The sequence below is a fragment of the Psychrobacter sp. Marseille-P5312 genome, assembly GCF_900291405.1.
Lineage (GTDB): Bacteria > Pseudomonadota > Gammaproteobacteria > Pseudomonadales > Moraxellaceae > Psychrobacter > Psychrobacter celer.
The window spans coordinates 865,073-980,415 of sequence record NZ_OLML01000001.1; the positions used below are offsets into that span (position 1 = coordinate 865,073).

Here is a 115,343-nt window from a genome sequence, read left to right on the forward strand (position 1 = left end):
TGAGTTCTTGCTTGAGCGCCTAAAAGAAGCCAAAACCAATGATGAGTTTTTTGAACAAATGAAGCGTAAATCACAAAACTAATATGCGATGATAAGTTCTACTCATACCAATAGCACTATGTCATTTTTGATATGGATCGACTATAGATATTAAAGACAAATACCAAAAACCGCCTTAGGGCGGTTTTTGTGTGTTGGGTCGTGGCAATATGGCCAGACGACAAGCTATAGTAAGTGCTAAATAAAAAAATTACAGCCTCTATAGCGGATTGCCTATATCACACGAAGCAAATATAAGACCCTATTTCTTTACACATAGATAGCGCTAGCAGTGACAAAAACAGTTAGCGTATTATCAATACAAATACAATGACACTAAGCAAAACCCCTACCAAGGATACAGTGGGGAAACATCTTTTACAGCTTGCTTGCAAAGCTTAGCGATTTTACTACGCCTAGAGGCGAATTGATGGGTTACTATAAGCGTTAGTATAGATATACTCTGCTATCGGGTGCGATAGCAGTACACGTATTGAGATATTGAAAACCCTTAATATAATCCTATGTCTTGCGATAGCAATACAGATTATTCTAAGACAATTGCTGGATTCGCTTGGTATGGTTTATCTATATCAAACACATAGCACTAAAAATCTCGTATTCTTTTTTTGACCCAACTTGATAATTTGACAGGTGATATTATGAAATTTGCTAAAACTATCGCAATGACTGCCATTACTAGCTCTGCTTTAATCATGGGCGGCTGTGCAACCAATGGATACAACTCTGGCTTGAGCAATACCGCTAAAGGTGCAGCAGCGGGCGCAGCAGCGGGCGCTTTGATCAGAAGTGGCGGCGACAGTAAAGATATCGCTCGCGGGGCATTGGGCGGTGCTGCTGTTGGTGGCGCTGGCGCTTACATCCTAGACCAAACCAGATAATTTGGTTCATAACGGATAGACAGCACTTCTAGATAACACTTCAAGCAGTTTGGTTAGATAAGTCTTTTTAAAGACATACCTTCTGAGTATTTTAAGCTTAGATAAGTAAAGACACTTTGAGCTTAAAAGACACTGATGTGAACTTTCTCATAAGCTGTCTAAATAGTATGTAGATATAAACAAAAGGCCTGCAATCATTGCAGGCCTTTTGTTATCTAGCAGGCGTAGATTTTTATTTTAAACAACGGTCAAATCAGAATACAGCAAATATATGGCTAAAAAATCGCTCAATTATATAGTCAACTCAAAATAAAATGACGATACCGTTAAGTGCACAACTCGAATGCTGTCTTTAAGTGTAGGTCGCACCATTACTGGCAGCGTAGACGAGCCAGCACGCAAGGAAGACTTATACCAGTAACGCTATGTCCTTTTTTAAAATGCATCAACTCTAACCTATCCGCATTATAGAGCGCCACTAAAGGTATCACATGCCTGTACATTGCCACTCTGCAGACCGCGGGTAAACCATTGCACACGTTGTTGGCTGGTACCATGCGTAAAATTATCTGGTACAACCGCGCCGCCGCTTGCACGAGCGAGACGATCATCACCGATTTGGCCAGCCGCATTGATGGCCTCATCGATATCACCTGCTTCTAAGAACTGTACGCGCTCCTGATTGCGCTGCGCCCATACCCCAGCAAAACAGTCCGCTTGTAGCTCTTGCATGACCGACAGTTTATTGGCCTGTGCGCGGCTGACTTGACGACCAGCCTCATTCACCTGCTGAGTGATGCCAAGCAACGTCTGCACATGATGGCCCACCTCGTGCGATATCACATAGGCTTGCGCAAAGTCGCCTGCCTTACCTTGGTTATCTTGATCCCCTGAGCCTTGCTGATCGCCCGTTATACCTAGGTTTTGACGCATTTCCACAAAAAACGACGTGTCCAGATAAATGGTTTGATCCCCCGGACAATAAAATGGCCCTGTCGCAGCGCTGGCACTCCCACAAGCAGAGCTGACTTGACCGTTAAACAATATGAGCGACGGCTCTTGATACGTACTGCCCGCTTCATTAAATATCTGATGCCAAACGTCTTCTGTATCGGCCAATACGACTTTGACAAACTGCGTATCGCGGTCGTCACTGGTGGCAGGCTCACTCGCCGTACTGCCGCCACCGCCTGCCACCACTTGCCCTGTCTGTAATGCCGTCATGGGGTTGACCCCAAAAACCAACCACAAAATACCCGCGATAATAATACCGCCGATACCACCCCCTATCATCTTACCGCCGCCGCGACTGCTGCGCACGTTTGAGCTGCCTCGCCTACCTTGCCACTTCATACCATCTCTCCTTAAATATATGACTTATACCATCATACTATCGACCATTTATACAAGTATTTTTAGTTCTTTATTGTCTGACTCATTGTCGTACCTAGCTTTTACGGTATCTCCAAGCTTTTTGCTTACTATGTTTTATGACTTTTATATGCCTATCAGTATCCTTTAGCAGATACAGTACGAAAACAACGCCGAAATTGATTACGTTATCGTAAAATTTACTGCCCGCAATACGCCAATTACCGAATACCAGCTATCTTCAATGAAAGCACTACACAACACCAACAGTTGAAGAGTATTAAGACGACAATCATGCTTTTATAATAAGCTGATCTTATTGATTATACGCATATTATTTGGTGTTACTCTTTAAGAGAAGATAAGAGGTTTAAAAATGTAAAGTTACATTTACAATTTTATTGTTACTGAATTGTACAGCCTCTTTCCATTCAGAAAGAAAACATATAGAATGCGTGAAAGCTGAGTAGTTGTAACTAAGATTAGTTGAACTCTGGAAAACATCAGATTTCGACCTTTTTTTGGCTTTTGTTACTACTACTGCTCATTTCATTTTTTCGGAGAAACAACTATGAACCTTAAATTACTTGCTCTAGCTGGTATCATGACTGCATCTATGGGCCTAACTGCCTGTGACAGCAACACTGAAAACGCTGCTGAAGATCTATCTGACGCACAAGAAGAAGTACAAGACGCTCAAGAAGAGCTAAACGAAGCTGCTGCTGACGGCGAAGCTGTACCTGCTGACGCAGAAGCTGCTGCTGCTGAAGCTGAAGCTGACATCGCTGATGCACAAGCTGCAACTGCAACTGACGAAATGGACGCTGAAGTACCTGTAGACGGTACTACTACTAGCGTTGATGTAGCTAGCGAAACTGACACTGCAGCTGTTGATGCAGCTGACGAAGTGGTTGTTGAAGAAGCTCAGTAATTTTATTGGTCATACAATAAACACTGTAGTAAAAAAGAGAGCCTATGCTCTCTTTTTTTATGCCTGCTATTGAAGCAAGATGATAGCAGGATAGCCTGCTAACTAGATGGACACTGATTGTTTGCGCTAAGCTAGTAGATAAGATATACCCAAAAAAGTCCCTATTAAACAGCGTTATCTTTGGTTCTTTTTCTCTGAGCAGCGCCTATATGTATAGACACAGACTAAGCATCAAACAAACGCTCATCAACCTGCTGGCGAAATTTTTGACCTGTCTTAAAGGTCACCACTCGGCGCGCAGATACGGCAACGGGCTCCCCTGTCTTTGGATTGCGACCAGGGCGGCTATTTTTGTCTTTTAGCTCAAAGTTGCCAAAGCCTGAAAGCTTGACTTCTTTGCCATCAATCAAACTCTCTGACAATTCCTCAAAAAAGCGCTCTACCAAACAGCGGCTATCTTGGCGCGTTAGGTTTAGGTGGCTCATCAAGTGCTCAATCATGTCAGATTTGGTTAAAGTGCTCACAGTACGACTCCTATGCTATGTCGTGATGTCGAATATCATGGTTTAGCGGTATGAGGGGATAGCAGTTATTATAAAGGTTTTCTGTGGTCTTTTTAATATAGACGTTATAAAATCTCTTTTATTAATAACCACTTACCATTTTTTAGACAAAAAACGTCTCGATCATAATTTTTTTGACAAATAAGGCACCACAGCCTTTTAATTAAAAAAGGCCATGATGCATTATCAGTTTTCGGGTGTAGAGGTTAGCTGTCACGCAGCTGTACTGAATGCTGCTCAATCAAAGCTTGAACGACTGTATCAGTGGCAGTTTTTACTGCCTCGTCAGATAGGGTTTGTGACACATCTTGCCATATCAGAGCAAATGCAAGCGAGCGCTGACCTGTCGGTACTTTGTCACCTTGATAGACATCAAATAACCACATATCGCTCAACAAGGCCCCAGCAGCACGGCGTACCGTCGACTCTAGCGTCTGTAGGCTAATCTCGGTATCTACCAAGATGGCGATATCACGGCGCACTTGTGGAAACTTACTTGGCGTGGTGATTTCATGCTGCTCGCGGGCCAAGTTAAGCAGCGGCGCAAGCGATAACTGGGCAACCCAAGTGGCAGGCAGATCCAGCTGTTTGGCGGTGCTCGGATGCAGCTGACCCAACCAGCCGACATAGATATCATCGATATACAGCTTGGCGCTTTGACCAGGGTGCAAAAACGCTAGCTGGCTACGCTCGTAGCGTACGCGCGCACGATCGATTTGGGCTGGAAGTAGCTGCTCGATATCGTGCTTGAGATCATAAAAATCTAAAGCTCGGTTTTGATAAGCTTGCTCATCCCAAATATCGCCAACTGCGACCAGCGCCATGCTCGGCGTCTGTACCAAGTCACTGACACTCTGACCGACAAAGCTCAGACCTGTTTCAAAAAAACGTACACGCGGCTGCTGACGATTGAGGTTGTATTGCACACAAGGCAACAAGCTTGAGAGCAATGTACGGCGCATGACCGCCAGATCGCTTGAGATCGGATTGGCCAATGCCAACACTTCACCTAACGCTTCATCATCAAGTAGCGTCTCAAGTTTGGCATCACTAAAGCTAAAACTAATCGCTTCCATATAGCCATTATTGACGAGTGCCAGCTTCATCTCATGCGTCAAATCAGCCGTATCGTCATAATCCATACTGACTTGCAGATGCGGCAGGACGCTTGGAATATTGTCATAACCGTAGATACGGGCGATCTCTTCGATAAGGTCTTCTTTAATACTCATATCAAAACGATACGACGGCGGCGTACAGATCAGACTCTCTGCTTGCTGCGCGACCTCAAAGCCCAGCTGGGTTAAGATACGCACCATGACCGCAGGCTCTATCTCGATACCAACGACCTCACGGACTTTGCTGATTGGCAAGGTAATCGGCGTACGGGCTGGCAAGTGCTCGCTATTTTCTACTTTTACTATTTGCCCAGCTTGCCCGCTTGTGACACTAGTAATCAAATCAACAGCACGCGCCAAAGCAAGTGCTGGCAGCGCAAAGTCTACCCCGCGCTCAAAGCGCTGCGAGGCATCGGTATGCAAGCCAAAACGACGCGCGCGCGCCGCGATAGCCAGCGGATTAAAAAACGCACTTTCTAAAATAATATTGGTGGTGCTATCGGTGACGCTACTGCGCTTACCGCCCATGATTCCCGCTAAGGCAAGCACGCCCTCATCATCGGCAATCACCAGCTCATCACCAGTTAGAGCAATGGTTTGCTCATTCAGTAGCGTCACTGTCTCTGCAGGCTGCGCCAAACGCACCACGATATCACCTTGAATGGTATCGGCATCAAACGCATGTAATGGCTGACCAAGCTCCATCAATACATAGTTGGTCACATCCACCAAAAAGTTATGCGAGCGTAGTCCTGACTGAACCAAAGCATCAGCCATCCATTTTGGCGTATCGATACTACGATCAATATTGCTGATTGATTGTAAGAGATAGCGTGGGCACGCTTCATTGGCACTAATGGTGACCGCAGGCGTTGCATCACTGTTCGTTACCGCTACATCAGTGGCAATCTCCGGCTGCTGCATCGGCAGATCATTAATCACTGATATCTCACGGGCAATACCGCGCACGCTAAAGCAGTCGCCACGGTTTGGCGTGATAGAGATATCGAGTATTTGATTGTCTAAACCTAGATAGTCACGGATATCAATGCCAATGGGTGCATCTGCAGGCAGCTCAAGTAGGCCATCTATGTCGTCAACCAGATCGATCTCGGAGGCACCGCACAGCATACCGTTTGAGGCCACGCCGCGTAGCTTGCTTTTCTTAATCTTAAAGCCCGATTTACCATTACTGGCATCATCACTTGGCAGTATCGCCCCAACGGTTGCAACGGGCGCTTTCATACCGACCGTCACATTCGGAGCGCCGCAGACGATTTGTAATGGCTCAGACTCACCAATATTTACCTGCGTGACGCGCAGCTTATCGGCATCAGGATGCGGCTCGACACTGATGACCTCACCGACCACCACACCGCTAAATGCACGGGCAACGGCAAAGCGATCATCAATCTCAAGCCCTGCCATGGTCAGCTGTTCGGCCAATTGCTCGCTGGTATTATTGGGGTTCACCCATTGACGTAGCCACTGTTCGCTAATTTTCATAAATATCTCGGATCAGAATTTTGTAATAAAGATGTTGGAGTAAAGCTTGGCACATACACTTGTTGTATCAACAAGGCGCGCTTTTTATATAAAAAAAGCACTCTAGCCAAATTGCTTTAAAAAGCGCACGTCATTTTGGAAAAACAAACGCAAGTCATCGATGCCATAATACAACATGGCAAAGCGCTCAATACCCATACCAAAGGCGAAGCCAGTGTATTTGTCGCTATCGATACCGCAGTTGGTCAGCACCTGCGGATGCACCATGCCGCAGCCCATGACTTCTAGCCATTTGCCATTGTCATCGAGGATATCCACTTCGGCTGAAGGCTCGGTAAATGGGAAAAATGACGGACGAAAACGTACAGTCAACGCTTTGGCAAAAAACGCCTCTAAAAACTCACTGATCAAGCCCTTGAGCTCAGCAAAGGTGCTCGACTCGGTCACCATCAGCCCTTCTAGCTGGTGAAACATCGGCGAATGCGTTTGGTCTGAGTCGTTACGATAGACGCGACCTGGGCAAATGATACGAATCGGCGGCTCGTTCTTTTCCATGGTGCGAATCTGTACCGGACTGGTGTGCGTACGCAGCAAGTAGTGTGCATCAAAATAAAACGTATCATGCATCGCGCGCGCAGGGTGATGCGATGGGATATTAAGCGCTTCAAAGTTATAGTAGTCGCTCTCAACTTCAGGGCCTGTCGCGACGTTAAAACCTGCCTGCACAAAGTACTGCTGCATACGCTGGGTCACCATCGTCACTGGATGCAAATGGCCTTTTTGGCCGCCGCGCGCCGGCAGGGTGATATCGATACTCTCGCTTGCAAGCTTGGCATTCAATGCAGCGACTTCTAGCTGCTGCTGCTGCTCGGTGAGCGCCTGTCCGATACGGCTACGCACACTGTGCAACCAGCCGCCGTAGGTTTTTTTGTCATCGCTACCAAGCTTACCCATCTGTTTTGACCAGCCGGTAAGCGAGCTTTTTTTGCCCGTTAGCTGTACACGCAAGTCTTGTAGCGTACGCGCGTCGTTTACTTGCAAAATTAGCGCTTCAGCAGCACTGGCAAACTCATTGAGCTGTGCTTCATTTAGCTCATTAAGCTCTGAGGACAAGGTCGGTAGCGCCGACAAATCGGTGATAGCAGCAGGGGTAGTCATAAGACGCATTATTCCTGATTTAAACGGACTATTAAGTAAGTATGGTGCTTGGTAATTGTAGGGATTTGACCAAATATTGCAAACCATTTGCTCGGTTATCTCACGATGACCATGAGTGATGCTAATGGCTTGAATATGTGGACATATATATCTAGCAAAATAGATATTTAGCAAAAACGCGTGTGTTTAACCGCAATAGTGATGACCCCAAAATAATTTACTATAAAAAAAGCCACCGACCAGCGGTAGCTTTTATTAATATCGTACTATTAATCAATATTAGTCCGATCCATCTAGGTATTTGCTAAAAAAGCAAGCCACCTAAAGAAAAGGGTAATATTTAGGCCAATTCCGCTTTTGCTTTTTCGACCAATGCGGTGAAAGTAGCTGCATCATGCATAGCGATGTCAGCTAAGACGCGACGATCGATTGCGATGTTAGCTTTTTTCAAGCCATTGATAAAGCGGCTATAGCTTAAGCCGTTGATGCGAGCACCAGCATTGATACGTGCGATCCAAAGACGACGGAAAGTACGTTTTTTATTGCGACGGTCACGATAAGCATATTGACCAGCTTTGGTCACTGCCTGTACCGCTACGCGGTAAACACGTGAACGGGCACCGTAGTAGCCTTTAGCACGCTTTAAGATTTTTTTGTGACGGCGATTTGCCTGTACACCACGTTTTACACGGGCCATAAATTACTCCAAGATTTTTTAATCATTATTAAACGAATCACGATGTCGTTATATAAGTGAATACCAGACATCGTTATCAGATTGCAAAGTCACATACCTTTAATACATTAAAGCTAAGTGACCATAGGCTATTAGATGTATGGGCACATACGACGAACTGCTGCTTCGTCAGACTTGTCCACCATCTTTAGACCGCGCAACTGGCGAATACGCTTAGCTGATTTCTTGGTCAAGATATGGCTTTTGAAGGCTTGCTTACGCTTAAAGCCATTCGCTGTTTTTTTGAAGCGCTTAGCGGCACCGCTTCTGGTTTTCATCTTAACTTTCATGATGAGTTGCCTCTTTGTCTTTGATAGAACCTGGTCGTCAAATCGTCAGTCATAAATAGTGGCTTTAAAAACAACCACTAAACTGTTATTTGCCTCGAGGTGGGAGGCGCTATTTTAGCAGATAGCGCCCTGTTTTGCCAAGTGAATTTTCGCCCAAGCGCTCAGCTGTTTATATAGCCAGCGCTTTTAGTAAGCGCATATCACTATGGCTCCCCTACACTCCGCCAAATAGCCCGCCACAAAGACGGCGATACACTTTATAAGGTCGGGTCATAAAATCAGGTCATAAAGTCGGGGATTTTTTTGCAAATAGATTGAATGTGAGGCAAAGCTGTGCTTAAGTAGAGGTTTGGCTTGATTGCTTATCTTGCAAGAATTGTATGCCAGTAACGATAGCCATTGACTCGGTATGGTGCTCATCCCTTTTATGACCATAATCCGTCCTGACGCTGTACACCTATAACATGATTGGCACCCCCCATCATTGCCTGCCATCACTCTAGGAGATAATGCGTCAAATCAAGAGTTAGACTTTGATGACAGCCTATTTGTATTTGAGACAGTGATGCGAGTGCGTCATACTGAAATCGATAGGAGTCAGCATATCTCGTTTGAAGCGTTGACCGCTTTGCTTTGTGAGGCGCGGCATCGGTTTTTGCATGCAAAAGGTATACAAGATATCAATGCGGACCATCGAGGACTGATCATCGATGGCATACAGCTAACCATCAATAGCCGTGTACGGGCGCGCGAAGAGCTGTTGTTTGAGGTGGGGATCGAGCCGCTGTATGATAACGGCGGCCATATGATCATCAAAATATCACGTATGTATGGTGGCGAGGTGGTGGCAAAGGCGCGGATGCATTTTATCAGCTACGATTTTCACCTCAACAAACCCGCCGCCTTGGATAAAGACACAAAAGCGGCGCTATATCCGCATTGATTTAGGCTGTGATGCCCTTGACGCTCTGAGCCCCTACCACTATTAGGCCAAAATATCACACAGAGGGTCGAGTATAGCCCCACTAACTATCTATTTCCTATTTCTCATCACAAGACAGACATATTATGACTTTACCTGCTTGGCTTGCCGCCATAAAATTTAATGCTGATGGTTTGATTCCCGCTATTGCTCAAGATCATGAATCTGGGCGTATCCTCATGATGGCATGGATGAATAGCGAGGCCCTCCAGCTCACCGCCGAGACAAAGACAGCGGTGTATTTCTCGCGCTCTCGTGGTCAGTTGTGGCACAAAGGAGAATCGTCAGGTCACACCCAGACAGTCCATGATATCCGCTTAGACTGCGATGCAGATGTGATTGTGCTGAGCGTGACACAAGCGGGCGGCATCGCCTGTCATACGGGACGTGAGTCTTGTTTTTATCAGCGTTTAGACTTATCAGGTGCGCAGCCCCAATGGCAAACGGTGGATAAAGTATTAAAAGATCCGGCAGAGATTTATGCGTCTACGTCGGCGGCCGAAGCCGTCTCTGACCCCCAACGTCACGATGCCAGCACTAAAGGGACTACTGAGAAAGAGACTACTCAGATCGATACCCACTCGATTTTACAGCAATTAGATCAGGTATTAGCAGAGCGCAAACACGCAGATAGCGATAGCTCTTATGTGGCAAGCCTTTACGCAAAAGGCCTAAACAAGATATTAGAAAAAGTGGGCGAAGAGAGCACCGAGAGCATCATTGCCGCCAAGGACTTGGCTATCTGCAACGTTTCTGGCGACCAAGCACACTATGATGCCGCGCGTCATGAGCTTATCTATGAAGTGGCTGACGTGTGGTTTCATACGTTGGTCGGGCTGGCATGGTTTGATATCGAGTCAGACGCCATCTTAAACGAGCTGGGGCGACGCTTTGGTCTCTCAGGCATCGATGAGAAAGCGTCGAGATAACCTATCATATAGTGAGTTCAGTATAAAAACGATACAGTGGGACTGGAATAAGTTTTTCGCAGCCTCTATCTGCGTAGGCACAGCGCGCAAGGAAAATTTAGACCAGTTGCACGTTGATATATAATGTATCTGTTTTATTTAGGATCGACTATATGTCGAAAACGAAAGTGCCACTACCTATTTACTCTGTGTGATTGTTGCGACTGTCACCTTTTTGTCATAACGGCAAGGTATAATAGTATTTTTACGTCAGCGTTATGTCTGTATTTTTGTCAAATAGATCAATATTCTATAAAATAACAGTAGCGCGGTGGCGGCAATACTGATGTCAACAACTAAAGAGCAGCATTCACACTCAGAAATCTTCAGACATGAGGTCTCAGACATTAAGGATATCATTATGGGCAGTTTTTCTATTACGCATTGGCTGATATTACTGGTGGTGGTGGTGGTGGTATTTGGCACCTCAAAGCTTAGAAATGCCGGCAAAGACTTGGGCGGTGCGGTCAAAGGCTTTAAAGACGCAGTCAAAGACGAAAATGCTGAGCATGCCAAAAAGCAAGTGGTACTCGATCACGACGGCGCAGTTCATCCAGCAGAGCGCCAAGCACCTAATAAAGTCGATGAGCATAGCAGCACGCTCCCTACTGACGATAAGCATCATTGATCATAGCAAATACTATGCTAGGTATAATGCCGCTAGCATCCAGATAGTGACAATCCACCATTATGTTTGATATTGGGTTTTCTGAATTACTGCTCTTTGGCGTGATTGCTTTGATCGTCTTGGGCCCCGAAAAGCTGCCGCAAGCGGCGCGCACGGCTGGGCAGTGGTATGCCAAAATTCGCCGCACTGTCTCCACCCTACAATCGGAGATAGAGGCTGAGCTCGACTTGGCTGAGACTCGGCAACAAATGCAAAAAGAGCTGGCAAAAATCCGTCAGACAGAGGCGGAGATGAGACGTGAAATGGCAGAGATGCGCGGCAGTATGCAAGAGTTTGAGTCGTCACAGAACCGCGCCCTAACAGCCGATCCGCATACAGAGCATCAGGCTGTGATTAACGATGACACAGCGCGTCACAAGGCTGATACTGCGCGCAATACCGTAAATGAGCAGCCTGAGGTGGCAACGGCATTTGCACACGCCTATGAGCATAATCAGCCCTCTGACGGCATCGATCAGCAAACAGCGCCGCCCATCATGACCAAACCTTGGGAAAACATGTGGTTTCGCCTCGGTGATTATGATAAAGCACGGCGCCTACCCGCTGCCCCCTATCTCCCCAATTATCAAGCAGACATCCTATTAAATAGCGCACCTGCCAATCCTATCGCCTCACAAGCGTCTGCCCAGATGCAGGAGGCCAACTGATGGATTTGTTTAAACGCAAAAAAAGCCGACAAGAAAAAATCGGCGATACAGGGCCAGAAAAAACCCGCTCAGCCGATATGGCCTATGATAACGATGATGGGGATATGTTAAGCTCGCTTGGCGATATGCCCATCACCGAGCATCTCATTGATTTACGCCGTCATCTGATCAAAATATGCGTGGCGGTGCTGGTGGTATTTTTGGCCTTGGTTGGGTTTTCACGCGAGCTTTATAACCTGTTATCGGACCCATTGGTCGCGCAGTTGCCTGCCAACTCGACAATGATTGCCACCGATATCACCTCAAACTTTATGGCGCCGATACGCTTGAGTATCTTTGTCGCCGCCTTTGTGGCTATGCCTTATATCTTGTATCAAATTTGGTCATTTGTCGCCCCAGGTCTGTACAAAAAAGAAAAAAAAGTCGCTATTCCAGTGCTGATGTCTTCTATCGTATTGTTTTATGCTGGGGTGGCGTTTTCTTATTTTATTGTGCTCAAAGGGGTTCTGAAATTTTTTATTACCTTTGCGCCGCAAAACGTCTTACCCATGACAGATATCGACAGTTATTTGAGCTTTGCCCTAAAACTGTTTATGGTATTTGGCTTGACCTTTGAGATACCAGTCGTCACCTTGCTGTTGATATTGGCCGGTATCGTCTCCATTGACAGCTTAGAGGATAAACGCCGTTATATCATCGTTGGTTGCTTTGCAATCGCGGCCGTGGTGACACCGCCGGATGGTGTGTCGATGTTAATGCTGGCTTTTCCGATGTGGCTACTGTTTGAGCTGGGGCTGTTTTTGGCGAAGATTTTGATTAAAGAAGAGCGCCGCCCTGCTTTGGCAAATGAGAGTCAACTTGATAAAAAGTAATACCTTAGGCAACAAACAACGCCGTTGATGATAAGCTACGCCCCTGACGACTATCGGTATTTGACAAGCGCCATTGATCTCATCGCCAGCCATTGTTTATGCAGTGGCTTTTTTTGCCTTTATGGTTTTTGACTCTATGGTTTTGCCCTTATGGTTGTTGTCCTGTCTTGTTTGTCCGCAGATTGTTAGATCATTTTTTACTCATCCATCGTGTCAGCAGATGTTGACACCGTTAGTATTTTAGGTAGCTTTTATGTCCGCATCTATGCCCGCTTATATGAGCGACCCCACCGATGAGCAGCTAAATGCGCTAAATATGGCGATGGATCACAAGTCGTTTAAAGTGGTGGCGTATGCTGGCGCGGGTAAAACCACAACGCTCAAGCTCATCGGCGAGCGTCTGCGGGGGCGCGGCTTGTATTTGGCTTTCAACAAAGCGATCGCCAATGATGCTCGGCAAAAATTCCCCAGTCACGTGGACTGCCGTACGTTTCACTCACTTGCTTATCGCCATGTCGCGCGTGATATCACTGCCAAATTGTCCTTACCACGGTTTTCACCCAAACGTTTGGGCGATGATTTGGGGCTACAAGCGGTGCAAGTACGTCGGCAAATGGATGGGGTAAATAAATACATCACTTTGACCCCAGCCCGCCTTGCGCGATTTGTCAGCGATGCGGTCAGTCATTTTTGTAGTACCCATGCCAGCTACCCTGCGCCTAGGCATTTATTGTTTCCCAGCTGGCTCGATGCGGCAGATAGCGAGCAGCTGCGTGAGATGCTCTACCCTGCCGTCGAGCAGCGCTGGCTACAGTCTATCGATGCCCGCCATCCAGCTGGTATCGGTCATGATATTTATCTCAAATTATGGGCACTCTCCAAGCCCAGTATCCCAGCGGATTTTATCTTGTTTGATGAAGCGCAGGATGCCGATCCGTTGATGATGGGGATTTTGACCCAGCAGCCACGACAAGTCATCTATGTGGGCGACGCTCATCAGCAGATTTATGAATGGCGCGGCGCGGTGAATGCAATGAAAAAGCTACCACTACCACAAACCCTATTGACACAGTCGTTTCGCTTTGGAGAGCCGATCGCTGAGGTGGCCAACACTCTACTCAAAGCCTTACAAGAAGAAGTACCGCTAAAGGGCAATCCTGCCAAGCAGTCCTCTACCGATAAAGGCATGGTCCATAGTAAAAAAGACGCCATCCTCTGTCGCACCAATGCTGCTGCGATGGCGCAGCTATTGACGGGACTCAAGCTTGGGCACCGTGTGGCACTGCAAGCCGATACCGATCGTATGCTGAAATTCTGTCAAGCGGCTGAGAACCTAAAAAACGGCAAATCGGCTTATGGCGTACCAGAGCTGGCGTATTTTTATAATTGGGGCGATGTGCAAGAGTACTCTGAAACCAATGAAGGCAGCGATCTTAAAACATTGGTCAAGCTGGTCGATGATCACGGTACCAACGTCTTAAGCCAAGCGGTCAATAGTTTGACCAGCATCGATAACGCCGATTATGTCATCTCTACCGCGCACAAAGCCAAAGGGCTTGAATGGGGGCGCGTACAGCTCGATGACGATTTTTATTACGACGTGACCACCAATGCAGTCAAGATCAGCCCAGAGGAGCTGCGCTTGCTCTACGTTGCCTGCACACGCGCGCAGAGCAATCTCGACATTCATCATATCAAAGACTTGATCATCGGATTACAAACGGGGAAAAAGGTCATCTTTGGCAATACCTAACACCGCTCCGCTCTATTCGATCACGTTATCGCCCTTCATATCGCCTTTCATTTAGATACTAAGCCTTAATCATGACTCAACATTCATCCCTCGAAATACGCCAGCGCACCCTGCAGCAACTATTTGCCCATCCTGTGCGCCTACTCGCTCCCATGGAAGGGCTAACCGATCCGTTAATGCGGCAAATCTTAACACAGATTGCCGCAGACTTAGGCCGTCCCTATGATTGGTCAGTCAGTGAGTTTATACGGGTGACTCAAACGCTGCTGCCCGCGCATGTGTTTTATAAATATGTGCCAGAGCTACATCAAGACACCAAAACGACTGCTGGCACGCCCATACATATCCAGTTGCTCGGCAGTGATGCTAGCCTGATGGCAGAAAACGCCGCGTACGCCTGTGAGCTTGGCGCGCCCGCCATCGATATCAACTTTGGCTGCCCTACCAAGACCGTCAATAGCCACCGCGGCGGCTCGGTACTGCTCGATGAGCCAGAGGTCATGTATGACATTATTAGTACCGTACGCCGCGCAGTGCCTGCCCATATTGCCGTCTCAGCGAAGATTCGCTTGGGCTACACAGATACCAGCCGTATGGACGATATCCGAGGTGCGATTGGGGCGAGTGGCGCAGACTGGTTGACCATTCATGCCCGCACCAAAACCCAAGGCTACAAGCCGCCCGCTTATTGGGACAAAATCCAAAATTTTAATAAGCTTGATATCCCAGTGATTGCCAATGGCGAGATTTGGAATAGTGAGCAAGCACAGCAATGCATGAGACAGGCAGGCACGCCGCACCTGATGCTAGGACGCGGCGCTGTGACCCGTCCTGACTTGATTGCCCGTGTCGATAGTAGCCATGATGACGAGAGGGCGGCGGCCAGCGTTAGAGCAGGTAGCAAGACCTTGACATGGCACGCGCTCATACCGCATCAAATTAAGTTTTTGGAAGGAGCGGCAAAAAACGATGCGGTACTGGTGGGCCGCTATAAACAGTGGCTGGGGATGCTAACCAAAGGCTATGATGAGGCGCAGCCGGTGTGGGAACGCATCAAGCGTGAAAAAGACAAAGCCGTCATCATCGATGCTCTTATCACCAGCGTCTCATCAGCGACGGCATAAACAGCAAAGACAATAACGGCTCGTCTTTTATCATAAAACAGAAGCTCGCCGCGGCGGCTAATTGTTCATAAGCCCTAGCGCTAGACGCTCACACGTATTGCTAAATAAAACAGCATGAGTGGACACGCCATCGACAGCATCCACAGTATCGAACGAAACGTCGCTAAATTGCTGATATAAGCGATGCAAAAGCCAATACGAATCAGTACGTACAACCAAGCCAACACGTTGACAATCAGCTGAGGCACAAAAAACAACATCGCCACCAGCACTGCTGCCAAAAATACCGGTAACGTCTCATAGCTGTTTTTCTGAGCGGCATTGGCGCGCGCAGCGGTGCCCGTTGTCTCTTGCAAAAAACGGCGCGGATGGGCGTTGTCAGCCAGCCGAAAGCCGCCAAGGGCTTTTGCACTCAGCGCCATCAAGAGTGGCAACAAGCTTGCCACCACCATCGCCCAAATCGCGGATGCGGCGGTATCAGGAATCAACCCAAAAAATACATTCATGCGCGCTCTCGCCCCTACCCTGCAACCACTTCAAAATCATGTGTGATATTCACCCCGCCCTGTGCCAGCATACGGCTGGCCGAGCAGTATTTTTCTGCTGATAGGTTCACCGCTTTTTCGACCTGCTTATCCTTGATGTCTTGACCAGTCACGATGAAGTGCATATGAATGTCGGTATAGACAGCAGGGACGGTCTCAGCGCGGTTTGCAGTCAGCTCACAACGTACATCCGTGACCTCTTGACGTGATTTTTGTAAGATAGACACCACATCATAGCTGGCACAGCCGCCCAAGCCGAGTAAGATCAGCTCCATCGGGCTTGCGCCATTTTCTTTGTCGGCGTCGATTTGCACATGATGCCCTGAGGGTGACACACCCAAAAAGGCTTTTTTCTCTTGCCACGTGACACTTGCTTTTGATTCTGACATGTTCGTTTTTCCTTATTTTGATTGGCAGATAACCTGATTATTATTTTCAATAATACACGCGATAAGGTTAGTGTAGCACAAGCCAAAACCAGATTTTATAAAGACCTGATAAAGCAGCAGCCATCTGTATTTATTTGGCGGCAGCTTATCGTCATAACATTGCATACCTTATTAGCAAACAGCCAAAACCAGCAAACAACCCAACCCTAGTTTGGTCATATTTATCAAGATTACCTTAAAGAACTAACTTACAAAAGTCTGTTTATAAGCTATTGATTTTAATAGGTAAAACTCGTGAAACATTTTATAGCAAAATACTGTTACACATTTTGCTTGTTTCTTGGTTTAATAACGGTAATGAATCTTATTTTGGCCAGATATAGGTGACAATCGACTTATAATAATTAGGATTGTCATCATGGTATCGGTTTGAAATAAGCTATTTTTAAACAAATTAAAAGGGTTAGTCATGATAGATGCAGACGGCTTTCGCGCCAATGTCGGCATCATCTTGGCAAATACACAAGGGCAAGTACTGTGGGCAAAACGTATTGGTCACAACGCTTGGCAGTTTCCTCAAGGCGGCATCGACCACGGGGAGACGCCGATGGATGCGATGTATCGCGAGCTCTGGGAAGAGGTCGGCCTACATCCGCGTCATGTAGACTTATTGGCAGTCACTCAAGACTGGCTGCGCTATCGTCTGCCTAAGCGTTATGTACGCCATGGACAGCACCCTTTGTGTATTGGGCAAAAACAAAAATGGTTTTTGCTGCGCTTAGATGAGCCAAATACTCAACACATTCGCTTTGATGAAGGTAAACCAGAATTTGACCACTGGCAATGGGTCAGTTATTGGTATCCTCTAGGACAAGTGATTCATTTTAAACGTGGGGTATATCGCCGCGCCTTGCAAGAGCTGGCGCGCGAGCTTCCCCTAAAACAAGAGCTGATCCTTCCGGAGCAGGACAACCATTTGCTGGCATGACTTTGATAGAGTTTTGACATAGTTTTGGTGTGATTTTGACATCGCTAATTAACTACATATGCTCACTGTGATACTGTTATGGAATCACCGTGAGCATTTTTATGCGCCGATTGCAGCCGCGCTTGCCTCGCGGCTAATGAGCGTGGCGGTGGTTTTACTACTTGCCCCTTTATGCTTGTCTTGGCGCAAGGTTAAGATGCTTTGAGTACGGGTACCATAAGTAGGGAGAGAAGCCTGCCGCTGATCAAATGCCACAGGCTCGATATAGACAGAGGACAGCATCTGCTCAACCTCTCTACTCATGCCGGTATTGGGTAGCTGATCGGCGGGGGCTTGTCGGTTGTCAGATAGCACCGCATAGGCAGCGTCCTGCCAGTAAGCAGGCGAGCTGTCTTCGGCGATAAGTGGCAGCACTTCTTGACGCAGCCTACCACGCAGTTTTTCGGTTTTGAACCAACCGTCGTCTGGCTGACCGTTTGAGACCACATGCAATCCTGCATACAGTGGCGTGGGCGCATGGCCGCGATTATTGACCATCACTGCTTGCAGCGCATCGCCAATGATCAGGTTAAAACCTGCATAGTCTTGCAACTCAATTTGCCGAGCAAAGTCCATCGGGCTTCTATCACTGGTCAAAAAATCTGTAACCAGTGCCCCACGCGAGCGCTCATCTGCCCCTGCCTGCACCCCATCACGAAAGTTTAGCACCGCCGCCCAGCGTCCATTTTGCTCATAAAGACCGTCGTGCATGACTTGGTGAATACCCAGCCAAGTACCGCCACTTTGCTGATCGCGACCTGCATAAATCGGCTTATCAGGCCACTGGTGCAGCGGCTCAGTCGGACGCTGCAAAAACTCATCTCGGTTGGATAAGAGCACCAGCGGCACCTCATCAAACAACTGCCAAGCGATGGCGACGATACACATAATTTTCCTTTTATGGGATTGGTAGTTTATGGGACTGGTCGTCTTTTTAATAGGTAATCTTTTCAGTACAAAATAATGTCGTTCAAAATAGCCTGCATCTTTCTATTCTTTCTATTCTTATATCAATTGGTGCGGAGCTTTTTATCAGCAGGATAGCTAATCTGTGTGGTCGATCGAATCACTTTTGATTGTTTACTTGGCAAATCAAACTCCCAAGCGACCATGCCGGTATTGTCATTCCAGTCGCGTTCAGTGACGGGCGGGGTGTACACTGTGGTTACTTTAATACTGTCATCACGGCTGATAGGCTCACTGCTCAGTACCTGCAAGCGTCTGGTGCGGCTATGCTGATTGGTCAACTGATAAGCTTCGGTACTACTTAAGGTTTGCTTACGATTAAACGCGCCCTTATCGCCTTGCTTATCTTCGTCGGTTATTTGTTTGATGAGGATATTTGGATCAACGCCAAAGCCGATACCCTGCTCTTTGAGCGTTTGATACTGATAGCGCGCTTGACCAATATAGTTATCATCACGGTAGAGCTGAAGCGCTCCATCGGCCCATGCAGGTGTCAAAAATGGTGCCGATGCATACCAATAAGCCGTTTGCTCAACACTTGGCGTACTGCGGATCCAAAGCTTGCTACGCCCAGACTGCTCATCAATGACCGTACGCACGTGCCTACCGTCACTTGGCAAGCTCACGCGCTGCGGCAACCGGTACTCGATGATGCCGTTTTTGTTTTGACGACTCACGCTAAAGCTTGGTAGCGGTGCCATCGTCGGTGCCGACGCCTCCCTGTCATCGCTACTTCTTTCTGAGACAACGATGGAAGAAGGCTCCATCATGGATGATGCAACCCTAGCACGTGATGCTTGCTCTTTTTCATATAAAGACAGGCGCGCCACATTTGGCAGCTGGCCTGTGGTGCGTTGATTGGGGTTGACTGAGCTGAGTACGAGAGGGACGTTTTGCCAATTCTCTCCGGTCTGCTGAGCGATGATGGCTGATGCGGTGATGCTAAGCTGCTCGGTATTGGTATCCAGACGCGCCTGATAAGTCGGCTGCCAACCTGCGCCGCGCACTTGATAATCGAGCTTTACTGCCGCGGGCTTGCGGCTGGCAGTACGGACACTGACCTGTGTCACGCGATTTTGCGTCGATGTGCTACTACCCGCCATCGTTTGATTAAGCGCAGCCTGTGCCCGTGCTTGCCGCTGCTTGATATCCCATATGCGTTTATTGATACTTGCCGCTTGTATTTCTATATCACGGGCGTTATTGGCCACTGTGTCCTCTGTACTGATTTGACTGACCTTGGTGAGGTTTTGTAGATAGGCTTTTGCCAGATTGGCAGCTTCTAGCTCGGCATTGATTTTAGCAAGCGCGGCTTGTTGCGATTGTACGTTGGCATCGCCCTCATACTGACACTGCGCTGCTTGCTCACCGCTTAGCGTCTCGATACTGACTTCACCGAGATTGACGCCTGTGACGGCCTGCACGCTCACGCTGTCTTTGTCGATATAAGGAGACAAGCAAGAAAACACCAGCGTCTGCTCTCCATTACCCTTGACAGGTAGCGTGCGGGTGACACTGGCCAAGCCTTGATAAATGGTGACTTGCTCGATACTGCTACTTGCTGCATATGCAGGCGTCAGGGATAGTGCCAGCAGACTGGGTAGACTGAGCAAGATCAGGCCTTTTTTTGCCCAACGGTACTCAGTGGCTGCTTCTACTTTTGATACATCAGCTTGCATAATCTATCCTTAAAATACGGTTTATCCATTCATACGGCTTATCAGCGCCAGCCCATCTCCGCTTATGCTTCTGAAAATATTGAGGTATTTATCATTAGCAGCTTTTTTATATCTTAGCGGTTTTCTGTCGTGGTTTCTAGCGGCTGGCAGGCGCAAATCACATTTATGCAGTCTCTGTGATGCAATTGTCTAACCGTAATTTGGTATGCCTGCCAAGCTATTTTTGCTATTATGACCCTCATTCTATTATCAATAATTATGATGTCCTTATGATGATTCATCCTCAGTACGATCCCGTAGCGCTGTCCTTGGGCCCTGTAGAAGTACATTGGTATGGCTTGATGTATCTGCTGGCATTTGCCGCCGCGTTTGGTCTGGCATGGTACCGCAGTGGCCAGCGTGAGAGCTGGACCACTGACATGGTGTCAGACCTTGTTTTTTATGGCGCGCTCGGTGTCATTTTGGGTGGCCGTATCGGCTATGTGCTGTTTTATCAATTTGGTGAGCTGCTACAAAACCCCGCCTATTTATTTAAGGTGTGGGAAGGCGGTATGTCGTTCCATGGCGGCATGATTGGGGTTTTACTCGGCATGTTGTATTTTGCCCGTAAGTACAAAAAAACACCTTTTCAAGTGCTGGATTTTATCGTGCCGTGTGTACCGACGGGGTTATTGTTTGGTCGTATCGGCAACTATATCAACGGTGAGCTGTGGGGGCGCGTCTCTGATGGCGGCTATAACTGGCTGACCTACTTCCCGCAGGCCGCGGCTTTTGATATGCAGCAATTGCAAGCCAATCCTCAATTACAGGAGTTGATGATGGAGGTCAACGGCCAGTATTTACTGCCCCGCCACCCATCACAGCTCTATGAGGCCTTTGCTGAAGGTCTGCTGCTATTCTTGTTTTTGTGGTGGTACTCTGCCAAGCCGCGCCCACGTATGGCGGCATCGGCGATATTCTTATTAGGTTACGGTATCAGCCGCTTTATCATCGAGTTTTTCCGTCAGCCAGATGCCGATCAAGGCTTTATTTTACTCGGCTGGATGACCAAAGGCCAGATCTTAAGCGCACCGATGATTGTCGTCGGCTTTGTACTGTTGGTTTATGCCTATAAACGCGGTATCTATGACTGGGGTAAGCAAGCGGCCTATTAAGCGCGCTGGCACTATAAATGTCCAAAAAACAGATTAAGACTTATTTAATGACGCGCTTTGATAGCGTAGAAGAGCAATATTATGAGCAGTTACAGTAGTAAAAACGAGCAAGCTTATTTGGACTTGCTGCGTCACGTCATGAGTGAAGGCACTGAAAAAGGCGATCGTACGGGCACAGGTACGCTAAGCCACTTCGGCGCGCAGATGCGTTTTGACTTATCAGACGGCTTCCCATTACTGACCACCAAAAAAGTCCACTTTAAATCCATCGTGTATGAGCTATTGTGGTTTTTGAGCGGTAGCATTCATGTCGACTATCTACAAGAAAACGGCGTGCGTATCTGGAACGAATGGGCCACAGCGGAACAGACGGCGCGCTTCAATCGTCCTGCGGGCGATTTAGGGCCAGTATACGGTCACCAATGGCGCAACTACGGCGCGACCAAAGACGAGAATGGCCGCTATAACAATGACGGCGTCGATCAAATCGCCCAAGTCGTGGAGCAAATCAAGACCAACCCCAACTCCAGACGCTTGATTGTCTCTGGCTGGAACCCAGGTGAAGCCGAGCAAGTCGCCCTGCCGCCTTGTCATACGCTGTTTCAGTTTTTTTTGAAAATGGATTAACGTTTATTAATGAAATATTTAAACAGGCATCTCATGAGCTAGGCTATGAGTTTGTTCAGGAAAAAATCAGAACACTCTCTGATATAACACCCGAACTGTATTCCAAAGCTGCTGAAAACTATGATCGCGTAAAAGGTGTAGAGCTAGATAAATTTTTCAAATATCTACGCAGTCCAGCGTCGGTTCAGTATGTATTTGAAAAACCTATCGCTTATGTAGAGTTAAATAGCCTGAAATGGAAGAGACTTGCTAATACTAATACTTCGAAAAAAGAACAAGTACTGCCAGATCTGGTATTTGAATCTCTCTCGAAAATGGCTTCCTTTATCATAGTGGACTTTTTAAACGCTATAGGAGCTTCAGCAAAGATATCAGATCCTAACTCCTTAGAAAGATCTAATACAAGCAACCACGTGTCATGGGCAAACGAAGAAGGAGTAACCCACGAAATTTTAAATGCTTATATTGCTATGAGATTAGGAACTAAAGGCTATCCTTCAAGTTTCATTACAAACATAATTGAACCCTATGATTGGATGCTCAAAAAAGACTCTAGTGTCATGGGTGGACGAACTTTACGTAAAGAATTGAAAAAACGTGGTTACAAGTTAGATAATCTTAGAGAATACTTTAACCTCGTAGCGTATGCATGCACATATGTAGTAGGCCAGTATACAGGTATGAGACCATCTGAACTATCAGAAATAAGAGTTCAAGATTGTTCGTGCTTAGTTCAAGATGATGGCGTTTGGCTTATTGAAAGTACCGTTAAGAAACATAAAGATGAAATTAGTACAGGCTTGTTTGACGACAGATGGGTAGCTATACCGATTGTTAAAGATGCAATATTAGCAGCATCGTATATTTCAAAAATTAAAGTTTCACCTTATTTAATTTCTAATGTAGATACTGTTAAACCAGGTAGCTCCCCTCAGTCGATGACTAGTAATGGCATTACATATCAAATGAATAATTTTATAGGCCAACTGTTAGGCAAAAACATTGCTATTGAACTGAAGTTCAATACCTACATGCTAAGACACACATTAACATATCAATTGTTTAAGGCTGAAGTTGGATTGCCTCTTATATCGTTTCAATTGAAACATTTTGTAGAGAGCATCTCTAAGTACACATCTACTGGCGCCACCTTGTCAGTTACGTTAGGCTACGGTGATATAGGTGAGATGCTGTCAAAAGACGGCAACCGAAAAGGTGATACGAAATCACTGCGCCGAGCAGCTGAATTAGATGCTATTAAAACTGCCCATAATCCAAATGGTACATATTATGGTGGTAAAGCGAGTGAGCATAAAAAAGGTCTGATCAAGACGTTTAGTGGATATATGGCTGAAGGATACACAGAGGATGAGATTTATGAGGCTATGGTAGATCAAGGGGTTGCCATGGTCTATATGGGACAAGGGCTTTGCTATGGTGGTAGAGCAGAAGAGTATGACTCAAGCCTACCATGTATTGGTTCACTGCGTTGTAACCCAGCTCGATGCAAACAAGCCGTTGTAACTACTAAGCATGCTCCTAAATGGCGTGAAGTTTACATGTTAAATAAAACCAACCTCAATAAACCAGAATATTCAGACAATCGAGAGCAAATTCTATCAGCAATGAACGAGGCCAAAATGGTATTGGAAAATCTTGGTGAGGCAATCGAACTATGAGTAATGAAGCTTATGATCAAAAAAATAATGACGACTATGAAGCAATAACTTCTGCTCTAAATATTGCCCTAATAGATCTTCAAAATAATAAAAAACTAAAACCCACTATAGCGCAACTTTCGAAGATGACTGGTATTCATCGAAATACTATTACAAACCGTGGTTGGCCTGTCCAAAAGCTAAATCAGATCAAAGATATCAGAAAAGCTGAAGAGAAATCGCGTAAAGAAAAAAAAGCTATAGATAACGCTGATGTTAAGAATGCGCTTGAAGCAAAAATGATTCAAGCACAAAATGAGGTTATCTACTGGTTTAATGAATATCAAGATATAAAAAGAGTCACTCAACACTCAGATAAACGGTTACAAAAAATGAGAGAGTCACGAGATTATTATAAAACACAATCTGATACAGATAAAAGGTCGTTATTAGAAGCTAGACAGGAGATTAAAAAACTGAGACAAATGTTAGCTTTAAAAGATGCAACACCGAACCAGCTGATGCACTAATCTATCGAAAACTACCTATGCTATAAAAAGTATAAACTTAATTTCCTTGTACTTAAAAGCTAGCAAGAGCTTAGCTAACAAATATATACCTTATAGCATAAATCACATATATTAATACTTTATGCCTAACAGAAATTTATCATCTTTCTTAACTTTTAATTTATATTTGTATCAAACTGAGAATGGATACGCGATAGACTCATGATACTGATACCCTTCCACTTCAAAATCGTCCAATGTTACCCATGTCTCAATATCTTCGAGAGACTTAATTTCAGGGTTAATGTGAAGTTTAGGGGCTGGATACGGTTCGCGTTTTAATTGCACATCACGCATTAACTCTAATTGGTCTTCATATATATGTGCATTTACAATCTTGTGATAAGCTTTTCCAGCCTCATGCCCCGTAATTTGAGCCATTAAAGCCAATAAAGTAAAAACCTGGACTTGATTGAAATTTTGACCTAATGGCACATCACAGGAACGTTGGGATGAAGTTAGATATAGCTTTCCTCCTAACAATGAAAACGTATGGGTATGCATACAAGGACGCAAACAACCCATATGAAACTCACCTGGATTATAGAAAGTTAGGATTTCACCTCGATCATCAATACCGTTCCGCAAGTTATCATAAATCTTACGAAGCTGGTCAAACTCCTCTCCTACTGAATTACGCCACCTGCGGCCCTGTACACCATATACTCGGCCCATATCATCCTCACCTTTACGATAAGGATTAGCTAACCAAGCTTCATTTTCATTGGCATTGGCACTCCATGTATTGCATCCAATAGTTCGAAACTGAGCTGCGCTATCATAACCACGTAGATACCCCAATAACTCTGCTATAGCCGTTTTCCAATAGCTTTTTCGAGTAGTCACTAAAGGAAACTCATTAGCGCCTACGTTGTATTCTAAATCAGCATTAATAACGGTTAAGCAACGCTTTCCAGTCCGTTCATTTTCGACCCACACGCCTTCATCAACTATACGTTGACATAAATCTAGATATTGTTTCATTCAATAACCTTAATTGGACTGTATACTTTTCTCGTGAGGTAATTTCTTATTGCCCGTGATCACAACACATTTTACCTCATGATTTCATTGAGCATTATAAAGTTTAAAGGCTTGAATGTACAAACCTGTTCGTAAAGACTCACTGACTCAAAAACCTATCAATAGACTATACCTAAAACGTAAATCCTCTAAACGATAATTTATCTATCAGTAGACTTGTTTCTAATATTAAATGATAGTAATATCTGTCTATTATCAATGAACATTAATTATTAAGTCTAAGTGATAGGGGTGGCGTTATGACTGTTCGTATTTATGTGAGAGCCAGTACTAAGGATCAAGACGCTAAGAGAGCCTTGTCTGACTTGATTAGCTTTAGCCAAAGCTATGATGATAACCATGTTGAGTACGTTGAGCATTTCAGTGGTACGAAGCTTGATAGACCAGTACTCACTCTGTTACTCAATGACGCTGAGGAAGGCGATATTCTGTTGGTCGAAAGTGTGGATAGATTAAGCAGGCTATCTCAAGATGATTTTGCAATTCTAAAGCAGCGCATCAAAGACAAGGGCTTGCGATTGGTGGTGGCTGATCTACCAACTACGCATACGGTAAGTAAAGGCATGACAGGTGAGATCCTAACAGTGATTAACCATATGCTGATCGACTTATTAGCAACGATGGCAAAGCTTGATAACGATAAGCGTAGAGAGCGTATTAAGCAGGGGTTGGCGAACAGTGGTTATAAGCCCACTGGTAAGAAGCCTAATACAACGAAACACAATCGTATTAAAGAATTAGCCAGTCAAAACAATATGACAAAAGAGGAGATCGCTAAGGCGGTTGGTGTTGGGGTAGCTACGGTTTATCGGGTGTTAAAGCAGGGCTAGACGACACTATGTCGGAGGGTCTCCAAACCCGGTACGGTTCACTCAAAAAATAGGAGCTTAGAGCTCCCATTTTTATGTTAGCTTTCTAAGTCTCTATGTTAATTTGAAGAATACTTCATCATAACTCCGAATACAGCTATATTTTTTTGATTTCTACAATATCATTTGATTCAATTAGCGATTGGATATTACCAAATAAACTTTGAATATAATCAGACGCTATATGGATATCTGGTGGTGTTCTAAAAAGTATGCTGGCGATAGAAGTCAATAAGAAATCTATGCTAAGTTCTCTGATTCTATAGGGCTTTCAAGGCTTCAAAAATTGTTCAAGTTTTAATCAGCATACTTTTTGACACACCACCAATTAGTTAACCGGACTTATAACAGCCTAATGCCATCTAAATAAGACCTAGACGATCACACCTGAAAGACAGGCGCGAATCCACCGCCTGGCGTACGGAAGTTAGTCACCTGACCTTGATACACACGCGCAGCAGGTAGTAACAGTTTTCCGCCATACGTATAAAGACGTATATCTACCTTTCTAGTCGTCACCACATCATCAATCTTTATTGATCGCTCTGTAGCAGGGATAAAGGTCTGCGCAATATAGCTTTCATCTAAAATAGTCTCGAATACGCGGCGGGTAATCTTGCTGCCACGGTAAACGCCCTTACTACCATAACCAGCTACTGGCTTAAAAAACAATTGTCTCCGAGTACGCCATAATTCTGCTGCATCCTCTTTTGTAACCATTCTGGTAGTTGGTACTGACTTTTTTAGATATTCTGCATCATCATCACCTAGTCCCCACGACTGCAAAGTTTGCGTATCGGATAGTAAAGTCAGGTTGCGCTTATTAGCGAATATAGCATGGGCATGCGGATTGGGGGTTACTACTACCGCACCCTCTAAATAGGCACTTTTAAGCACGGCGTGGTTGGGGTTTTCAAAGGCGAAATCGACTAACCGATTATAGATCATATCAATGGGCTTGCTATGAGCTGTCAGTACACCATCAGCATAGTTAAGCTCAGACGGATCGAGTATAACGGTATCAATGCCTTTAGCTTGAAGTAGTTGGCAGGCCAGCTGAAACTCCAAATACATGAACTGGCTTTTGGGCTTATTATCCACAATAGCAATGCGATTCGGCATGCTAGTTGCCGATTGTCGCTGCCATTCTTGTATGAACATATTAGCGACCGCTTCTTCAAACCCATCAAGCATTTTAGTAGTAGCAACACTTTGCTCTGAGGGGCGACAGCAGTGTTTTTGTGCGCGGGCAAGTGCTACGTTTAAAAATGCGCCTCCAGCATTGGTATTGATCTCAATAAGCTTGGGGTCATCGCTCCCTAAGTGAAAGTCATAACCCATAAAGGCCCCTATTGGCCCCGGATCGAAAGCCGCGATATTGGGTGCCCACGACAGTACTTGCTGTTGATATGACGGTAGTCTAGCAGTCGACTCAATAGCTGCGATGATTCGCACCATTGCTTCTATCTCTGTCTTAGGGACGAACACCGGTGTCGCTGAAAACAGCTTATTAAGCTCATTGGCTCCTAGTGGATTATCTCTTGTGTTTACTAATTGATCTTGCAGGCTGTTATTAAGCGCTTTACGATCAAGGGTAATGCAGTAGCACTCTTGGTTAAGTCGATTTGCAAGACCGTCATTTTTTTCGTTGTTATTAGTTGGGTGTTCCATTTAGAGTCCGTCGCTAAGTAGAGTACTCACGCTGACATACTCTAGTAAAAAGTAAAAAGTAAAAAAGGTTCTTGGCGTGTTTAAGTAGTGCTAGCTACTTTCTAATGTTTCATTCCCTGAGACTAAATCATTATTTCGTTCATTTTTAATTAATATCTTTGCTAAGAGTAAACCCAGCTCAAATAATAGCCACATAGGAATCGCCAACAACAGCATTGATACACCATCAGGCGGTGTCACTACCGCGGCGATCCCAAAACAGCCGACTATGATATAACGACGCTTATCTTCTAAAATTTGAGTAGAAACGATTCCGGCCATTATCAGCAATAAGGTAACCACTGGAATCTCAAAAGTCAGTCCAAACACCATAAATAGCTTGAGGGCAAAGCTCAGATAACTGTCAATATCGGTCATTGGTATAACGTTCTGCGGAGCGAACATAATAAAAAATTTCAATACCCCTTTGAGTACGACAAAGTAGGAAAAAGCAACACCAGCATAAAATAGAAATATCGAAGATAGCAGTACAGGAATGGCAATTTTCTTCTCTTTTTTATATAAGCCGGAAGCTACAAATGACCAAATTTGATACAGGATATAAGGCATTGCTAAAAATGCGGCGACGAATATCGTTAAGCGAATGGGTGCCATAAAGTTTGACGTTATATCAGTGGCAATCATGGTCGAATTGATGGGTAACTGCGCCACTAATGGGTCTGATAAAAGATTATAAAGCTCGCGTGAAAATCCCACCAATACTAAGAATATAATTAAGACGACCACGCATATTCTTATTAAGTGCGTACGCAGCTCGATTAAATGTCCGGTAATAGGCATATCGCCAAGCGTACCTAACGTATCTCCAGACTCACTATTCTGTGTTGTATCTGTTGGCGCCTCAAACTCTATATCTGTTATTTTTTCTTGTCGACCTTTTTGCCGTTTAAATAGGCTCACTGATCCGCCTCCTGTTTAATGAACGAGGAGGTAGTATTCTGTTGATGGTCTTTATCATAAGGGGTGATTGACTGATGTGAAGCGTCTAGGCTTTGGTTCTGTGACTGCTCAAACTTTTGCATACTGCCACGCATTTCTGCTAATTCGCGCTTCATATCCGACTCGGTCTGACGGATTTTCGCAAGTTCATTTTGCATTTGTTGACGTGTTTCAGCTAGATCAAGCTCAGCTTCTATTTCAGATTGTAGAGTGGATACTGTACGGCGCAGTTTGGCATACCATTGCCCAGCGGTACGTGCGGCTTGCGGCAGTTTTTCTGGGCCCAATACGATTAAAGCAATGACGCCAAACAAGAGTAATTCGGAAAACCCAATATCAAACATAACAGTCACATATATTAATAGACTACTTAGTGCCGCTATTTATAAGCGGCGCGCTTCATACTTTAGGCTGATCATCAGTGGAAATAGGGCTGATTTCCATATCATCAGCCTGATTACCTACACGCGTATTTAAATCATTACTTGCAGCTGGCGTACTATTTTCATGGCTAAGCACATGATTTTTGCGAGCATTCTCGGGTTCTTCATCTTTGACCGCTTCTTTAAAACCCTTCACCGCACCGCCTAAATCTTTACCTGCATTTTTAAGCTTGGCAGTACCAAATACGACCACCACTACGACCAATAAAATCAGCCAATGTGTAATAGAAAAGCTGCCCATAACGGTATCCTTATATTTTGTGATCTTGTTTAGACCAGTATGTGTCAGTGTGCTTTAGAACACTTTTTACCGTACCAGAATTATAGTTTCAAACGGCGCAATCGCAGCGCGTTAGCAATCACCGAGAATGACGACAAGCTCATCGCTGCCGCTGCTATCATCGGACTGAGCAGAAGCCCAAATATGGGATAGAGCACACCTGCGGCAATAGGAACACCAAGTGCATTGTAGATAAAGGCAAAAAACAGATTCTGTCTGATATTGCGCATGGTGGCGTGGCTAAGCTTATAAGCTTTGGCAATGCCCATTAAATCACCTTTTAGCAGGGTAATGCCCGCACTCTCCATCGCCACATCGGTACCGGTTCCCATAGCGATACCAACATTAGCTTGCGCTAGCGCTGGTGCGTCGTTGATACCATCACCCGCCATAGCGACCAATTTACCGCTGTCTTGCATTTCTTTGACGATACGGTTTTTATCCTCTGGTGAGACATCCGCATGAACTTCATCAATACCTAGTTTATTGGCGACTGCCTGCGCGGTTTTTTCGTTGTCACCGGTTAGCATCACAACTTTTAAACCTGCGTCATGAAGCAGTGAAATAGCCTCTTTAGTGCTTGGTTTAATAGGGTCAGCAACTGAAATAATACCAGCAGCTTTACCGTCTATAGCCACAAACATTACCGTTTCACCGTCTTTTCTACGGACATCAGCTTTAGTGGACAGCTCATTATCAAAACTATTTAGGCTTTCCATAAGCTTAGAGTTACCAATAGCGACTTTCTTACCATCGACCACGGCTTGTACGCCTTCGCCAGTAGTCGAATTAAAGTCAGTAGCTTTAGGAATAATGAGTGATCTTTCTTGAGCTGCTCTAACGATAGCTTCTGCTAAAGGATGCTCGCTAGCGCTTTCTACTGAGGCTACCAATGCGAGGAACTCGTCTTCATCTTGACCTACCTGCGCATCAATTGCGGTAAGCTCGGGCTTACCAGCGGTCAGTGTTCCGGTCTTGTCGACGACAATGGTATCGACTTTTTCCATACTCTCTAACGCTTCAGCATTTTTGATGAGGACGCCGTTTTGCGCGCCTTTGCCGGTACCAACCATAATGGACATCGGCGTCGCTAGACCAAGGGCACAAGGACAAGCAATAATCAGTACCGCAATCGCGTTAACCAAGGCATAGGCCATAGCGGGCTCAGGGCCGAATATCGCCCAGACAATAAAGGTTATGATAGAGGTGACAATAACAATAGGTACGAACCAACCCGCCACTTGATCTACCAAGCGCTGGATAGGCGCGCGGCTACGCTGGGCTTCAGCAACCATTTGTACAATTTTAGATAATACTGAATCTGCTCCAACATTGACCGCTTCGACTAATAGCGTTCCGGTGCCATTTACCGTACCACCAGTCACTGTATCTCCTGCTACTTTTGATACAGGGATTGGCTCACCCGTCACCATTGATTCATCAACACTACTATTACCATCGATCACTGTACCATCTACGGGTAGTTTCTCACCTGGTTTAACCCGTAGCTTATCGCCAGTGACGACCTCATCAAGCGAGACTTCGACTTCTTCACCGTTTTCATCGACACGTCTTGCGGTTGGTGGTGCGAGCTCAAGCAAAGCTCTAATCGCACCTGAAGTTTGGCTTCTGGCTTTGAGCTCTAATACTTGACCCAGTAGCACCAAGGTCACAATGACCGCTGCTGCTTCATAGTAGACTCCGACTTGACCAGAGGCATCTCTGAAACTGTCTGGGAAAATATCGGGAAAAAAGGTCGCGACAATACTAAAAATATAAGCAGCGCCTACGCCTATCGCAATCAAAGTAAACATATTTAGATTGCGGCTTTTTATAGACTGCCAGCCACGAACGAAAAACGGGGCGGCGCCCCAAAGCACTACAGGGGTCGCGAGCACTAACTCAGCCCATTGTAAAACCTGTGAAGGTATACCATACTGACTAAAGTCAACTCCAAACATACCGCTCATCACATATATTAATAGCGGTACAGTCAACACGGTACATATCCAAAAACGACGAGTCATGTCGTCAAGCTCTGAGGTGTCCTCTTCACCGATAGTAAGCGTTTCGGGCTCAAGCGCCATACCACATATCGGACAACCGCTATTTCTAACGTCTCTCACTTCAGGATGCATAGGACAGGTATATACCGTGCCATCGTAATCAGCAGGTACTTTATCGTATTTACCGCCTTTAACAGATTTTACTCCGCTACTATCAGTATCCTTTCCATGACAGCTAGCGTGACTATCATCTTTAGCAACTTCGTCTTCAGGTTTAAGAAACATGCCACATATTGGGCAGTCACTTTTTTCAACATCTCTTACTTCTGGATGCATAGGACAAATATAGACCGTACCGCTATAATTTTCCGGTATCTTGTCGTACTTATCGTCTTCGACAGAATTTACCTCATTACTATTATTAGCATCCGCTCCATGACAATGCGCATGACTATCTTCATGGTTGTTGGATTCAGCAACCTCGTCTTCAGGTTTAAGAAACATGCCGCATATCGGACAATCGCTCTTTTCAGTATCTCTAACCTCAGGATGCATCGGGCAGATATAAACCGTACCACTATAGTTTTCTGGCACTTTATCGTACTGACCACCTTTGATAGATTTTTCATCGGCAATATGTTTCATAAAACCACTCCCTGAAGACAATAAATAAAGCTTTTAAAGCACAATCATCAACCTTTAATTGCTATTCATCTAATTACTAATCTAGATATCTCGAAAATTAAGTTTCAATTGGAACTTAATCTTTATTACGCAAATATTTGAGTAAGGCCATAATAGTCAATATCAGTACCGCAAAAACCAGTACTGTAAACAATAAGGAGACAATAGATTCTCCCCAACCCATACCGTGCATCGATCCATTCATCATGCCGTGCATAGTCCCGTTCATCATACCGTGCATCATAATAACCATTACAAGGACTCCTTATTTGTTATTTCCTTAGTATAAGTAATGATATAGTGCTAGTGTGTGAACGTACACCTCTCAATAGTCTGCTTACTTAATAACACCTAATACAAAGTGCTCAAAATTTGTGACTGCCTATTCCAACTCATCAATAAGTGCTTGCATCTCACCGATTTCACGCTTTTGTGCTTCGATAATGTCATCAGCAAGCTGACGTACACGTGGATCTTCGATATCAGCACGCGAACTGGTCAAAATAGCAATCGAGTGATGCGGTATCATCGCCTGCATCCAATCCACTTGATCGACCGTTTGTTGTGATCTAACGCCCCATAAACCAAAGGCAAATAGCACGACACTAATCCCATAAACCATTAGATTGACCTTAGTTTTTTTATACATATTGGTCATAAAGGCGAGCATAATAATAGCCATCATAGCGCCCATATATAACGCCATATAAGCTCTGGTTTCGCTAAAATAAACGTGATCCCATTGATAAGTATTAAAATACATCATGATAAACATCACGACTGTCGATGTTAAAATCATGATTGTGAACTTTACATAAGGGTTCATTTGCTTCTGTTTATTATCCATATGGTTATTCATATTCTTGTCCTTAATTTAGTAAAAAGGCACCTAAATAAAGAGGTGCCTTTTTTTAGAGCTAGTGTTATAAACTGTTGTTACTTACATGGTTAACACTAGAACCAAAATTTCACACCAGCTGTAACGCTACTAGAATCAACAGCTTCGTCTTCTTGACGTCGCAAATCTCTTGCGTTGCCTAAAGCGGTCTCATAGCTGATACCCACATAAGGCGCGAGCTGACGACTTAACATCTCGTAAGTAAGCCTAACGTCAGCCCCAAACTCATTAAAGCCTTTAGTAATATGGTTATCTGTATCATCTTTGCTAAATGCCGTCAGCTCTACTTCTGGAATCACTACCCAATGTTGATCTAAGCGCCACTCATACTCCGCACCTAGATCTAGACGAACTTGCCCATCAGTATATAAATAAGCTCTAGCATCGGTTTCGATGAAGTAAGGTGCAGTGCCTGCAATACCAGCCATCACGGCAGATTTATCATTTTCGGTATCATAAGCAACACCGGCTTCCCCATTCCAAAAAATACTAAGTGGCTTCCAGTAAGATAGTGAGGTTAAGCTATCAATTTCTTTATCATCTTTAGTTTGGATACTACCTTCGCTACGTAGCGTTACGCGGTTGCTGTCTGTACCGTACCACGTATCAAACTCATAATTGATTTGATCATCGTCAAATTGATAGCCCAAATCGTCTACTGATACGCCCCATAACGGTAAGCTACCCATCATCACAGGCTTACCAAAGCGACCATAGGGAACACCGTTCGAGTAGTCAGGACTGCGAGCATCGGCTGGTGCTTCGCCACCTTGCATTCCTGACATGTCCATACTGCCATGATCCATGCCCGACATATCCATACTGCCATGGTCCATGCCTGACATATCCATACTGCCATGGTCCATGCCTGACATATCCATACTGCCATGGTCCATGCCTGACATATCCATACTGCCATGGTCCATGCCTGACATATCCATGCCACTGTGATCCATATCTGACATATCGCCTGACATATCCATGCCACTATGGTCCATATCTGACATATTGCCCGACATATCCATGCTGCTGTGATCCATATCTGACATATCCATATCTGACATATCCATATCTGACATATCCATACCAGACATGTCCATACTGCCATGATCCATGTTCGACATCTCAGCAGCGTTTGCTAAAGGTGACATTAGTAGCATCAAAGATGACATGCCAATAAACGGTAGACCTACTTTATATATTTTCATAATAAGGCTCATATTCGAAGGTTTATTAAACAACGGCAACTTCTCTAAACATCCCTGCTTCCATGTGATAGAGCAAGTGGCAATGCCATGCCCATCTGCCAGCTTCTCCGGTGACATCAAAGCTTATCTTTTGTGCAGGCTGTACCATTATCGTATGCTTACGTACTTGAAACTCACCTGAAGGCATCCGCAGATCGCTCCACATACCATGCAAATGCATGGGATGATTCATCATGGTGTCATTGACTAAGGTAATACGTACGCGCTCGCCCGGCTTAATATTGACCGGTGCGGCATCTTTGAACATAACCCCGTCTAGAGCCCAAATATAGCGCTCCATGTTTCCCGTCAGATGTATTTCAATCTCTCTGGTGGGTTTGCGCTGCTCTGCCATTATCTCATCGCCGACAGAGCGCAACTGACTATAATTCAAAACCTTTCTATCAATGTTACGTAGATTAATACCAGGGTCATCAAGGTTCATACGCGGACTATCAACGCGCATATCGGACTTAAAGTCATATTCTGTTTTGGCATGTTTAGCGTTATAGCCATTCGATCCCATGGCGCCCATCATGTCGGCCATCGTCAGCCATTCGACTTTGTCCATAGCAGGTATCGCAGGACGAGCACCTTTTTTGGTAGCAAGCGTTGTCGCAACATAGCCTGTCCGATCTATGTTTTGAGCAAATATGGTATGCGCGTCTTTAGTGGGCGTCACGATGACATCATAAGTCTCGGCCACCCCAATACGGAAATCATCGATATCGACGGGACTGACATCAATCCCATCCGTCGCGACGACTTTCATTTTTAGGCCGGGGATGCGTACATCAAATATCGTCTGCGCTGAACCATTAATAAAACGTAGTTTGACAGGCTGTCCAGCCTTGACAAGTTGCGTCCAGTTAGCCGCTGTGGTTTTACCATTCATCAGATAGGTAAAGGTTTTTTCACCAGACAGATCAGTAAAGTCTGTCGGCATCATGCGCATCTGATTCCACATTTTGCGCTTATCAAAAGCAGCTTTTAGATCTGTTGCGGCAATATCGGACAGTAGCTTTTTAAAATCTGGTAAATGATAATTATCAAAGTCTGCGCGTTGCTTTAATAGTTTAACCAAGTTGTGCGGGTCACGGTGCGTCCAATCACTGAGCAAAATGACATGGTCTTCCTCGATAGGATGACGTTCGCGCCCTTTCGGCTCAATGACGATGGCCCCGCGCATACCGGTTTGTTCTTGGAATCCAGTGTGCGAGTGATACCAATAAGTGCCTGATTGTTTTAATTTGAATTTATAAGTAAAGGTGCTGTTCGCAGGAATGCCATCAAAGCTAATGCCCGGCACCCCATCCATCTCAAACGGTACTAGTAGTCCATGCCAATGAATAGAGGTCGACTCATTCATTTGGTTATGGACGCGTATCACTACCGTATCGCCCTCGCGCATTTTTAGCGTTGGCGCTGGTAATGAGTCATTAATGAGCGTCGCCGTGCTTGACTTGCCATCAACAATGATGGGTTTTTTGCTGACATAAAGATCAAACTCTTTGCCTGTCAGTATGGGTACTTTATGATCGGGTTTATCACTGTTAATAGTAGCGCCCTGACTGCCTGAGCGACTCGATTGTCCCAATGCGCTACTAGCAATAGTCGGCATCAAGGAGGCACCAAGGACAGCAGAGGATCCGGTTAAAAAACGTCGGCGGTTCAGTATGTTCTTTTTATTCATAATGATAACCTGATTTAATTTGAGAGATGGTGGTTAAGCTTATAGTTATAACATTTTCGATATTTAACAGAATCTATTCACATCTAAGCCAACACTACAGCTGCTGCTGAGGAGACTCAATAGCAGCATAGACTTCTGTGGTGCCGTCTTTATTAAGCTGCATTACCTTATAAGGCATGAATTTACCTTCATACTCCATACCGGGGCTACCAACCGGCATACTCGGTACGGCAAGTCCAATAGCTTGTGCAGGAGGATTTGCTAAGAATTCAGCCATGTGTTTAGCAGGGACATGCCCTTCAAAGACAAAACCGTCGGTGGTAACGGTGGTATGACAAGAGCGCATTTGCTGTGGTACGCCATAACGCTCTTTAAATAAAGATAAATCTGTAACGTCTTGCGCAGTTGCGCTTAGACCATGACCTTCGGCATAGCCTACCCATTCTTTACAGCAGCCGCAGTTGGCATCTTTATAAACCGTGGCTGAGACGTTTTTGAGTAATGATGACGAGCTGTTAACGGGAGCATTTGTAGGAGCAGAACTTTCATTTTGTACTTGTGCATTCTGGGTAGCAGACTGTTCAACCTTTACTGGTTGAGAATCAGAGCCACTGGTATTAGATTGGCTGCAAGCGGCTAGCGTTAACGAGAGTGACGATGTCACCACCAATAAAAGTACACGACTGGATAACCAGCTATGTCCATTAGAAAGCACATGTGTGTAATGTCTCATTAAATTACTCCTAAACGTCTATTGTTATGCTCGATATTCTAAAAACTTACACCCTATATTTGAATTCTTATGTACTTAACTAAAAACATTAAATGCAACACTGTTCAGTACTGCATTATTAATAGCGACAACCGTGAGTTAGGAGGCTTTCATATCTAGAAAGTATTAATGCTGCATTCCAGATCCATCATCCGACATATTCATATCACCGTCAAATGACATGTCCATCATATCGCCATCTATCCTAGTGGTTAGCATCGTGTATTGGCTTTCATCTAATTCAGGTAACGATCTAATGAAGGCTACCATTGCCCACATTCTACCGTCATCATGGGACGCGCCCCACGCAGGCATTCCAGATGCCATAATACCGTGCTTGATTGCCCAAAAGCCTTGCTTTGCACCGTCTTCTGTTTGATAACGTTTGACAATATCAGCCTTGGTAAAGTTGGGCGGCTTTGGATATAAGCCCTCACTAAAGTCAGTTTGTGCCACTCCCGGAGACAAGTGACAGCCTGCACACATATCCTTATAGTCCGCGCCACCAGAACTGATTAGCTCAGCCTTCTCTAAATCTGGTACCACAATATCTTTACTGGCATTTTCTATGGAACGATTGCGAGCAGTTTCTAAAAAGCTAAACATCATTGGGCTATGCTCTTGGTCAGCTCCCACATTGACAACGCCACTAGTAACAACCGCAAACACGCTAACGATTGCCACAAATACGGTAAAGAGCGCACCCAATAAAAATTTCATATGTTTTCCTAACAATTTATTTCCGTTAAGTGTTGACTGCTATTTAACAGAGCTAAAATTTTTAAGATTTACTGTCGTTAGTAACGCAGTGTTTTTGGTACATTTGCTTCATTTTACCCATGTTAGCCATCATCGCTTTCATGGCAGGATCGCTCATGTCCATCTTACTATGATCCATTTTTCCCATCATATCCATATGCTTTTGCATTTTTTCACAGTTCATTTGATCTTTTTCAGCATGCATTTTAGGGTCATGTGCTAGAGCTGAGGTTGAAACGACTAGAGCGACGGCAGTGGCTACGATTGCTTTAGGTAAAGACTTTGATTTAAAGAGTGACATGGTTAATCCTTAATTGATTTAGTTGAGGGTACATAAAGCTTTAGGATATTAATTCAGTCTAAAGCATAACTTATTGATTCTGACAGAGAGATGACAGCAAGATGACAATATTGTCATCTTGCTACTTTTATATTTTAATGCGCGATATATTCATTTAATATGGCTTCAGCATTGCTATCACGATCGTTACCATATTTTTTCACAAAATACTTTTCAGACTGCAAATGTTGATCTTGATGTTGAACCTGACAAGCCACTCTGGCGTCGACATAACTTTTCTTTTGCTCTTTGGACATTTGTGCATCATTATGATCTGCGTTTCTTGCAAAACTAGTGAGCGCATCACAATTACCGAGAACAGAAGCATCTAAGTTTGTGGTATGCGCATTGGCCGCTGACATGCCCACTAACATCGATACTGAAAGCAAAGCTGCTTTTTTTAATGAACGATAGCTTTTCATATAACATCCTTAATAGACCTCTTGCAAAAGTCATAGGTTAAGCTCGGAATTAATGATACCAGCAAACAGCTTCATTCTAAGATCATAGCGCTGACGACGGTTGCGATATTTATGAGCCACGATTTTAAACAACTTTATTAAGCCTATTTTGTGTTCAACCACAATACGGAACTTTGCCAGATAGTGATTGGCCTGTTTGCATATCTCCAATAACTGACCACCACGAGGTTTCTTAAATGGTGTGAAGGTTTGCTTATGTAGATTTGCTAACCCTTGATAACCACTGTCTGCTAGATAGTTAGTATTCTCAGGTAACCAATCAGGACAAGTATCTTTATACAGCTTAAAATCGTGGATTGACCCTTTACAGGTTTGCACATCAAGTATCAAGCCGGTTTGCCAATGGACGATAACCTGCGCTTTTAGGGTGTGTTGTTTTTTCTTGCCGCTGTAGTAGTCGCTTTGGTTTTTTTTGGACGCTCAATTGGGGTTTCGGTGGCGTCGACAATGACGACTGACCAATTGATGTCCTCATCGACACGACTAGGCAGCTTTTTAGGCAATTCAAACTTGCCAGAGTCAATCAGTGTGTCTTCTACTTTACGAATGATACGGCTAGCAGAAGACTCATGAATACCAAAGTCCATACTGATATGATAAAGCGTGCGGTATTCACGCCAATAAGTCAGGGCGAGTAGTATCTGCTCCTTAAGACTAAGCACACTTGGTCTACCTGATTTGGTCTTAGATGCTTCATGCTCTTGCATGGCATCAAGCATGTCATAAAAGGTGGCTTTATGAATGCCAGTGTAGCGTTTAAAACCAGCGTCACTTTGTTTGAGTAGCTTATCTATGTTTGGCATATCTATTATGTAAGTAGAGTTCAATAATGTACGTTGTGTCTTACAACTACTTTTGCAAGAGGTCTAATAAATTATTAAATATTGAAACTAATTACCTGTAGTAATAATTCATAGTAGCTACTCGTATCAAGAATGAGCCGCTATGTACTATAGGTATAGATTAACAAACGAAGACTGACCATTTGATGACGAGCGCATGACATCTTTGTCAGATACCAGTCCGTTTTGTCATTTATATTGATTTGGGTATTATAAAATCATAATTATATTGAAGGATTACTATGAAAGTACTACTAGTAGAAGATGAATTAAAACTCGGCGAATATGTAAAAAAAGGCTTAAGTGAAGCAGGCTTCATTGTTGATCATCAGCTGACAGGTTTAGATGGCTACCATGCTATGATGACTGAAGAGTTTAGCGTGATACTCATGGATGTTATGCTGCCTGATGTTAGCGGTTTTGAGCTAGTACGTAATTACCGAGCGGCTGGCAAGCATACGCCAGTGTTATTTCTAACCGCAAAAGATGATTTAGATGACAAAATCAAGGGGATTGAGATTGGCGGTGATGATTATCTGACCAAACCTTTTGCCTTTGCAGAGTTAATAGTCAGGATAAAAAGCTTATTACGACGCGCCAATCAAGCCGACTATAAAAGTACGCTCATGCAAATAGCGGATCTCAAAATGGACATTGCCAAGCGCACTGTACATAGAGGAGACACACCCATTAAACTAACCGCAAAAGAGTTCTCCCTATTACAGTTTCTATTAGAGCGCCGCGGTGAAGTATTACCACGCTCAATCATTGCTTCACAAGTATGGGATATGAACTTTGATAACGATACTAATGTGATTGATGTGGCAATAAGACGTCTGCGTATAAAAATAGACGATGAGTTTGATACCAAGCTAATTCATACTGTGCGTGGCATGGGCTACCGATTAGATGCTGTCGACGTTTCAGCTAGTAATAAAGCTGCCAGCGAAACGGAAGATAGCCAATATGATAAATAGATTGGACAATCGACGCTTACCCTTACTATGGCGAACTGTGTTTTTATTGACGATATTTGTCGTTTTATCGCAGTTGATAATCTATATCTGGGTACAGCACTCTGTTAAAAGCCATTTTGAGCAAATGGATGCTGAAATCATTACCCACGCAGCCTTTAATCTACGTAAGCGCGTAACAGAGGCGGATAACCAAATAGCCTCTCAGACACTACCTAAGCCTCAAAGTCCATCAAACACTCAACAACCGCTAAGCTCGAAAGCTTCTTCAAATCTACTTCCTACAATAGCCACAGAAAATGATGATCACCTGCATTCATCAGCGCTAGATTACGATCTAAAAACTATCATTGCTGATAAAGAGGGGCGATTGCTATCTAGTACTCCCAAAAACTTTGCTAATGAATTAAGTGCCGACTTTAACCTATTATCATTACAGCAAAATCATGATGACAGACAGTTTGTAATAAATATTAAAGACAGACGTTATCGAGCTATGGTTATTGGAGACGATGACATGCTTGCCCTTATCGCCTTACCCATTGACGTGCATCATCAGTATTTATTACAGTTTAACCGTCAACTTAGTCTGATCCTATTTGCCATCACACTACTGTTGGTTTCAATAGCAGCCTTAAGCGTGTATTGGGGTTTTGCCCCTTTATCCACTATCGTGAAAAGGATGAAAGGTATTCATCCTGAAAGATTGAGCGAAAGAGTAATAGTTAGTGATATGCCATTAGAGCTAAGACCTTTAGCAGAATCCTATAACTCGATGATGGCTAAGCTTGAAAGCAATTTTGAGTCGTTGTCGCGATTTTCAGACAATATCGCGCATGAGCTACGCACGCCAATAGCGACGCTGATTACGCAAACGCAAGTCATGTTAAATAAGCCTAGAGAGGAAGAGGAATACATTGAGCAATTGCATCATCAGCATGATACGTTAAAGCAGTTATCCGCCATGATTAACGATATGTTATTACTGGCAAAAACTCAAAAAGAGCTGAGTGATTCGCAAATCAGTCATGTCGATATAGAGAGCTTGATCACAAAGCTTATAGATTATTATGAGATGATTGCTGAGGATCGTGAGATAATCTTTGAAAAATCGGGTGATTTTAAAACAGTACTAGGTGATAAAGGCTTATTGCAACGGCTGTTTGCCAACCTGATGTCAAATGCGATTTATTATGCGGCTAGTAATAGCACTATTATGATATCCGCTACTGTCCTCACTTCAAGCACCTCGCTTAATGCGCCAAAAGACGATATTCAATCCCCAGAGCAGCTCTGGTTAAGAATAACTATGACCAACCGTCTAGACAAACCATTAAATCAGATTGAAGCCGATAAACTGTTTGAGCGATTCTATCGTCATGATAAAACGAATACGATGCATTCAGGAACAGGCTTAGGCTTATCTATTGTGCAAGCTATCGCCAATGCTCATAATGGCAAAGTTAGTATTACTATCAAAGATGAGTGTCTTTTTGAGGTTGCTGTAAAGTTGTTGATTGCCAGGTAGTAAATACCTTCATACTGTCTATGAACGAGCCTTTCCTAAATTTCGTGTAAGTACTTCTACAATCTAAATGATAGTTACACACTTTTTAGGAAAGGCTCGACAATGCAAGAGCTAATCTTAGCATGGGAAATATATCAAAATTTTTAATTCCTATACCTCCTCTAGCTGAACAACACCGTATCGTTGCTAAAGTCGATGAACTAATGGCTATTTGCGATCAGTTAAAAGTTAAGCTACAGCAGTCTCAAGAGACACAGGTTCAGCTTACCGATGCGTTGATTGATAGGGCTTTAGGGTGAGTTTTAATGTTGGAGCAATCACGTTTTATATGCCTTAGTACAACTAAAAGAAATAAACAAGACCTTCTATTAGCAGTGATATTTTAAAATCAGGTATAATAACCTTGTATGTATAACCCATATTGTGCAGAATTAAAAGTGCACAATGCTATTATAGCTGTTAAGGCTATGTTATTAGGCGTCTTGTGCATAAATTAGGGGTTATAATATTCATAGGTGTGCCGTTCAATATCGCCAGCTATGCCCTACTGACCCACATGATTGCGCAGGTTTGTGGGCTGGGCGTGGGCGAGTTTATCTGGACCGGCGGCGACTGTCATATTTATCAAAACCACCGCGAGCAAGTCGAGCTGCAACTGACGCGTGAGTGTTATGCACTACCGACATTGACGCTCAACCCTGATGTTGATGATATTTTTGCGTTTCGTTTTGAGGATATTAGCGTAAACGGTTATGCATCACATCCCGCTATCAAAGCAAAAGTCGCGGTATAAAGACTGTTTTTTTACTTCATATGATTGACGAAAACAATAAGGACATATTATGAGTTATGCCAATACCCAAGTCGCCCAAATCGCTGCTATCAGTAGCAATCGCTGTATCGGCAAGAACAATGAGCTGCCGTGGCATATCTCAGCAGATTTGCAGCATTTCAAACAAATGACCACCAAAGCAACAGACGATGCGGTTCAAGGTATCGTCATCATGGGGCGCAAGACCTTTGAGTCAATGGGCAGCAAGCCGTTGCCAAAACGTGTCAGCTTTATTATCAGCAGTCAAATGGACTACGCCGAAAAGAGCGGCCTAGTAGGCAAAGACAATGCGTATGTGGTGCATAATTTGGATGATGCTTTAACGCAAGCTGCCAGTCTCGCCCATGGTGCTCACTTAGATACGATTTGGGTCATCGGCGGCGAGCGGGTATTTCGTGATGCCTTTATGTACACCGATCGTATTGAGCTGACACACGTCGATACCGAGATCCCTGACGGCGAGGCGTTTTATCCTGAATTGCCGAGCGACTTTGCAGTCGCAGAAGCGTCTGAGTCGATGCATGATGAAAAAAGCGGATTGGATTTTAGATTTGTGACTTACCTAAAACAGGCTACTGAATCATAAAAACGTACTCTTCATCAATGACTCAAAAATGGGGCTGCTTCTTTATCTAGAGCAGCCCCGTTTTCTATAAACATAGCGAAACTTTACCCATATATAGCCTACTCATGCAGCACTTTATAAATGGTCTTGGCCAATACTGGACCGATGCCCTGTACACCCGACAGCTCTTGCTGTGAAGCCCCTAGCAGTTGCTGCATCCCGCCAAAGTGGTTGAGCAAGTCGCGGCGGCGTTTTTCCCCCAGCCCTGGTATTACCTCCAGCACCGACGACGAACGGCGCTTATCGCGCTTTTTACGGTGCGCCGTGATGGCAAAACGATGCGCCTCATCGCGAATATGCATCAATAAATGCAGCGCCTTGCTGTCCATGGGCAGATCCAGCGGCTCATGATCGATAAAATGTAATACTTCTAAACCCGCCTTGCGCCCTTCTCCTTTTGCCACACTCACAAGCAGCGTGCCATTTAAAATACCCAGCTCGGTCAGCACTTCTTTGGCGATATTAAGCTGACCTTTCCCGCCATCAATCAGCAACAGATCAGGCAGTGGCTGTTTTTTATAGCGCCGCGTCAGCACTTGCTGCATCGCCGCATAATCGTCACCGCCTTGGATATCATGAATCGCATACTGACGGTAATCGCGGCGGCGCGAGCCTCCTTGATCGAACACCACACAGCTACCGATGGTCGCCTCGCCCATGGTGTGCGAGATATCAAAGCACTCGATACGGTCTATGGCGCGATCAGTGACATCAGCCAGTACGTCCTTTAGCGCACCAAAGCGCGCATGCAGCTCTAGATAGTCGCCCAGTTTGGTTTTTAGTGCATTGTTGGTATTGAGCTTTGCCAAGTCCAGCCACTCTGAGCGGTGCTCGCGCACATTGGTTTTGATAACGACTTTACTCTCAAAGTGGGTGGCCAATGCTTCGCTGATTGCTTGTTGGTCAGGTAGCGCATGACTGAGAATAATCTCACTTGGCAAGTCGTCGGTCACCTGAAAATAAAACGAGGTAATAAAGGCGGACAAATTATCCGCGAGCGACTCACTGCTATCGACATCAGGGAAATAGTTTTTACCACCGAGTACGCGGCCGCCACGCACCGTCAGCACATTGACACAAGTCATGCCTGCCTGACTTGCAATGGCAATCACATCGGCCTCACCTTGCACCGTATAGACGGCCTGCCGCGCTTGTACTTCGCGCAGCATAGAGAGCTGATCCCGATAAAAGACTGCTTTTTCAAAATCCAACGCTTCAGCAGCACTTTCCATCTTTTCAATTAGCGCACTGTGTATGTCACTTGAGTCGCCTTTGAGAAAACGAATGGTGTTATTCACATCTTCTGCATATTCTTCTGGCGACACCAAGCCCACACAGGGCGCACGGCAACGCTTGATTTGATACTCAAGGCACGGACGCTTACGCTGCTTAAAAAACGTATTGGTACACTGGCGCATCTGAAACATCTTTTGCATCAGCACCAAGGTTTCTTTGGCCGCATGAGCAGAAGGAAAAGGCCCAAAAAACCGACCTTTTTGGTGATTGCCTTTGCCGCGGCCATAAGCCAATCTTGGATAAGGCTTATCCGCTGAGATAAACACATACAGATAAGATTTATCATCACGCAGTAGGACGTTATAAGGGGGACGGTATTCTTTAATCAGGTTTTGCTCAAGCAGCAATGCCTCGGTCTCACTACGGGTAATGATGGTCTCGATATCGTGAATCCGTGCCACCAGTGCCCGCGTCTTTGGATGGTCAATGGTCTTAGCGAAGTAGCTATTGACGCGACTTTTTAACGATTTTGCCTTGCCCACATATAAAATATCACCGTTTTTACCCAGCATTTTATAGACCCCTGGCAAGTTTGGCAGGCGCTGAATTAGATGTTTGAGGCGGGCTTTTTTATCATCGACGGGACTCGACTCTGAGACATTAACCATAAAATTTATTGCTCTTAAGACACTGATATACAGCTATTTATGGGGCGGCAGCCTACGTTTTACAAGCCATCAAACTTATCCGCTTACACACAAAAAAACCAGCACGAGGCTGGCTTTTCTTTTTTTGTGGTAGGCAAAATTTCTAATGACGGAAGTTCGGTAATAGTGCAGGAATGCCCGGCAACATCCCAACCACCGCCATGACACCAGTCAATATCACAAAGGTAATGACAGGAATAATCCAGCGGCTCATCTTTGATAGGCTCGCACTACGCTCCTTTGAGCCAATCAAACCTAGGTTATCAAGCACCAAGGTAATCGACCAGCCAAAGGCTGGGTTGACCAATGCCGAGGCAAAGACCACAATCGCAGCAGACTGCGTGGTTTTACCTTCGCGCGTCATCTCCATCCCCGCCTCAAGCAGCGGAATAAAGACCCCGACGATCAGTGCCACACACATCACCGGCTCCCAAATCGCCAAATCCATCGGATAGCCCCAGATACCAGCAATCAAACAAAACAGTCCTGTGAGTACCGCACCCGCTGGAATCGGGCGTTTGGCAATCGCAGCTGGTACGATATACGTACCCCATGATGACGCAAAGTTTGCGCCGCCAAGGATAGAGCCTGCGACCTGACGGATAGAGGCACTGGTCATCGTGTCATCGATATCCATCAACACGCGCTCGGTACGCTTTGGGTAGCTGATCTTTTGAAAGACCTGATGACCCAAAAAATCCGGTGACCACATAGCGACGGCCAATACCGCAAATGGCAATACCACCACAAAGCTTTCAATCGTCGGTAAGCCTAGCATCCAGCCCGTGTCCTCCCCCCACCAGTACATCGGGTTCATATTTGGCAGGCCAGGCGCTGTCTCAAAGGCAAAAGGCGCGCCCATGGCAAAGGCCACACCGCCACCTAACAAGCAGCTTAACGGTACAGCCAGCCAGCGCTTTTGAAAGTTTTCTAACACCGCGTACAGGATGATGGTCAGCAAAATCACCACAAAGGCGATATGCGCCATGCCGATACCTTCGGCCCATGCAAAAAGATTTTTGACCTGCGAGAGGGTGCCAATAAAACCCAAATAAAGCAGCAGACCGCCACACACGCCTTTACTGGTCAAGTTTGCCAGCAGACTGCCTCCTTTACTAATGGCTAGTAATAGCCCAAAAGCACCGATGAGCAAGCCAAAGGCCATCGGGTGACCACCAGCAGCAACGACGATAGGAATCAGTGGAATCAGTGGCCCGTGCGTACCAGCAAGGTTGGCCGTCGGTAGCAGAAAGCCTGAGAATAAAATCACAAAGAAAGCGACAATTAACAGCTCATAGCGCACATTTTCTAATACAAAGGCATCGCTTAGCCCAAGCGGCCCTGCAAACGTAGCGGCAATAGCGCCTACCATCACGACCTTACCGATCGTTGCGGCCATCGCAGGGATGGTATCTTCATACTCAAAACGATAATCACGAAACGGCAAGTTTACCCGCCAGCGCTTGGGCTGCATGATTTGTAGTTCATGATTTAGATAGGCGTCACGACTCTCAAAGCTTGAGCTGGGCTTGTGTAGATCAAGGTAGCTGCCTTGTGGCTCGCTGTCGTAATTGGATGGACTTGATAGTGGCGGAGTAGACCCTGAGGCAGGGATCTGAGTGTTACTCATCACATTTCCTTATGTCGACTGAGGCTTCGATGGACGGGCAGTGCACTGACGTGACTTGATAAAATCACAGGGCAGTACAAATTGCAGGCTATTGTATGCCACAGGACAGTGAAATGCGAGCGCGAAACCATATAAAGATACTATGCGTCTCGGTTTGATTGATAACTTAAAGTTTTAAGTTGTCATTTTTGCAAACTTATCAATCATTTATTTTAGAAAAACAACCACAGATTGCTTAGCGATGACCGTGCTCAGGGCGACGTGCTACCTCATATATTCATCATTTACCTTATTTATAATGAGGCATACTTACGCTTTAAACCTAGCGGTAAAGACGATTTTTACTTATGATAAATAGCTTTCACGCTAGATACCCTGCAACAGGTGTCAGCCATTTGACTTAATAATTAAAAATCGAAAAGAAGTAACAGGATTCCTTTATGAGCTTACTACCCACCAACCTTGAGACCTTAAAGCGTCGCGCCAAACAAAGCATCATGCCATTGTTGACACCGCATTTACTCAAACTGCGTATCAACACCTACGCGCCTTACGTCGGAGCTGGCATCAAAATCGAGCATATCAGCCTCGATCAAGGTTTATGTGTGGTCAGTATGGGTTTGAATAGCTTAAATAAAAACATCGTCGGCACCCAGTTCGGTGGCAGCCTCTATTCTATGGTTGATCCGTTTTATATGCTCATGCTGATGCATCAATTGGGCAGTCATTATGTGGTATGGGACAAAAGCTCACATATCGACTTTGTCGCGCCAGGCCATAGCAAAGTTACCGCAAGGATGAAGATACCGAGCGCTGAAATTATTACCATTCAAGAGCTGGCCAAAGATGGAGGGGCGGTATTTCGCGACTACAGTGTCGATATCGTCGATGAGCAGCAAAAAGTTGTGGCCACTGTCACCAAAACACTGTATATCCGTTTGCGTAAGCACAGCAAATCAAAGGACCAAAGCATACGCATCGACACCGCTGATAGCGCCTAATCTCATGCATCTGCGTTCATAGGCACACATGTATTTTCGCCCATACAAAAACCCCAATCCAGCTATCGCATAGATTGGGGTTTTGTCTTTTTGGTATGGCCCGCTTATTTATAAATAAACCTATGAATAAGGGCTGGTATCTATGCTTGTCCGAGCCTTTGCTGGCAGTGATAATCACAGACTAACAAAGACTCAGAGCACCGCTTAGATACTTATGATCACGTATGTGCTCACGTAACTTGTGCTTAGATGCCTGGCGCTGTTTCAACCGCATCAGGAACACCAGCGTCAGTTTTTTTCTGAGCTGTTGGACGAGCACCAAGCTTTTCGCGGATACGTGCTGATTTACCAGAGCGCTCACGTAAGTAGTATAGTTTCGCACGACGAACCGCACCACGGCGTTTCACTTCGATGCTATCGATCAGTGGTGAATGCAACTGGAATGCACGCTCAACACCGACGCCGCTTGAGATTTTACGTACGGTAAATGCTGAGTTTAAACCGCGGTTACGCTTAGCGATGACCACACCTTCAAAAGCCTGTAGACGCTCACGCTCACCTTCACGTACTTTTACTTGTACGACAATGGTATCACCGGGTGCAAAGCTTGGGTGTTCACGCAATTGAGCGTTTTCGATGACCTGAACCAATGGATGCTTGTTGCTCATGAGAGTTATCTCCTCACATTAGATAATAGAGGCTTCACGCATATCACCTGTTTGTAATAATGAATTGCATCTTATTATAAAAAGACGCAACGTAAATGGGTTATAACCAACGGCCACAATATGATGACTCGTTTTATTATTGCTCAAAATTTTATTGTTTAACTGTTTATCAAATTTAAAAACGATAAAACAAAAGGTTAACCCCTATTTTTATCTGTTTTTGCCAGTGCCTTTAGCCACTTCGCTTGCTCTACCGTTGGGGTAAACGCCTGCCATAAGTCTGGCCGACGCGCTTGCGTGCGACTGACTTGCTGAGCAAAACGCCACTTAGCAATATTGGCATGATGACCTGAGAGTAATACCTCAGGGACGCTCATACCTGCAAACTCATGCGGCTTGGTATAATGCGGACAATCAAGCAAACCATCGACAAAGGAGTCTTGCTCAGCGGACTGATCATCGCCCATGATATCAGGCAAACGACGTATCACACTATCCATCAATACCATGGCAGGCAGCTCACCGCCTGTCAGCACATAATCCCCCAATGACACTTCCCTATCGACATATCGTGATAGTAAGCGCTCATCAATACCCTCGTAACGACCGCACAATATAATCATGCCATCGTACTCAGCCATGCTGACCACACTACTCTCACTGAGCGTCTGTCCTTGTGGCGACATATAAATCACCGGACAGTGCTCACTATCGACACGGCAGCCGTGCTGACTCGCTCGCAAGCGCGCATCCTCTATGGCTTTTGATAATGGCTCAGCCATCATCACCATGCCAGGACCGCCACCATACGGGCGCTCATCAATACGGCGGTAGTTATCGGTGGTATAATCACGGGGATTAATGCACTCAATCGTCACGTGCTCTCCAGCGACTGCCCTTCCTGTGATACCAAAATCACGAATCGTGGCAAACATCTCAGGAAAAATACTAATGACGGCAAAATACATCTGATATCTACTTAATTGACGCAGTGATCATACTGGCGCTAACGCCAAAAAATTGTCTTACTCATACTATTAATAGTTATTAGCTACTTGATTAATAGATATTTGACTAATATCTATATCTATTTAACTAATAGTCACTTGGCCATGCCACCAGCACCGTTTTTTCAGTCATATCGACCTCAATGACGGTTTGTTTGTGCCACGGAATCAGGCGCTCTTCACCATCCAAACTGTCTGAATTTGCTTTCACGCGCATGATGTCATGCGCGCCAGTTTCAAACATTTCGGTGATATCGCCTAGATACTCTTCTTGCTCGTTTATCACGCGCAAGTCGATCAAGTCTGACCAATAATATTCATCCTCAGCCGTTTCTGGCAAGACGTCTTGCTCGACCCAAACGGTCACACCGTTCATGGTTTCAGCAACATTGCGATCAGGAATTTGCTCAAATTGAGCCACAAGTCCTGTGCCTTGCTCACGCCATGCTTTCACCGTCAAAGGCTTCATGCCAGTGGCAGTTTTCATCCACCACGGCTGCATGTCAAATATCGCCGTCCGATCCTCTGTATCACTAAATACCCACAGCCAGCCTTTAATACCATAAGGCTTTTTAAGCTGACCGATTTTCATAAGGGTACTAGCGTCTGGAGCAGATGACATAACGGCTAACCTAGTAATGACTAACAAACAGTAAGTAAAACAATCACGATTAAAGCAACAATCATTGAAAACTGCGTTAAAAGCGATAAACAGTTAATGGCGCACCCTGGTCAGACCAGTTACGCTGTGTGTTCTCAAGTCTATTGAGACTGCCATAGTCAAACTATAGGCACCTCAGCGACCAACAAACTTAAGCAGTGGCTTCAGTTTGAGCGGCAGACTTGCTATAAGCTTTTGCTAATGAAGCAACGCGATCTGAAGGCTGGGCACCTTTGGCGATCCACGCATTGTACGCTTCCATGTTTAGGCGTACTGCTTCTTCAGACTCTTTAGCGAGTGGGTTAAAAAAGCCGATGTTTTCAATATAGCGACCGTCACGCGCGCGGCGTTGATCAGCAACAACTACTTGATAAAATGGGCGTTTCTTGGCACCGCCCCGTGCTAAACGAATAACAACCATGTGAATTCTCTCTTTCGCAGGTATACCAAAAAGGGCATAATTATATCACAGTCTTGATTTATTGAAAACATAAACTGTGCTTATTTAATTATTTATTAACAATAGCTTAAATGGCTATCGATGTAAAATCCTTCTAGGATTTGCATATGGCAATCCTCTGCTATTGCGCCGTTATTTTTGGTAGATGACATCCTTTCTAGACCAAATAACGCTATACTTTATAACGCCTCATGTAACCTACTGGATTGTTATGACTCCATCAAATCTACCAACCCGTCGCAAAGGCTGGCTTGCGCGCTCTTACTCCAACACTTGGCTGACGACTTTGATGGTCGCCTTTATCGTGCTGATCAGTGTCAGTTTATCGATTTTGTTTTTTTGGCGCAGTCTGTATTTGCCAGAGCTCAAAAACCATGCGCGTTATTTGACCAGCGAGCTAAAGCTGATGAATAGTGTCAATAAAGACTGGCAAGCGCGTCCTGAGGTACGCCAGTGGATTTATCGGCACTCACATGTGGTGGTGGTGGATAATCCAAGCGACTTTCCGGAGGTGGCTGATAAAGCCTTTGTCGGTATCTTTACCAACGTGTTGCAGCGAGAGATTGGCGCTCAATTAGGGCGACCTGTTGAGGTGTATTTTAAATTTAAGCCCACGCCGCAATTATGGGTACAAGACAGTCGTGACGACAGTTTTTGGATTCGTGAGCCTGTGGTGTATTACTCACAGTATAGCCCAAGTCTGCTGGTGTTATTTTTGATTGGTTTGCCTATCTTGTCCTTGCTCACCATTGTTTTACTGGCGCGACAATTAAACCGCCCGCTGCGCTATCTGCAGCGCGCCGCGACCAATTATATTCGTCTTGGTCACGCCACCACCCTGCCCACCCAAAAAGGCCCAACAGAGATACGTCAGGTCAATATGGCCTTTAATCGCCTATTTACCACGCTCAGCCAAGCGCAAAAAGAGCGTACCATCATGCTCGCCGGTATCTCACATGATTTGCGGACGCCGCTGACCCGAATGCGGTTGACCGCTGAGATGCTGCCGGATGATTTTTTTCGTGAAGGGCTGATTTATGATATTGAAGATATGGATGCGATTTTAGAGCAGTTTATCTCGTTTATGAAAGATGGCTCCGATGAGCCTGTGAGCCTGACCAATCTGGACACCATATTTAATGAAATCATGGTGCAATTTGCGCCAATGGAGTTTATCTATCAATCTGAGTGCCATAAAGTGGTACCCGTCAGGCCGCTTTCTATCAAACGTTTGATTATCAACCTTATAAATAATGCCAATCGCTACGGCAAACCGCCCATTTATCTATCGGCAACCGTCATACCGACCTTTGTCGAAACCGCTGTAGATGAAGAAACCGATGTGGTGACGGAAAACGTAGTAAACCAAGAAGCACAGGAACAATTGGTAATTTGTGTGCGCGATTGCGGCGATGGCGTGGCAGAAGACCAATTAGAGCGAATCATGCAACCATTTGAGCGCGGCGAGACGGCACGTACCACACAAGGCAGTGGTCTAGGCTTAGCCATCGTCAGCCGTATTGCAGGGTTACATCATGGTACGGTTGAGGCCATCAATCACCCTGATGGCGGTTTACAAGTGTGCGTACGTATACCGCTACTCTCTAAGGTGGCTGGCGATGAAACCTTAGCCGCCGATACGCCCACTGCCTCAGAGCCATCTGATGAGAAACAGGTCACAGACAAGCCGCCTAACCCTTAAAAGTTAGGGTTAGGGGCAGACTCAAGCCGCCCCTTGGTCTTAAATCTCAGTCTTTGCTACCAATCACCGGCGGGATGTGCTTAGCACTATTGGTAAAGGCCAGCGGCTGGGTAATCTCCGCTTTGGCCGCCTCTACGGTCTGAGTGTTACTCGGCTGCTGCACAAATAAATAATACCCCAAGGTAATCGCATTTACTATCACCAACCCGCCAAATAAGTATGGCATCCTTCGCCCTCCTCTACTATTGCTCTGCTGATCACTGGCTGTCTTTGCTTATCATTGGTTTTCAATATCACGCTCACTTCTGTCTTGCGTCAACTCATCTGCCGCCAATATCTGTGTCAAGGGCTTAATCGGCCAAGTCATGACAAACCTTGCGCCGCCAAGCTCACGGCTTTCATCTACCTTCATCCTGCCGTTAAACCAAAAGGCAATGCGCGAAACGATAGACAGACCAAGTCCATAGCCACCCGATGCACGGGTGCGACTGTCATCCAAGCGCGAAAACGGGATAAACACCTTTTCGCGGTCTTCTTCTGGGATGCCATGACCGTCATCTTCGACACTGACAAAGGCATTGCCCTTTTTGACGCCAGCACTAATGATAATGGTGGTTTCTGCATAGCGTAGAGCGTTGCCAGCCAAGTTCTGAATGACGCGGTGTAAATAGCGCTTATCAGCCACTGCCGTGACCTTCGCACTGGGGAGTTTGGTCACTATCTTGATGGGTTTACCTAGCGCGTTGGTTTCGCGCTCGACCTGCTCTAGCAGCTCTCGAAGATTGACAGGCTCTAGATCAAGCTTTGGTGAGCCTTCTTCTAGCTTAGCGTACGTCAAAATCTCGTCAATCAAACCATTTAGCGACTCAATATCTTCGTCGATATAGTCACGCTGCATAAAGCGAGAGTCCTCATCATCAGTATCGGCCAGCATATCGACGGCAAACCGTATACGGGCAACAGGCGTACGCAGCTCATGCGAGACCGCGCGTGTCAGCTCACGCTGTGACTCAATCAAACGCTTGATATGTGAGGTCATGGCGTTAAATGTCGCTGCCAAACGCGCAATCTCATCTTGGCCAATGACCTGTACTTGAATATCTAGATTGCCTTTACTGACTTCGTTGACGCCCACTTGTATCAGTTGTAGCTTACGCTCAAGCGGAAAAATCAGCGCATACACACCCAAACTAATAAGGAACATACTGATCAAAATCATACTGATGATCAGATTGAGCGGAAACCAGTTAAACAAAGGAACTGGGCCGATCAAGATAGCCATGTCATTGATTTCGGAGGGCACTATCACTCTGATCGCTGAGTTGCTCTTACTACTGTTGGTATCCTGCAAAGAGATGACCACCTCATCACGGCGCAAACGCGCTATCTGATCAGAATCCAGATCGAGGGTGTTGACCGCCTGAAACGCAAGCGGAAAAGAAAACTTGTCTTCTAGCTCAGCGAGGCGTGCACGCTTATCCGATAAAGTCATCTGATAAGACAAATCATCTAACAAAAACACAGCAATAGCACGCACTTGCTGTTCGGTCACCTGTGATACCCTCGCGGTCAAGACGCTCTGGCTGTCGGGCAGACGATAATAAACATCTGCATATACCGGCTGATTGTTATAACGAACCACGGTATTGTCATTTTCAAGACGGCGTAGCTCGCTGGCGGTGAAGTCTACTTTATCAATCGGTATGACACTAAATGTCGAGCCAAACAAGCTACTGGCATCTGATAACCAATACGCTCGCTGCTGCTCATTGTCCTGATGCGCAATTCCTTCACTGACCAAATGAAACGCCCCTTTGGCCATGGTTTCTCGATAGGACTGCACCCGCTCTTTATTGATCGTGTCCATCAATAACTGCGCGAACAAGGCCACGCATAAACAAACGATAAGCAGCCCGGCATAAATCCGAACGAAAATACTGTGTTTTAAAGAAGAAACTAATGACATACGTGCCGTGACCAACTTAGTAAATAAAATCCGCTGATAGTACCCAGCATAGTGCTGCTACATTATGATGGCTTAATTAAACCACATAACGCTGTATTTAAGTTTAAAAATTAAAATTTAGCCACAAAAAAACCAGCAAAGGCGCTGGTTTTTTTGTGAGAATGCGAGACAACCTGTCTTCACTCAGATGTGAGCTGATTAGTTGCCTTCTTTAACAAACAGATAACCCTTACTACGGACGGTCTTAATACGTTTTGGGTTTTCTGGATCATCACCGATTTTTGGACGGATACGCGAGATACGCACATCAATGGAGCGGTCTTGACCATCATACTCAATACCGCGCAGGCGCTCAAAGATATCTTCACGCGATAAAATGCGACCAGCATTCGATGCAAGTAACCATAATAGGTCATATTCGGCGCTAGTAAAATCTACCAGCTCATCACTAAGCGTGACTGAACGACCACCGTTATCAATGACTAGCTCACCAAACTCTAAACGCTGCGGCACATCTTCTGATGGGGCGTTTTCTGAGCGACGTAGCAACGCACGAATACGAGCAAGTAGGACGCGTGGCTGCGCCGGTTTGGCAACATAATCGTCAGCACCCATCTCAAGGCCGAGTACTTGATCCATATCTTCAGTACGGGCGGTCAGCATCAAAATTGGATTCTGGTAATGGGGACGTACTTCACGGCATACTGTCAACCCATCGCTACCAGGAAGCATGACATCAAGCACCACCATATCAGGCTGTTCGTTGACGATACGGCGAATCGCACGATTGCCATCGGTTTCGATGGCGACTTCTAAACCGTTTTTGACCAAGTAGTCTTGGGTCAACATGGCCAGACGCTCATCATCTTCAACAATCAAGATTCGGGGGGTGTTGTCTTCTTCAGTCGTTGTCATTGTTATATCCTCTAATACATCTCATTTAAAAGCAGTAAAAGTAAGAGCGGTAAAATTAATAGCACCATATTGTGGCACGATTGATGTTTGTATAGCTGTTACAACTTGGTAGCACAGTATACTATTAAACGTACGGCTTCCTATACTATAGCCTATAGTCAGTAACAAAACCTATAAACTATAATGATTAAAACTTTAGTTTACGTCCAAAGATTCTACCTTTTTCATGCAAATTAACGGTTTAAAGACTTTTTTAGCGCTTTAATACTGGCATAGATATTGACGCATCACTGTTTACGCAACGCTCAGCACCTATGACAATAGCAATCATGTTTTCAACGCTCACGCAGCATTTACATATTATCGTCTCTAATATAACCAGATATGCTCATTATCGCCAGTGTCTTTTTATCTCTGTTAATAAAGTCAGCAGCAAACCGCGATATTGATTACTTTTGTCATATGATTTTAGCTGATACCGAATATATGACAGACATAAAAAAACAGCCCATGATGGACTGTTTTTTATGCTTACTAAGCATACCAAGTAAGAGAGGCTACTTAGTATGATAGAAAATACATTAAGCGCGGTTTTTATATTTACGAATCGTTTGTAGCTGTGCCACAGACTCTGCTAAAGAAGCCAAAGCGGCATTGGTCTGAACCGTATCAGACTGATTGACCAGCATTTGCTCCGCTTTTTTACGCGCTTCGATGATTTTACTTTCATCAAGATTGTGTGCACGCATGGCGGTATCCGCCAGTACAGTGACCATCTTTGGCTGAACTTCTAAAACGCCACCTGAAACATAAATCACTTCTTCTTCACCGTTTGGTGTTTGCACGCGCATCGCACCCGGTTTTAGCAAAGTAATAAGCGGTGTGTGACCTGGCAATACACCAATCTCGCCTTCGGTACCCGTAGCTATTAGCATGCTGATCTCGCCCGAATACAACTCTTCACGAGCACTTACGACGCGACATTGTAACGTTGCCATATTTAACTCCTTACGATCAAAACTCAATCAAAACTGCGATGCGTTATCTACTGGCAAGTAGACAGATAGTAGCCCACTTGCCTTTTAGCAATTGCTAACGCAACTTACGCTGCAGTAGATTTCATTTTTTCTGCTTTGGCCACTACTTCTTCGATGCTACCAGCCATGTAGAACGCTTGCTCTGGTAGGTCATCGTATTCACCAGCGATGATTGCTTTAAAGCTGGCAATGGTATCGCGTAGTGGTACATATTTACCAGGCGCACCAGTAAAGACTTCGGCAACGTGGAATGGCTGAGATAAGAAGCGCTGGATCTTACGAGCGCGATAAACAACCAGTTTGTCTTCTTCTGACAACTCGTCCATACCTAGGATGGCGATGATGTCTTTTAGCTCTTTATAGCGCTGCAACACTTCTTGCACACCGCGAGCGACGTTATAGTGCTCTTCACCGATGACTTGTGGATCTAGCTGACGTGAGGTTGAATCTAGTGGATCAACCGCAGGATAGATACCTTGTGAGGCGATGTCACGGCTTAGTACAACTGTCGCATCCAAGTGAGCAAACGTCGTTGCTGGTGATGGATCCGTCAAGTCATCCGCTGGTACATAGACGGCTTGCACTGAAGTGATAGAGCCTGATTGCGTTGAAGTAATACGCTCTTGCAGCAGACCCATCTCTTCAGCGAGTGTTGGCTGATAACCAACCGCTGATGGCATACGACCAAGTAGTGCTGATACTTCAGTACCGGCTAGTGTATAACGGTAGATGTTATCAACAAATAGCAGTACGTCACGACCTTTACCAGTGGCAGGATCTTTGGTGTCACGGAAGTACTCCGCCATGGTCAGACCCGTCAGTGCAACACGTAGACGGTTACCTGGTGGCTCATTCATCTGGCCGTATACCATCGCAACTTTAGATTTGCTAAAGTCTTCGGTGTTTACAACGCCAGCTTCTTGCATTTCGTGATAGAAGTCGTTACCTTCACGAGTACGCTCGCCAACACCTGCAAACACAGACAAACCTGAATGTTTCAGAGCGATGTTGTTGATCAGCTCCATCATGTTTACGGTTTTACCAACACCAGCACCACCGAACAGACCAACTTTACCACCTTTAGCAAACGGGCAAAGTAGATCAATAACTTTAATACCCGTCTCTAGTAGCTCAGTGCTGTTTGATTGCTCAGCATAACTTGGTGCTTCACGGTGGATAGACCATTTCTCGTCAGCAGTAACAGGACCTTCTTCATCGATAGGACGACCAAGAACATCCATGATGCGACCTAGCGTACCAGTACCAACAGGCACAGAAATCGGTGCACCAGTATTAGTAACAGGTAGGTTACGCTTTAGGCCTTCAGTTGAACCCATTGCAATAGTACGTACGATACCATCACCTAGCTGTTGCTGCACTTCTAGGGTGGTTTCGGTACCATCTACTTGCAAGGCATCAAAAATTTGAGGAACTTCATTACGGTTGAACTCAACGTCAAGAACCGCGCCAATAATCTGTACAATACGACCGCTACTCATTGCGTTCTCCTTGAACTTCTATATATAGGTGTAGTCAATTATGAAACAGCAGCAGCACCGCCAACGATTTCCGAGATTTCTCGGGTAATCGCCGCTTGACGCAGCTTGTTATAAACCAACTGTAAATCGTTAATAAGGTCACCAGCATTATCTGTTGCCGCTTTCATCGCAACCATACGTGAAGACTGCTCGGAGGCAATGTTTTCCATTACCGCTTGATAAACAATCGACTCGATATAGCGACCAAGCAATTCATCAATCAATGTCTTGATATCAGGCTCGTAGATATAATCCCAGCTAAGTTCTGTCTGTAGACCACTGTCTTCATCATCAAATGACTGCTCTGGTAGAGGCACCAACTGATTAACCGTTGGCTTCTGAGTCATCGCATTGACGAATCGGTTGTAGACGACATAAATACGGTCAAGTTTACCGTTACTGTAGTCCTCAAGCATGGCTTGAACCGGTGCATTTAATTGCTCAAACGTTGGTTTGTCACCATAATCGGTCACAGCCGATGTAACGTTACCACCAAAGTTTTTGAAGAAGCTGACACCTTTGGCACCGATGACTGCAAACTCAGCTTGTACTGACTGGTCTTGATAATCTTGGATACTTTTAGTTAAAGCTTTGAATAAGTTAATATTCAAACCACCCGCTAGGCCACGGTCAGAAGTGATGACAATATAGCCAACCTTATTGACTGGACGCGATACCATATACGGATGTTTGTAGTCTGATGAAGCATGCACCAAATGTGAAATAACCCGGCGCATACTATCAGCATACGGGCGACCCACTTCCATGCGGTCTTGCGCACGGCGCATCTTACTCGCTGCTACCATTTGCATGGCACGAGTGATTTTCTGGGTGCTTTTAATACTGGTGACTTTGGCACGTATCTCTTTTAAGCTTGCCATAATGATTCCAATATAAGAGGGTTAAAAAGCATTGGCGCATGCAGCATTTGATAAACAATCACCTTTAAAAAAGGCAATATTTTGTGCATAACGCGATCTAATACCGACGGTGGTTAAGACAGTGGCGCTTTTGTCTTAGCAAAAAGCGTATCAGACAACGCGCCACTTTTTAAACGATCAGTCATCACCAGATCGGCTTAACCCATTAAATTAATAACTGTGATTTTGTTTAAAAGTCTGTACTGCTGACTTTAAACGACCTGCGATATCATCGTTGTAGTTCGCAGTGTCATCAATCTCGCGCATCAATTCACTTTGCTCATCATGCATATAGCGTAAGTAGGCTTCTTCAAAATCACCAATCTTTTCAACTGGCACATCAGCTAAAAAGCCTTCGTTTGACGCATAGATAACGGCCGCTTGTTCAGAAATTGACATTGGCTGATACTGTTTTTGTTTCATCAGTTCAGTTACGCGCTCACCATGATCAAGCTGTTCACGAGTTGCGTCATCAAGATCAGAGGCAAACTGAGCAAATGCTGCTAGTTCACGATACTGAGCCAGTGCGGTACGAATACCACCAGATAGCTTTTTGATGATCTTAGTCTGCGCAGAACCACCAACACGAGATACCGAGATACCAGCGTTGACTGCTGGACGGATACCTGAAGCGAATAAGCTAGACTCTAGGAAGATCTGACCATCAGTGATCGAAATGACGTTAGTTGGTACGAATGCAGATACGTCACCTGCTTGGGTTTCGATGATAGGCAGAGCGGTCAAAGAACCGGTTTTACCTTTCACTTCACCGTTAGTGAACTTTTCTACGTAATCCGCGTTTACGCGTGATGCACGCTCAAGTAAACGTGAGTGTAAATAGAATACATCACCAGGATAGGCTTCACGACCTGGCGGACGACGTAGCAATAGTGAAATCTGACGATACGCAACCGCTTGCTTTGATAAGTCATCAAAGACAATTAGGGCATCTTCACCGCGATCACGGAAGTACTCACCCATCGTACAGCCTGAGTATGGTGCAAGGTACTGTAGTGCTGCTGGCTCTGATGCCGAAGCGACTACAACGGTGGTATATTCTAGCGCACCGGTTTGCTCAAGCTTACGTACGACGTTGGCAATAGTAGAGCGTTTCTGACCGACTGCGACGTACACACACTTAATACCAGATGCTTTCTGAGCGATGATCGCATCGATGGCCATGGCGGTTTTACCCGTCTGACGGTCACCAATGATAAGCTCACGCTGGCCACGACCGATTGGGATCATGGTATCAACGGCTTTATAACCGGTCATTACTGGCTGATCGACTGATTGACGGTCGATAACGCCTGGAGCGATTTTTTCGACTTTATCTGTCAATTTGGCATCGATAGGGCCTTTGCCATCGATAGGATTACCCAAGGCATCTACAACACGGCCTAGCAGCTCAGGACCTACTGGTACTTCAAGGATACGACCAGTACAATAGGCTTTTTGACCTTCTTGCAGCTGTAGGTAATCACCAAGTACTACCGCGCCGACAGAATCACGCTCTAAGTTAAGCGCCATTCCATAGATTTCGCCTTCAAACTCAATCATTTCGCCGTACATAGCATCTTCAAGACCATGAATCTGCACGATACCGTCAGATACTTTGACAATCGTGCCTTCATTCTTTGCAGTTGCACCCGCATCAAGGTCTTGAATACGCTGCTTAATCAGGTTACTGATTTCCGCTGGATTCAATTGTTGCATTGCCTTGTTTCCTTTAATTTATGATAACCCGCCCACTGACTTAAATGCTCTTACGCTCACGCAGATTTTATTTGGCTGCGCTACTGAGTGGCATTAGGCAGTTAGCTGTGTTTTTAACTGTTGTAACTTGCCGCGCATCGAATCATCAATGATTTTGTCACCGACTTTGATCGTAGCGCCAGCCAATAGACTTGGATCGACCGACTCGTGAATCACCACACTCGCATTTAACGAGGCAGCAAGACGTGTTTGAATCGTTTCACGCTGGGCGTCGGTCAATGGATAGGCAGAGGTCACATATGCGTCAAGCTGCTTTAAGCTTATGGCCTTGTGACGGCGATAATGCTCATAAACTTCAGGAAGCAGCGCCAGACGCTCTTGTTCTGATAACTGTTTAACGAAGTTACTAAGTGCTACTGATACTTTAGGATAGCTGGTGTCAGCGCTTAGTTGAGCACCTCGGTTCTTATCTAATAGCTGCTTAAAAGCAGAGTCATTAGAACCCGCTACTTGTGTATCATAAAGATCGACCAAAGCAGCTGACTTATGCTCAGCAGAAACAGCTGGATTGTCCAGCCAAGTACTGAACGACTTGTCATTGACAACGCGGCTGGCAATAAATAAGAAGTTTTCCCACTCATTTACCACACCATTTTCGTTGGCATAGTCAAACGCGGCTTTAGCGTACGGTCGTGCTAAGGTTGATAAGTCAGCCATGATATCCTCACAATTACAGCTTCGCCGCCAGTTGGTCTAACATACTGGCATGTTTTTGCTCATCGACTTTGTCTTGCAAAATCTTCTCAGCACCAAGTACAGCCAGTTCAGCAACTTGCGCACGTAATGATTCACGCGCTTGATTGATTTCTTGGTCGATAGATGCTTGTGCTTGTTGGCGAATGCGCTCACCTTCTGCTTGCGCTTGCGCTTTTGCATCTTCGACAAGCTGGTTGGCACTCTTGTTGGCTTGCTCGATTAAAGCCGCGGCTTTAGTCTTCGCAAGATCAAGCTCCTGCTGGACATCTTGTTCTGCGGTCGCCAAGTCTGCTTTTGCTTTTTCTGCGGCATTCAAGCCTTCAGCGATTTTACGCTGACGCTCATTAATGGCCCCGATAAGTGGTGGCCACACAAATTTCATGCAAAAAATCACAAATATTGCAAAAGCAATGGCTTGACCGATGATAGTAAAATTGATATTCACGCGATCACCTCTTTGTTAATGAAAAATCAGTTTCATTGATCATGTTTGGTAGTCAAATTTTGACTATATTTGATAGAAAACGCTTGAGTACCAAACATTTACAACTGAGCTTTCGGATTAACCTGCTAGAGGGTTAGCGAACAACAATAGCATAGCAATACCAACACCGATCATCGGAATAGCATCAAGAAGACCTGCTACGATGAACATACGCGTTTGCAATTGTGAGCCAAGCTCTGGTTGACGAGCAACACTCTCTAGGAACTTACCGCCTAAAAGAGCAAAGCCAATACCTGTTGCAAGGGCGCCTGCGCCAATAAGTAATGCAACTGCGATAACTGTGTAACCACCTAATACTGGATCCATTGATGTATCCTCTTTACCTATTTATTGATGAAGTGTCTAATTAATGTTCAGTTGACGAGGCTAATGATAAGTAAATTATCGTCAGCATCATGAAAATGAACGCTTGAAGTGTAATAACTAAGATGTGGAATATTGCCCATGGTACCGATAACGCCCATTGAATCCAGAACGGCATCAAGGCAATCAAAATAAATACCAATTCACCGGCATACATGTTACCAAACAAACGTAAGCCAAGTGATACTGGTTTTGCAATCAAAGTCACGACTTCTAAGATGAAGTTGACTGGGATTAATATAATTTTCAAAACAATATTATCTGCACTAAAAGGATGCAAGGTCAGCTCACCGATAAAGCCGCCAACGCCTTTTTCTTTGATGCTATAACCGATAATCAAAGCAAAGACTGAAAACGCCATACCCAAAGTAATATTGGGATCAGTGGTTGGAACAATCTTAAAGAAAACATGATGAGGGTCGTGACCCATAGCAGCCCCAATCTGACCTGCAAGCCCTGGAATAAAATCGATGGGCACTAAATCCATCAGGTTCATCAAGAAGATCCAAACAAAAATGGTCAACGCCAGGGGCGCAATCAGTTTCGAGGTGCCGCTATAAGACTCACGAACGTTGTTATCAACAAACTCGACAATCATCTCAACCGCAGCTTGAGTCTTACTAGGAACATTTGAAGTAACTTTTTTAGCAACCATCCAAAAGATGGCACAAAATAAGATACCCAAACCGATTGACCATAGCATAGAATCAAGATGGATAGCTTTGAAGCCCATTTGCGCTGCTTCTTCAGCAGTATAGGCAACTTTCCAGCCTTCGCCCGGCAAATAACCGTACGTCCAATGCGTTAAATGGTGAGAGATATATTCTGATGATGTTTGCTCGGCTGCCATAATGTAAGCTTCTTATTAATCAACGATTTAATCAACTACCAAAAATATGGTTGTCATCTGATGAGGTTTAGCAATGTCTATTTATCTTGGTAATAAGCAGGCAAATAAATCACACTAACGCACTCATTTAACCAACAACATCCAACCCATAATTCTATTACTAATACTACATCTAACAGCTTAAGATAAATTTTAGTTATCAAAAAAGGGCTTATGATAATTCAGTAATAGCCCTTGCATGTAGACGCAAAATTATTATATATGTGCTTGCTTACTGCCACATTTTTGTAGCTATCGCTCAATTCGGCGCTTATAAGCAAAATATTTCGCCGCCTATATTAATGCAGCGTTGTATTCGTGTAAAGTCAATTATGACTTTTTTATCCGCCGTATGAATAAGTTAGCGGCCACTGACCTTTAGTCGTATAGGCTTGCTTCATTTGCTGGGTAGGAATATTTAATACTAAACCCAAAGCTTATTGAGACGTTGTGTTGTTTTCATCGTCATTTTGCGCTTATCAATGAATCTTCGTCGCCTATATCGCTATCTTTATATTCCTATCGATAAAAATCATATCAATAGAAATAAAGCACATGTCGTTTTTTGACTTTATAGAATCAGTCATAGAGAAATTGGACGGCAGGGTGACTTGCCTAGTACTATTTAATCAGTAACCATCACAGATAGATCATCATCGATACCATCATGAGCTACCAGCACTAGCGTATGTGCCACAACATCCAACTGTGACTAATTTGCATTACCATAAAACCGATAAACAGCGCTGGCGCAGATAGGGGTTGTACGGTAATAAAAATTAGTGCAAAACCAAACACAGTCAATAGCCATTTGGCCATCTGACCTCGATATAGCTGGCTGACAATGTGTCTGCGCGCGCGATATCCGGTGTACCAAAAAACAAAAAAAGCAAATACAGCCTGTGTGATAAAGCTCAGTAGTGCACCGATTGCGGTGCTCTTTGCGACGATGAGCTGACTATGTAGCCAGCTTATATCTATCATCCAAGCAGCAATGATCAAGATAAATAACAGCCAGGCTTGGCGTTTGATATAAGTACCAATCTTGTCTTTTTGGGTGCGTTTGGCAGGTTTGGTCATGGTACGCCTATAGCCTTATAGCATTGGGATAAGACAGCAGAAATACTCGCAGCCTTTTTATCCGTGAATGACTCACTCTACAGGTGTTACCTTTTAACCAAAATAAAACGCCACTTATTATAAGGAGGCTGCAGCCGTTAAGCAAGCAAAATCTACCTTTTATCTCTCCCCTACCCCAATCACTGCTCATGGCTGCCATCAAGAGCGGCAAGCCTGCGCCCGTTATCATTCATTCTAAATAAAGGGAGTAGCGCTATGCCAGTATGCTCCTGTGTTTATCTTATCGTCGATACACTCTAAAAATGTCATAGCGCTACTGGGATGAATTTTGCGCAGCCTCTGGGAACGCAGCACGCAAGTAAAATTTATACCAGTAGCGCGTTTAAATCCATAACAGTTTTACCTTCAGCTAACTATATCGTCGATCAACTATTTTTCAGATAGCTTAAAATCAGATGCCTTAAAACATACTGTGGCATTTGTATAATAGCCGTCAGTCAGATACTTGAGCGTTATTGCGCTTAATTGCGCTTATTTATCGATACACTGATGGATTTGCTGCGCCATCGTTTGCCAGCCACTGATAAAGTCGGTGCTGTTACTCATGTCTTCTGCTTGTACTGTGGTACTGACGGGCTGTAGTTTGGCCAGCAAGCCTTTGGCAGGTGCATTTGGACTGACCAAGCACATTCGCTTGGTTGGGCGCTGCTCATTTAACCGGCGTAATTGACTGGCTTTTGGTGCTAAGTGGTGATCGACACTCAAGCTACCAATAAGCTGTAAATTGATGCTGTCTTCGATATATTGATACGCATCATGATAAGCCCAGTAGGGTGAAGGGTTTTTTGTGCTATCTAAGCTGGCGGCGGCCACCGCATTGTCTAAACGCTGGGCAAATTTTTGTGCATTGGCATGATAAAGGCTTTTATATTGCGGATTGGCATGGCTGTGGATAACAGCCAAGGCACGAGTGATGGCTTTGGCATTATCAGGATCGAGCCAGATATGAGGATCGAGCGTGCCGGCGATGGGTTTGCCTTGGACATCACGTAGCGGATGACGATTAAAGGCATCAAACTCAAATAAGGCAATGGCATTAGGCGCTGTCTTTAAGCTTGAGGCCAAGTTATTTTCTAGCGGCTCACCAAACCAAACCACAAACTTACTGTCGCGTATTGCCTTGATATCACCAGGGCTGATACTCCCGTGATGCCCGACTTCGCCAGCTTGTAGTAGCCGCTTAGCAGACGGCGCGCCTTCGGTTACCGCCTCACTTAATAAAAACAGCGGATAGTTGCTGACGCTGACGGTGGCTGCATGCGCACTCACATAGGCCAGCCCCAACCATAGCAGTAGTGGTGCCAGCAGACGCTGCAAAATCGGATAGGCACGCAAATAATCATAAAACATTGGATTCATAGTCAGCTCTTTGGTATATAGTTGGCAAAAAGTTAAGCAAATATAGATGCTGCGCATCGGACATATCGTTTGACGATTGCTATCACCCCAGCTCGATCGCCCTCATCAGCTCACCCTTTGACAGTGACAGGTCAATTTACTTGGTTATTCAATATTTAGGTTGCTCGGTAATTTTATTTTATTATGTTATACTATAACAATAGAAAACGCCATTGCTAAAATGCTACGTAATTTTTAGGAGTTTGCCTCATGTCTACGAGTTTGTCAGTCTGCGATCACTTGCATGATGTGCAAGACTTTACACCGGATGATGTGACTGAGCGCCTGAGCGCAGCAAAGGAGCAATGCCGACTCAGTGGTGCGCGTTTTACGCCGTTACGGCAGCAGATATACCAGCTGGTACTCGAAGCCAACCAACCCGTCGGCGCGTATGATTTGATCACCCAGTTGCAGCAAATGCGACTAGTCACACCTGATGATGCGTCGGCGCAAAAAACGACAAAAAACGTGGCACCACCCACGGTATATCGCAGCTTGGAGTTTTTACTCGGTGAGGGCTTGATCCATCAGCTTACCTCTATCAACGCCTACGTGCCCTGCTGTCATCCTCGCGCTCAGCATACGGCGGCGTTTTTGATCTGTGCCCAGTGTCAGCGGGTACAAGAATGCAGTAGCATACCCGTACAAGAGATGATGAGCTTTGCTGAAAAAGATGTGGGGTTTGTGGTGGAGCGTAGTGTCATTGAGCTGAGTGGTCGTTGCCAAGCTTGTCAGTAATAACGACGGTTTATTATTTGCTCGTTAATTTATCATCCATCGTTTATCTTACCTTGAGTCCTTGCCCTATGAGCGCGCTTATGTCACCGTCTATATCTACCACTACGACTGATACAACACTTGATCGTAAGAAGCTACTGAGCTTGAGTGACATCAGTTTTCATATTGGTCAGCAGCGTCTACTGTCGCATATCGATATCGATATTTCTGTCGATGAAACACTTAGCCTCATTGGGCCCAATGGCGCGGGCAAGTCGACGTTGGTCAAGCTTATTTTAGGCTTGCTTGAGCCGACCAAAGGGCAAATTACCGCTCATCAGCCTCTACAGCTGGGTTATGTCCCGCAGCGCTTTGCCGTGCCGCCAATACTGCCATTACGCGTCTGTGATTTGTTGGCACAAGCGGACAAAAAGCGCCTAACGGCCGAGCAGCGGCAATTTATTTTTGACAACTTGTCTTTGACGCATCTGCTGTCACGGCAGATGTTGCATTTGTCAGGTGGTGAAACGCAGCGCGTGTTATTGGCGCGGGCACTGCTGGACAAACCCAACTTGTTAATTTTAGATGAGCCGATGCAAGGGCTTGATCCTGATACTGAGGTTTGGCTGTATCAGTTTATTGATGAGCTACCAGCGTTTTTGCGCTGCGCCATGCTCGTGGTGTCGCATGATTTACATTGGGTGATGAAAGGCAGCCGGCGGGTGATTTGCCTCAACAAGCATATCTGCTGTGAAGGTCAGCCAAGCGAGCTTGCGATTAGTAGTGAGTTTCAAAAGCTGTTTGGTCACCACTATGAGCAACCGTATGTGCATCAGCCGCATGCTTGCGAGCATCATGCTCCCAGCGAATTATAATACATGCACTCAAACACGTTGATGACTGCCTTAAAAACACAGCGTTAATGCAAACTAAAAACTGTTACGGATATCTTTTATGAGCGCTTGGTTAGCCATCATTGCCCCGGCTTGGATTGCAGGTAGTATTTTAGCGTTGCTCTCAGCGCCTCTGGGGTGTCTGGTATTGTGGCGGCGCATGGCTTTTTTTGCCGATGCACTGGCGCATGGTACGCTGCTTGGCGTTGCTTTGGCAGTGTGGTGGCAATTACCGATGGGCGTTGGGATTGCTATCATTAGTATCGCGGTGGTCCTAGGGCTGGTCCTTATCGATGATGAACGCTTGCCTGTCGATGCGGTACTGGCCGTCGTCGCGGTGTCGCTGCTGTGCTTGGGACTACTGGCATTGACTCAGCTGACCGACCAGCAAGCCAATGTATTGGGGTTTTTGTTCGGTAACTTACTTGAACTGGATTGGGCTGATCTGCCGCTGCTTGCTACCAGTGTACTAGTGGGTTTAGGACTGCTTATCTATATATGGCCTGCGCAAACCAAGCTGGCCACTCATGAGGCCTTGGCACGGATTCAAGGTATCAATCCTGCGCGCCAGCGGCTATTTTTTATGGGAGTATTGGCAGGGTTTTGTGCCATTGCCTTGCAGGCGGTGGGTAGCCTACTGATCAGTGGCCTTTTGGTACTACCAGCCTTGAGTGCACGCTTATGGGTATCTTCGCCCAAACAAATGGTTCTCTTGTCTTTACTGATCGCTCAGGTTGGCGTCACGCTGGGCGTGTGGGGCAGTATTTGGCTGGACATCCAGACTGGCCTTTCTATTGTTTTGATATTAGCGATTTTGTTTTTTATTGCGTTGTTTTTTAGCAAATTAAAAACGCTTAGGTTTTGGTCAGCAGAGCGCCGGCGCTAGCGTAACCACTGGGTTATAAACAAGTTTTACCTTGATGTTGTCCAACTTTATTTCATTAATATCGCTAGAGCTTTCATTCACTTTATGTTATAAACTTGCTTTAATAGGGCTGGCATCAGCCATGCCAAATCACCATTGTTTATCCATAGTCGTTCTGGCAACTTTGATTGTTTTGAGTCGATAAGGGAGCGCCACAATGCTAAGCTATCCTGTCAACACGCTTTGCCCACCTGATGAACAGCTCAATATTTTACAAATCACGGATTTGCACCTATCAACGCCTGTCAACAAGAGCACAGACGACAGTAGCGGTGACGCTGTTTTGTGTCAGCACAGCTTTGAGACGGTACTGGCGCAAGCATTAAACGATGATATTCGCTGCGATTTGATTGTGGTGACGGGCGATTTGGTCAACCGAGTAAAACTTGATATCTACAATCATATTTTTGCCGTCCTACAAGCGACTGGCATTCCTTTTGCTTGTATCGCCGGCAACCATGATGTGACCGATGAGCTGGGCTATGATTTGCCGTTTTTTCAGCGTGAACTGGTGGCCAAACCAGCTGACCCGCGTTTGCTCAGTCGGCATGTGATTGAGTCTGCTCATTGGCAGTTGTTGTTTTTGGACTCATCCATCGCAGGCAAGGTCTCAGGTGAGATCGCACCAAGCGATATCGATTGGCTATGTCAGCAGCTCAGCCACTGTAGCAAGCCTGCGCTCATTGCCGTCCATCACCATCTGATTCCTGTCGATTCTGACTGGATCGATACTCATATGGCGAAAAACAGCGAGGATTTTTGGCGACAGATGAGTGCGTTTACGCACTTAAAAGTAATCATCAGCGGTCATACTCATCAGGAGCAAGTACGCCATTGTCAAGGGGTCACGGTATATAGTACCCCTTCTACCTGCTATCAGTTCAAACCTTTTTCAGATGAATTTGCCTATGATAAACGTGCCCAGCCGGGTTACCGTTGGTTGCAATTAGCCAACAATGGAAAGGTTGCAAGCTGGGTAGAAAGACTGGATACTTAACGCCCAGATTTATCGCGGCGAGCGTGATGTAGCCCTAATATATCAGACTTCTTGCCGATATTGCTGGCTTAGATTAGTGGTGTCTGACTGCATTAAAGCACCAACAATGATAAAAACTGCTTCATTATTATGAAAAACAGTGATACAACTTATAAAACCAGATGATGATTAAAATATAAAGATAACCTATAGCCGAGATTAGACAAAATTATAACAGCTAGGATGGCTAACCTGACCACACGCTAAGTATTCATAGTCCGTGTTTTGTTATTTTTGTTATATTGTTTAGCGACCCGTAGGCCAATTACCCTATTTACACTGAGGTATTTGCATCAAGGTATTTAAATAAAAATATACATAACCATATACTGGGGTACTGATATGTCGCTGTCGTCATATCTAGACAACTTTATTATTAGATCAGCTGTGTTACTTGTGTTACCAAGTGGTAAAACGTTTTATAAAGGGACAACTTATAGCGTTTATAAATTGATAACGTCTTGTCTTTTGATGCGTCGTTTTATTGAATTAATTTGAAAAATTAGGATACCCATATGAGCACCCTGACCACGAATCCGAGTGAAGTGAAGTTTACTCCTTATGTGCCAGCCGAAGGCGAAGAGTATATGTCTGATGCGCAATTGGCGCACTTTAAGGCGATTTTATTGGACTGGAAAAACCAATTGATTGGTGAGGCAGACCGTACCAAGACTTATATTCAAGATGAGTCCAGCGCCATGCCAGACATCAATGATCGCGCCACTCAAGAAGAAGAGTTTGCTTTGGCGCTGCGTACGCGTGACCGTGAGCGTAAGCTCATTCGCAAAATCGACAAATCCATAGCAGAAATCGAAAATGACGACTATGGCTTTTGTGAAACCTGCGGCGTAGAGATTGGCTTGCGTCGTCTCGAAGCGCGTCCAACCGCGACCCAGTGCATCGACTGTAAGACTCTCTCAGAAATCAAAGAGCGCCAAAACCAAGGTGCGTAGGCGCATAGGCATATAAATCCGAGAGATAACAAATCAATAGCGTTATCTCAGCACAAGCGACCATCATGTGGTCGCTTGTTGCGTTTTATAAACATCTTTTGGCCAGCAGATACAGTATCCTATATGACCTAGTTCGCGATAACGGTATCCCTTAACCCGTCATCATTTATTTTAACTATCCCATAAACGCCTATGCCCACGACCTCCATACCCACGCAGCCTATCGGCCGCTTTGCCCCTTCCCCAACCGGCGAGCTACATCTTGGCTCACTGACCACCGCCCTTGCCAGCTACTGCCATATAAAATCACTTGGCGGTAAGTGGTTATTGCGTATCGAAGACACGGATACAGAGCGCTGCGATCGGCAGTTTACCGAGCAGATCTTGATCGACCTAGAAGTGCTGGGGTTACACTGGGATGGTGATGTGGTGTATCAATCTGAGCGCATCGATATCTATAATGAGTATCTGGCCTCGACCCTGCGGCCGCTGACCTATGGCTGTCAGTGCTCACGTAAAGACCTAGAGCAATATTGGGCGCAGCAAGAGCAAATCCCTGCCCATACAGATACTGCGACACAGCTGACTGTGCTGCCAAACAGAAAACGCTATCCGCGGCGCTGTGTCACCAAAGCACTAGATAGGCTACAGCACAAGCTACGCATACAGCTGCCCGATTATCTCATTGGGTTTCATGATGGTATTCAGGGACAACAGTGGGGCAATCCGCAGCAGACTTTGGGCGATATGGTGGTGCGTCGACAAGACGGCATGATCAATTATATTTTGGCCGCCAGTCTCGATGATGGCTTGCAAGGGGTTACACATATCATGCGCGGCTTGGATATTCTGCCCATGACCACCGCCCAAATCAGCATCATGCAAGCAGCGCGCCTGCCCGCGATTGACCGCTGGTATCATCTGCCGCTGATCTGCAGCCCAAACGGGCAAAAGCTGTCTAAACAAAACCTAGCGCAGCCAATAGACACCCGCGACCCAAGTCAGCTAATCGCGACCGCATTACAGCTTTTGCAGCAGCCAAGTGTCGAGATAGACACACCTGCGCGGATGCTCAAACAGGCGACTGCACAGTGGGACAACGCGCCGCTACACGGCCAGCAGCAGTTAAGCTTGATAAATAATAGACCAACAGCAAAAAGCGCCACTCATAATAGCGACGCTTGTTAATCATCTTGCAAAGACACTAAAGCCCTAGGAATATAGTAACGGTGTTTGGTTTAGGGCTTAATAGTAACGGCACTGACTCTTTTCAATCTCAGGGCTTTCTTTATAGATTTTTAGCAGCAGCGCTACCATCACAAGGCTGATCAGCATAGATGAACCACCATAACTAAAAAATGGCATGGTCAAGCCTTTGGTCGGAATCGCTCCCATATTCATCGCCGCATTGATGATGGTTTGCGCAATAAACACCACACCGATACCAAAGGCGGTATAGCTCATGCGCATCTGCCGACGTTTTAGCGCGTTGTAACTGATGCGCATCGCACTACCGATGATCAGCGCCTCAAGCACCAAGACCATCGTCACCCCAACAAAACCCAACTCCTCACCTGTGATGGCCAATAAAAAATCGGTATGCGCTTCAGGCAAATGCGAGAGTTTTTGTACACTCTCACCATAGCCCACGCCAGTAAACTGTCCACGACCAAAGGCAATCAAACTGCGCGCCAACTGATAGTCGGTATCTTGCACATCATCGAACGGATCCATAAACGACATCACGCGCACCAAGCGATACTGCGCCGTTGTCACCATCAACACAGCCCCACCGATGGCAGCGGCAGTCAGTGCGACAAAGTGCTTGTAAGGCGCACCTGCGATATAAAAAATCGCAAAAATCGTGCCTAAAATAACAACAAACGAGCCAAAGTCTGGCTGCGAGAGTAGGAGCATGGTAATCAGAACCACCACCAACATAATGCGCAAAAAGCCATCTAAACCATTGCGCACTTCAAACGAGCGGCGTACCACAAAGTCAGAGACAAAGACAATCATTACAAGCTTTGCCAGCTCGGCCACCTGAAAGTTAAAGATCCCCAAATTTAACCAGCGTTTTGAGCCGTTAATCGGAGTACTAAACAAGGTAGCAACGAGCAGCAAGCCGGTAACCCCCAGCAATATGAACTGGGTCTCTGTCTTATAAAGTCGCCGCAAAGACACCCCATAATAAGGGATGGCGGCGATGATAAGTCCAATGGTCATGTAAAGCAGCTGGTTTTTAAAAAAGTACAGCTCGCTCATACCACGGCTCAGGGCGAATGGGATAGAAGCAGAGGCGACCATCAACAAGCTGAGCACCAGCATACAGCCAACGCTCGCTATCAAAACAGCACGCGCTGACGGCATCGATAAAATACCATCAGCGCCAGTGGCTGTCTTTGGTTGGGACGAAGAACGAAAAAGAGAAGAGAGCGCCATAATTTTATATACACTAACGAACGAAAAACACGGCGTCTATAAAACGCCACCGTTTAAAAAAACACATACCAACAAACAAACCTGAGGCTAAGACAAACGACGACTGATCATCATCGGCCATCGGCACGATTAACCATTACTCAAGCAATGACACAGTCATCTCTACGCTTGATTAGTAGACTGGTTATAAAAGACAGTAGCAGCAATCTATAAGCAAAACAATCATTTATCAAAAAACACCTGTGTGCCTTGCCCATCCACCAGCTGCCGGCATAGAATGCCAGATAGCCACTCATACCACTAAGGGGTCGCTGTCGCTGCCGACTCGCTTGCTAACTGATGAACCAATCGACCAAAATGCTCACCGCGCGCGGCATAGCCGCTGTATTGATCAAAGCTGGCACACGCAGGCGACAACAGCACAGCCTGTACTTGCGAGAGACTGCTTGAGGTCACTTGCAAGATGGTGGCAAAGGCGTTTTCTAGCGTTTGGCACTGATGTAGCGTCACGTCATGACTAATCTTAGCCGCGCGCAAATGCTGCTCTATCAGCGGTGCATCTTTGCCAATAAACAAAACTTGGCTGACGTACTGATTAATAAAAGGCGTCAGCTCACCAAACGCCTGCCCTTTGCCCTGCCCGCCTAATACCAGCAGCAGCTTGCCATCTTTTGGCGCATAGACAGCGCCAAGCCCTTCGATGGCTGCTATGGTCGAGCCGATATTGGTGCCTTTTGAGTCATTAAAATAATCGATACCAGCCACGCTTGCCACGTATTCACAGCGATGCTCAAGACCTGTGAACTGTTGCAAAGTCGTCAGCATACTCGCCAGCGGCAACCCCGCCAGCTCGCCTAATGCCAGCGCCGCTTGCGCGTTGAGCAAATTATGCCGACCTTTAATCAACAGTTTGTCTGCCGACAGTAGTTTTTGTGTACCACGCGCCAAATAAATCTGCCCATCGGAATCGACAATCAGTCCATATTGGTCTTTGTCAGGCGCATGAATGCCTGTACTGATTCTGGGTAAGTTATCAGCCACCAGTGGTCGCGTCAACGCATCTTCGCGGTTGATGACCACTGACTTAGCGCCTTGAAAAATACGATGTTTGGCTTGATGGTAGCCGAGCATATCGCCATGACGATCGAGATGGTCAGGCGACATATTGAGCACAGTTGCCACTTGCGCACCCAGATTACTGACCGTTTCTAACTGAAAGCTCGACAATTCAAGTACAGCCAGCTCCATCTCGCTATTTTCTAGTAGCGTCAGCGCCGGTACGCCGATATTGCCACCGACACCGACATTGACGCCCGCATCTGCCGCCATCTGACCAACCAAGGTGGTTACCGTGCTTTTGGCATTAGAGCCAGTAATTGCGACGATAGGGACACGACAAGCGTCACAAAACAATTGAATGTCGCTGACCACTGGGATATGGGCTTGACGCGCCGCCGCCACCGCAGGCGTGCTAAGGGCGATGCCTGGGCTGATAATGATACGCGCCGCCTGCTGCAATAGCTCGGCGTCAATCGCGCCAAACTGACGCGTCGTCACGGCCTCTGGCAGCTTCACTGCCAACGCTGGCGCCGCTTGCGCATCGGTGACAGCGACCTGATAGCCTTGCTTGACCAAATAATGCGCCACCGACAGCCCCGACTGCCCCAAACCGACCACGACTTGTAACCCACTGCCTTTATGAAGTAAGGCTTCTGTTGTAGTACTGGTGGTCATATCTATTCCTTCTATTAAAATTAAACAAGCAAACGATGGGTAATATGGCTAAGATATAGGATAAGACGAATAAAAGAGGCTCTATATAGTGGCTGAAGCGGCTGGCATGGCATTAGCGATGCTGCTGTATCAAGCGTTAAGCGCTACCGTCAAGATAATAATCATGATAACGGTATCGTTCAGATTTCGGTACTGATTTTTTATGACTTTATGCTATTATGCGCCTGTTTTTATATTCAGGGTCTAATGCTATAATAGCCGCCCTGATCTGTCAGCACAGGGTTTTTGCTAAGTCTTACTCTAAGTCTTGAGCTTGGCATTTTAGTGTAGCATGTTGTTAGCGTTCGCGTGCTATTTGCCCCTCAGTCACTTTTGATTTGCGGCGACTTAGGCTACCTTGCTATCAAAATCAAACTACTGTGCTTGTTGGACAGCGTTTTATCACCTTCTATTGCAGCATCTCATTGCTGACTCTATACGTTATTGTAGGTGCTATTTTATATACACTACTTTAAGCACCCATTTTAAATACTATTTTTTAGGCAATCTGATAGGATTTATCATCATAGTTATTATTGGTGAGTGTATTTGTGATACCCATCAATAAATCCATCGATGTTTTGATGATTGACCTCTGATAATTCAATACCACAACATGACAAGGCGCATGTTGTGGTAAAAAAAAGATGAACCGCTATTTTATAGCGACGCGATCATTTTATGGATGATTACTTTTTTTGCCTCTAGCCCTATGCAGTTTACTTATGACATCTTTTATTGATAACTTACGTGACGAGTGGTTTTCCAATGTTCGTGGTGATGTGTTATCAGGTCTGGTCGTTGCCCTCGCCTTAATCCCTGAAGCCATTGCCTTTTCTATCATCGCTGGGGTCGATCCAAAGGTCGGCTTGTATGCCTCGTTTTGTATCGCGGTGGTGATCAGTTTTGTCGGTGGTCGTCCAGGTATGATTTCGGCGGCGACAGGCGCGATGGCACTGGTGATGGTCGACTTGGTCGCTGAGCATGGCTTACAGTATCTACTGGCCGCGACTTTACTGTGCGGCGGTATTCAGATTGTGATGGGTATTTTAAAGCTGGGTAATTTGATGCGCTTTGTCTCGCGCTCGGTGGTGATTGGCTTTGTCAACGCCTTGGCGATACTCATCTTTGCCGCCCAGCTCCCTGAGCTAAACCCAATGACTGAGCGCGTCGGGATGACGGTCTACCTAATGACCGCAGCGGGCCTTGCGATTATTTACTTGTTTCCGCTGATTCCGAAAATCGGACGGGTGATCCCATCGCCGCTTATCTGTATCGTGGGTCTGACAGCGGTGGCGATGTATATGAACCTTGATATTCGTAACGTCGGCAGCATGGGTGATCTGCCAGATTCGCTGCCGATGTTTTTGTTGCCAGATATCCCTCTAAACCTCAATACTTTACTGATCATCGCGCCTTACTCTATCGCGCTTGCCATCGTAGGTTTGCTAGAGTCTATGATGACGGCGACCATCGTGGATGAGTTAACAGATACGCCAAGTGATAAAAACAAAGAATGCCGTGGTCAAGGGATGGCCAACGTAGTGTCAGGTTTTTTTGGCGGTATGGCCGGCTGTGCGATGATTGGTCAGTCGATGATCAACGTCAAATCTGGCGGTCGGACGCGCTTGTCGACCTTGATTGCCGGTGTGGTGCTGCTCATCTTAGTGGTGTTTTTGAGCGACTGGGTCAGTCAAATCCCAATGGCCGCACTGGTGGCGGTGATGATTATGGTGTCGATTGGCACTTTTAATTGGCAGTCTATTCGCGAGTTTAAAACGCATCCGATGTCATTTAACATCGTCATGCTAGCCACGGTCGTGACCACAGTATTTACGCACAATCTGGCGTACGGTGTCGGCGTCGGTGTCCTGCTCTCTGCCTTGGCCTTTGCCAATAAGATTGGTCAATTCTTAACCATCTTTAGTGAGTACGATGAGCGCAGCAACACGCGTTATTACTATGTGCAAGGGCAGGTGTTTTTTGCCTCGACCACGCAGTTTTTGCACAGCTTTGATACCAAAGAAGCCGTAGATAGTATCGAGATTGACGTCAGCCAAGCGCACTTTTGGGACATCAGCGCCGTGGACACTTTGGACAAGCTGGTCATGCGCTTGCAACGAGAAGGCATTGATGTCAAAGTGGTGGGACTCAATAATGCAAGCCGAACCCTGATTGACCGTTTTTCTATCCACGATCGCCGAGACATTGGCTTGCTGGATTAATGCATTACCAGTAGATAATTGAATATATAGTTTAATAAACAGCTGCGTTGGTTGAGAGAGTTGGGTATCAGTCACATTGCCCAGCTTTTCGCCAAGCAGCTGTCTTTTTATTGTCGGAATGATGTGGTGGTCTTATGAGTAATTTAAAACCAGATAGTGTGATTGCCTGCTTGGACTGTCCTGATCACGTGCAAGCCGTGTTGAAAGCCAGTATGTGGGCAGCGACTCGCCTGCAGGTGCCTATCGGCCTCTTGCACTCGGTGCCAAGCTTGCAACAAAAAGCCGCTGTAAACTACTCTGGCTGCCTAAATATCGACGACGAAAATACCTTGCTTGAGCAATTTACCAATAAAGAACACCTAAGCAACTGTGAATTAAAAGCCCAAGGCAAGCTGCTGTTGCATCAAGCCACAACCTACTGCGAGCAGCAGCGACAAAAACTCAAAACCTATACGTTGCATCGGCACGAAAACCTCAGTGAAAGTATCGATTATGTCGATGACAAAGCGCAATTGATTGTCATCGGTCATCATGTCACTTGCAAATCGACTTTGAGCCAACTCATCAGAGTCAGTCTTTGCCCCATTTTGGTGACTCATGCACCATTTTTGCCCCCTACGACGGCGCTATTTGCCTTCGACAACAGTCCCACTTGTCATAAAATGCTCAATTGGCTCTGTAAAACGCCACTTATTCGCGCCCTAACCGTCCACATCGTGATGGTGGGCAAAGAAAACTCTGAAAACTGCGATGCGCTGCGCGAAGCTTACGCGCGCCTCAAGCAAGCGGGCATCAAGTCGAAAAAGGCGTTGCTCGATTGCCGCGACGTGACAGCAGCCCTCAATTATTATCAAACCGAAAACGACATTGGCCTGTTGATGTCAGGGGCCTTTGGCCAATCGCGTTTACGTGAGTTGCTACAAGGCAGCGATACTAAGAAGTTATTAGGCAGCACCAAAACACCATACCTCCTTTTTCCTAAGGCTTAAGCATCGTTTTATCTACACACATAGCCTATCTATATAAGCGCAGAGCACCAATGACTCTTTTGGTCTCTGCCGCTTACCGCGACTTCTCCTCTATTTAGCTTTAATCAGCTGTCATCAAACGTTCATTTTATTACTAAACTCAAGTTAGCAAATCGTCACATGAAATAAATCGATAGCCTCCCCAAGCGCCTAAAAAGTTGGTTATAATAAAGTTTTCATTAACCAAACGCTAAAGGTTGATTCGCTTTTACTATGTTTATAATGATGGCTCTCATCATTACATCGTCACCCATATACTCTGTTGCAACCGCGGTTATTTTTGAATAGATAAACCCAATTCTACCTCCCCCTTGAGTAGGTTGGCACATTTCTTGAATAACTTACCGTAAGCAAAGCAGAGATACGACGATGCACCATAATGCCTCTATCAATCTGCGGCATCACACAAATAAGGAATTTTTTATGAAGCTAATCACTGCGATCTTAAAACCGTTTAAGCTCGACGATGTGCGTGAAGCGCTTTCTGACATCGGTGTTAAAGGTGTTACCGTCACTGAAGTCAAAGGTTTCGGTCGTCAAAAAGGTCACACAGAGCTCTATCGCGGCGCAGAATACGTGGTGGACTTTTTACCTAAAGTAAAAGTCGAAGTAGCTGTTATTGACGAAATGGTTGAGCCTGCTATCGAGGCAATCACTCGTATCGCTAGCACTGGTAAGATTGGTGATGGCAAGATTTTCGTCACTGCACTTGAGCAAGTTATCCGCATCCGTACGGGTGAAACGGGACCTGACGCTATCTAAATTTGAAGACCTACCTACGGGCATAAACTTATAGGTACAGACTCTTACAGCATTTTTATCTATCGGTAATGCCGATATCTATATTATAAATTCAAGGGGGAATTTAAATGGAAAGTCAAATCTTTGAGCTCCAATATGCGCTCGATACGTTTTACTTTTTGATATGTGGTGCGTTGGTCATGTGGATGGCAGCAGGCTTCACTATGTTAGAGGCCGGACTCGTCCGATCAAAAAATACAGTCGAAATCTTAACCAAAAACGTCGCACTATTTGCAACGGCTAGTATCATGTATATGGTATGCGGCTATGCGATTATGTATGGTGGCGATCTATTCTTAAGCGGAATTGCAGGCGGTGATACATTAGTAGAAGACGCCCTAGCAGCCTCTGCTGAAAATGGCTTCGGTGGCGACTCTGTCTACTCTGCCGCATCAGACTTTTTCTTCCAAGTGGTCTTTGTAGCGACCTGTATGTCAATCGTATCAGGTGCCGTTGCTGAGCGCATGAAACTGTGGTCGTTTTTGTTGTTTGCAGTGGTCATGACAGGGCTGATTTATCCATTAGAAGGCAGCTGGACATGGGGCGGCAACGATGTGTTTGGTTTATATAACCTAGGCGACATGGGCTTCTCTGACTTTGCAGGCTCTGGTATTGTACATATGGCTGGTGCTGCAGCAGCTCTAGCAGGTGTACTACTCTTAGGCTCACGTAAAGGTAAATATGGTCCTAACGGTGAGATACGTGCTATTCCTGGTGCCAACCTACCATTGGCGGCACTCGGTACACTAATCTTGTGGATGGGTTGGTTCGGTTTCAACGGTGGTTCAGTGCTTAAATTAGGCGACATCGCTAGTGCTAACTCTGTTGCAATAGTATTTTTGAACACTAATGCTGCTGCTGCTGGTGGTGCTGTCGGTGCCTTGATCTTAGCTCGCATCATCTTTGGTAAAGCGGATCTAACCATGCTCCTAAACGGTGCACTAGCTGGTCTAGTAGCCATTACTGCTGAGCCTTCAACCCCTTCTGCACTACAAGCCACTATCTTTGGTGTTATCGCCGGTATCATTGTAGTGTTATCAATCTTAGCCTTAGACAAAATCAAGATTGATGATCCAGTTGGTGCAATCTCAGTTCACGGTGTGGTCGGTCTATTCGGTTTACTAATTGTACCTATCACTAACCCAGCATCTACCTTCATCGGTCAGATTGTGGGTGCTGCAACCATCTTTGCTTGGGTATTCATTGCCAGCCTAGTGGTTTGGTCTATCATCAAGTTGGTCATCGGTCTACGTATCTCTGAAGAAGACGAATACGAAGGTGCTGATATTGCAGAATGTGGTATGGAAGCTTACCCAGAATTTATAAGATAAGCTCCTTTCAAGTAAGCTAAAGACTGCTTTTAAATGCGCTGATACTACCTACTGTAGTATCAGCGTTTATAATTTTAGTGTTTAAAGATCTCCCCTATTGAATATATAAAATATAAGCTTGAATCTAAAACGTAAAAAATCCCGCGAGACCTTTCGGTAACGCGGGATTTTTATGTATTACGCTAAAACTAGTTTTTTAGTTTATTTCTTTTTCCACTCTTGACTACGAGAGAATGGACCGATATAGCCTTTTAGCTTTAGAGTGTTGCCATTTAAACTGGCTGTCATACGATAGTCTTTACCCTTTTCTGGATCAGTGATCGTACCACCGCTATATTTACCACCACCGTCAGCTTTTAGGCCTTTGATGACAGTCATACCGACGTGCTTTTTGCCTTTGGCGGAGTTCGTTGCAATGAGTTTACCGGTCAACACCCCGTTAGACTCGGTGATTTTTACCGTGCCTTTTGGCTTACCGTCGTCATACGTCTGCCATGTAGTATTGTGTAATGGATCAGCGGCAAACGCCATGGTCGCCATACTGATACCGGCAGCTGCTAAAGCGGTTTTTGTAAATAGTTTCATAGAGTGACTCCCTTCATACAATGATTAATCAAACAATGATTGCTCGAAACGTGATGTTTCTGCTGTTCTATGCTCATCCTTTGCTAGAATCTTTTATATAAGCGCTGCGATTTCACTCATCAACACCGCACATCATGAGTTAGCATGTGCCGTTTGATAGTCGTTATCGCGATTGCTCACAAGCTTTTGTTCAAAGATTTGAGCGACATAAGCGATGTCTTGACCCATTATAAGCAATTTTATCTGTTTGCCTAGTAATTTTTTTGTACTTTATTATTTCTGTAAAACCAAAACCTTATCAAAGAGTTACAGGAAAGGGTTGTCGATATCCTTGTCCGATTGGTCATCATTTTCTTTTGACTTTGCCTCATTATTACTATAAGGAAAACCATCATCAAAAGCTTGCATAATTTTGGTTGTCAGCTCGTGTAACTGCTGAGCCTGACGATGTCCTGCTGCATCGAATGTCACATCGATATCGCCATAAATCGTGATTTTGTCCTGCTGGTTTTCGATGACCAGCTCTCCAATTTGCATGCTTTGGTGGTTATTAGCAAAGGGTTCAATCATTTTGTCATCCTTTTTATAGTAATTCAGTCATGCATATCAGCACATTGAGATGTCGCTAAAAGCATATTAAGCCTGTAATTGAGTCAGTAGCCACTCAATAATCGCCCAAACAAACAGCAGCCATGTCGGCTCCTCTACTGGCTGATCAGGCAAGTCGGCGCTCTCACCTGCCTTTAGTGGCAGCGCAAACGCTTGCGCTTTGGTCTGGCGATCGAGCACTGGCAAGACATCAATGCCGACTTTAGCCGTTAGCTCATCTAGACTAATGACCTCTATTCGCTCTGACTCATCATTGGGCGCGTAATACACCCCTGCTTGATTGGTCGCTGGAATATAGACGGCCTTGAAAAAATGACTGGGTACCAATACGCGCTCGGCAAGCTGTTTGGTCTTTTTGCCCGTAAAAGCCACGCCCGTGATGGTATAGACTTCGCCATACTGCTGGGTTAAGTAGCGGGTAGCAGACTCGATATTACGCCAAATGTAACGATTATTGCGCGGCGATTGCGGCGCGATATTAGCCAGACTGAAGCTGTCGTATTGCTGCGAGCGCGTGGCCATATCGGCATTGGGCGCTAGATGCCCACGATCATAGCCTGAACCTGAATAATCAGACAACGAGGCGCGCATAGACTTAGGTAGACGGCTCTCCTCATGAAAGCTGTCTTCGCGGTCGATGGTTTTTGCTTGCTGCAAGCGGCGGCGGTCTAGATGCTCAGCTGACCACAATGGTGTCCGTGACACGCCCGAGTACATAACGGCAAACCCGTCCATACACAGCGCTTGAGTCTTCTTATCAAGCTTGGTATTGGTAAACTCTGGATAAACCCCGCCATAAAAAGATTGACTACACTGAGTAAGATCATCTGCCTGCGCTGATGATAGCCCTACGACGATAGCAAATACCACCATTATACTGTTGTTCAAAACACCTTGATACCCACCAACTCTTATCATGCAACTCTCAATCGTCTATACTTGTTATTTCATATGCGTATCCTAGCAGGCGTCCACCAATAAAGAAAGATAAGGCGTAAGTCGTGACTTTTTAAATGGTATCCGCTATACTTAGCCAGTCAAAAATCAGTATCGTGCAAATGCGGTCTGTCTAAACGGTGAAGTGGGTGAGTGGCTGAAACCGCACGCCTGGAAAGTGTGTATACGTTCATAGCGTATCGAGGGTTCGAATCCCTCCTTCACCGCCAATCTTATTAAATACTAGTTTTCCTACCTATTCCCATATACTCCCATATACCTCTGCAACCCTCTATAAATAACGCGTCTAGCGTTTTTTTTATACCTAACGTTTTCCTAAGCTGTCCGAGAATAACCCACCTATCCCGTGGCTTGTGTTGGTCTATCTGTTGGTCTATGATTTCATTAGACCTCAAAAAGACCAACATTTAAGCTTTATGATTCAGCTTTAGACCAACGTTTTTGTTGTATCTCTTGATTCATATAGCTTGTAGCCATAGGGAATAGACCAACATGCTAAGCGATAGCAAGATACGCAAGCTTAAACCTAGTGAGAAATGCATACCTTCACGTCCTGACAAATACAGTGATCAGCAAGGCTTACAGCTATTAGTACGCAATACTGGCACAAAGACATGGATAAGCGCCTATCGCTTTGATAGTAAGCAGACACGCCTCACACTCGGTACTTACCCCATCATGTCGCTTGCTGAAGCCAGACAAGCCAATACTGAGATTAAAGCGCTGCTCGCTGATGGTATCGACCCAAAAAATAAAAAGCGTCAAGACAAGCTTGCTAACATCCACGCGCAGAAATTTAATGACTACGCCTTAGACTGGCTCTCTGAGCGCAAGCGTAACGTTAAGCCGCGTACCTATCAGCAAGACTATAATCGGATGCATAAAGACGTATTGCCGCACTTTGAAGGCATTGCACTAAAAGATGTAAGCTTTGAGGATTGTCGATCGATGGCAGATGAGATCGAGAAGCGAATAAATAAAGAGGGTGAGCCACCGCGTGAGGTCACCAGACGTACTATTGATCTGGTGGCTAATATTTTAAGGCGTGCCAAACGTGAACGCATTATCAAGCAAAATCCGATCGATGATTTAAAGACGCTCTATCCTAAAGCCAAAAGCCAGCACATGAAGCACGTAGACATCCATGAGCTACCTGCTCTACTCCAAGCTATTGAGAATTATCATGGTCATGATCAAACTCGCTTAGGTATGAAGTTTTTGGCTTATTCGTTTTGCCGAACCATTGAGCTACGTATGATGAAATGGTCACATATCGATTTTGCGAATCGCTTATGGCGTGTTGATATCGATAATCTTAAGATTGCGCGTAAGCACGTCGTACCGCTATCAGATCAAATGCTGGCAGTATTAGAAGAGATGAAAGCAATCACAGGGAAATATGAATATGTGTTTTACCACACAGGTATGCATCAGCCGTATAGTGAAGAGTTTATCAATAACGCGCTCAATATCTTGGGTTACGCAGGCAAACAGACAGGTCACGGTTTTCGTCACATCGCCTCTACCAATCTAAACGAGCTTGGCTATATGGGTGACGCGATTGAAAAGCAGATGGCGCATGATAAAAAAAGTAACATACGCGCGGTTTATAACCATGCTCAGCATTTAGAAGAGCGCCGTAAGATCATGCAGGTCTGGGCAGACTTTTTAGACCTACTTAGAGACAAAGGCGAGGTTGTAGACTTTCAGACAGCAAGGCAGCAAATTGAGAGGTCGTTAGGTAGTTATTGTAGTGGTCAAATATTTTTAGACAGTACTTAAGAGGTTTTTGTTGAAATAAAGTCTCTCTTTCTCGCTTGGTGTTAAATACTCATTAAAGCTGTGTGGTCTTACACTTTGATAATAGCCCCAAATATAATCATTTACTGCCTGCCGAGCCTCATCAATATTGTCATAGCCGTTTTTTGGCATCCACTCTGTCTTAAAGCTTCTAAAGAACCTCTCTGTAGGTGCATTGTCCCAACAGTTGCCTCGTCGGCTCATACTATGCGACATACCATTGCACTTGGCTACGCATTTAGCATACTCTTCACTGGTATAATGACTGCCTTGATCTGAATGAAACAGCACGCCTTTAGGCTCAAGTCTTATGTGATATGCCATTTTTAGTGCAGATGTGGTCAGCTGAGTATTCGGGCTATCTGACAAGGCAAAACCAACAATACGTCGAGCATATAAATCCATAACGATGGCTAAATAACACCATCCGCCTTTGATACGAATATAAGTAACATCACCTGTCCACACTTGGTTTGGTGCAGTGGGCGCAAACTGACGGTCTAGTATGTTTCCATAAACTTTATGGAATTTTTCACAACGCCTGTACTTATGTGATTTTATCTGTCGACTAATCAACCCCATTTGTGCCATCAGCTTACCTGCTCTGTAGCGTGTGAGTTTAATGTCATGTTGATGCGTGACGATAGCAGATACCGTCCTTGCACCAGCCGAGCCATTTGACTGTTCAAATACTTCTCTGATTAAGGCTTTGAGCCTTATAAGTTCAATGTCTATAGACCTAGATTTAGTACTGTTATAATAGCTACTTCTAACAACCCCAAACAGTTCACATAGCTTGTGTTTGCTAATATGCTTATGATGCTCTGCAAGCTTGGTTATTAGCGATAGACGCTGAGATTGTCTTGGGCTAGCAGAGCAGATGCCTTTTTTAATATATCTCGCTCCATCTTAAGCTGCTTGACCTGTTTTTCAAGCTCTTGTATACGCCGTAATTCAGGCGTTAGGGCTTTGCCTTCTGATGGCATGACACCTTGCTGTTCTTTACGGTATTTATATACCCAATTCTCTAAGGTGGTTTTGCCGATACCTAATGAGTTGGCTACTTCTGGTATCTTCCTGCCTTGATCTTCAACCAGTTTAATGGCTTCTAGCTTAAATTCTTGGCTGTAGCGTCCGCGTTTGGTGGTCATATCTTCTCTCCAGTCTTGGTGATAGTATAACCTTGTATCTTGAATAACCGCTTAATACTGCCAACGAAAGTTGATAAAATAAAGTAATTATTCATGAGCATTGAGAGTATGAGTATAACCTTAGTGCCTAGACACTGTGTAAGAGATTATGCCCAATGCTCATCCCATCATCTTCATATTCTGAATGGTATCCAAGTGCCTCGCCATCTACCAAGGTGTCATGAGTGACACTGCATAGACAAGGGAAGACAATAAGATGACACACTATATCGGCATAGACGTCAGTAAAAACAAGCTAGATATCGCCTGGCTCAAAGCCACTGATAATCTCAAATTTAAAACCAAAGTCTTTAAAAATGATTACAGTGACTACGCTGCTCTTATCAACTGGCTCATTGCTAACATCACTGACGACTTAAGTAATATTCACATCACGGTCGAGGCCACAGGAGTCTATCACGAGAACATCGCCTACTACCTATTTGATAAAGGTCTTAACGTCAGTATTATCAATCCTGCTTATATCAAAAGCTATGCTGCTAGTTTAGGAAGTCGCAACAAGACGGATAAAAAAGACAGTATGTTATTAGCCCGCTACACCTATAGTGCTAAGCCTAAATTATGGACACCGCCGCCAGCAGAGGCGCGTCACCTCAAGTCATTATTGTCGCGCTTAGACGCACTACAAGAAGACTTACAACGTGAGCTGAATCGATTGGAAAAAGCGCAGGCCACAGACACCGCTCCTATCGTTAAAGCTTCTATTGAGCATATGATAGCCTCTTTGCAAGCCGCTATTGTTAAGCTCAATGGTGATATTGATGACCATATCGATCATCATCACAATTTAAAGCAAGATCAGACTCTACTACAAACTATTAAAGGCGTCGGCCCTGTTGTCTCAAAGCAGATGGTGTCGCTGATGCATAATAAGCAGTTTAGTCAAGCGTCACAAATGGCCGCCTTTTTAGGCTTAGTTCCCAAACATAGTGAATCAGGGCTATTTAAAGGCAAGTCTCGCTTAGCAAAGAATGGCTCAAGTGATATCAGAGCCAAACTGTATATGCCAGCGCTAGTCGCCATTAAGCATAATCCTGATATTAAGGCGCAGTATGAGCGACTGCTTGCTAATGGTAAGTGCAAAATGCAGGCTGTCTGTGCAGCGATGCGCAAGCTTGTGCATATCTGTTTCGGTGTGATTAAACATCAGCAGTCTTACCAAGCAAAAGTTGAGCTAATTAGTGCTTGATTTGGCTTTTTTAAGATGGTATCTCTTATCTACTGTCCTATTTCATTATGCCACTACATATCAAGCTGATGGCCTTGAAGCAATTGATAAACAACACCTTATTCAAGCGCTTATTAATAAGGGTATGACGAAAGTAGAGTTGCAGGAGCTATTAGAATAATTTGATAATTTTTTTATAAAGTTAGCCATTCAAAACATTAGATCAAACACTTAATAATTACATCAAATCGAGTGGCTTTCCCTACTAAACCACCTAGTCTTTGTTGAAAACTTTTTTATATTCATTTTCAATGATTTGACTTATAACCTTGTTGGCAGTCGTTCCTTTAGCTTTCATAATAGAGTCCAATTGATCTTGGTTTTTCTTATATATCTTGACTTCACTTAAATCTTCATTTTTGTTGCTCGCTGAAAATTTACTCCATGCGTCTTTCATGTTCTCTATAATTTTAGTTCTATGTGATATTTCTGGTATTGACTCAAGATCAACTGTAGGGTCGCTCATATCTATATTTTGAGTAAAAGCCTCATAGGTATACTTTGCATTTGATAGGACATCTAGACTCGCCAAGATTAAACTATACTTGTCCTCTAGAGAGGAGGGTATGAAAGCATTCTGAAGTATGAGGTGGTCTCTTTTTTCTGAGCTCAGATAGTTATAAGCCCATTCAACTTGTTCGCTATCATCACCCTTAAGCCACTTAATTTCTCTATCAGTACGATTTCTAAAATATACGGATTTGATAGTTTCTATACGCCCTATCAACGGAAGATTGTTTTCCACTACATAATGTGCATAATACGGAAGGGTGAATGGAATGTAGTTAAAATGCATGACCTCATATTTTAGATAATTCGAAATATGAGAAACTAACTCATTACCTCCGACCATAGTTTTATTGTGAAAAATATCTTGAACTAAATAAGCAATATGCAGAGCGTTACGGAGATCGCCTTTTATCCAGTTCAATGAGCTATCTGGCAGCTGGTTGTTAATTTTAAATCGCATTAGCTCGTGAAAGTATGGAATTGGATATGGCTGAGACTTGAATATGCTGATCAAAATAGACTTAAAAGCTCCCTTATCCCACTCCATGTTAGCTGATGCATTCCCCCAATACATATTGTTCGCAAATACTAGGCTCTTGCACTCATCCTCATTGAAATGTCCAATCGTCTTATAAAAATCCTCTAAGTCTTTCCAGTTTTGGTTTAAATGATAAAAATACAAATCAGTATTAAACTTATATTGTTGGGCCAAGTGATATGCATTAGCTTTGTTTAACAATTCTTGATTTAACCTGTCAAGTGATTGTTTATAGTCTTCTGTTACAACCTCATTATTAACAACAGTAGTTGATAAAGCCGTAGTAACATCTCCACTTTTCTCAGCCGATATTTCGGAATTGTCGTGATACTGGTCAGCAGTCTGAACCAAGTTTCCATCATTATAATCTGAGTTATTATTATATGTCATAGCAAAAATACCTTCAAAAAAAACTCTTAAAAAGTGGGTATATAGTCTCTTTTAGTAGGAAAAAACTATGTATTTACTACATAGAAACTCCCTAATATAGAGGCGTGAGCAGTCCTATGCTCTTTTTTAGCTTAAAATAGACTGCATTTAGTCTTTCATCTTTTCGCTTTAACTATACCTTGTATGTAAACTTCGTCCTAGCACTAAACTCGGATTGTTTCATCTCAACATTAACGCTTCGTTTAGGTGCTATCTATGTTCGTCGGAACAGATAATCCCAGCACTAAATAAGCACACTTAACGACACGTTTTAACACCCGCAGTCTGCTAACTCCACCTGAAAAAATCTCCAACGCAGACAGCGATTTGCTATCAGACTTGATAAAAAAACCCTAAGCACACAAGAAAAAGTCTGCTCTCTAGCACCCCACTCTTAATGGGTAATGTATATTATTATTAAGCTTATCTAATTATTCCAGCTAAGCACCTATCGCTTAGCACTGATCTATCCATTAATCGAATTATAAAAATACATAACAGCCTCACCCTATGAAATCAACTTCATAGGAACCCTATCATGTCTTACTCACACCTAAACCAACCGCTAGTTGTCGCAAACGTTCATAATCTGGTCATGGACATACTGGCAAACATCATCAGCTTTAACGAGATCATGGATAAACTGAACGGGTGGTATTACCCGTTCATGAATCATCTAAATTCTGATCTAATTTATTCACAAGCAGTCGTGGCATTTTTTAGTAGTACACAGGCTGTCGTTGGCGATACCTATCCAGAAAATGTGATTTGGGATCATGATAAAACCCAGCGTTTTATTAATATGCTGTCATGCTATAGAAATGATATTGAGAATGAACGAAATGCGTTCACTTACCAAGAATCTCAAAATAAAATACGGTTACATGGCTACGTCAATAATATGATCACCCACTATTCAAGACTGCTATTCATCCGTATAGATTTAAAATATGCACAAGAAACGAGCCATCTCGTTAGTCTTGAGGATTTTTACTGTCATATGAACAAATTGAGAGAGCTTATTGGTAAAACAAAGGGTTGCTTTGAGCACCTGCAAGGCAATGCTTGGGCTCTTGAGCAAGGAGGAATCAGTGGTGGACTGCACTGTCATTTGTTACTTATGTATGATGGATCGAAGCGACAGAACGACTGGCACATTGCCAAAGAAGTGGGTGAGAAATGGAAAGCCATCACTGGTGGTCTAGGTGAGTACTATAGCTATCACGATCCAAAGCGTAAGCAGAAGTATAAGCAATATGGCAAATTAGGTATCGGTATGATTCATCGTGATAACCCTCAGGAAGTCGAAAATGCTGTAGCGTCAGCTTTATACCTAACGAAGCCAAACAAGAATGAGCAGCAGCTTAAATTATGGCTACCAAATATGCGTACTTTCGGTCATGGTGTTTATAGAACATCGAAACGTAGAGGCTTACCACCAATATCAAAATAATTTCAGATATACAGTATCGCCATGAGATGAGCATCGATGTCATCGTTGCCTTATCAATCTAACCCTAAACGTATCATCAAGGCCTGCTATAAAGCAGGCCTTTTTTATGCGCCATTATCAAAGAGGTACTATGAAACCTATCTGTCCCAACTGTCACTCTTCTCATGTCATCGAAAATATAGATACCAGTATGCAAAGCATTTCAGAGCATGTGCTGTCACCAAAGCTGTTAGTCAGTCTTGGCGTTGGTGTCTGCAAGTACTACAAGATTAACCCTGTGATTGGTATGGTCGCAGGCAGCGCCATTGCCACCGTTATTAATCTGGCACAACAAAGGCTGATGCAGCCGCCACTCATTAGAGCGGCTGTCCTGCCGCGCTATTTATGCAGTACCTGTCAGCATAGCTTTAGCATCTAACGCTCTCATTTATTTAATTACTCGATGATTCATGCCTTAAAGCATGAAATCAGTTAAACCACTTATTTTATTCAACAATAAAAGGAAATATTCTTATGGCACATTTACTCGAATCTATGGCGTACGTCGGTGACACCCCCTGGCATGGACTAGGACAAGAGTTGTCCCCTAAGCAGCCTATAGAGGTATGGGCTAAAGAGGCAGGTATGGACTGGCGTATTGAATCCTCAGACGTCAGCTACATGGCAACCAACGATAAAGGTCAAAACCTCATCATGCCGTTTGACAGCAATAAAGTGTTGTATCGCTCAGATAACCTAGAGGCATTATCAGTGGTCAGTCAACGCTATCAAGAAGTACAACCGAGTGAGATCTTAGAGTTTTATCGGGACCTGACGGAACAAGCAGACTTTGAATTAGAAACCGCAGGCGTCTTAAAAGGTGGTCGTAAGTTCTGGGCTCTTGCTCGTACCGGCCAATCCGCAACACTCAAAGGCGGTGATGTCAGTCATGGCTATTTGCTCCTTGCAACCGCTTGCGATGGTACACTTGCGACCACAGCACAGTTCACCAATATCCGTGTGGTGTGTAATAACACCTTAGCAATCAGTCTGGCTGATGGTAGCGGCGGCGTGGTCAAAGTACCGCATAGCACCACCTTTGATGCCGACAAAGTCAAACAGCAACTAGGCGTATCTGTTAGCCAGTGGGATGACTTCAACTATGAGATGAAGCAGCTCACCAATAGACGAGTGACGCAAGCAGAAGCCGCCAATTATTTAAATCGGGTGTTTAACGATGTGAAAGATGATGGTCTCATTTTATTTAATACGGCTAAGAAGGAGAAAGAAGCGGTTCCGAATGCTCGTGCCATGAATCAAGTGATGACGATGTTTAACGGTCAGGGTCGCGGTGCTGATCTAGACTCTGCTAAAGACACGGCTTATGGCCTGCTGTCTGCTATGACAGAGTTTGTCGATCATGAACGCCGTGCTATGTCGAGGGACCATCGTCTTGATTCAGCTTGGTTTGGTGCCGGAGCAAAGCTCAAAGATAAAAGCTTGGATGAAGCGCTGCGCTTAATTGCCTAATCTCTTAATGACTTTGTTTACTTGATGAATCAACCACGCCTTTGAGCGTGGTTTTTTTATGCCGTCAGCAAGGTTATTTGAATTAACTAATTACCAATAATAAATCTAACGAAGGAGTTCATTATGAACATGATCGCATTAAATAATACAACGACTCAGCCAAGAGTTAAGCGTGCCACTGTTAAGGGTAAGACTACATTAAAGGCTCGGCATAATAGCGCAGAGATGCCAAAGCCTAAGGCTGAAAATAAAACCGTTAAGCCGTCTGCTAATCAATCAAGCACGGCTAAGCGTTTGGTCAACACCAAAAACTTAAGTCGTGAAGAGTGGCTAGCTGTTCGCAAGCAAGGTATCGGCAGTAGTGACGCTGCTGCCGCTTGTGGTATCCATCCGTATCTATCGATGCTTGAGCTATGGATGATTAAGACAGGACGCATGGAATCAAGCATCGATGAAAGCTTAGAGGGCTACTCACCTCTTTACTGGGGTAACACGCTAGAGCCAATGGTGGCTAAATACTATCAAGAACATACAGGCAATAAGGTAAGGCGTGTGAACGCTATCTTGCAACATCCTGAGCAGCCATTCATGCTAGCAAATTTAGACTATGCCATTACTGGTAGTGAGGAGGTACAAATCTTAGAGTGCAAAACCGCTGGTGAACATGGTGCCAAACTTTGGAAGGATGGTGTTCCGCTCTATGTCACCTGCCAAGTTCAGCATCAGCTGGCGGTGACGGGTAAGCAGGCAGCGCACATCTGCGTGCTGCTTTGTGGTCACGAGGCTAAGATTTATAAGGTTGAGCGCGATGAAAAGTTGATCGCAAGCATCATCGAGCATGAGCGTTTGTTCTGGCAATACGTGCAGACCGACACCCCGCCAACCCCTGATCATTCAGAATCTGCAGCCAAAGCCCTAAAGCTGCTTTATCCAACCCCTAAGGAGTCAAGCAAGGTTGATCTACGAGATGACGATGGGGCTAATAAACTGTTTGAGCAATTGCTGAGCTACCGTGACTATATGCAAGAGCTAGAGCAGCGTCATGACAAAGTAAAGCATCAGCTGCAAACACTGATTGCTGATAATGAGGTAGCCATATTCGAGAAAGGGGCAATTTCATGGAAGCGCTCCAAAGACAGTGTGAGTCTTGATAGCAAGGCCGTTATCAAAGCCCATCCTGAGCTACTTACGAAGTTTAGCAAAACCCGTCAAGGTAGCAGACGCTTTGTGGTCTTAAACGATTAAGCCATCAATCACTTAACCCTCAATACATTCATCAACCGATCAAAGATAATCAATTAAAGTAAGCACATAACAGCCCACCCTAATCGGTGGGCTTTTTATGGCTAACTAAAACATATAAGGAATATCACCATGATTAAAGGTCTTACCATAACCCCACCAGTATTAGGTCGTATCAGCATTGGACGGGTCATTCAAAAGGACGGCAAGCGTCTTCCTGCCAAAGACGATCAATTCACCATCACCAGCCAAGTTCAAAATAAAGACGGCTGGATCAATCATCCACTAGACGAAAAGCTACGTGCAAATAATGACGGTAAATTGAGGCAAATTCCCGTTCGTATGTTATTCAATGATCCTGAATTAAACCTACGAGCTGAGTACACGCTATTTGATAGGCAAACGGGCAGACCGTTATGCGTGGGTGACGGTGAGCAGTGTCAGCGCCGCACAAGCAATGGCGTGGAAACACTGCCATGCCTATCACCAGACCGTTGCCCATTAGCGCAAGGTGGCGCGTGTAAGCCATATGGTCGCTTGTACGTTAATCTCAGTGAAGACGATGAGCTTGGTACGTTTATCTTTCGCACTACAGGCTTTAATAGCATTAGAACGCTTGCAGCACGGCTGAGCTATTTTGCAGCAGTATCAGGCAATAAGCTGTCGTGTTTGCCACTGCAACTCACGCTAAGAGGTAAAAGCACCACGCAAAGCTATCGAACACCGATTTACTTTGTCGATTTAACATTGCGTGATGGGGTGACGCTTAAAGACGCGGTACAACATGCCAGAGCGATTGATAATGAACTGAGCGAACACGGCTTTGATCAAGCCGCATTAGAGGAAGCGGCTAAGGGCGGTTATAGCAATTCGTGCTTTGAGGTTGATAGCGATGGTCTACTTGATGTGGTCGAAGAGTTTTATCCCGTGGAGACAGAGGATGTGAGTCGTACTCAGCAAGGGAATTATCAGAATGGGTTAGCCGCACAGAACGTGACCAGTATTGAGCAAGGCTTACGAAAAAGCGTGACAGCAGTGAGCTAAAACCATCGGGCTAGAGATGTGACATAAGAAGGAGCTGATCATTCAGCTCTTTTTTTTATTGCTTCAAACAAGACTAGAGGACGGACTGTATAGGATGCCGTAAAAAAATATAGGACTCCCTAACTGTATGAGAAGAAAGATTCTCATTCATTCACAAGGAGATATTCATGGAAAATTTAAATGCAAAAACACAACAAAACGTATCAAACCCTAGCATGATGCAAATACCGCGCATGCTACCACTCAAGCAAGTCGTATACTATACGGGCCTTAGTAGCACAACGATTTACGATATGCTCGATAAAAGATCAGACCGTTACGATCCTACTTTCCCTATTCAAGTAAAGCTTTCAAAAGGTCGTGTAGCATGGGTTGAGGGTGAAATTGCAGAATGGTTGAATGATAAGATAGCTGCTAGAGCTCACTAGGTTGCAACGAAAATAGGCCGCTATAAAAAACCTCACTTATAAGTGAGGTTTTAAATAACTATTTAAAAATTTACTCTGCACACGACAAAAAAATTATCCCCACCCGATTTTCATAGGTTTAGGGGTTAAAAAGCTAACTAACTGTCGAAATACAGTCTTATCATTGTTAAAGAACACCAAGTGAAGGCCCTCAATCAACACATCCAGGCCAAGCGCAAACAAACTGGCTTGAGGTCGAGCGTTTGACTTTAACTTGCGCTTTAACGGCTTATCTTTGTCTTTATAAATACCGACATGATAAGCCCAACAAAATGCTAAGGCGTTCACTGCGACTAATTTACTGACCCGATCAAGATGGGTTAAGTGGGTATCTTCAAGATTAAAGCCACGGCCCTTTAGACAAGCAAATAAAGTCTCAATCTCCCAACGCTTAGCATAGCTTGTCATCGCATCCACTGTTTCTAGTTGATTGGTTGCGACAATCACTAAACCATAGTCTTTATCACGCTTGGCAAATACTCGAACCAAACAACCATCGACAGTCAGTATTCGTCCATGTCGATATGTTTCTTGATGGCTAACATGGCGTAATAACTCTTTAATCTGTACCAACTTGCCATGATGATTCTTAACTTTACTGTTCTTCTTAATCCGTATGGCAAAGGGTATGTGATTATTGGTGAGCCAGTTAAACCATTTTTCGCCAACAAACTCTCTGTCTGCTACTATCATCTCAAGGTTATCTTTGCCAAATTGTTTGATAAACCGCTCAATAAGTTCACAGCGTTCAAGATGGTTTGTATTACCTCGCTTATCTAGCATTTGCCAGTATAAGGGGATGGCTATCCCTTTATATACCACCCCTAACATAAAGATGTTGAGGTTACTTTTACCCCATTTCCAGTTGGTGCGGTCAATGGTTAAGGTGACTTTGCCTAGTCCAAATAGTCGATATATCATTAAAGCTAATTGATCGTAGTCTATCCTCGCTTCGGCAAAAAATCGCTGTAGTCTGCGATAGTGACTGTCGGTCTTGCCACCCTTAGGGAGGTGTCTTGCTATTTTTTTTAAGATTACTGCTTTGAGCAGTAATCAGGGCTATTATCATTAGGCTCAAACAATTGCAGGGCAATCGCACTATAGAAAATAGCCGCTTTAGATTAGTTTATCTAAATAAAAGTTACTAAATAGTTAGAGACTATAACTAAAATATTTTTATATATCTCGTGTTTTTGTTATTTGCGACTGAAAATTGGTGATAACATCTGTAAAAGGTCAATAATTAATTAAAATGTAGCTAAAATCGATTTGTAGTGCGATTGCCCTGAAACAATTGATTCTTGCCTTGTTCATACTCAGGTTTTGAGTTAAAGTTTCACTAAGTCTGTTAAAGTTTGGCATGGTCTGATTCGTCTTAAAAATTACTATTATGCCTTTGCTTTAACAGACTTTTTTGTTTTTTTGTCGTGTGCAGAGAAAGTTTTTATTTTCTTAATGTAAATAATAATAAGAATAGTTATCATTTACATTAATTGCGAATATTACTGGATAATTACAAAAATTACAATATCAATTTTTAAGGTGTGATTTTTTACTTACCGCTTACCTAACAACAATAATTAAGCAAAGTACAAAAAATATTTTTCTGCTGTAAACCTTAATTCTAAAAGGGTCATGACACTCTAGACGATTAAGTTAAAAAACAACCATTAACATTCATTTAGAATGAATGTTATAATCCCCAAAAATCGTTAGTAAAGGCTTAATGACTTACCCTACTCTCTATTTTTGAGGATATTATTTTCATGATATAGGGGAAATTATTGACCGATTTTTGAAATACTTAAGTATTAAAGGCTAAGGTTATTGAGTATTAAGGGCTATTGAGACCCAACTTTAACCTTAAACACTCATTTTATATATATGTTTAAAATTTCTTTAGGAGTATGCTATGGGTGAGTACAAAAAGTACTGGTGGGGTTTGATCGCCATCCTAATTGTCACCTTCTCTTTCTTAGGCTGGGGCGGAGTTGAAATTTATCGCACAGCGCCCCCTATTCCTGACCAGTTTGTAGACCGTAACGGTCAGGTTATTATGACCAAAGACGACATTTTAGACGGCCAATCTGCTTGGCAACGTACCGGGGGACAACAATTGGGCTCGGTACTAGGCCATGGGGCTTATCAAGCACCAGACTGGACCGCAGACTGGCTACATAGAGAGTTGGTAGCTTGGCTAGATATCAAGTCCAACGAGCTATACGGGGTTGATTATGACGCCACCACTGACGATCAAAAAGCAGTACTAGATGCACAGGTCAAAAAAGAATATCGCGGCAGTAGCGTTGATGACACCAATACTGTTGTGTTGTCACAGACCCGTATTGAAGCAATGAATGAAGTTGCGCCTTACTATATTGGTCTATACGGAGATGATCCGGCACTACAAAAATCGCGTGAAAACTTTGCGATGAAAAACAATACCATTACTAGCGAAGAATCGAGACAGCGGTTAACCAACTTTTTCTTCTGGACCACTTGGGTCGCCTCAGCAGAACGCCCCGGTACTGAGGCTACTTATACCAACAACTGGCCTCATGAACCTATTATCGATAATAAGCCTACCACTGAAAATATCATGTGGTCAGTTGCCAGTGTGGTGTTCTTAATTGCTGGTGTGGGTCTATTAATTTGGGGTTGGGCATTCTTACGTAAAGAGGATGATCTTGAGCCTAAAGTGGTTACTCCTGATGCGGACCCTCTCACTAAAATAGCTTTAACTCCTTCTCAAAAAGCCTTAGCAAAATATGGCTTCTTGGTAGTTGCTCTATTTGTTTTCCAAGTGTTTATTGGTGGTTTCGTTGCACACTATACTGTAGAAGGTCAAAACTTCTATGGCATACCCGTAGCGGACTACTTCCCTTATGCTTTAGTGCGTACTTGGCACATTCAATCCGCCCTATTCTGGATCGCTACTGCCTTCTTAATGGCTGGCTTGTTCTTAACCCCAATTATTAACGGGGGTAAGGACCCTAAATTCCAAAAGCTAGGCGTTGATATCCTTTGGGTTGCTTTAATCATTGTTTGTGTGGGCTCTTTTGCTAGCCAATATTTTGCCCTTGCTGAAATCATGCCAGCCAAATATAACTTCTGGTTTGGTCACCAAGGTTATGAGTTCATCGACTTAGGCCGCTTCTGGCAAATCTTAAAATGGGTAGGTATTTTAATCTGGCTCGTATTGATGTCTCGTGGCATTATGCCTGCCTTTAAAAACAAGGGAGATAACAACCTACTGGCTATCTTCTTCGCCTCTGTGGTTTGTGTCGGTTTATTCTACGGTAGTGGTTTATTCTACGGCGAACGTACTCATTTAACCATTATGGAATACTGGCGCTGGTGGGTAGTTCACTTATGGGTTGAAGGCTTTTTCGAAGTATTCGCTACGGTATCATTGGCCTTTATTTTCTATAACTTAGGCTTAGTAAATAAAAAAATTGCTACTGCCTCTTCTATCGCTTCAGCAGCTTTATTCTTATTAGGTGGCGTACCTGGTACATTCCACCATTTATATTTCTCAGGTACCACCACGCCCGTTATGGCCATTGGGGCTTCATTCAGTGCTTTAGAGGTGGTTCCTTTAATCGTACTTGGTTATGAAGGTTATGATCAATGGTCTATGCAGCACAAGTCTCCTTGGATGCAGAAACTTAAATGGCCAATCATGTGTTTCGTTGCCGTGGCTTTCTGGAATATGCTAGGCGCAGGTGTATTTGGATTTATGATTAACCCTCCTGTGTCTCTATTCTACTTACAAGGGTTAAATACCACAGCCGTTCACTCACATGCAGCTTTATTTGGGGTTTATGGCTTCTTAGCGCTAGGCTTTGTATTACTGGTTATGCGCTATATTCGCCCTGATTACGTGTTCAGTGATAAGCTTATGAAAACAGGCTTCTGGATGCTAAACCTAGGCTTGGTATTAATGATTGCCACCAGTTTATTACCAATCGGTATTTTCCAAGCTCATGCTTCAATCACTGAGGGTCTATGGTATGCGCGCAGTGAAGGCTTCTTACAACAAGACTTCCTAGTGACGCTAAGATGGATCCGTACCTTCGGCGACGTGGTATTTATCATTGGTGCTGTCTGTGTGGCTTGGCAGGTTGTGAAGTTAACTTTCGCCAAACCTTCAGACGCTAACTATCAACCTGATAGTCCAATCAACAAATAGATCCCTTTAATGGTGGTCATTCGATAAAAAAAAGCCCTGTCAATTGATTAATGCCAGTCAGTTAAGGCAAAAACTCAATAAAAGTAATAAAATAGCCCATCTAATAAGTAGATGGGCTATTTTACTATGTGAAGCGCCTCGAGTATATCGGAGGCTGATACTTTTCCAAAGAACCATCTTAAACTACCTAGCTCCAAATTTTACTCATTCAAGTAAAGCTCAGCCATCCCGTCGAGCCTAGCTTTCACCTCTTTCCAATGCGGCATGACTTGAGTTAATAAGCGCCAAAAATGCTCACTATGATTGTGCTCAGCGATATGACACAGCTCATGTAATATCACATAATCAATGCATTCTTTTGGTGCTTTGACTAAGTGCGGATTGAGGATTAAATTACCTTTATTTGAGCAGCTTCCCCATTGTTTTTTCATTACTATTAACTTCAATGAAGGATTATTTTTTACCCATGAGGCCTTATATATCAAGGCCTCAAGCCTCTCTCTAGAGACCGACGTAAATTTATCTTTATACCATTTATCAATCAAGCTTTTCACGAGAATCGCTCGTTTTTCAGCGTCTAATTCAGAATCATTTTGAGACAATTCTACATGTAACTTACCGCGACTGAGCTTCACCGTACTGTTTATCACATCGTTAGTTTTTGCATCGGTTATCACTTTTAACACATAACGACGACCCAGATAAAACTGGGTCTCACCACTGATATAACGTTTAGGCAATACGTGATCTTGTTGCTTTGCAAATTCTTGTAGGCTTTGCCATATCCAGCGAGCACGCTTCATCATGGCGTCATGTATTATCTCGTCACTGGCATCAACAGGCGCTGTGGCGACTACACGCTGATCAGGATGTACCTTGATGACCACTTTGCGAGGTTTGCTCTTTTCGTTAATAAGCGTATCGCTTCTAGATTTATTTTTTGTGTCTTTACGCACGACTTCATAATGGATCTTATCTTCACCATAATAAAAGTTGCCTGTCTCAGTCATTGCCTACTACCCTCTTGCTGCTCGTGGGCTACTTGTCTCTCTCGACAGCCCAAGTCGGGTAATCTTTAGCACCTCTTCAATGAGCTGTTGCGCTTTATCAATACCCAAGTCAGCAAACAGCATTGGCAATAATCGTCTATTAATCGCATTTTCAATTTCACTGGCATTGATGGAATATTCCGCCACATTCGTTTTGACTACTTCATCAATCTCAAAGGCGTAAGCGACCAGCTTGTCATTATCTAGCTCTTTATCCGCTAAGAAATCAGCGTCAAATAAATGCTTAAACAAACCAAAATAAGCCTGAGCATGTTTATTTAATTTGCCATTGTCATCGATAAATTCATTCGGTACATCAGCAACATCGCGGTCTTTGACGGCCTGCTCAAAGTCAGCAAACATCATGTACTGCTTCACGGGTGCATCGAACATCGCTTTAGCTTCTTCAATGGCTTTTTTTAGGAGCTTAGAGAAGTACTCTTGCGCATACGGATCATCAGCCAAATCTTGCTCAATCATCTTAGTCACACGACCTGTAATTTTATCGGTTTGGTTGCGTGCTTCATCATCACTGAGCGCTTCGGGCTTAACATCCTTGCCTAAATTGCCGACCAAGTAAGCCCCTTTCGCCTCTTTAACCTCAAGCCCTGCAATGTGCTTATCAAGTAAGCTACGAATATCCGCTTCATACTCATCATAGTCGATGGTTTCATCAGCATCTTCACGGACTTGCTTACGTAGATTGATAAAGGCTTTTAGATCGGCTTTGTAGCGATCACGCTTGCTATCAAATGATTTATCTGCAAAGAAAGATGCTGATTGCAGCGCAATCTTCATGGCGTTAGAAAACTCGGTCAAAGCAGCATAAAAGTCATCACGTTCTTTAAGCTTGGTATCGACTACTCTGCCATCGATATCCTGCATCTTAGGTGCTAGCACTTGCCTTAGCGCTTGCCCATCCTGTTTGTTTTTTACCGATGAAAAGATAGCCCACAGCTCGCTATGTAGTCTTGGCAGCTGCTTGTACTCAGTATCCATGGCGTTATACAGACCTTTGAGGTCTTCGATATCAAAGCCACCTTGCGTACGTTCCGCTAAGTCTTGATATTTCTCAATGGTGATATCCAGCTCTTTTAGGATGCCACGATAATCAATCAGATAACCAAAACGTTTCTTCTCATGCAAGCGGTTCACGCGTGCAATCGCCTGAATGAGGTTATGCTGCTTTAAAGGCTTATCAATATATAAAACGGTGTTCTTTGGCTCATCAAAGCCCGTTAATAGCTTATCAACGACAATCATAATGTCAGGACCATCGTCCTGACTAAAGGCTTCTATAATGGCTTTGGTATACGCTTTTTCATCACCGCCGAAGTCCGCGGCGACATTATCTTGCCACCATCTTTGTACGATGTCTTTTGATTCACCATCGACCGTATCGTGCCCTTCACGGGTATCAGGTGGTGACATGGCGACTACTGAGGTCACTTTGCCAATCTTATCTAATGCCATTTTATAGCGGATAGCTGAGGCTTTAGAGTCACAAGCCAACTGACCTTTTAAATGCTGCTGTTTAAAGTTTTGGAAGTGATCGGAGATGTCATGAGCGATCAGCTCGATACGACCCTCAACCTGATAGATTTGACCTTTCTGCGAGAACTTACGCTTGAGATCACTCTTTTGATCGTCGGTAAGCTTTTGGGTAATACGGTCAAACCAGCTATCTATTGCTTGGTCATTGGTATTGAGCTCAGGGATACGCTCTTCGTATAACAGTGGCGTGACGGTTTTGTCTTTGACTGCTTGCTGCATGGTATAAGAGTGAATGATGCTACCGAATTTGTTTTCGGTCTTATCGTCTTTAAGCAGTGGCGTACCCGTAAAAGCAATAAAGGCCGCGTTTGGCAGGGCTTGTGCCATACGAATATTGTTCTCACCGTTTTGGCTACGGTGACCTTCATCGACCATAACGATGATGTTTGGGCTGTCGTTATAGCATTCATCATACTTAACGGCTGAACCAAACTTATTAATAATAGAGAAAATAACGCGCTCATTACCATGACCGATTTGCTCGGCCAGACGGCGACCAGAAGTTGCCATGGCGTCACGACTATCGCGTTTACTGGTGATGACACCACCAGACTTAAAGGTATTGCTCAGCTGGGTTTCAAGATCGACACGGTCGGTGACGACAATAATTCGACACTTCGCGAGCTCCTCTAACCAAATCAAAGCTTTAGAGAAGAAAACCATCGTGAAAGATTTACCACTGCCTGTGGTATGCCAAATAACACCACCCTCACGGCTTCCCTTTTCGTCAAAAGTACTGATACGTTCAATCAGCGCTTTGATACCAAAGACTTGCTGGTAACGGGCAACAATTTTGCCAGCCTTTTTGTCAAACAAGGTAAACAGGCGCATTATCTCAAGCAGACGCTCAGGCTGTAATAAGCTGATGATTAAGCGGTCTTGGTCGGTGACGACTAGATCACCGCCATCAACTAATGACTTATATTCATCTGTAATAGAGGCAGGACGATGATCAAATAGGCGACTAAGCTGCTCATCACTGAGCTTTTGGTTTTTTAGACGGTTAAACTCAGGCTCTTGGATCTCCTCTTCAACCCATTTTGCCCAAAACTTCTCAGGCGTTTTACACGTACCGTATAAGCCGTCATTACCATTTACCGCTAGCAATAACTGGCTATAGGCAAACAGATGCGGGATTTGTTTTTGGCCTTGATTACGAATATGCTGGGACACCGCTTGCGCATTGGTCGACTGCCCTTCTCTACTGGAATCAGGACGTTTGGCTTCAATCACTGCCAGCGGTAGACCATTTACAAAACAGACGATATCAGGTTTACGACTGTTCGTACCTTCACTATTTTGTACGACAAACTCTTCGGTCACGTGAAAGCTATTATTATCGATATTATTCCAATCGATCAAACTGATGGTTTGCGCGGTTCTTTTACCGTCGATAAACTCCGTCACCGTTACGCCGTACAGCATGGCGTTATAGAGCTTTTCATTGGCGAGCTGCAAGCCTAAGTTCATAGCTGGGTTTAGCTCATGCATGATCTTATCAGTGGCGCTGTCTGATAGATGATGCGGTTTGCCTTCAAACATAAAGGTTTGCTGCGCCAAAAACGCACGCATGATGGGCAATAACACCACTTGGTTGGTGGCTTTATTAGCATTCACCTGATTAGCGAGCAGCTTATTGCTACGCATGGCATTACATTGGTTAGGTGGAATAAACTCATAGCCGAGTGTAGTAAGTAAGGTTAAGGCAGGAATTTTTGAGCTGAATTCTTCGGCGAAGTTGAGGCTTTTATTAAAATTAGGGTTGATCATATCTGCCAACTTTATACATAGCGTTTGTTTGGTTGCTTGTTTAGTTTTATCGATTGTAGCCCAAACACCATAAAAGATGTCATAAAAAAGGCAAAGAAAAACCGCCAAGGTTGCGCGTTACCCAAAGGGCACTAAGCGTGGCGGTTATGTTGGGTATAGATTAGTTGATTACTGAAAATGTGTCAATAAACCTCTTTATAAATATTTTCGCAAATGGGTAAAGTTAATAGCTTCTATGCCATGCCCTGCTGCAAACCCATATAAATCAAGATCGGCGGTTAATAAGACACATTTATCTAAATGGCAAATATCAAATAACGCAGCATCCGATAATCCTAGCTTAATAAAGGCAGGGCTAAGTATGATTTGCTTAGCGGATAAATACTTTTCATCGACTGTAACAACAAACTGACTCAGATAACCAAATAGTACTTGCCGCTTTTTTCCTGTGAACCAATCGAGCAAATTCGCAGTTTCTGTCAAGACTTGGGCCGTAGTAATAATAGATTTAAAACCCAGTAAAGTCTTATCCAATATCTTAGCATCAGCTGTCGTGTATGCTCGTGTACGACTAAACTTTTCAACTTCCCCATCGCCAAGCTGAGCCACCAAATACATCGTTAACAGATTGGCATCAAGCAAAACTCGTTTCGACTTGTCAATATAATAATGCGTCACTGTTAACCTACATCACGTATTAACATACCTTTAAAAGCCCCATCTTCGGCACCGATACGAAACGTTTTATATTCGCGTAAGGTTTCTTTTTCTATATTACTTGGCGCAAACGTACTTATTGCTGAAAAACGATTCGGTGTGGTTTCCGTCGTTTTTACTCGATGAGAGTCATAGCCTAAAGTAATTCGCCATTCATTGTCAGACTCTTCAAATACGACTTCTTCTAGTCCTAGATTTTTGATGTTCTCGCCTTCAAACAAATCTACCGCAAATTGTCTAGCAAGTTTTACAGCTTCGGTGACTTCAATCATGTTATCCGCTCCTATTAACGTTTCATTTATTCTAAACTATTTAGATGCGCTAGGGTGGCTGAAACGTACTCTACCTAATATCAGCTTTCCCCATCAACCACCACCCGCTTCTTACCCGTCAACAACACCTGCATTAGCGCCTTTTTCTCTTGCTGCAAATCAGCCAATTGCTGCTCAAGCAACTCAATTTCTCTGTCAGCATTGGTTAAGACGGTGGCAATTTTTTGTTGTTCTTCGAGTGGTGGGCACAGTATTTTTAAGCTTCCTACATCCGATGAGTTAATTGCTGGATAATTGGAACCAACAACCAAAGCATTTATCTGACCTGTTAGATGATGACTAAACAAATAATGATAAACATAGTCGCTTGACACATCTTTTTTAGCAGATAATACTGCAAAGCCAGTTGAAGCCACAAACCCATCATGCTCTTTTCTAGCTTTAGCGAATCCTTTTAAGTTAGGACGAACTGTTGCTAGTAGTAAATCGTTTTCTTTTACTATTCTTCTTGCACGAGAAGGAGCAGAACTAAAAACGTGACGCTCTAATGATTTTGATATTGTGCCAGTTGAAACATCTGACAGAGAAATATACTCAAACTCATAGTTTTCAGGTGTATTTTTCCCTAAAGATTTTTTATCAATATTAACTAATTCACTTAATCGATGTTGATTAAACTCACCCTCAAACCGTTTACCATTGTCATCAAGCAAACGCTTTTTACCGGTCAGCAACTGCTGCATTAAGGATTTTTTCTGCTGTTTGCTGTTATCAATCAAACGCTCAGTGGCATTAATCGCTTTATCCCAAGTGGTTAGGATTTTGGCAATTTTTTGTTGTTCTGGAAGAGGTGGTGAAGCTACTTTAAGTTTTCTAATGTCAGCAATATTAATTCTAGAAACTGTAGAACCAATTGAAAGACGATAAATATCATTTTTCGTTCTTTTGGTATTCAGAATCATAGATAAAAACACAGGATCGACTTCGGACTTATGAGGTCTTAGCATCACCATCCTTTGACCCATACAAACCTTGGTATCGCTAGGAACTAAACAGCTTTCTCCTGCTGGGGCTTCACGAGTAAAAAGTACATCTCCATACTCTGGAACAGCTCTAGACGTCCACTCGTTATAACCTTCCAGAGTAGTATATTTCATACTTTCCATAACTAGCTGACCATCACGAATGTTACTCGTTCTAACTACCAGATAATCTGACTCATCAACATATGGAGCTGTTTTATGTTCGCAATCAACAACTTTGCATAGCTCCTCGATCGGCTTAGCTTCTAGTAAGCTATAAGGCATAACCCAACTCCTTTAAAAACTCTGCCATCTCTTCCTCTAACAGGTTTAACTCGGCTTTAAGCGCTAAACGCTCAGAACGTACCGCATCTAGATCAATCTCTGCTTCTTCTTCAAAGGTATCGACATAGCGGGGAATATTGAGGTTAAAGTCGTTTTCTTTAATCTCATCAAAGCTCGCTAGATACGCATATTTATCAACGCTTTCCCGCGCTTTATACGTCTCAATGACTTTAGCAATATTGCTATCTGTGAGCTGGTTTTGATTTTTACCTGATTTAAATTCATTACTGGCATCGATAAACAGGACTTTGTCGTCAGACTTATTCTTTTTAAAGATGAGAATTGCGGCTGGAATACCCGTACCAAAGAACAGCTTTTCAGGTAAGCCAATCACCGTATCGAGCAGGTTTTCTTCAATAAGCTGCTGACGGATTTTACCTTCACTTGACGCACGGAACAGCACGCCATGCGGCACGACCACACCCATTCTGCCAGTGCTTGGTTTCAGCGTTTCGATCATATGACTGATAAAGGCATAGTCGCCCTTGGTCTTGGGCGGCACACCGCGATGGAAGCGACCATAGGGATCGCTGCTGGCATCTTCATGACCCCATTTATCCAGTGAAAACGGCGGGTTGGCCGTCACCACATCGAACTGTAATAAATGCTTGCCGTCTTTATCGAGGAGCAGCGGATTACGGATGGTATCGCCCCACTCGATTCGGTGATTGTCCTCACCATGCAAAAACATATTCATCTTGGCCAATGCCCACGTCGAGCCAATGGCTTCTTGACCGAATAGCGCATACTTCTTGGAATTTGAGTTTTTGCGAACCATTGCCCCGCATTTAATGAGTAGTGACCCCGAACCACAAGCAGGATCACAGATCTCATCACCTTCGATAGGCTCAAGGATAGTCGCCAGTAAGTTCGATACTTCGGGCGGTGTATAAAACTCACCAGCTGTTGCCCCACTACTGGCGGCAAAATGCTTGATTAAAAACTCGTAGGCATTACCAATCACGTCCAAGCTACCAACACGCTCAACGCTTAGATTAAGAATGTCTTTACCAAAGTCTTCTAATAAATGACGCAGTAATTCGTTCTTTTGTTTTTCTTGACCCAATTTATCGGTGTTAAAGCTGATATCTTGGAAGACGTTTTTAAGCTTAGTACCGTTGGCTTCTTCAATCGCATGTAGCGCCTCATCGATACGTTGACCGTTGCCCGGCTGATGACGCTGCTCGTATAGATCCCAAAAGCTTGCGCCCTCAGGTAAGACAAAACGCTGCTTGGACATCATGGCATGGATCAGTTCTGGGTTGTCGCCGAACTGCTCAACCAGTTTGTTGTACTCATCGCGATAAACGTCAGACAGATACTTGAGAAACAGCATGGTCAAAATAAAGTCTTTATAGGTATCAGCGCTGATGACGCCACGGAAGGTGTCACAGGCGTTCCATACGGCTTTGTTGATATCGTCTTGATTGATTTGGTTGGTGGTAACAGTAGTGCTGGCGGACATTGATGATTCCTTAACGCGCTGGAAAATTGTTAATCGTTATAGTAAACAATGATAGTTCGATTAATTCGTTTTGCTTGGAAGTATAGCGCACATTACTGTTTCGAATAAGGCGTAATGTATTGCCGTTAGTTGGTCTAAGAATATACCAAGTCGACTCTAAATAAAAAATAGCGCCCAAAATAGGCGCTATGTTTTATCATTCTGAATAATGATTTTCAATCACGGTATAGATAGAGTTCGTTGGCAAAACAGCTCCTTGCTCTCATACATTTCGAATAACGTCTACTATCTTAATCATGCGCGGCTTGCCATGCCCCCATTGAACCTAGGTAGATATCAATATGCTCAAAACCACGACTGGCAAGCCACCCTGCCGCTATTGTCGCTCGTGCACCGCTGGCGCACATCAACGTATAGTGCCGACTTGAGTCAAGCTCATGCCAACGCTCGTTAAGATGTCCGACATAGATGTGCTGTGACCCTTCAATTGCATTGGCATTTCTCTCGTCGATATCGCGTACATCAAGCAATGTCCAATTCTCAGCTTCAGTTAGACGGTCTTCAACCTCAGACGTATTGATCATAGGGGTTTGTTGCATCTGCTCACCCTTAGCAGCAGCAGGAACGACACCCACATAGCCGCCCACCACATTGTCGAGGGCGATTCGTACTAGATGTTCCATCGCAGTGGCAAGCTGCTCTTCATCAGACGCAATCAATGCCAAACTTTGTCCTTCTTCAATAAACCAACCAGCAAATGCAGGAAGCATATTTACAGGTAGACTCATAGACCCATGCAGGTGACCTGAGGCATAAGCCATTGGTTCACGAATATCGATAAGATGATCGGCACCGCAGCTATTAAGTTGAGCAAGCGCAAGATTACGAGGGCGCATAACGACTGGTGGGGCTTCACCACCTTCCATATTCAGTCGCTCCATTAGCCTAAAGTAAGGTGGTTGGTAATGGTTTTCGCTCACTTTAAAATCAATAAAGTCATCACGATCTGTGATTTGTAAACGCGGATTGTTCAATCTTTCGTGGCCGACGGTAGAAAACTCACGTTCTGCCATTCCCGAACCACAGACTGATCCAGCACCGTGAGCAGGATAAATAATGGCTTGATCACCAAGCGCTAGAATATCTTGTAGTGAGTCATAAAGCAGGCCTGCAACTTCTTTGCGGCGATCAGGATAGAAGTCAGTACGACCAACATCTCCTACAAATAGCGCGTCGCCAGTAAAGACACCAACTGCTTTGTCTGGATAGGCGGTATCAAACAGAGCATAGGCAAGGTGATCATCAGTATGACCGGGCGTTTCTAGTACGCGAATTTCAAGTTGACCAATAGTAAAGCAATCACCATTACGCGCCGTCTTAGCATAGACAATCGGTCTCTCTGGATTGGGGCCATGTAATACAGTGGCTCCTGTCATTTCTGCCAAAATTGGTGCACCAGAGACCAAGTCTTCATTACGATGAGTCTCAAAAATATGAGTGATCTGAAGTCCTGCTGCGCGTGCCTTTTCTACATATATCGCACAGTCACGACGCGGGTCTATCACCGCAGCCTGACCCCCAGAACCCACTAAATAAGAGAGGTGTGAAAGCCCAGGTGTTTTAATCTTTTCTAAAAGCATCATTGTATCCTTATTATTATAATTGAAACCAGACGGCTGCTTTCAATAGTGAGTTACCATTAATTAGCTAAACATCAAAGAGTTATGTGAACTCGTTAAAAGTACCATACTATTTTAACGGTTATCAATATACAATAACATATATTAACTTGGTTGCTTTTATCAAAAGCAACATGCTTTATCTTTGAGACTTCGATACCTTTTGCTAGGAACAGTTTTTTAGTGATAATATGCACTTGAAATTAAATTTTCAAACTAGAAACATCTTGTTACAAATAAAAGGAAAGAAAATTCCGTTATATTTCTTACATCCAATACTTGAAAGGTGTTGGTCTAATAGCTGGTCTATAACGATTGTATAGAATATAAATATTAATAAAATCAATTGCTTATACATAAAGTTTGACTTCCTCCTTCACCGCCAATCTTATCTATTCTGAGAAACGCACTAGTTTTTTTGTGCTGTCCTACTCTATCCTAAATAAAATCCAGACACCTTAACAGTAAGACTGTCAGTCTGATCGTCTAATGCTACCTGAATGGTGATTTTTATCCTATATATCAAAAAAAACCACCAATAAAGAATATTGCTGGCTCATATCACTGCTCTATTGCTGCTAATATCTAAACCTACAGCTGTTTACTGCCTATACATTTCTTTATTGCTTCTTTTTCACTGTCACTTAGATTCATATGTAACTTGTTCAACCTCAATTTTATGCGGCAGTCGCGTCTGATTTTTTTCGTTTCAGCAGACATGACTGGTTTTGGAGTTGCGTTTACTGCTTCTGCAAAAGCAATGCTTGGTACCATCGCGTTGGCTGAGTAGCCTATTACACTGAATAAGGTGATAAATAGTACGAACAAGGTTTGTCTCATGGGCGCTCTCAGTCGATTTTTAAGATGATTATTTAGGACAGTCAATGAATATTTAACATCACTGGTTTGATTGAAAAGCACTACTTGAGATAACTAACGCGCAGACGATGTTAATACTGCCTCTTATCATAGCCAGTTCCTATGTTAAGTAGCTTGATGAAAGTTTAAGAAACGTTAAGGTGTGAGCGTTTTGCATATCTGCTAGACCGTAATATCTCTTCAAATAGAGACACAAGACCGGATATATCACAACAGTAGATTCAATTTAAAAATGTTATAGCGCTACTGGTATAAATTTTCCTTGTGTGCTGTATACACAGAGGCTGCGAAAAATTCATCCCAGTAGCGCTTTGGAACTTATGACAGTTTTGTTTCGAACTACTATACTAGCCAAACCATTGCACATAAAAATGACGCATACTTAGGGCGTCATTTTTAAATAATCAGATATCACTTTTAAGAGCGGTGTCTGTAGTCGTTTTTGCTTTGTTTATCGTTTTTATATTTGCCCTGATATTTGTCTTGATGCTTTTCTTGTGCTTTATGCTTGGCAGCCACTATTTTTGCTTTTTGCTGTGATACCTTTGCCTTGTTTTTGACAACTTTATGTTTACTACCTACTTTGGCTTTAGCATCATGCTTTTGATGCTGTACTTGAGCGGCATGAGACTTTGAGTAGTCAGGTGCAGCGTTGGCTTGACCAACCATAGATAAACAAGCAGTAGCGGCTAGAATCGAACTTACTATTATCTTTTTCATTGTTTTTCCTAATTTAATTCATATTAATAAATGATGATTAAAGATACCTTATGAAGTATCACGATAATGCATCGCTCTATCGACAAAGAAAATGATAACTGGTTCTCGTATTAAGTAGCTTTATGAAACTTGAAGAAAGGTTGCGATTGTTACCACTACTAAGCGCATTTACACATTAGGCGGTAGAAAGCTACAGAGTTGCACTATTGGCTGGTATCGACTGAGCCTATCCGCCTATGTATGATGCTTTTGGCAGGCGTACAAAGAATTTATAGCGCTTAGCATCTGACAACTATACACAGCTCAACTCTTCTATCAGCGCTGATTGGATAACAAATTTATGTGTGGGTTATTACGTGTTTTATTAACTGTAATTGGGGCGATACTCATTATCGACTGCGTTATTTTGATGGCTGTTGATAAGATTAATTTTGGTACAGTGCTGCCTTTTTTGATAGGCGTAGTTTTTGTAGGGCATGGACTAGGTGCTCCTTTAATTACAAAAATACTTGCTAAGAATCCTTTACTGCAACGTATTTGGTACGGATTGTGGCTAGCGTTTGGGTTATGGCTCGCCAGCTTTTTAATTTTTATGTATTCGCTACAGCAGCAGATCAAACACAGCACACAAGATCTGCCGCCAGTAGCAGCTATCATCGTGCTCGGTTCGGGGACGGTCGATGGCAAACCAACGCCTACCCTTGCCAGCCGCTTGGATACGGCAGCACAACTGATTGAGCAGCAGCCACAGGCACTCATTATTACGAGTGGCGGTGTGGGCTATGAGCGCACGCGCAGTGAGGCGGACATCATGGCGACTTACTTAGCGCAAACCCATGATATTTCACTAGATCGTATTTATCAAGAAGGCAAAAGCACCAGTACTGAGGAGAATTTGGCGTACAGCCAAATCATACTTGAACAGCATGGTATTGATAAAGAGGTACCGATTGCGATTGTGACCAGCGATTTTCATACCATTCGCGCAGCGGCGATTGCCCTCCATCAAGGTTATACGCAACCAATTACACTCGCCAGCCCAACACCATTGTCTATTCGCTACAATGCATGGTTTCGAGAGTATTTTGCCTTTGGTAGCGGTTGGCTACTACAAGAATACTGATTAGTGGATGCCGTAACAAAAATATTAAAAGGCGCTCAACTGGACGATTTTTTTTGCAAAATATAAACCACGAATTTTGCCTCTGTTTTGAATGATGCTTTCTCTACTGCTGTCAGCAACGCTTGTCTTTTTTCACTACGTGCGCGGTAGGCATACGGGGTCATGGTCATTAAATCAGCCAAATCATCCGCTGATAATGTCATCTCTGTACTAACATGGTCAGTTCCCATCAACGTAAAGTATGGCGCCAACTCGTGTAAAAACTTATCAGAATCATGCTCACGCACATCATCGAATAAGGCATCTCGCATCGTCGCTAAGTGTCCGGCATCTGGTTTGGCAATGATTAAATAACCATCATCGGCCAATACCTCAGCGAACGCTTCAGGCAAGATAGGACTAAAAATACTACTGATACCCGTCACACTACGGGCGCGTAGCGGCAGATGGGCGGCGCTGGTCACTAGTGGATATACCGCCGTCTGAGTCGCGCCCTCTTTGGGCTGCTGATACCACAGCTGCCCTGCCGCTTTGCTTGCTTTGGCGAGAGTAGAGACGGCAGGCTTGCTGATATCAGCCGCTAGCAGCGATGCTATACCGTCTATCTTCGCCATTGCTTGGGTATAATAGCCCTCACCGCAACCGACATCCAGCCAATTTGCGGCAGTATCACTCTGCCCGAGTAGCGGCCTCATTTGCTGCTCAAGCAAAGCCTGTAATGGCTGGTAATGTCCTGCGGCCAAAAACCGCTGCCGCGCTTCGATAGAGGCTTGACTGTCCCCTGGCGTTTTGGACTTTTTTTGTTGTACTGGTAACAAATTGACATAGCCTTGACGCGCCACATCAAAAGGGTGCTTGGTCTGCTTTGGATGCAAGCTGCCATCACAGCGCCACGTATCGGCTGCAGGCTGCATGGGTGACTGGCAAAGGGGACAAATAAATAACGACACAGGTTTCTCAAAATCAGTCAAATATGGCCGTCATTTTAGCAAAGTTTGCTTCAGCTGCGGCATAAAACCCCTCACTTAACAATAAGAGACAGAACCCAAAAAGCCACCTCAAACACGATGAGATGGCTTTTGCAGAGCGCTGAACCAAAAGACTCAGTTTGCTAAAACATCAGCTTGTTAAAAAATAGTTAGCGCAGTTTTAGCGTCATTAGCCCTAAGATTACAAGGATAATGGCAATAATCCAAAAGCGTGCCACCACTTGTGTTTCTTTCCAGCCAATCTCTTCAAAATGATGATGCAGTGGCGCCATACGAAAGACGCGTTTTTTGCGCAGCTTATATGAGCCAACCTGTAGCATCACCGACAGTGCTTCTGCGACAAACAAGCCACCCATAATGGCAAAGGCAATCTCTTGACGAGTCATGACCGCGATGGTACCGAGCATCGCGCCCAGTGCCAATGCTCCGACATCACCCATAAATACTTGGGCTGGATGGGCGTTAAACCACAAAAAGCCCAAGCCTGCCCCAATCATCGAACCACAGACAATGATGACCTCAGAGTTATAAGCGATATAAGGCACATGCAAGTAGTCAGCAAAACGCACATCACCTGAGACATAAGCCATCGCGCCCAAACCTGCCGCCACCAGCACCACCGGCAAGATGGCCAAACCATCCAAACCATCGGTTAAATTGACGGCATTAGAAGCGCCATTAATCACAAAATAGGTAAAGATAATAAACCCAATACCAAAAGGTAGCGCGGAGAAAGGAATGATCCAGTTTTTAAAGACGGGCAGTAGTAAATCCTGCATCTCGCGGGTGGTGGCGATATCTGGCTGCAGCGTGGCGATATAGTACAGCGACACCCCAACAAATAACGCACCCATTGACAGCCAAAAGTACTTTTTGCGAGCGATTAGGCCTTTGGGGTCTTTATACTTAATCTTTAGCCAGTCATCAGCCCAGCCAACCGCGCCAAACACCACCATCACGACCAGCAAGATCCACACATAAGGATTGTCTAAGCGCGCCCATAGCAAGGTCGACACCCCGATAGCACTGAGTATCAAGACGCCACCCATGGTCGGTGTGCCCGTCTTGGCCAAATGCGACTGCGGTCCATCATTACGGATGGCCTGCCCATATTTGAGCGTACGCAAGTGGCGAATGACGTGGCCACCAAACATCATGCTAAAGACTAAAGCGGTAATGACCGCCAATAACGCGCGTAGCGTCAACGAAGAAACCGCAGAAAACGGTGTATAATACTGGCCAAGCCAGCCAAACAACCAAACTAACACCGCCTACTCCTCGACTAGCGCATTGATAAGGGTTTCCATTTGCATAGCACGTGAGCCTTTGAACAGCACGGTACAAGGCTTAGCCTGCTGCGCTTGCAAATACGGCTGTAAATATGCCAATAGGCTGTCTTTATCCGCAAACGCATGCGCACTGATATCAGAGATTTCTTGCGCACCTGCTACGGTATATGGCGCATACTCACCGACGCACAGCAGCACGTTGATACCAGTGGTGGCAATGGTACGACCCAAGCTTTGATGCTCGCTCACTGCCGCGTCACCCAGCTCAGCGATATCGCCTAACACCATCACTTGCGTGCCTGTTTGCGCCGCCAGCACCTTAGCCGCTGCACGCACGGAATGCGGATTAGCATTATATGTATCATCGATCAGGCGATGCATCCCCAGTATCTGGCTATTGAGACGACCTTTGGCGGGACGGGCATTTTCTAAACCAATCACGATATCACTGACATCAATGTTTAGCGCATGCGCACAAGCGGCCGCCGCCAAGGCGTTATTGACATTATGCTCGCCCGCCAATGGTAGGTTGATGTCATGGACTTGATTGCCAATATGCAGCTTGAACTCACTACGCTCAGGCTCGACATCCAAGTGACTGGCACTGACATCGGTATTGCCAAAACCAATCACATGCGAGGTATGCTTTTCGGCGATACGGCGCAGTTGATTGGTAAAGTCGTCTTTGTCAGGGACAATAGCAAACTGAGTATCGGTTAATGTATGGTAAATCTCCGACTTGGTTTGACAGATGCCTTCACGGCTACCAAACTCACCCAAATGCGCGGTACCAATATTGAGGATACAAGCCACATCCGGTTGGACGATTTCTGTCGTGTAAGCAATCTCGCCGATATGGTTGGCGCCCAGCTCTAAGATGGCATAGCGATGATGATCGGACAACTCGAGCAACATCATCGGTACGCCCAAATCGTTGTTTAGGTTGCCACGGGTGATTAGAGTCGGTGCTAGACGACCAAAGATACTACCAAGCATCTCTTTGCAGGTGGTTTTACCGCTTGAGCCGGTGATAGCAATCACAGTCAAATCTTGATGCTGCTGGCGACGATAAGCGGCCAGCCGCCCCAAAGCCAGACGCGTATCACTCACGACCAACTGCGGGATGCTCGTCGAGATGGGACGTGAGACGATAGCGGCGACAACACCTTGGGCAGCGGCTTGATTGATATAGTCATGACCATCAAAATTGGCACCGCTTAGCGCCAAAAAGATATCGCCGCTCTTTATCGTGCGGGTATCGGTGGCGATACGGTTGCTGGTGACCGCGTTGTTGGCAAGCTCAGTTTGTCCTGCATTGCTTTGTCCTGCTGCTAGCTGCCAATGCCCATTCAGCGAGGCTGTCGCAGCGAGCAGATTATCTACCTGCCAGACATAGAGACCTTGCGACTGAATGGTATTGTCGTTGTCGGCTGTCATAGTGATTACCTTGTATGATGACTACTTAATTTTTATAAATACTGTTTGTTACGCTTAACATGATTTTATGAGCGCTCTTAAATAATGACGCAAACCTCAACCATCATGACCCTGCAGACCTATCGCCTATCTGCGCCCAGCCTTTTGTAAGGCTTGTTGCAAGACCACACTGTCATCAAAATCATAACGGACATGATTGATCTCTTGATAGGTCTCATGACCTTTGCCAGCGATGACGACGATATCATTGGGCGCTGCTTGCATGACAGCATACTCAATCGCCGCTTGCCGTGCAGGCTCGATATGGGTGCGCTGATACTGCGCGGTGCTCATGCCCGCTTGCATATCTTGCAAGATGGCCTCTGGGTCTTCGGTGCGCGGATTATCCGCGGTCAATATAACCCTGTCCGCGCCCGCCAGTCCTGCCTGCGCCATCAGCGGACGCTTGCCCGCGTCACGGTCTCCGCCGCAGCCAAACACCGCCCACAGCTGTCCCTCACAGTGGGTGCGCAAACTGGCCAGCACCTGACTGAGCGCATCAGGGGTATGCGCATAATCAACGATAAAGCAGCCATCACGCGATGCGACGCGCTGCATACGCCCCACTGCGCCTTGTAACTGCGGGACGATCTTGGCGATACGCTCAAGACTCATGCCCAATGCAGCAGCAGCGGCAATGGCAGCCAGCAAATTGGCAACATTAAAACGCCCGAGCAAAGGACTAACGATATTTATGCAACGGCTCTCTTTATGGCCAGTGCCTTTATCAGCGGTATCTCCACCGGCGATGTCTGTCTGCAGTGTAATTTTCACCCCTTCTAAGCTTGGGGCAATATCGGTAGCAACAAAAGTTGCAGGCTTTGAGGCATCTAGACTATACGTCCATACCGTCAAACCACTGGCATGCGCCATATCTAGCATGACCTGCGCGTACTCATCATCGATATTAATGATGGCGTGCGTCAAGGAAGGAAAATGCGTTTTGTCAAAGAGCCTAGCTTTTGCCGCGGCATACGCTGCCATATCGGCATGATAATCTAAATGATCGCGGCTTAAGTTGGTATAAATCGCAACAGATATCGGTACGCCTTGTAGACGCTGCTGATCAAGGCCGTGCGAGCTGGCTTCTAAAGCCAATATTTCTGCCTTCTCAAGCGCCATTTGATACACAAACTGCTGCACCGCAAGAGCGTCGCCCGTGGTATGGCTAGCCTGTACCAAGGCACCCAGTCGACCGTTACCCGCGGTCCCCATCACAGCGCTACTCATGCCAGTCAGCTGCGTCAACTGCGCCACCAGCTGGCTGATGGTGGTTTTGCCATTGGTGCCCGTCACTGCCACCACCGTGGGTAACCGGCTAGGCTGCTGGTACTGTAAGCGCGCCTGAATGAGACTGCCCAAAAAATCACGAATATGCGGCACGTATATCAAAGGACAAGACAATACATCCGCTGGCGACTGTCCATCATCAAACAAATCGCTTGGGTCAATCTCCGAGAGAATAAAGGCCGCCTGTGACGCAGCTTGTAGCAGATAGTCGCGGCTTTTTTGACAGTGGCCTGTCTGGCTTTTTAGGAGGACAAACACATCGTGTGCCGCAACGTGGCGGCTATCTAACCGAAACTGTGCAAATGGTATATGCGCGACCGAAACGTCCTCACTGATATTAT

At 44.7% G+C, this 115,343-nt stretch carries 104 protein-coding genes, 1 tRNA gene and 5 pseudogenes (2 of these 110 running past the window's edge); 44 read left to right on the forward strand and 66 right to left on the reverse strand.

From position 1 onward, the window contains the following. Positions 1–82 carry the final stretch of a transcription termination factor Rho gene (rho, locus tag C6W44_RS03680; RefSeq protein ID WP_075101945.1) on the forward strand. It extends 1,187 nt beyond the left edge of the window, so only the last 82 of its 1,269 coding nucleotides appear in the window; the start codon falls outside the window, past its left edge; its stop codon occupies positions 80–82. A 619-nt stretch (positions 83–701) separates the two neighbouring features. After that, on the forward strand, positions 702–941 hold the full coding sequence (locus C6W44_RS03685; RefSeq protein ID WP_075101944.1) for a hypothetical protein: 240 nt from the start codon (positions 702–704) through the stop codon (positions 939–941). A 465-nt stretch (positions 942–1,406) separates the two neighbouring features. Here C6W44_RS03685 and C6W44_RS03690 read toward each other — a convergent pair whose 3' ends face one another. Continuing rightward, positions 1,407–2,294 (reverse strand): neutral zinc metallopeptidase, encoded by an 888-nt coding sequence (locus C6W44_RS03690; RefSeq protein ID WP_105244272.1) that lies wholly within the window; start codon positions 2,292–2,294, stop codon positions 1,407–1,409. Between the two features lie 589 nt (positions 2,295–2,883). Between C6W44_RS03690 and C6W44_RS03695 the strand changes: the two genes are divergently transcribed. Continuing rightward, on the forward strand, positions 2,884–3,243 hold the full coding sequence (locus C6W44_RS03695) for a hypothetical protein (RefSeq protein WP_075101942.1): 360 nt from the start codon (positions 2,884–2,886) through the stop codon (positions 3,241–3,243). A 224-nt stretch (positions 3,244–3,467) separates the two neighbouring features. Here the strand turns inward: C6W44_RS03695 and C6W44_RS03700 are convergent, their stop codons facing one another. From C6W44_RS03700 to rpmI, 5 genes are all read right to left on the reverse strand, one after another. Beyond that, positions 3,468–3,767 carry an integration host factor subunit alpha gene (locus tag C6W44_RS03700; RefSeq protein WP_075101941.1) on the reverse strand — a complete coding sequence of 100 codons (300 nt, stop codon included), beginning with the start codon at positions 3,765–3,767 and terminating at the stop codon, positions 3,468–3,470. A gap of 245 nt (positions 3,768–4,012) precedes the next feature. Next, positions 4,013–6,430 carry a phenylalanine--tRNA ligase subunit beta gene (gene pheT, locus C6W44_RS03705; RefSeq protein ID WP_105244273.1) on the reverse strand — a complete coding sequence of 806 codons (2,418 nt, stop codon included), beginning with the start codon at positions 6,428–6,430 and terminating at the stop codon, positions 4,013–4,015. Between the two features lie 102 nt (positions 6,431–6,532). Further along, positions 6,533–7,588, reverse strand: coding sequence for a phenylalanine--tRNA ligase subunit alpha (gene pheS, locus C6W44_RS03710; RefSeq protein WP_105244274.1), 1,056 nt, complete (start codon positions 7,586–7,588; stop codon positions 6,533–6,535). Positions 7,589–7,928: 340 nt separating this feature from the next. Further along, entirely contained in the window at positions 7,929–8,285 is a 357-nt protein-coding gene (rplT, locus tag C6W44_RS03715) for a 50S ribosomal protein L20 (RefSeq protein WP_075101938.1), read from the reverse strand. A gap of 131 nt (positions 8,286–8,416) precedes the next feature. Then, on the reverse strand, positions 8,417–8,614 hold the full coding sequence (gene rpmI, locus C6W44_RS03720; protein ID WP_011281253.1) for a 50S ribosomal protein L35: 198 nt from the start codon (positions 8,612–8,614) through the stop codon (positions 8,417–8,419). Positions 8,615–9,098: 484 nt separating this feature from the next. On the opposite strand from rpmI, the gene C6W44_RS03725 reads away from it, so the two are divergent. The 7 genes from C6W44_RS03725 to C6W44_RS03755 all read left to right on the forward strand — a co-directional run bounded on the left by C6W44_RS03725 (position 9,099) and on the right by C6W44_RS03755 (position 15,648). Continuing rightward, positions 9,099–9,557 carry an acyl-CoA thioesterase gene (locus C6W44_RS03725; protein ID WP_227526349.1) on the forward strand — a complete coding sequence of 153 codons (459 nt, stop codon included), beginning with the start codon at positions 9,099–9,101 and terminating at the stop codon, positions 9,555–9,557. Positions 9,558–9,682: 125 nt separating this feature from the next. After that, on the forward strand, positions 9,683–10,525 hold the full coding sequence (gene hisIE, locus C6W44_RS03730) for a bifunctional phosphoribosyl-AMP cyclohydrolase/phosphoribosyl-ATP diphosphatase HisIE (RefSeq protein ID WP_105244275.1): 843 nt from the start codon (positions 9,683–9,685) through the stop codon (positions 10,523–10,525). Between the two features lie 400 nt (positions 10,526–10,925). After that, a complete protein-coding gene (tatA, locus tag C6W44_RS03735; protein ID WP_105244276.1) occupies positions 10,926–11,192 on the forward strand; it encodes a Sec-independent protein translocase subunit TatA in 267 nt (88 codons plus the stop codon). A 62-nt stretch (positions 11,193–11,254) separates the two neighbouring features. Further along, entirely contained in the window at positions 11,255–11,899 is a 645-nt protein-coding gene (gene tatB, locus C6W44_RS03740) for a Sec-independent protein translocase protein TatB (RefSeq protein ID WP_105244277.1), read from the forward strand. Next, positions 11,899–12,771 carry a twin-arginine translocase subunit TatC gene (tatC, locus tag C6W44_RS03745; protein ID WP_105244278.1) on the forward strand — a complete coding sequence of 291 codons (873 nt, stop codon included), beginning with the start codon at positions 11,899–11,901 and terminating at the stop codon, positions 12,769–12,771. Before tatB (C6W44_RS03740) ends, tatC (C6W44_RS03745) begins: the two co-directional genes overlap by 1 nt. Positions 12,772–13,024: 253 nt before the next feature. Continuing rightward, positions 13,025–14,524: a UvrD-helicase domain-containing protein gene (locus C6W44_RS03750; RefSeq protein WP_105244279.1), complete on the forward strand. Its 1,500-nt coding sequence runs from the start codon at positions 13,025–13,027 to the stop codon at positions 14,522–14,524. Between the two features lie 71 nt (positions 14,525–14,595). Continuing rightward, positions 14,596–15,648, forward strand: coding sequence for a tRNA dihydrouridine synthase (locus C6W44_RS03755; protein ID WP_105244280.1), 1,053 nt, complete (start codon positions 14,596–14,598; stop codon positions 15,646–15,648). Between the two features lie 80 nt (positions 15,649–15,728). Here C6W44_RS03755 and C6W44_RS03760 read toward each other — a convergent pair whose 3' ends face one another. Both C6W44_RS03760 and C6W44_RS03765 read right to left on the reverse strand, forming a co-directional pair. Beyond that, the gene (locus tag C6W44_RS03760) at positions 15,729–16,154 is read right to left on the reverse strand and encodes an MAPEG family protein (protein ID WP_105244281.1); all 426 of its coding nucleotides are present in this window, start codon (positions 16,152–16,154) and stop codon (positions 15,729–15,731) included. A 14-nt stretch (positions 16,155–16,168) separates the two neighbouring features. Further along, a complete protein-coding gene (locus tag C6W44_RS03765; RefSeq protein WP_105244282.1) occupies positions 16,169–16,582 on the reverse strand; it encodes an OsmC family protein in 414 nt (137 codons plus the stop codon). A 469-nt stretch (positions 16,583–17,051) separates the two neighbouring features. Between C6W44_RS03765 and C6W44_RS03775 the strand changes: the two genes are divergently transcribed. Next, the gene (locus C6W44_RS03775) at positions 17,052–17,570 is read left to right on the forward strand and encodes an RNA pyrophosphohydrolase (protein ID WP_105244284.1); all 519 of its coding nucleotides are present in this window, start codon (positions 17,052–17,054) and stop codon (positions 17,568–17,570) included. Between the two features lie 99 nt (positions 17,571–17,669). Here the strand turns inward: C6W44_RS03775 and C6W44_RS03780 are convergent, their stop codons facing one another. Both C6W44_RS03780 and C6W44_RS03785 read right to left on the reverse strand, forming a co-directional pair. Further along, complete coding sequence (locus tag C6W44_RS03780) at positions 17,670–18,497, reverse strand: NRDE family protein (protein ID WP_105244285.1); 828 nt, start codon at positions 18,495–18,497, stop codon at positions 17,670–17,672. 122 nt (positions 18,498–18,619) lie between these two features. Further along, on the reverse strand, positions 18,620–20,254 hold the full coding sequence (locus C6W44_RS03785) for a DUF4139 domain-containing protein (protein WP_105244286.1): 1,635 nt from the start codon (positions 20,252–20,254) through the stop codon (positions 18,620–18,622). 269 nt (positions 20,255–20,523) lie between these two features. Between C6W44_RS03785 and lgt the strand changes: the two genes are divergently transcribed. From lgt to C6W44_RS03805, 4 genes and pseudogenes are all read left to right on the forward strand, one after another. Then, a complete protein-coding gene (gene lgt, locus C6W44_RS03790) occupies positions 20,524–21,408 on the forward strand; it encodes a prolipoprotein diacylglyceryl transferase (protein WP_105244287.1) in 885 nt (294 codons plus the stop codon). A gap of 81 nt (positions 21,409–21,489) precedes the next feature. Then, positions 21,490–22,026: pseudogene (gene thyA, locus C6W44_RS03795) on the forward strand (thymidylate synthase); the annotation flags it as partial. Continuing rightward, the gene (locus tag C6W44_RS03800; protein WP_227526350.1) at positions 21,996–23,714 is read left to right on the forward strand and encodes a site-specific integrase; all 1,719 of its coding nucleotides are present in this window, start codon (positions 21,996–21,998) and stop codon (positions 23,712–23,714) included. The pseudogene thyA (C6W44_RS03795) and the gene C6W44_RS03800, both read left to right, overlap by 31 nt. Then, positions 23,711–24,223: a hypothetical protein gene (locus C6W44_RS03805; RefSeq protein ID WP_105244288.1), complete on the forward strand. Its 513-nt coding sequence runs from the start codon at positions 23,711–23,713 to the stop codon at positions 24,221–24,223. Before C6W44_RS03800 ends, C6W44_RS03805 begins: the two co-directional genes overlap by 4 nt. Positions 24,224–24,394: 171 nt before the next feature. Here C6W44_RS03805 and C6W44_RS03810 read toward each other — a convergent pair whose 3' ends face one another. Next, positions 24,395–25,246, reverse strand: coding sequence for a thymidylate synthase (locus C6W44_RS03810; RefSeq protein WP_105244289.1), 852 nt, complete (start codon positions 25,244–25,246; stop codon positions 24,395–24,397). A gap of 299 nt (positions 25,247–25,545) precedes the next feature. Between C6W44_RS03810 and C6W44_RS03815 the strand changes: the two genes are divergently transcribed. After that, a complete protein-coding gene (locus tag C6W44_RS03815; protein WP_105244290.1) occupies positions 25,546–26,136 on the forward strand; it encodes a recombinase family protein in 591 nt (196 codons plus the stop codon). A 136-nt stretch (positions 26,137–26,272) separates the two neighbouring features. Here the strand turns inward: C6W44_RS03815 and C6W44_RS03820 are convergent. The 15 genes and pseudogenes from C6W44_RS03820 to C6W44_RS03890 all read right to left on the reverse strand — a co-directional run. Then, positions 26,273–26,368 (reverse strand): annotated as a pseudogene (locus C6W44_RS03820) (antibiotic biosynthesis monooxygenase); the annotation flags it as partial. A gap of 188 nt (positions 26,369–26,556) precedes the next feature. Next, positions 26,557–27,846 (reverse strand): hypothetical protein, encoded by a 1,290-nt coding sequence (locus C6W44_RS03825; RefSeq protein WP_105244291.1) that lies wholly within the window; start codon positions 27,844–27,846, stop codon positions 26,557–26,559. A 90-nt stretch (positions 27,847–27,936) separates the two neighbouring features. Further along, the gene (gene tatC, locus C6W44_RS03830) at positions 27,937–28,806 is read right to left on the reverse strand and encodes a twin-arginine translocase subunit TatC (RefSeq protein WP_105244292.1); all 870 of its coding nucleotides are present in this window, start codon (positions 28,804–28,806) and stop codon (positions 27,937–27,939) included. Then, a complete protein-coding gene (gene tatB, locus C6W44_RS03835) occupies positions 28,803–29,189 on the reverse strand; it encodes a Sec-independent protein translocase protein TatB (protein WP_036599454.1) in 387 nt (128 codons plus the stop codon). The genes tatC (C6W44_RS03830) and tatB (C6W44_RS03835) overlap by 4 nt, the downstream gene beginning before the upstream one ends. A 55-nt stretch (positions 29,190–29,244) precedes the next feature. Continuing rightward, positions 29,245–29,529: a Sec-independent protein translocase subunit TatA gene (gene tatA / locus C6W44_RS03840; protein ID WP_011959992.1), complete on the reverse strand. Its 285-nt coding sequence runs from the start codon at positions 29,527–29,529 to the stop codon at positions 29,245–29,247. Between the two features lie 80 nt (positions 29,530–29,609). Further along, positions 29,610–32,219 (reverse strand): copper-transporting P-type ATPase, encoded by a 2,610-nt coding sequence (locus C6W44_RS03845; RefSeq protein WP_105244293.1) that lies wholly within the window; start codon positions 32,217–32,219, stop codon positions 29,610–29,612. Positions 32,220–32,640: 421 nt separating this feature from the next. After that, positions 32,641–33,117 carry a DUF305 domain-containing protein gene (locus tag C6W44_RS03850; RefSeq protein ID WP_037059145.1) on the reverse strand — a complete coding sequence of 159 codons (477 nt, stop codon included), beginning with the start codon at positions 33,115–33,117 and terminating at the stop codon, positions 32,641–32,643. Positions 33,118–33,212: 95 nt separating this feature from the next. After that, positions 33,213–34,364 (reverse strand): copper resistance protein B, encoded by a 1,152-nt coding sequence (locus C6W44_RS03855; protein WP_105244294.1) that lies wholly within the window; start codon positions 34,362–34,364, stop codon positions 33,213–33,215. A gap of 25 nt (positions 34,365–34,389) precedes the next feature. Continuing rightward, positions 34,390–36,096 carry a copper resistance system multicopper oxidase gene (locus C6W44_RS03860; RefSeq protein WP_105244295.1) on the reverse strand — a complete coding sequence of 569 codons (1,707 nt, stop codon included), beginning with the start codon at positions 36,094–36,096 and terminating at the stop codon, positions 34,390–34,392. Positions 36,097–36,190: 94 nt separating this feature from the next. Then, the gene (locus C6W44_RS03865; protein ID WP_105244296.1) at positions 36,191–36,829 is read right to left on the reverse strand and encodes a DUF411 domain-containing protein; all 639 of its coding nucleotides are present in this window, start codon (positions 36,827–36,829) and stop codon (positions 36,191–36,193) included. A 165-nt stretch (positions 36,830–36,994) separates the two neighbouring features. Next, positions 36,995–37,588 carry a c-type cytochrome gene (locus tag C6W44_RS03870; protein ID WP_105244297.1) on the reverse strand — a complete coding sequence of 198 codons (594 nt, stop codon included), beginning with the start codon at positions 37,586–37,588 and terminating at the stop codon, positions 36,995–36,997. A 61-nt stretch (positions 37,589–37,649) separates the two neighbouring features. Next, positions 37,650–37,928: a hypothetical protein gene (locus C6W44_RS03875; protein WP_093068416.1), complete on the reverse strand. Its 279-nt coding sequence runs from the start codon at positions 37,926–37,928 to the stop codon at positions 37,650–37,652. Positions 37,929–38,062: 134 nt separating this feature from the next. Continuing rightward, positions 38,063–38,389 carry a hypothetical protein gene (locus tag C6W44_RS03880; protein ID WP_105244298.1) on the reverse strand — a complete coding sequence of 109 codons (327 nt, stop codon included), beginning with the start codon at positions 38,387–38,389 and terminating at the stop codon, positions 38,063–38,065. A 30-nt stretch (positions 38,390–38,419) separates the two neighbouring features. Next, a pseudogene (locus tag C6W44_RS03885) lies at positions 38,420–38,803 on the reverse strand (transposase family protein); the annotation flags it as partial. 8 nt (positions 38,804–38,811) lie between these two features. Beyond that, a complete protein-coding gene (locus C6W44_RS03890) occupies positions 38,812–39,252 on the reverse strand; it encodes a transposase family protein (RefSeq protein WP_105243994.1) in 441 nt (146 codons plus the stop codon). A 281-nt stretch (positions 39,253–39,533) separates the two neighbouring features. Here C6W44_RS03890 and C6W44_RS03895 point away from each other — a divergent pair, with 281 nt between their 5' ends. From C6W44_RS03895 to C6W44_RS03915, 5 genes and pseudogenes are all read left to right on the forward strand, one after another. Next, on the forward strand, positions 39,534–40,268 hold the full coding sequence (locus tag C6W44_RS03895) for a heavy metal response regulator transcription factor (RefSeq protein ID WP_025645672.1): 735 nt from the start codon (positions 39,534–39,536) through the stop codon (positions 40,266–40,268). Beyond that, positions 40,258–41,793, forward strand: a complete 1,536-nt coding sequence (locus tag C6W44_RS03900) for an ATP-binding protein (RefSeq protein ID WP_105244299.1) — start codon at positions 40,258–40,260, stop codon at positions 41,791–41,793. The genes C6W44_RS03895 and C6W44_RS03900 overlap by 11 nt, the downstream gene beginning before the upstream one ends. A gap of 119 nt (positions 41,794–41,912) precedes the next feature. Further along, positions 41,913–42,092 (forward strand): annotated as a pseudogene (locus C6W44_RS03905) (restriction endonuclease subunit S); the annotation flags it as partial. 206 nt (positions 42,093–42,298) lie between these two features. Further along, positions 42,299–42,586 (forward strand): annotated as a pseudogene (gene thyA, locus C6W44_RS03910) (thymidylate synthase); the annotation flags it as partial. 49 nt (positions 42,587–42,635) lie between these two features. Beyond that, positions 42,636–43,211, forward strand: a complete 576-nt coding sequence (locus tag C6W44_RS03915; RefSeq protein ID WP_105244301.1) for a dihydrofolate reductase — start codon at positions 42,636–42,638, stop codon at positions 43,209–43,211. 98 nt (positions 43,212–43,309) lie between these two features. Here the strand turns inward: C6W44_RS03915 and uvrC are convergent, their stop codons facing one another. Continuing rightward, positions 43,310–45,154, reverse strand: coding sequence for an excinuclease ABC subunit UvrC (gene uvrC / locus C6W44_RS03920; protein WP_105244302.1), 1,845 nt, complete (start codon positions 45,152–45,154; stop codon positions 43,310–43,312). A gap of 142 nt (positions 45,155–45,296) precedes the next feature. After that, positions 45,297–46,823, reverse strand: coding sequence for a DUF3360 family protein (locus C6W44_RS03925; protein WP_105244303.1), 1,527 nt, complete (start codon positions 46,821–46,823; stop codon positions 45,297–45,299). Between the two features lie 440 nt (positions 46,824–47,263). Between C6W44_RS03925 and C6W44_RS03930 the strand changes: the two genes are divergently transcribed. Next, a complete protein-coding gene (locus C6W44_RS03930) occupies positions 47,264–47,824 on the forward strand; it encodes a DUF4442 domain-containing protein (RefSeq protein WP_105244304.1) in 561 nt (186 codons plus the stop codon). Positions 47,825–48,069: 245 nt separating this feature from the next. Here the strand turns inward: C6W44_RS03930 and rplS are convergent, their stop codons facing one another. The 4 genes from rplS to rpsP form a co-directional block, all read right to left on the reverse strand. Next, positions 48,070–48,492, reverse strand: a complete 423-nt coding sequence (rplS, locus tag C6W44_RS03935) for a 50S ribosomal protein L19 (protein WP_105244305.1) — start codon at positions 48,490–48,492, stop codon at positions 48,070–48,072. 197 nt (positions 48,493–48,689) lie between these two features. After that, positions 48,690–49,460, reverse strand: coding sequence for a tRNA (guanosine(37)-N1)-methyltransferase TrmD (trmD, locus tag C6W44_RS03940; RefSeq protein WP_105244306.1), 771 nt, complete (start codon positions 49,458–49,460; stop codon positions 48,690–48,692). A 127-nt stretch (positions 49,461–49,587) separates the two neighbouring features. After that, on the reverse strand, positions 49,588–50,121 hold the full coding sequence (gene rimM / locus C6W44_RS03945) for a ribosome maturation factor RimM (protein WP_105244307.1): 534 nt from the start codon (positions 50,119–50,121) through the stop codon (positions 49,588–49,590). A 190-nt stretch (positions 50,122–50,311) separates the two neighbouring features. Then, on the reverse strand, positions 50,312–50,581 hold the full coding sequence (gene rpsP, locus C6W44_RS03950; protein ID WP_075101887.1) for a 30S ribosomal protein S16: 270 nt from the start codon (positions 50,579–50,581) through the stop codon (positions 50,312–50,314). Positions 50,582–50,831: 250 nt separating this feature from the next. Here rpsP and C6W44_RS03955 point away from each other — a divergent pair, with 250 nt between their 5' ends. After that, positions 50,832–52,322, forward strand: coding sequence for an ATP-binding protein (locus tag C6W44_RS03955; protein ID WP_105244308.1), 1,491 nt, complete (start codon positions 50,832–50,834; stop codon positions 52,320–52,322). A 46-nt stretch (positions 52,323–52,368) separates the two neighbouring features. Here the strand turns inward: C6W44_RS03955 and C6W44_RS03960 are convergent, their stop codons facing one another. The 13 genes from C6W44_RS03960 to C6W44_RS04020 form a co-directional block, all read right to left on the reverse strand. Beyond that, the gene (locus tag C6W44_RS03960; protein WP_105244309.1) at positions 52,369–52,548 is read right to left on the reverse strand and encodes a hypothetical protein; all 180 of its coding nucleotides are present in this window, start codon (positions 52,546–52,548) and stop codon (positions 52,369–52,371) included. Between the two features lie 51 nt (positions 52,549–52,599). After that, entirely contained in the window at positions 52,600–54,288 is a 1,689-nt protein-coding gene (locus C6W44_RS03965) for an ATP-binding protein (protein ID WP_105244310.1), read from the reverse strand. 198 nt (positions 54,289–54,486) lie between these two features. Next, positions 54,487–55,203 carry a response regulator gene (locus tag C6W44_RS03970; protein ID WP_071002805.1) on the reverse strand — a complete coding sequence of 239 codons (717 nt, stop codon included), beginning with the start codon at positions 55,201–55,203 and terminating at the stop codon, positions 54,487–54,489. A gap of 581 nt (positions 55,204–55,784) precedes the next feature. Further along, entirely contained in the window at positions 55,785–56,201 is a 417-nt protein-coding gene (locus tag C6W44_RS03975) for a F0F1 ATP synthase subunit epsilon (protein WP_075101883.1), read from the reverse strand. Between the two features lie 104 nt (positions 56,202–56,305). After that, the gene (gene atpD, locus C6W44_RS03980) at positions 56,306–57,739 is read right to left on the reverse strand and encodes a F0F1 ATP synthase subunit beta (protein WP_105244311.1); all 1,434 of its coding nucleotides are present in this window, start codon (positions 57,737–57,739) and stop codon (positions 56,306–56,308) included. Between the two features lie 38 nt (positions 57,740–57,777). After that, complete coding sequence (atpG, locus tag C6W44_RS03985; RefSeq protein WP_105244312.1) at positions 57,778–58,659, reverse strand: F0F1 ATP synthase subunit gamma; 882 nt, start codon at positions 58,657–58,659, stop codon at positions 57,778–57,780. Between the two features lie 210 nt (positions 58,660–58,869). Beyond that, on the reverse strand, positions 58,870–60,414 hold the full coding sequence (gene atpA / locus C6W44_RS03990; protein WP_105244313.1) for a F0F1 ATP synthase subunit alpha: 1,545 nt from the start codon (positions 60,412–60,414) through the stop codon (positions 58,870–58,872). A gap of 93 nt (positions 60,415–60,507) precedes the next feature. Continuing rightward, positions 60,508–61,131, reverse strand: a complete 624-nt coding sequence (locus tag C6W44_RS03995) for a F0F1 ATP synthase subunit delta (RefSeq protein ID WP_105244314.1) — start codon at positions 61,129–61,131, stop codon at positions 60,508–60,510. 13 nt (positions 61,132–61,144) lie between these two features. Continuing rightward, on the reverse strand, positions 61,145–61,615 hold the full coding sequence (locus C6W44_RS04000) for a F0F1 ATP synthase subunit B (RefSeq protein ID WP_105244315.1): 471 nt from the start codon (positions 61,613–61,615) through the stop codon (positions 61,145–61,147). A 117-nt stretch (positions 61,616–61,732) separates the two neighbouring features. Beyond that, positions 61,733–61,981, reverse strand: coding sequence for a F0F1 ATP synthase subunit C (atpE, locus tag C6W44_RS04005; RefSeq protein WP_105244316.1), 249 nt, complete (start codon positions 61,979–61,981; stop codon positions 61,733–61,735). A gap of 40 nt (positions 61,982–62,021) precedes the next feature. Then, positions 62,022–62,888, reverse strand: coding sequence for a F0F1 ATP synthase subunit A (atpB, locus tag C6W44_RS04010; RefSeq protein ID WP_105244317.1), 867 nt, complete (start codon positions 62,886–62,888; stop codon positions 62,022–62,024). Between the two features lie 720 nt (positions 62,889–63,608). After that, positions 63,609–64,007, reverse strand: coding sequence for an ATP synthase subunit I (locus C6W44_RS04015; RefSeq protein WP_105244318.1), 399 nt, complete (start codon positions 64,005–64,007; stop codon positions 63,609–63,611). A gap of 531 nt (positions 64,008–64,538) precedes the next feature. Further along, positions 64,539–65,426 (reverse strand): metal ABC transporter solute-binding protein, Zn/Mn family, encoded by an 888-nt coding sequence (locus C6W44_RS04020; protein WP_227526352.1) that lies wholly within the window; start codon positions 65,424–65,426, stop codon positions 64,539–64,541. Between the two features lie 249 nt (positions 65,427–65,675). On the opposite strand from C6W44_RS04020, the gene C6W44_RS04025 reads away from it, so the two are divergent. From C6W44_RS04025 to gluQRS, 6 genes are all read left to right on the forward strand, one after another. Then, complete coding sequence (locus C6W44_RS04025; RefSeq protein WP_105244319.1) at positions 65,676–66,203, forward strand: Fur family transcriptional regulator; 528 nt, start codon at positions 65,676–65,678, stop codon at positions 66,201–66,203. Between the two features lie 80 nt (positions 66,204–66,283). Next, positions 66,284–67,057: a metal ABC transporter ATP-binding protein gene (locus C6W44_RS04030; RefSeq protein WP_227526353.1), complete on the forward strand. Its 774-nt coding sequence runs from the start codon at positions 66,284–66,286 to the stop codon at positions 67,055–67,057. 79 nt (positions 67,058–67,136) lie between these two features. Continuing rightward, positions 67,137–67,961 carry a metal ABC transporter permease gene (locus C6W44_RS04035; protein ID WP_105244321.1) on the forward strand — a complete coding sequence of 275 codons (825 nt, stop codon included), beginning with the start codon at positions 67,137–67,139 and terminating at the stop codon, positions 67,959–67,961. 196 nt (positions 67,962–68,157) lie between these two features. Further along, positions 68,158–68,997 (forward strand): metallophosphoesterase, encoded by an 840-nt coding sequence (locus C6W44_RS04040; protein ID WP_105244322.1) that lies wholly within the window; start codon positions 68,158–68,160, stop codon positions 68,995–68,997. Positions 68,998–69,551: 554 nt separating this feature from the next. Continuing rightward, the gene (gene dksA / locus C6W44_RS04045; protein WP_105244323.1) at positions 69,552–69,989 is read left to right on the forward strand and encodes an RNA polymerase-binding protein DksA; all 438 of its coding nucleotides are present in this window, start codon (positions 69,552–69,554) and stop codon (positions 69,987–69,989) included. A gap of 192 nt (positions 69,990–70,181) precedes the next feature. Then, a complete protein-coding gene (gluQRS, locus tag C6W44_RS04050) occupies positions 70,182–71,177 on the forward strand; it encodes a tRNA glutamyl-Q(34) synthetase GluQRS (RefSeq protein ID WP_105244324.1) in 996 nt (331 codons plus the stop codon). Between the two features lie 57 nt (positions 71,178–71,234). On the opposite strand, the gene ftsW is transcribed toward gluQRS, so the two are convergent. Both ftsW and murD read right to left on the reverse strand, forming a co-directional pair. Continuing rightward, the gene (ftsW, locus tag C6W44_RS04055) at positions 71,235–72,431 is read right to left on the reverse strand and encodes a putative lipid II flippase FtsW (protein ID WP_199774455.1); all 1,197 of its coding nucleotides are present in this window, start codon (positions 72,429–72,431) and stop codon (positions 71,235–71,237) included. A gap of 300 nt (positions 72,432–72,731) precedes the next feature. Next, on the reverse strand, positions 72,732–74,165 hold the full coding sequence (gene murD, locus C6W44_RS04060) for a UDP-N-acetylmuramoyl-L-alanine--D-glutamate ligase (protein ID WP_105244326.1): 1,434 nt from the start codon (positions 74,163–74,165) through the stop codon (positions 72,732–72,734). Between the two features lie 764 nt (positions 74,166–74,929). Here murD and C6W44_RS04065 point away from each other — a divergent pair. The 4 genes from C6W44_RS04065 (at position 74,930) to C6W44_RS04080 (ending at position 79,589) form a co-directional block, all read left to right on the forward strand. Beyond that, the gene (locus C6W44_RS04065) at positions 74,930–76,429 is read left to right on the forward strand and encodes a SulP family inorganic anion transporter (RefSeq protein ID WP_105244327.1); all 1,500 of its coding nucleotides are present in this window, start codon (positions 74,930–74,932) and stop codon (positions 76,427–76,429) included. Positions 76,430–76,563: 134 nt separating this feature from the next. Then, complete coding sequence (locus C6W44_RS04070) at positions 76,564–77,418, forward strand: universal stress protein (protein ID WP_105244328.1); 855 nt, start codon at positions 76,564–76,566, stop codon at positions 77,416–77,418. 462 nt (positions 77,419–77,880) lie between these two features. Continuing rightward, entirely contained in the window at positions 77,881–78,219 is a 339-nt protein-coding gene (locus C6W44_RS04075; protein ID WP_010197981.1) for a P-II family nitrogen regulator, read from the forward strand. A 107-nt stretch (positions 78,220–78,326) separates the two neighbouring features. Continuing rightward, positions 78,327–79,589, forward strand: coding sequence for an ammonium transporter (locus tag C6W44_RS04080; RefSeq protein WP_105244329.1), 1,263 nt, complete (start codon positions 78,327–78,329; stop codon positions 79,587–79,589). 201 nt (positions 79,590–79,790) lie between these two features. Here C6W44_RS04080 and C6W44_RS04085 read toward each other — a convergent pair whose 3' ends face one another. The 3 genes from C6W44_RS04085 to C6W44_RS04095 form a co-directional block, all read right to left on the reverse strand. Next, entirely contained in the window at positions 79,791–80,174 is a 384-nt protein-coding gene (locus C6W44_RS04085; RefSeq protein ID WP_075101865.1) for a DUF2147 domain-containing protein, read from the reverse strand. Between the two features lie 306 nt (positions 80,175–80,480). Continuing rightward, complete coding sequence (locus C6W44_RS04090; protein WP_105244330.1) at positions 80,481–80,744, reverse strand: hypothetical protein; 264 nt, start codon at positions 80,742–80,744, stop codon at positions 80,481–80,483. A gap of 66 nt (positions 80,745–80,810) precedes the next feature. Then, complete coding sequence (locus C6W44_RS04095; RefSeq protein WP_226940904.1) at positions 80,811–81,671, reverse strand: DNA/RNA non-specific endonuclease; 861 nt, start codon at positions 81,669–81,671, stop codon at positions 80,811–80,813. Between the two features lie 187 nt (positions 81,672–81,858). Here C6W44_RS04095 and C6W44_RS04100 point away from each other — a divergent pair. Further along, positions 81,859–81,949: transfer RNA gene (locus tag C6W44_RS04100), tRNA-Ser, on the forward strand. A gap of 283 nt (positions 81,950–82,232) precedes the next feature. Continuing rightward, complete coding sequence (locus C6W44_RS04110) at positions 82,233–83,522, forward strand: tyrosine-type recombinase/integrase (protein WP_105244333.1); 1,290 nt, start codon at positions 82,233–82,235, stop codon at positions 83,520–83,522. Here C6W44_RS04110 and C6W44_RS04115 read toward each other — a convergent pair. Next, positions 83,508–84,691 (reverse strand): IS3 family transposase gene (locus C6W44_RS04115; RefSeq protein ID WP_105244334.1). Its coding sequence is split into 2 segments (ribosomal slippage): positions 83,508–84,418 and positions 84,418–84,691, totalling 1,185 coding nucleotides; the frame shifts between segments, so codons are not numbered across the junction. The genes C6W44_RS04110 and C6W44_RS04115 overlap by 15 nt on opposite strands. A gap of 256 nt (positions 84,692–84,947) precedes the next feature. On the opposite strand from C6W44_RS04115, the gene C6W44_RS04120 reads away from it, so the two are divergent. After that, entirely contained in the window at positions 84,948–85,940 is a 993-nt protein-coding gene (locus C6W44_RS04120; protein ID WP_105244335.1) for an IS110 family transposase, read from the forward strand. 253 nt (positions 85,941–86,193) lie between these two features. Here C6W44_RS04120 and C6W44_RS04125 read toward each other — a convergent pair whose 3' ends face one another. After that, positions 86,194–87,417: a hypothetical protein gene (locus C6W44_RS04125; RefSeq protein WP_105244336.1), complete on the reverse strand. Its 1,224-nt coding sequence runs from the start codon at positions 87,415–87,417 to the stop codon at positions 86,194–86,196. 577 nt (positions 87,418–87,994) lie between these two features. On the opposite strand from C6W44_RS04125, the gene C6W44_RS04130 reads away from it, so the two are divergent. From C6W44_RS04130 to C6W44_RS04155, 6 genes are all read left to right on the forward strand, one after another. Then, positions 87,995–88,909, forward strand: coding sequence for an inovirus-type Gp2 protein (locus C6W44_RS04130; RefSeq protein WP_105244337.1), 915 nt, complete (start codon positions 87,995–87,997; stop codon positions 88,907–88,909). A 130-nt stretch (positions 88,910–89,039) separates the two neighbouring features. Next, the gene (locus C6W44_RS04135; protein WP_105244338.1) at positions 89,040–89,327 is read left to right on the forward strand and encodes a hypothetical protein; all 288 of its coding nucleotides are present in this window, start codon (positions 89,040–89,042) and stop codon (positions 89,325–89,327) included. Positions 89,328–89,422: 95 nt separating this feature from the next. Next, positions 89,423–90,418: a DUF932 domain-containing protein gene (locus C6W44_RS04140; protein WP_105244339.1), complete on the forward strand. Its 996-nt coding sequence runs from the start codon at positions 89,423–89,425 to the stop codon at positions 90,416–90,418. A gap of 225 nt (positions 90,419–90,643) precedes the next feature. Then, complete coding sequence (locus C6W44_RS04145) at positions 90,644–91,663, forward strand: YqaJ viral recombinase family protein (protein ID WP_227526464.1); 1,020 nt, start codon at positions 90,644–90,646, stop codon at positions 91,661–91,663. Positions 91,664–91,792: 129 nt separating this feature from the next. Further along, positions 91,793–92,704: a hydrolase or metal-binding protein gene (locus tag C6W44_RS04150; RefSeq protein WP_105244341.1), complete on the forward strand. Its 912-nt coding sequence runs from the start codon at positions 91,793–91,795 to the stop codon at positions 92,702–92,704. Positions 92,705–92,871: 167 nt separating this feature from the next. Continuing rightward, positions 92,872–93,132, forward strand: a complete 261-nt coding sequence (locus C6W44_RS04155; RefSeq protein ID WP_105244342.1) for a helix-turn-helix transcriptional regulator — start codon at positions 92,872–92,874, stop codon at positions 93,130–93,132. A gap of 93 nt (positions 93,133–93,225) precedes the next feature. On the opposite strand, the gene C6W44_RS04160 is transcribed toward C6W44_RS04155, so the two are convergent. Continuing rightward, a complete protein-coding gene (locus tag C6W44_RS04160) occupies positions 93,226–94,221 on the reverse strand; it encodes an IS4 family transposase (RefSeq protein WP_145958783.1) in 996 nt (331 codons plus the stop codon). A gap of 862 nt (positions 94,222–95,083) precedes the next feature. Here C6W44_RS04160 and C6W44_RS04165 point away from each other — a divergent pair. After that, positions 95,084–97,363 carry a nitric-oxide reductase large subunit gene (locus tag C6W44_RS04165; RefSeq protein WP_105244343.1) on the forward strand — a complete coding sequence of 760 codons (2,280 nt, stop codon included), beginning with the start codon at positions 95,084–95,086 and terminating at the stop codon, positions 97,361–97,363. 200 nt (positions 97,364–97,563) lie between these two features. Here C6W44_RS04165 and C6W44_RS04170 read toward each other — a convergent pair whose 3' ends face one another. From C6W44_RS04170 to C6W44_RS04210, 9 genes are all read right to left on the reverse strand, one after another. Further along, the gene (locus C6W44_RS04170; protein WP_105244344.1) at positions 97,564–98,373 is read right to left on the reverse strand and encodes a M48 family metallopeptidase; all 810 of its coding nucleotides are present in this window, start codon (positions 98,371–98,373) and stop codon (positions 97,564–97,566) included. A gap of 6 nt (positions 98,374–98,379) precedes the next feature. Continuing rightward, positions 98,380–101,736, reverse strand: coding sequence for a type I restriction endonuclease subunit R (locus C6W44_RS04175; RefSeq protein ID WP_105246446.1), 3,357 nt, complete (start codon positions 101,734–101,736; stop codon positions 98,380–98,382). 195 nt (positions 101,737–101,931) lie between these two features. Next, a complete protein-coding gene (locus C6W44_RS04180; RefSeq protein WP_105244345.1) occupies positions 101,932–102,414 on the reverse strand; it encodes a hypothetical protein in 483 nt (160 codons plus the stop codon). Between the two features lie 2 nt (positions 102,415–102,416). Next, the gene (locus tag C6W44_RS04185) at positions 102,417–102,725 is read right to left on the reverse strand and encodes a hypothetical protein (RefSeq protein WP_105244346.1); all 309 of its coding nucleotides are present in this window, start codon (positions 102,723–102,725) and stop codon (positions 102,417–102,419) included. A gap of 80 nt (positions 102,726–102,805) precedes the next feature. Further along, positions 102,806–104,032 carry a restriction endonuclease subunit S gene (locus C6W44_RS04190; RefSeq protein ID WP_105244347.1) on the reverse strand — a complete coding sequence of 409 codons (1,227 nt, stop codon included), beginning with the start codon at positions 104,030–104,032 and terminating at the stop codon, positions 102,806–102,808. Then, positions 104,022–105,557: a type I restriction-modification system subunit M gene (locus C6W44_RS04195; protein ID WP_105244348.1), complete on the reverse strand. Its 1,536-nt coding sequence runs from the start codon at positions 105,555–105,557 to the stop codon at positions 104,022–104,024. The genes C6W44_RS04190 and C6W44_RS04195 overlap by 11 nt, the downstream gene beginning before the upstream one ends. Before the next feature lie 290 nt (positions 105,558–105,847). Continuing rightward, on the reverse strand, positions 105,848–107,200 hold the full coding sequence (locus C6W44_RS04200; protein WP_264755606.1) for an MBL fold metallo-hydrolase: 1,353 nt from the start codon (positions 107,198–107,200) through the stop codon (positions 105,848–105,850). Between the two features lie 627 nt (positions 107,201–107,827). Next, positions 107,828–108,076 (reverse strand): hypothetical protein, encoded by a 249-nt coding sequence (locus C6W44_RS04205; protein ID WP_105244350.1) that lies wholly within the window; start codon positions 108,074–108,076, stop codon positions 107,828–107,830. A 456-nt stretch (positions 108,077–108,532) separates the two neighbouring features. Then, a complete protein-coding gene (locus tag C6W44_RS04210) occupies positions 108,533–108,835 on the reverse strand; it encodes a hypothetical protein (protein ID WP_071002761.1) in 303 nt (100 codons plus the stop codon). 592 nt (positions 108,836–109,427) lie between these two features. Between C6W44_RS04210 and C6W44_RS04215 the strand changes: the two genes are divergently transcribed. Beyond that, positions 109,428–109,958 carry a YdcF family protein gene (locus tag C6W44_RS04215; RefSeq protein ID WP_319830001.1) on the forward strand — a complete coding sequence of 177 codons (531 nt, stop codon included), beginning with the start codon at positions 109,428–109,430 and terminating at the stop codon, positions 109,956–109,958. Positions 109,959–109,993: 35 nt separating this feature from the next. Here C6W44_RS04215 and C6W44_RS04220 read toward each other — a convergent pair whose 3' ends face one another. The 4 genes from C6W44_RS04220 to C6W44_RS04235 form a co-directional block, all read right to left on the reverse strand. Beyond that, on the reverse strand, positions 109,994–110,929 hold the full coding sequence (locus C6W44_RS04220; protein ID WP_319830002.1) for a putative RNA methyltransferase: 936 nt from the start codon (positions 110,927–110,929) through the stop codon (positions 109,994–109,996). A 167-nt stretch (positions 110,930–111,096) separates the two neighbouring features. Continuing rightward, positions 111,097–112,215 (reverse strand): phospho-N-acetylmuramoyl-pentapeptide-transferase, encoded by a 1,119-nt coding sequence (mraY, locus tag C6W44_RS04225; protein WP_105244353.1) that lies wholly within the window; start codon positions 112,213–112,215, stop codon positions 111,097–111,099. A gap of 3 nt (positions 112,216–112,218) precedes the next feature. Next, positions 112,219–113,673, reverse strand: a complete 1,455-nt coding sequence (locus C6W44_RS04230; RefSeq protein WP_105244354.1) for a UDP-N-acetylmuramoyl-tripeptide--D-alanyl-D-alanine ligase — start codon at positions 113,671–113,673, stop codon at positions 112,219–112,221. Positions 113,674–113,799: 126 nt separating this feature from the next. After that, positions 113,800–115,343, reverse strand: the 3' portion of a protein-coding gene (locus C6W44_RS04235; protein WP_105244355.1) for a UDP-N-acetylmuramoyl-L-alanyl-D-glutamate--2,6-diaminopimelate ligase. It continues 121 nt past the right edge of the window; 1,544 of the gene's 1,665 nt are visible here — the last part of the coding sequence; its start codon lies beyond the right edge, outside the window; its stop codon occupies positions 113,800–113,802.

What these genes read in the sequence shown, in the direction of transcription:
- C6W44_RS03685 (WP_075101944.1), top strand. Translation starts at nt 702, where the DNA reads ATGAAATTTGCTAAAACTATCGCAATGACTGCCATTACTAGCTCTGCT.
- C6W44_RS03690 (WP_105244272.1), bottom strand. Translation starts at nt 2,294, where the DNA reads ATGAAGTGGCAAGGTAGGCGAGGCAGCTCAAACGTGCGCAGCAGTCGC.
- C6W44_RS03695 (WP_075101942.1), top strand. Translation starts at nt 2,884, where the DNA reads ATGAACCTTAAATTACTTGCTCTAGCTGGTATCATGACTGCATCTATG.
- pheT (WP_105244273.1), bottom strand. Translation starts at nt 6,430, where the DNA reads ATGAAAATTAGCGAACAGTGGCTACGTCAATGGGTGAACCCCAATAAT.
- pheS (WP_105244274.1), bottom strand. Translation starts at nt 7,588, where the DNA reads ATGACTACCCCTGCTGCTATCACCGATTTGTCGGCGCTACCGACCTTG.
- rplT (WP_075101938.1), bottom strand. Translation starts at nt 8,285, where the DNA reads ATGGCCCGTGTAAAACGTGGTGTACAGGCAAATCGCCGTCACAAAAAA.
- rpmI (WP_011281253.1), bottom strand. Translation starts at nt 8,614, where the DNA reads ATGAAAGTTAAGATGAAAACCAGAAGCGGTGCCGCTAAGCGCTTCAAA.
- hisIE (WP_105244275.1), top strand. Translation starts at nt 9,683, where the DNA reads ATGACTTTACCTGCTTGGCTTGCCGCCATAAAATTTAATGCTGATGGT.
- tatA (WP_105244276.1), top strand. Translation starts at nt 10,926, where the DNA reads ATGGGCAGTTTTTCTATTACGCATTGGCTGATATTACTGGTGGTGGTG.
- tatB (WP_105244277.1), top strand. Translation starts at nt 11,255, where the DNA reads ATGTTTGATATTGGGTTTTCTGAATTACTGCTCTTTGGCGTGATTGCT.
- tatC (WP_105244278.1), top strand. Translation starts at nt 11,899, where the DNA reads ATGGATTTGTTTAAACGCAAAAAAAGCCGACAAGAAAAAATCGGCGAT.
- C6W44_RS03750 (WP_105244279.1), top strand. Translation starts at nt 13,025, where the DNA reads ATGTCCGCATCTATGCCCGCTTATATGAGCGACCCCACCGATGAGCAG.
- C6W44_RS03755 (WP_105244280.1), top strand. Translation starts at nt 14,596, where the DNA reads ATGACTCAACATTCATCCCTCGAAATACGCCAGCGCACCCTGCAGCAA.
- C6W44_RS03760 (WP_105244281.1), bottom strand. Translation starts at nt 16,154, where the DNA reads ATGAATGTATTTTTTGGGTTGATTCCTGATACCGCCGCATCCGCGATT.
- C6W44_RS03765 (WP_105244282.1), bottom strand. Translation starts at nt 16,582, where the DNA reads ATGTCAGAATCAAAAGCAAGTGTCACGTGGCAAGAGAAAAAAGCCTTT.
- C6W44_RS03775 (WP_105244284.1), top strand. Translation starts at nt 17,052, where the DNA reads ATGATAGATGCAGACGGCTTTCGCGCCAATGTCGGCATCATCTTGGCA.
- C6W44_RS03780 (WP_105244285.1), bottom strand. Translation starts at nt 18,497, where the DNA reads ATGTGTATCGTCGCCATCGCTTGGCAGTTGTTTGATGAGGTGCCGCTG.
- C6W44_RS03785 (WP_105244286.1), bottom strand. Translation starts at nt 20,254, where the DNA reads ATGCAAGCTGATGTATCAAAAGTAGAAGCAGCCACTGAGTACCGTTGG.
- lgt (WP_105244287.1), top strand. Translation starts at nt 20,524, where the DNA reads ATGATGATTCATCCTCAGTACGATCCCGTAGCGCTGTCCTTGGGCCCT.
- C6W44_RS03805 (WP_105244288.1), top strand. Translation starts at nt 23,711, where the DNA reads ATGAGTAATGAAGCTTATGATCAAAAAAATAATGACGACTATGAAGCA.
- C6W44_RS03810 (WP_105244289.1), bottom strand. Translation starts at nt 25,246, where the DNA reads ATGAAACAATATCTAGATTTATGTCAACGTATAGTTGATGAAGGCGTG.
- C6W44_RS03815 (WP_105244290.1), top strand. Translation starts at nt 25,546, where the DNA reads ATGACTGTTCGTATTTATGTGAGAGCCAGTACTAAGGATCAAGACGCT.
- C6W44_RS03825 (WP_105244291.1), bottom strand. Translation starts at nt 27,846, where the DNA reads ATGGAACACCCAACTAATAACAACGAAAAAAATGACGGTCTTGCAAAT.
- tatB (WP_036599454.1), bottom strand. Translation starts at nt 29,189, where the DNA reads ATGTTTGATATTGGGTTTTCCGAATTACTCTTGTTTGGCGTCATTGCT.
- tatA (WP_011959992.1), bottom strand. Translation starts at nt 29,529, where the DNA reads ATGGGCAGCTTTTCTATTACACATTGGCTGATTTTATTGGTCGTAGTG.
- C6W44_RS03845 (WP_105244293.1), bottom strand. Translation starts at nt 32,219, where the DNA reads ATGAAACATATTGCCGATGAAAAATCTATCAAAGGTGGTCAGTACGAT.
- C6W44_RS03850 (WP_037059145.1), bottom strand. Translation starts at nt 33,117, where the DNA reads ATGAATAACCATATGGATAATAAACAGAAGCAAATGAACCCTTATGTA.
- C6W44_RS03855 (WP_105244294.1), bottom strand. Translation starts at nt 34,364, where the DNA reads ATGAAAATATATAAAGTAGGTCTACCGTTTATTGGCATGTCATCTTTG.
- C6W44_RS03860 (WP_105244295.1), bottom strand. Translation starts at nt 36,096, where the DNA reads ATGAATAAAAAGAACATACTGAACCGCCGACGTTTTTTAACCGGATCC.
- C6W44_RS03865 (WP_105244296.1), bottom strand. Translation starts at nt 36,829, where the DNA reads ATGAGACATTACACACATGTGCTTTCTAATGGACATAGCTGGTTATCC.
- C6W44_RS03870 (WP_105244297.1), bottom strand. Translation starts at nt 37,588, where the DNA reads ATGAAATTTTTATTGGGTGCGCTCTTTACCGTATTTGTGGCAATCGTT.
- C6W44_RS03875 (WP_093068416.1), bottom strand. Translation starts at nt 37,928, where the DNA reads ATGTCACTCTTTAAATCAAAGTCTTTACCTAAAGCAATCGTAGCCACT.
- C6W44_RS03880 (WP_105244298.1), bottom strand. Translation starts at nt 38,389, where the DNA reads ATGAAAAGCTATCGTTCATTAAAAAAAGCAGCTTTGCTTTCAGTATCG.
- C6W44_RS03890 (WP_105243994.1), bottom strand. Translation starts at nt 39,252, where the DNA reads ATGCCAAACATAGATAAGCTACTCAAACAAAGTGACGCTGGTTTTAAA.
- C6W44_RS03895 (WP_025645672.1), top strand. Translation starts at nt 39,534, where the DNA reads ATGAAAGTACTACTAGTAGAAGATGAATTAAAACTCGGCGAATATGTA.
- C6W44_RS03900 (WP_105244299.1), top strand. Translation starts at nt 40,258, where the DNA reads ATGATAAATAGATTGGACAATCGACGCTTACCCTTACTATGGCGAACT.
- C6W44_RS03915 (WP_105244301.1), top strand. Translation starts at nt 42,636, where the DNA reads ATGAGTTATGCCAATACCCAAGTCGCCCAAATCGCTGCTATCAGTAGC.
- uvrC (WP_105244302.1), bottom strand. Translation starts at nt 45,154, where the DNA reads ATGGTTAATGTCTCAGAGTCGAGTCCCGTCGATGATAAAAAAGCCCGC.
- C6W44_RS03925 (WP_105244303.1), bottom strand. Translation starts at nt 46,823, where the DNA reads ATGAGTAACACTCAGATCCCTGCCTCAGGGTCTACTCCGCCACTATCA.
- C6W44_RS03930 (WP_105244304.1), top strand. Translation starts at nt 47,264, where the DNA reads ATGAGCTTACTACCCACCAACCTTGAGACCTTAAAGCGTCGCGCCAAA.
- rplS (WP_105244305.1), bottom strand. Translation starts at nt 48,492, where the DNA reads ATGAGCAACAAGCATCCATTGGTTCAGGTCATCGAAAACGCTCAATTG.
- trmD (WP_105244306.1), bottom strand. Translation starts at nt 49,460, where the DNA reads ATGTATTTTGCCGTCATTAGTATTTTTCCTGAGATGTTTGCCACGATT.
- rimM (WP_105244307.1), bottom strand. Translation starts at nt 50,121, where the DNA reads ATGTCATCTGCTCCAGACGCTAGTACCCTTATGAAAATCGGTCAGCTT.
- rpsP (WP_075101887.1), bottom strand. Translation starts at nt 50,581, where the DNA reads ATGGTTGTTATTCGTTTAGCACGGGGCGGTGCCAAGAAACGCCCATTT.
- C6W44_RS03955 (WP_105244308.1), top strand. Translation starts at nt 50,832, where the DNA reads ATGACTCCATCAAATCTACCAACCCGTCGCAAAGGCTGGCTTGCGCGC.
- C6W44_RS03960 (WP_105244309.1), bottom strand. Translation starts at nt 52,548, where the DNA reads ATGCCATACTTATTTGGCGGGTTGGTGATAGTAAATGCGATTACCTTG.
- C6W44_RS03965 (WP_105244310.1), bottom strand. Translation starts at nt 54,288, where the DNA reads ATGTCATTAGTTTCTTCTTTAAAACACAGTATTTTCGTTCGGATTTAT.
- C6W44_RS03970 (WP_071002805.1), bottom strand. Translation starts at nt 55,203, where the DNA reads ATGACAACGACTGAAGAAGACAACACCCCCCGAATCTTGATTGTTGAA.
- C6W44_RS03975 (WP_075101883.1), bottom strand. Translation starts at nt 56,201, where the DNA reads ATGGCAACGTTACAATGTCGCGTCGTAAGTGCTCGTGAAGAGTTGTAT.
- atpD (WP_105244311.1), bottom strand. Translation starts at nt 57,739, where the DNA reads ATGAGTAGCGGTCGTATTGTACAGATTATTGGCGCGGTTCTTGACGTT.
- atpG (WP_105244312.1), bottom strand. Translation starts at nt 58,659, where the DNA reads ATGGCAAGCTTAAAAGAGATACGTGCCAAAGTCACCAGTATTAAAAGC.
- atpA (WP_105244313.1), bottom strand. Translation starts at nt 60,414, where the DNA reads ATGCAACAATTGAATCCAGCGGAAATCAGTAACCTGATTAAGCAGCGT.
- C6W44_RS03995 (WP_105244314.1), bottom strand. Translation starts at nt 61,131, where the DNA reads ATGGCTGACTTATCAACCTTAGCACGACCGTACGCTAAAGCCGCGTTT.
- atpE (WP_105244316.1), bottom strand. Translation starts at nt 61,981, where the DNA reads ATGGATCCAGTATTAGGTGGTTACACAGTTATCGCAGTTGCATTACTT.
- atpB (WP_105244317.1), bottom strand. Translation starts at nt 62,888, where the DNA reads ATGGCAGCCGAGCAAACATCATCAGAATATATCTCTCACCATTTAACG.
- C6W44_RS04015 (WP_105244318.1), bottom strand. Translation starts at nt 64,007, where the DNA reads ATGACCAAACCTGCCAAACGCACCCAAAAAGACAAGATTGGTACTTAT.
- C6W44_RS04020 (WP_227526352.1), bottom strand. Translation starts at nt 65,426, where the DNA reads ATGAATCCAATGTTTTATGATTATTTGCGTGCCTATCCGATTTTGCAG.
- C6W44_RS04025 (WP_105244319.1), top strand. Translation starts at nt 65,676, where the DNA reads ATGTCTACGAGTTTGTCAGTCTGCGATCACTTGCATGATGTGCAAGAC.
- C6W44_RS04030 (WP_227526353.1), top strand. Translation starts at nt 66,284, where the DNA reads ATGTCACCGTCTATATCTACCACTACGACTGATACAACACTTGATCGT.
- C6W44_RS04035 (WP_105244321.1), top strand. Translation starts at nt 67,137, where the DNA reads ATGAGCGCTTGGTTAGCCATCATTGCCCCGGCTTGGATTGCAGGTAGT.
- C6W44_RS04040 (WP_105244322.1), top strand. Translation starts at nt 68,158, where the DNA reads ATGCTAAGCTATCCTGTCAACACGCTTTGCCCACCTGATGAACAGCTC.
- dksA (WP_105244323.1), top strand. Translation starts at nt 69,552, where the DNA reads ATGAGCACCCTGACCACGAATCCGAGTGAAGTGAAGTTTACTCCTTAT.
- gluQRS (WP_105244324.1), top strand. Translation starts at nt 70,182, where the DNA reads ATGCCCACGACCTCCATACCCACGCAGCCTATCGGCCGCTTTGCCCCT.
- ftsW (WP_199774455.1), bottom strand. Translation starts at nt 72,431, where the DNA reads ATGGCGCTCTCTTCTCTTTTTCGTTCTTCGTCCCAACCAAAGACAGCC.
- murD (WP_105244326.1), bottom strand. Translation starts at nt 74,165, where the DNA reads ATGACCACCAGTACTACAACAGAAGCCTTACTTCATAAAGGCAGTGGG.
- C6W44_RS04065 (WP_105244327.1), top strand. Translation starts at nt 74,930, where the DNA reads ATGACATCTTTTATTGATAACTTACGTGACGAGTGGTTTTCCAATGTT.
- C6W44_RS04070 (WP_105244328.1), top strand. Translation starts at nt 76,564, where the DNA reads ATGAGTAATTTAAAACCAGATAGTGTGATTGCCTGCTTGGACTGTCCT.
- C6W44_RS04075 (WP_010197981.1), top strand. Translation starts at nt 77,881, where the DNA reads ATGAAGCTAATCACTGCGATCTTAAAACCGTTTAAGCTCGACGATGTG.
- C6W44_RS04080 (WP_105244329.1), top strand. Translation starts at nt 78,327, where the DNA reads ATGGAAAGTCAAATCTTTGAGCTCCAATATGCGCTCGATACGTTTTAC.
- C6W44_RS04085 (WP_075101865.1), bottom strand. Translation starts at nt 80,174, where the DNA reads ATGAAACTATTTACAAAAACCGCTTTAGCAGCTGCCGGTATCAGTATG.
- C6W44_RS04090 (WP_105244330.1), bottom strand. Translation starts at nt 80,744, where the DNA reads ATGATTGAACCCTTTGCTAATAACCACCAAAGCATGCAAATTGGAGAG.
- C6W44_RS04110 (WP_105244333.1), top strand. Translation starts at nt 82,233, where the DNA reads ATGCTAAGCGATAGCAAGATACGCAAGCTTAAACCTAGTGAGAAATGC.
- C6W44_RS04120 (WP_105244335.1), top strand. Translation starts at nt 84,948, where the DNA reads ATGACACACTATATCGGCATAGACGTCAGTAAAAACAAGCTAGATATC.
- C6W44_RS04125 (WP_105244336.1), bottom strand. Translation starts at nt 87,417, where the DNA reads ATGACATATAATAATAACTCAGATTATAATGATGGAAACTTGGTTCAG.
- C6W44_RS04130 (WP_105244337.1), top strand. Translation starts at nt 87,995, where the DNA reads ATGTCTTACTCACACCTAAACCAACCGCTAGTTGTCGCAAACGTTCAT.
- C6W44_RS04135 (WP_105244338.1), top strand. Translation starts at nt 89,040, where the DNA reads ATGAAACCTATCTGTCCCAACTGTCACTCTTCTCATGTCATCGAAAAT.
- C6W44_RS04140 (WP_105244339.1), top strand. Translation starts at nt 89,423, where the DNA reads ATGGCACATTTACTCGAATCTATGGCGTACGTCGGTGACACCCCCTGG.
- C6W44_RS04145 (WP_227526464.1), top strand. Translation starts at nt 90,644, where the DNA reads ATGCCAAAGCCTAAGGCTGAAAATAAAACCGTTAAGCCGTCTGCTAAT.
- C6W44_RS04150 (WP_105244341.1), top strand. Translation starts at nt 91,793, where the DNA reads ATGATTAAAGGTCTTACCATAACCCCACCAGTATTAGGTCGTATCAGC.
- C6W44_RS04155 (WP_105244342.1), top strand. Translation starts at nt 92,872, where the DNA reads ATGGAAAATTTAAATGCAAAAACACAACAAAACGTATCAAACCCTAGC.
- C6W44_RS04165 (WP_105244343.1), top strand. Translation starts at nt 95,084, where the DNA reads ATGGGTGAGTACAAAAAGTACTGGTGGGGTTTGATCGCCATCCTAATT.
- C6W44_RS04170 (WP_105244344.1), bottom strand. Translation starts at nt 98,373, where the DNA reads ATGACTGAGACAGGCAACTTTTATTATGGTGAAGATAAGATCCATTAT.
- C6W44_RS04175 (WP_105246446.1), bottom strand. Translation starts at nt 101,736, where the DNA reads ATGATCAACCCTAATTTTAATAAAAGCCTCAACTTCGCCGAAGAATTC.
- C6W44_RS04185 (WP_105244346.1), bottom strand. Translation starts at nt 102,725, where the DNA reads ATGATTGAAGTCACCGAAGCTGTAAAACTTGCTAGACAATTTGCGGTA.
- C6W44_RS04190 (WP_105244347.1), bottom strand. Translation starts at nt 104,032, where the DNA reads ATGCCTTATAGCTTACTAGAAGCTAAGCCGATCGAGGAGCTATGCAAA.
- C6W44_RS04195 (WP_105244348.1), bottom strand. Translation starts at nt 105,557, where the DNA reads ATGTCCGCCAGCACTACTGTTACCACCAACCAAATCAATCAAGACGAT.
- C6W44_RS04200 (WP_264755606.1), bottom strand. Translation starts at nt 107,200, where the DNA reads ATGATGCTTTTAGAAAAGATTAAAACACCTGGGCTTTCACACCTCTCT.
- C6W44_RS04205 (WP_105244350.1), bottom strand. Translation starts at nt 108,076, where the DNA reads ATGAGACAAACCTTGTTCGTACTATTTATCACCTTATTCAGTGTAATA.
- C6W44_RS04210 (WP_071002761.1), bottom strand. Translation starts at nt 108,835, where the DNA reads ATGAAAAAGATAATAGTAAGTTCGATTCTAGCCGCTACTGCTTGTTTA.
- C6W44_RS04215 (WP_319830001.1), top strand. Translation starts at nt 109,428, where the DNA reads ATGTATTCGCTACAGCAGCAGATCAAACACAGCACACAAGATCTGCCG.
- C6W44_RS04230 (WP_105244354.1), bottom strand. Translation starts at nt 113,673, where the DNA reads ATGACAGCCGACAACGACAATACCATTCAGTCGCAAGGTCTCTATGTC.